General features: G+C 70.9%; 104 protein-coding genes, 4 tRNA genes and 1 riboswitch (1 of these 109 running past the window's edge). Of the genes, 44 read left to right on the forward strand and 64 right to left on the reverse strand.

Going from position 1 to position 112,075, the window contains the following annotated elements; translation table 11 throughout:
• Positions 1–312 carry the start of a hypothetical protein gene (locus ACZ60T_RS23125; RefSeq protein WP_469667576.1) on the reverse strand. It extends 663 nt beyond the left edge of the window, so the window shows 312 of its 975 coding nt (coding positions 1–312); its start codon is at positions 310–312; its stop codon lies off the left edge, out of view.
• A gap of 255 nt (positions 313–567) precedes the next feature.
• Here ACZ60T_RS23125 and ACZ60T_RS23130 point away from each other — a divergent pair, with 255 nt between their 5' ends.
• Positions 568–864 carry a hypothetical protein gene (locus ACZ60T_RS23130; RefSeq protein ID WP_469667577.1) on the forward strand — a complete coding sequence of 99 codons (297 nt, stop codon included), beginning with the start codon at positions 568–570 and terminating at the stop codon, positions 862–864.
• A gap of 131 nt (positions 865–995) precedes the next feature.
• Here ACZ60T_RS23130 and ACZ60T_RS23135 read toward each other — a convergent pair whose 3' ends face one another.
• Complete coding sequence (locus ACZ60T_RS23135; protein WP_469667578.1) at positions 996–1,439, reverse strand: hypothetical protein; 444 nt, start codon at positions 1,437–1,439, stop codon at positions 996–998.
• Positions 1,440–1,751: 312 nt separating this feature from the next.
• Between ACZ60T_RS23135 and ACZ60T_RS23140 the strand changes: the two genes are divergently transcribed.
• The 8 genes from ACZ60T_RS23140 (at position 1,752) to ACZ60T_RS23175 (ending at position 9,745) form a co-directional block, all read left to right on the forward strand.
• Complete coding sequence (locus ACZ60T_RS23140; protein WP_469667580.1) at positions 1,752–3,248, forward strand: hypothetical protein; 1,497 nt, start codon at positions 1,752–1,754, stop codon at positions 3,246–3,248.
• A gap of 98 nt (positions 3,249–3,346) precedes the next feature.
• On the forward strand, positions 3,347–4,297 hold the full coding sequence (locus tag ACZ60T_RS23145; RefSeq protein ID WP_365618706.1) for a phosphatase PAP2 family protein: 951 nt from the start codon (positions 3,347–3,349) through the stop codon (positions 4,295–4,297).
• Positions 4,251–5,435 (forward strand): hypothetical protein, encoded by a 1,185-nt coding sequence (locus ACZ60T_RS23150; protein WP_469667702.1) that lies wholly within the window; start codon positions 4,251–4,253, stop codon positions 5,433–5,435. The genes ACZ60T_RS23145 and ACZ60T_RS23150 overlap by 47 nt, the downstream gene beginning before the upstream one ends.
• A complete protein-coding gene (locus ACZ60T_RS23155) occupies positions 5,426–7,063 on the forward strand; it encodes a hypothetical protein (protein ID WP_469667581.1) in 1,638 nt (545 codons plus the stop codon). The genes ACZ60T_RS23150 and ACZ60T_RS23155 overlap by 10 nt, the downstream gene beginning before the upstream one ends.
• A complete protein-coding gene (locus tag ACZ60T_RS23160; protein WP_469667582.1) occupies positions 7,060–8,424 on the forward strand; it encodes an AAA domain-containing protein in 1,365 nt (454 codons plus the stop codon). The genes ACZ60T_RS23155 and ACZ60T_RS23160 overlap by 4 nt, the downstream gene beginning before the upstream one ends.
• 98 nt (positions 8,425–8,522) lie before the next feature.
• Positions 8,523–8,888, forward strand: coding sequence for a hypothetical protein (locus ACZ60T_RS23165; RefSeq protein WP_365618698.1), 366 nt, complete (start codon positions 8,523–8,525; stop codon positions 8,886–8,888).
• Between the two features lie 157 nt (positions 8,889–9,045).
• On the forward strand, positions 9,046–9,681 hold the full coding sequence (locus tag ACZ60T_RS23170; RefSeq protein ID WP_469667584.1) for a hypothetical protein: 636 nt from the start codon (positions 9,046–9,048) through the stop codon (positions 9,679–9,681).
• Positions 9,672–9,745, forward strand: a tRNA-Lys gene (locus ACZ60T_RS23175). The genes ACZ60T_RS23170 and ACZ60T_RS23175 overlap by 10 nt, the downstream gene beginning before the upstream one ends.
• A gap of 264 nt (positions 9,746–10,009) precedes the next feature.
• On the opposite strand, the gene ACZ60T_RS23180 is transcribed toward ACZ60T_RS23175, so the two are convergent.
• A complete protein-coding gene (locus ACZ60T_RS23180) occupies positions 10,010–11,278 on the reverse strand; it encodes a M6 family metalloprotease domain-containing protein (protein ID WP_469667703.1) in 1,269 nt (422 codons plus the stop codon).
• A 467-nt stretch (positions 11,279–11,745) separates the two neighbouring features.
• Between ACZ60T_RS23180 and ACZ60T_RS23185 the strand changes: the two genes are divergently transcribed.
• Entirely contained in the window at positions 11,746–13,623 is a 1,878-nt protein-coding gene (locus ACZ60T_RS23185) for a putative bifunctional diguanylate cyclase/phosphodiesterase (RefSeq protein WP_469667586.1), read from the forward strand.
• A gap of 39 nt (positions 13,624–13,662) precedes the next feature.
• On the opposite strand, the gene ACZ60T_RS23190 is transcribed toward ACZ60T_RS23185, so the two are convergent.
• On the reverse strand, positions 13,663–14,769 hold the full coding sequence (locus ACZ60T_RS23190; RefSeq protein WP_469667588.1) for an LLM class flavin-dependent oxidoreductase: 1,107 nt from the start codon (positions 14,767–14,769) through the stop codon (positions 13,663–13,665).
• A gap of 184 nt (positions 14,770–14,953) precedes the next feature.
• Between ACZ60T_RS23190 and ehuB the strand changes: the two genes are divergently transcribed.
• From ehuB to ACZ60T_RS23215, 5 genes are all read left to right on the forward strand, one after another.
• Positions 14,954–15,859: an ectoine/hydroxyectoine ABC transporter substrate-binding protein EhuB gene (ehuB, locus tag ACZ60T_RS23195; protein WP_469667589.1), complete on the forward strand. Its 906-nt coding sequence runs from the start codon at positions 14,954–14,956 to the stop codon at positions 15,857–15,859.
• On the forward strand, positions 15,856–16,554 hold the full coding sequence (gene ehuC / locus ACZ60T_RS23200) for an ectoine/hydroxyectoine ABC transporter permease subunit EhuC (RefSeq protein WP_469667591.1): 699 nt from the start codon (positions 15,856–15,858) through the stop codon (positions 16,552–16,554). The genes ehuB and ehuC overlap by 4 nt, the downstream gene beginning before the upstream one ends.
• Positions 16,551–17,201, forward strand: coding sequence for an ectoine/hydroxyectoine ABC transporter permease subunit EhuD (ehuD, locus tag ACZ60T_RS23205; RefSeq protein ID WP_365618681.1), 651 nt, complete (start codon positions 16,551–16,553; stop codon positions 17,199–17,201). Before ehuC ends, ehuD begins: the two co-directional genes overlap by 4 nt.
• Positions 17,202–17,211: 10 nt before the next feature.
• Entirely contained in the window at positions 17,212–17,988 is a 777-nt protein-coding gene (gene ehuA, locus ACZ60T_RS23210) for an ectoine/hydroxyectoine ABC transporter ATP-binding protein EhuA (RefSeq protein ID WP_469667593.1), read from the forward strand.
• 97 nt (positions 17,989–18,085) lie between these two features.
• Positions 18,086–18,159 (forward strand) — tRNA-Lys (locus tag ACZ60T_RS23215).
• A gap of 208 nt (positions 18,160–18,367) precedes the next feature.
• On the opposite strand, the gene ACZ60T_RS23220 is transcribed toward ACZ60T_RS23215, so the two are convergent.
• The 3 genes from ACZ60T_RS23220 to ACZ60T_RS23230 all read right to left on the reverse strand — a co-directional run bounded on the left by ACZ60T_RS23220 (position 18,368) and on the right by ACZ60T_RS23230 (position 20,364).
• Positions 18,368–18,856: a DUF3592 domain-containing protein gene (locus ACZ60T_RS23220; RefSeq protein ID WP_469667594.1), complete on the reverse strand. Its 489-nt coding sequence runs from the start codon at positions 18,854–18,856 to the stop codon at positions 18,368–18,370.
• 76 nt (positions 18,857–18,932) lie between these two features.
• Positions 18,933–19,544, reverse strand: coding sequence for a lytic polysaccharide monooxygenase auxiliary activity family 9 protein (locus tag ACZ60T_RS23225; protein WP_469667595.1), 612 nt, complete (start codon positions 19,542–19,544; stop codon positions 18,933–18,935).
• A gap of 118 nt (positions 19,545–19,662) precedes the next feature.
• Complete coding sequence (locus ACZ60T_RS23230; RefSeq protein ID WP_469667596.1) at positions 19,663–20,364, reverse strand: NlpC/P60 family protein; 702 nt, start codon at positions 20,362–20,364, stop codon at positions 19,663–19,665.
• A gap of 216 nt (positions 20,365–20,580) precedes the next feature.
• On the opposite strand from ACZ60T_RS23230, the gene ACZ60T_RS23235 reads away from it, so the two are divergent.
• From ACZ60T_RS23235 to glxA, 3 genes are all read left to right on the forward strand, one after another.
• Positions 20,581–20,654: transfer RNA gene (locus tag ACZ60T_RS23235), tRNA-Lys, on the forward strand.
• A gap of 499 nt (positions 20,655–21,153) precedes the next feature.
• A complete protein-coding gene (locus ACZ60T_RS23240) occupies positions 21,154–23,091 on the forward strand; it encodes a glycosyltransferase family 2 protein (protein ID WP_469667598.1) in 1,938 nt (645 codons plus the stop codon).
• A complete protein-coding gene (glxA, locus tag ACZ60T_RS23245) occupies positions 23,088–25,022 on the forward strand; it encodes a radical copper oxidase GlxA (RefSeq protein WP_365618667.1) in 1,935 nt (644 codons plus the stop codon). The genes ACZ60T_RS23240 and glxA overlap by 4 nt, the downstream gene beginning before the upstream one ends.
• Before the next feature lie 60 nt (positions 25,023–25,082).
• On the opposite strand, the gene ACZ60T_RS23250 is transcribed toward glxA, so the two are convergent.
• The 5 genes from ACZ60T_RS23250 to ACZ60T_RS23270 form a co-directional block, all read right to left on the reverse strand.
• Positions 25,083–26,105 (reverse strand): glycoside hydrolase family 6 protein, encoded by a 1,023-nt coding sequence (locus tag ACZ60T_RS23250; RefSeq protein ID WP_365618664.1) that lies wholly within the window; start codon positions 26,103–26,105, stop codon positions 25,083–25,085.
• A 149-nt stretch (positions 26,106–26,254) separates the two neighbouring features.
• A complete protein-coding gene (locus ACZ60T_RS23255; protein WP_469667599.1) occupies positions 26,255–26,920 on the reverse strand; it encodes a class F sortase in 666 nt (221 codons plus the stop codon).
• A gap of 3 nt (positions 26,921–26,923) precedes the next feature.
• Positions 26,924–27,658 (reverse strand): hypothetical protein, encoded by a 735-nt coding sequence (locus ACZ60T_RS23260; protein WP_469667600.1) that lies wholly within the window; start codon positions 27,656–27,658, stop codon positions 26,924–26,926.
• Between the two features lie 157 nt (positions 27,659–27,815).
• A complete protein-coding gene (locus ACZ60T_RS23265) occupies positions 27,816–28,595 on the reverse strand; it encodes an HAD-IIA family hydrolase (RefSeq protein ID WP_365618657.1) in 780 nt (259 codons plus the stop codon).
• A 128-nt stretch (positions 28,596–28,723) separates the two neighbouring features.
• On the reverse strand, positions 28,724–29,671 hold the full coding sequence (locus ACZ60T_RS23270) for a hypothetical protein (RefSeq protein ID WP_469667602.1): 948 nt from the start codon (positions 29,669–29,671) through the stop codon (positions 28,724–28,726).
• A gap of 198 nt (positions 29,672–29,869) precedes the next feature.
• Here ACZ60T_RS23270 and ACZ60T_RS23275 point away from each other — a divergent pair, with 198 nt between their 5' ends.
• Positions 29,870–30,961: a Gfo/Idh/MocA family protein gene (locus ACZ60T_RS23275; RefSeq protein WP_469667603.1), complete on the forward strand. Its 1,092-nt coding sequence runs from the start codon at positions 29,870–29,872 to the stop codon at positions 30,959–30,961.
• Positions 30,962–30,994: 33 nt separating this feature from the next.
• Here ACZ60T_RS23275 and ACZ60T_RS23280 read toward each other — a convergent pair whose 3' ends face one another.
• The 3 genes from ACZ60T_RS23280 to ACZ60T_RS23290 all read right to left on the reverse strand — a co-directional run bounded on the left by ACZ60T_RS23280 (position 30,995) and on the right by ACZ60T_RS23290 (position 33,866).
• Positions 30,995–31,717 carry a YidC/Oxa1 family membrane protein insertase gene (locus tag ACZ60T_RS23280; RefSeq protein ID WP_469667604.1) on the reverse strand — a complete coding sequence of 241 codons (723 nt, stop codon included), beginning with the start codon at positions 31,715–31,717 and terminating at the stop codon, positions 30,995–30,997.
• A gap of 141 nt (positions 31,718–31,858) precedes the next feature.
• Positions 31,859–32,170 (reverse strand): DUF6412 domain-containing protein, encoded by a 312-nt coding sequence (locus tag ACZ60T_RS23285; protein ID WP_365618646.1) that lies wholly within the window; start codon positions 32,168–32,170, stop codon positions 31,859–31,861.
• 139 nt (positions 32,171–32,309) lie between these two features.
• A complete protein-coding gene (locus ACZ60T_RS23290; RefSeq protein WP_469667605.1) occupies positions 32,310–33,866 on the reverse strand; it encodes a serine protease in 1,557 nt (518 codons plus the stop codon).
• A 141-nt stretch (positions 33,867–34,007) separates the two neighbouring features.
• Here ACZ60T_RS23290 and ACZ60T_RS23295 point away from each other — a divergent pair, with 141 nt between their 5' ends.
• The 3 genes from ACZ60T_RS23295 to ACZ60T_RS23305 all read left to right on the forward strand — a co-directional run bounded on the left by ACZ60T_RS23295 (position 34,008) and on the right by ACZ60T_RS23305 (position 36,935).
• The gene (locus ACZ60T_RS23295) at positions 34,008–34,742 is read left to right on the forward strand and encodes an RNA polymerase sigma factor (RefSeq protein ID WP_469667606.1); all 735 of its coding nucleotides are present in this window, start codon (positions 34,008–34,010) and stop codon (positions 34,740–34,742) included.
• On the forward strand, positions 34,739–35,839 hold the full coding sequence (locus ACZ60T_RS23300) for a CU044_5270 family protein (protein WP_469667608.1): 1,101 nt from the start codon (positions 34,739–34,741) through the stop codon (positions 35,837–35,839). The genes ACZ60T_RS23295 and ACZ60T_RS23300 overlap by 4 nt, the downstream gene beginning before the upstream one ends.
• 79 nt (positions 35,840–35,918) lie before the next feature.
• Complete coding sequence (locus tag ACZ60T_RS23305; RefSeq protein WP_469667609.1) at positions 35,919–36,935, forward strand: SEC-C domain-containing protein; 1,017 nt, start codon at positions 35,919–35,921, stop codon at positions 36,933–36,935.
• A gap of 32 nt (positions 36,936–36,967) precedes the next feature.
• Here ACZ60T_RS23305 and ACZ60T_RS23310 read toward each other — a convergent pair whose 3' ends face one another.
• A complete protein-coding gene (locus tag ACZ60T_RS23310; protein WP_469667610.1) occupies positions 36,968–37,957 on the reverse strand; it encodes a YDG/SRA domain-containing protein in 990 nt (329 codons plus the stop codon).
• Positions 37,958–38,116: 159 nt separating this feature from the next.
• Here ACZ60T_RS23310 and ACZ60T_RS23315 point away from each other — a divergent pair, with 159 nt between their 5' ends.
• Positions 38,117–41,263: a DEAD/DEAH box helicase gene (locus ACZ60T_RS23315; protein ID WP_469667611.1), complete on the forward strand. Its 3,147-nt coding sequence runs from the start codon at positions 38,117–38,119 to the stop codon at positions 41,261–41,263.
• Positions 41,264–41,286: 23 nt separating this feature from the next.
• Here ACZ60T_RS23315 and ACZ60T_RS23320 read toward each other — a convergent pair whose 3' ends face one another.
• Positions 41,287–41,946 (reverse strand): ATP-binding protein, encoded by a 660-nt coding sequence (locus tag ACZ60T_RS23320; RefSeq protein WP_469667612.1) that lies wholly within the window; start codon positions 41,944–41,946, stop codon positions 41,287–41,289.
• A gap of 227 nt (positions 41,947–42,173) precedes the next feature.
• On the opposite strand from ACZ60T_RS23320, the gene ACZ60T_RS23325 reads away from it, so the two are divergent.
• The 3 genes from ACZ60T_RS23325 (at position 42,174) to ACZ60T_RS23335 (ending at position 43,943) form a co-directional block, all read left to right on the forward strand.
• Positions 42,174–43,022, forward strand: coding sequence for a helix-turn-helix domain-containing protein (locus ACZ60T_RS23325; RefSeq protein ID WP_469667613.1), 849 nt, complete (start codon positions 42,174–42,176; stop codon positions 43,020–43,022).
• Positions 43,019–43,240 (forward strand): DUF397 domain-containing protein, encoded by a 222-nt coding sequence (locus tag ACZ60T_RS23330; protein ID WP_469667614.1) that lies wholly within the window; start codon positions 43,019–43,021, stop codon positions 43,238–43,240. The genes ACZ60T_RS23325 and ACZ60T_RS23330 overlap by 4 nt, the downstream gene beginning before the upstream one ends.
• A 157-nt stretch (positions 43,241–43,397) precedes the next feature.
• A complete protein-coding gene (locus tag ACZ60T_RS23335) occupies positions 43,398–43,943 on the forward strand; it encodes a class IV adenylate cyclase (RefSeq protein ID WP_469667615.1) in 546 nt (181 codons plus the stop codon).
• 25 nt (positions 43,944–43,968) lie between these two features.
• On the opposite strand, the gene ACZ60T_RS23340 is transcribed toward ACZ60T_RS23335, so the two are convergent.
• Positions 43,969–44,346, reverse strand: coding sequence for a VOC family protein (locus ACZ60T_RS23340; protein WP_469667616.1), 378 nt, complete (start codon positions 44,344–44,346; stop codon positions 43,969–43,971).
• 94 nt (positions 44,347–44,440) lie between these two features.
• Positions 44,441–44,914 (reverse strand): carboxymuconolactone decarboxylase family protein, encoded by a 474-nt coding sequence (locus ACZ60T_RS23345; protein ID WP_469667617.1) that lies wholly within the window; start codon positions 44,912–44,914, stop codon positions 44,441–44,443.
• A gap of 218 nt (positions 44,915–45,132) precedes the next feature.
• Here ACZ60T_RS23345 and ACZ60T_RS23350 point away from each other — a divergent pair, with 218 nt between their 5' ends.
• The gene (locus ACZ60T_RS23350; RefSeq protein ID WP_365618589.1) at positions 45,133–45,435 is read left to right on the forward strand and encodes a hypothetical protein; all 303 of its coding nucleotides are present in this window, start codon (positions 45,133–45,135) and stop codon (positions 45,433–45,435) included.
• 123 nt (positions 45,436–45,558) lie between these two features.
• On the opposite strand, the gene ACZ60T_RS23355 is transcribed toward ACZ60T_RS23350, so the two are convergent.
• Together ACZ60T_RS23355 and ACZ60T_RS23360 are read right to left on the reverse strand one after the other, a co-directional pair.
• On the reverse strand, positions 45,559–47,028 hold the full coding sequence (locus tag ACZ60T_RS23355) for an MFS transporter (RefSeq protein ID WP_469667618.1): 1,470 nt from the start codon (positions 47,026–47,028) through the stop codon (positions 45,559–45,561).
• Positions 47,029–47,181: 153 nt separating this feature from the next.
• Positions 47,182–48,582, reverse strand: coding sequence for a DUF445 domain-containing protein (locus tag ACZ60T_RS23360; protein ID WP_469667619.1), 1,401 nt, complete (start codon positions 48,580–48,582; stop codon positions 47,182–47,184).
• 198 nt (positions 48,583–48,780) lie between these two features.
• On the opposite strand from ACZ60T_RS23360, the gene ACZ60T_RS23365 reads away from it, so the two are divergent.
• Positions 48,781–50,106 (forward strand): SGNH/GDSL hydrolase family protein, encoded by a 1,326-nt coding sequence (locus ACZ60T_RS23365; RefSeq protein ID WP_469667620.1) that lies wholly within the window; start codon positions 48,781–48,783, stop codon positions 50,104–50,106.
• Between the two features lie 113 nt (positions 50,107–50,219).
• Here the strand turns inward: ACZ60T_RS23365 and ACZ60T_RS23370 are convergent, their stop codons facing one another.
• The 4 genes from ACZ60T_RS23370 to ACZ60T_RS23385 form a co-directional block, all read right to left on the reverse strand.
• Entirely contained in the window at positions 50,220–51,077 is an 858-nt protein-coding gene (locus ACZ60T_RS23370) for a DUF1707 SHOCT-like domain-containing protein (protein ID WP_469667704.1), read from the reverse strand.
• 77 nt (positions 51,078–51,154) lie between these two features.
• Positions 51,155–52,192, reverse strand: coding sequence for an ABC transporter ATP-binding protein (locus ACZ60T_RS23375; RefSeq protein ID WP_365618577.1), 1,038 nt, complete (start codon positions 52,190–52,192; stop codon positions 51,155–51,157).
• A gap of 8 nt (positions 52,193–52,200) precedes the next feature.
• Complete coding sequence (locus ACZ60T_RS23380) at positions 52,201–53,082, reverse strand: ABC transporter permease (RefSeq protein ID WP_469667705.1); 882 nt, start codon at positions 53,080–53,082, stop codon at positions 52,201–52,203.
• Between the two features lie 28 nt (positions 53,083–53,110).
• Entirely contained in the window at positions 53,111–53,911 is an 801-nt protein-coding gene (locus ACZ60T_RS23385; protein WP_469667621.1) for an ABC transporter permease, read from the reverse strand.
• 202 nt (positions 53,912–54,113) lie between these two features.
• On the opposite strand from ACZ60T_RS23385, the gene ACZ60T_RS23390 reads away from it, so the two are divergent.
• Positions 54,114–56,603, forward strand: a complete 2,490-nt coding sequence (locus ACZ60T_RS23390) for a transglycosylase domain-containing protein (RefSeq protein WP_469667622.1) — start codon at positions 54,114–54,116, stop codon at positions 56,601–56,603.
• A gap of 96 nt (positions 56,604–56,699) precedes the next feature.
• On the opposite strand, the gene bcp is transcribed toward ACZ60T_RS23390, so the two are convergent.
• A complete protein-coding gene (gene bcp / locus ACZ60T_RS23395) occupies positions 56,700–57,167 on the reverse strand; it encodes a thioredoxin-dependent thiol peroxidase (protein ID WP_469667623.1) in 468 nt (155 codons plus the stop codon).
• A gap of 158 nt (positions 57,168–57,325) precedes the next feature.
• On the opposite strand from bcp, the gene ACZ60T_RS23400 reads away from it, so the two are divergent.
• The 6 genes from ACZ60T_RS23400 (at position 57,326) to ACZ60T_RS23425 (ending at position 60,086) form a co-directional block, all read left to right on the forward strand.
• The gene (locus tag ACZ60T_RS23400; protein WP_469667625.1) at positions 57,326–57,682 is read left to right on the forward strand and encodes a DUF3618 domain-containing protein; all 357 of its coding nucleotides are present in this window, start codon (positions 57,326–57,328) and stop codon (positions 57,680–57,682) included.
• A gap of 43 nt (positions 57,683–57,725) precedes the next feature.
• Positions 57,726–58,067: a GroES family chaperonin gene (locus ACZ60T_RS23405; RefSeq protein WP_252421319.1), complete on the forward strand. Its 342-nt coding sequence runs from the start codon at positions 57,726–57,728 to the stop codon at positions 58,065–58,067.
• Positions 58,068–58,143: 76 nt separating this feature from the next.
• Positions 58,144–58,203, forward strand: a riboswitch (guanidine-III (ykkC-III) riboswitch).
• 32 nt (positions 58,204–58,235) lie between these two features.
• Positions 58,236–58,556 (forward strand): quaternary ammonium compound efflux SMR transporter SugE, encoded by a 321-nt coding sequence (gene sugE, locus ACZ60T_RS23410; RefSeq protein WP_365618562.1) that lies wholly within the window; start codon positions 58,236–58,238, stop codon positions 58,554–58,556.
• A 129-nt stretch (positions 58,557–58,685) separates the two neighbouring features.
• On the forward strand, positions 58,686–59,303 hold the full coding sequence (locus ACZ60T_RS23415; protein ID WP_469667626.1) for an HNH endonuclease signature motif containing protein: 618 nt from the start codon (positions 58,686–58,688) through the stop codon (positions 59,301–59,303).
• Positions 59,300–59,959 carry an HNH endonuclease gene (locus tag ACZ60T_RS23420; protein ID WP_469667628.1) on the forward strand — a complete coding sequence of 220 codons (660 nt, stop codon included), beginning with the start codon at positions 59,300–59,302 and terminating at the stop codon, positions 59,957–59,959. The genes ACZ60T_RS23415 and ACZ60T_RS23420 overlap by 4 nt, the downstream gene beginning before the upstream one ends.
• A 53-nt stretch (positions 59,960–60,012) precedes the next feature.
• Positions 60,013–60,086, forward strand: a tRNA-Leu gene (locus ACZ60T_RS23425).
• 58 nt (positions 60,087–60,144) lie between these two features.
• Here the strand turns inward: ACZ60T_RS23425 and rdgB are convergent.
• The 4 genes from rdgB to ACZ60T_RS23445 all read right to left on the reverse strand — a co-directional run bounded on the left by rdgB (position 60,145) and on the right by ACZ60T_RS23445 (position 62,424).
• Positions 60,145–60,747, reverse strand: a complete 603-nt coding sequence (gene rdgB, locus ACZ60T_RS23430; RefSeq protein ID WP_365618556.1) for an RdgB/HAM1 family non-canonical purine NTP pyrophosphatase — start codon at positions 60,745–60,747, stop codon at positions 60,145–60,147.
• Positions 60,748–60,806: 59 nt separating this feature from the next.
• Positions 60,807–61,205: a hypothetical protein gene (locus tag ACZ60T_RS23435; protein ID WP_365618553.1), complete on the reverse strand. Its 399-nt coding sequence runs from the start codon at positions 61,203–61,205 to the stop codon at positions 60,807–60,809.
• 172 nt (positions 61,206–61,377) lie between these two features.
• On the reverse strand, positions 61,378–62,121 hold the full coding sequence (rph, locus tag ACZ60T_RS23440; RefSeq protein WP_365618550.1) for a ribonuclease PH: 744 nt from the start codon (positions 62,119–62,121) through the stop codon (positions 61,378–61,380).
• A 69-nt stretch (positions 62,122–62,190) separates the two neighbouring features.
• Positions 62,191–62,424 (reverse strand): PTS sugar transporter subunit IIB, encoded by a 234-nt coding sequence (locus ACZ60T_RS23445; protein ID WP_252421311.1) that lies wholly within the window; start codon positions 62,422–62,424, stop codon positions 62,191–62,193.
• 243 nt (positions 62,425–62,667) lie between these two features.
• On the opposite strand from ACZ60T_RS23445, the gene ACZ60T_RS23450 reads away from it, so the two are divergent.
• Positions 62,668–63,921, forward strand: coding sequence for a PTS transporter subunit EIIC (locus ACZ60T_RS23450; RefSeq protein ID WP_469667629.1), 1,254 nt, complete (start codon positions 62,668–62,670; stop codon positions 63,919–63,921).
• Positions 63,922–63,977: 56 nt separating this feature from the next.
• Here the strand turns inward: ACZ60T_RS23450 and ACZ60T_RS23455 are convergent, their stop codons facing one another.
• Positions 63,978–64,730, reverse strand: a complete 753-nt coding sequence (locus tag ACZ60T_RS23455) for an MBL fold metallo-hydrolase (protein ID WP_469667630.1) — start codon at positions 64,728–64,730, stop codon at positions 63,978–63,980.
• Positions 64,731–64,968: 238 nt separating this feature from the next.
• Here ACZ60T_RS23455 and ACZ60T_RS23460 point away from each other — a divergent pair, with 238 nt between their 5' ends.
• Positions 64,969–65,409 carry a type II toxin-antitoxin system PemK/MazF family toxin gene (locus ACZ60T_RS23460; RefSeq protein WP_365618541.1) on the forward strand — a complete coding sequence of 147 codons (441 nt, stop codon included), beginning with the start codon at positions 64,969–64,971 and terminating at the stop codon, positions 65,407–65,409.
• Between the two features lie 15 nt (positions 65,410–65,424).
• Here the strand turns inward: ACZ60T_RS23460 and ACZ60T_RS23465 are convergent, their stop codons facing one another.
• The 9 genes from ACZ60T_RS23465 to clpS form a co-directional block, all read right to left on the reverse strand.
• A complete protein-coding gene (locus ACZ60T_RS23465; protein ID WP_469667631.1) occupies positions 65,425–65,859 on the reverse strand; it encodes a hypothetical protein in 435 nt (144 codons plus the stop codon).
• Between the two features lie 159 nt (positions 65,860–66,018).
• Positions 66,019–68,103 (reverse strand): putative Ig domain-containing protein, encoded by a 2,085-nt coding sequence (locus ACZ60T_RS23470; protein WP_469667632.1) that lies wholly within the window; start codon positions 68,101–68,103, stop codon positions 66,019–66,021.
• A gap of 371 nt (positions 68,104–68,474) precedes the next feature.
• Complete coding sequence (locus ACZ60T_RS23475) at positions 68,475–69,425, reverse strand: PLP-dependent cysteine synthase family protein (RefSeq protein WP_469667633.1); 951 nt, start codon at positions 69,423–69,425, stop codon at positions 68,475–68,477.
• Positions 69,426–69,440: 15 nt separating this feature from the next.
• Positions 69,441–69,719, reverse strand: a complete 279-nt coding sequence (locus ACZ60T_RS23480) for a MoaD/ThiS family protein (RefSeq protein ID WP_365618533.1) — start codon at positions 69,717–69,719, stop codon at positions 69,441–69,443.
• 129 nt (positions 69,720–69,848) lie between these two features.
• Positions 69,849–69,944, reverse strand: a complete 96-nt coding sequence (locus ACZ60T_RS23485) for a putative leader peptide (protein ID WP_365618530.1) — start codon at positions 69,942–69,944, stop codon at positions 69,849–69,851.
• A 136-nt stretch (positions 69,945–70,080) separates the two neighbouring features.
• On the reverse strand, positions 70,081–70,503 hold the full coding sequence (locus tag ACZ60T_RS23490; protein WP_252421303.1) for a M67 family metallopeptidase: 423 nt from the start codon (positions 70,501–70,503) through the stop codon (positions 70,081–70,083).
• Between the two features lie 112 nt (positions 70,504–70,615).
• Positions 70,616–72,049 carry an amino acid permease gene (locus tag ACZ60T_RS23495; RefSeq protein ID WP_365618527.1) on the reverse strand — a complete coding sequence of 478 codons (1,434 nt, stop codon included), beginning with the start codon at positions 72,047–72,049 and terminating at the stop codon, positions 70,616–70,618.
• Between the two features lie 376 nt (positions 72,050–72,425).
• A complete protein-coding gene (locus ACZ60T_RS23500; protein ID WP_469667634.1) occupies positions 72,426–73,034 on the reverse strand; it encodes a DUF2017 domain-containing protein in 609 nt (202 codons plus the stop codon).
• A gap of 32 nt (positions 73,035–73,066) precedes the next feature.
• Positions 73,067–73,384, reverse strand: coding sequence for an ATP-dependent Clp protease adapter ClpS (clpS, locus tag ACZ60T_RS23505; protein ID WP_365618521.1), 318 nt, complete (start codon positions 73,382–73,384; stop codon positions 73,067–73,069).
• A gap of 80 nt (positions 73,385–73,464) precedes the next feature.
• On the opposite strand from clpS, the gene ACZ60T_RS23510 reads away from it, so the two are divergent.
• Both ACZ60T_RS23510 and ACZ60T_RS23515 read left to right on the forward strand, forming a co-directional pair.
• On the forward strand, positions 73,465–74,793 hold the full coding sequence (locus tag ACZ60T_RS23510) for a nicotinate phosphoribosyltransferase (RefSeq protein WP_469667635.1): 1,329 nt from the start codon (positions 73,465–73,467) through the stop codon (positions 74,791–74,793).
• A 202-nt stretch (positions 74,794–74,995) separates the two neighbouring features.
• Positions 74,996–75,580 (forward strand): nicotinamidase, encoded by a 585-nt coding sequence (locus ACZ60T_RS23515; RefSeq protein ID WP_365618516.1) that lies wholly within the window; start codon positions 74,996–74,998, stop codon positions 75,578–75,580.
• Between the two features lie 12 nt (positions 75,581–75,592).
• Here ACZ60T_RS23515 and ACZ60T_RS23520 read toward each other — a convergent pair whose 3' ends face one another.
• Entirely contained in the window at positions 75,593–75,925 is a 333-nt protein-coding gene (locus ACZ60T_RS23520; RefSeq protein WP_365618513.1) for a hypothetical protein, read from the reverse strand.
• A 124-nt stretch (positions 75,926–76,049) separates the two neighbouring features.
• Entirely contained in the window at positions 76,050–78,395 is a 2,346-nt protein-coding gene (locus tag ACZ60T_RS23525) for an immune inhibitor A domain-containing protein (protein WP_469667636.1), read from the reverse strand.
• Positions 78,396–78,878: 483 nt separating this feature from the next.
• Between ACZ60T_RS23525 and ACZ60T_RS23530 the strand changes: the two genes are divergently transcribed.
• Positions 78,879–79,154, forward strand: a complete 276-nt coding sequence (locus ACZ60T_RS23530; protein ID WP_469667637.1) for a hypothetical protein — start codon at positions 78,879–78,881, stop codon at positions 79,152–79,154.
• A gap of 53 nt (positions 79,155–79,207) precedes the next feature.
• Here the strand turns inward: ACZ60T_RS23530 and ACZ60T_RS23535 are convergent, their stop codons facing one another.
• The 4 genes from ACZ60T_RS23535 to hppD all read right to left on the reverse strand — a co-directional run bounded on the left by ACZ60T_RS23535 (position 79,208) and on the right by hppD (position 84,245).
• The gene (locus tag ACZ60T_RS23535; protein WP_469667638.1) at positions 79,208–80,017 is read right to left on the reverse strand and encodes an RDD family protein; all 810 of its coding nucleotides are present in this window, start codon (positions 80,015–80,017) and stop codon (positions 79,208–79,210) included.
• A 54-nt stretch (positions 80,018–80,071) separates the two neighbouring features.
• Positions 80,072–81,487 carry an RDD family protein gene (locus ACZ60T_RS23540; protein ID WP_469667639.1) on the reverse strand — a complete coding sequence of 472 codons (1,416 nt, stop codon included), beginning with the start codon at positions 81,485–81,487 and terminating at the stop codon, positions 80,072–80,074.
• 115 nt (positions 81,488–81,602) lie between these two features.
• Positions 81,603–83,003, reverse strand: a complete 1,401-nt coding sequence (locus ACZ60T_RS23545; RefSeq protein WP_365618500.1) for an FAD-binding oxidoreductase — start codon at positions 83,001–83,003, stop codon at positions 81,603–81,605.
• A gap of 96 nt (positions 83,004–83,099) precedes the next feature.
• A complete protein-coding gene (gene hppD / locus ACZ60T_RS23550) occupies positions 83,100–84,245 on the reverse strand; it encodes a 4-hydroxyphenylpyruvate dioxygenase (RefSeq protein WP_469667640.1) in 1,146 nt (381 codons plus the stop codon).
• A gap of 121 nt (positions 84,246–84,366) precedes the next feature.
• On the opposite strand from hppD, the gene ACZ60T_RS23555 reads away from it, so the two are divergent.
• From ACZ60T_RS23555 to ACZ60T_RS23565, 3 genes are all read left to right on the forward strand, one after another.
• Positions 84,367–84,846 (forward strand): Lrp/AsnC family transcriptional regulator, encoded by a 480-nt coding sequence (locus tag ACZ60T_RS23555; RefSeq protein WP_469667641.1) that lies wholly within the window; start codon positions 84,367–84,369, stop codon positions 84,844–84,846.
• 106 nt (positions 84,847–84,952) lie between these two features.
• Entirely contained in the window at positions 84,953–85,546 is a 594-nt protein-coding gene (locus ACZ60T_RS23560; protein WP_469667642.1) for an ArsR/SmtB family transcription factor, read from the forward strand.
• Positions 85,547–85,635: 89 nt separating this feature from the next.
• On the forward strand, positions 85,636–85,827 hold the full coding sequence (locus ACZ60T_RS23565) for a hypothetical protein (protein ID WP_469667643.1): 192 nt from the start codon (positions 85,636–85,638) through the stop codon (positions 85,825–85,827).
• Positions 85,828–85,831: 4 nt separating this feature from the next.
• Here ACZ60T_RS23565 and ACZ60T_RS23570 read toward each other — a convergent pair whose 3' ends face one another.
• The 11 genes from ACZ60T_RS23570 to ACZ60T_RS23620 all read right to left on the reverse strand — a co-directional run bounded on the left by ACZ60T_RS23570 (position 85,832) and on the right by ACZ60T_RS23620 (position 99,922).
• Positions 85,832–86,620 carry a S16 family serine protease gene (locus tag ACZ60T_RS23570; protein ID WP_469667644.1) on the reverse strand — a complete coding sequence of 263 codons (789 nt, stop codon included), beginning with the start codon at positions 86,618–86,620 and terminating at the stop codon, positions 85,832–85,834.
• Between the two features lie 42 nt (positions 86,621–86,662).
• Positions 86,663–87,508, reverse strand: coding sequence for a chorismate synthase (locus ACZ60T_RS23575; RefSeq protein WP_469667645.1), 846 nt, complete (start codon positions 87,506–87,508; stop codon positions 86,663–86,665).
• Between the two features lie 115 nt (positions 87,509–87,623).
• Entirely contained in the window at positions 87,624–88,265 is a 642-nt protein-coding gene (locus ACZ60T_RS23580) for an IclR family transcriptional regulator (RefSeq protein WP_469667646.1), read from the reverse strand.
• Positions 88,266–88,582: 317 nt separating this feature from the next.
• Positions 88,583–90,373, reverse strand: a complete 1,791-nt coding sequence (locus ACZ60T_RS23585) for a DEAD/DEAH box helicase (protein WP_469667648.1) — start codon at positions 90,371–90,373, stop codon at positions 88,583–88,585.
• 210 nt (positions 90,374–90,583) lie between these two features.
• Positions 90,584–92,077: an MFS transporter gene (locus tag ACZ60T_RS23590; protein ID WP_469667649.1), complete on the reverse strand. Its 1,494-nt coding sequence runs from the start codon at positions 92,075–92,077 to the stop codon at positions 90,584–90,586.
• A gap of 132 nt (positions 92,078–92,209) precedes the next feature.
• The gene (locus ACZ60T_RS23595) at positions 92,210–94,513 is read right to left on the reverse strand and encodes a xanthine dehydrogenase family protein molybdopterin-binding subunit (protein WP_469667651.1); all 2,304 of its coding nucleotides are present in this window, start codon (positions 94,511–94,513) and stop codon (positions 92,210–92,212) included.
• Positions 94,510–96,093 carry a (2Fe-2S)-binding protein gene (locus ACZ60T_RS23600; RefSeq protein ID WP_469667652.1) on the reverse strand — a complete coding sequence of 528 codons (1,584 nt, stop codon included), beginning with the start codon at positions 96,091–96,093 and terminating at the stop codon, positions 94,510–94,512. The genes ACZ60T_RS23595 and ACZ60T_RS23600 overlap by 4 nt, the downstream gene beginning before the upstream one ends.
• Positions 96,090–96,983, reverse strand: coding sequence for an FAD binding domain-containing protein (locus ACZ60T_RS23605; RefSeq protein ID WP_365618458.1), 894 nt, complete (start codon positions 96,981–96,983; stop codon positions 96,090–96,092). Before ACZ60T_RS23605 ends, ACZ60T_RS23600 begins: the two co-directional genes overlap by 4 nt.
• A gap of 280 nt (positions 96,984–97,263) precedes the next feature.
• Positions 97,264–98,889 (reverse strand): beta-N-acetylhexosaminidase, encoded by a 1,626-nt coding sequence (locus tag ACZ60T_RS23610; protein ID WP_469667653.1) that lies wholly within the window; start codon positions 98,887–98,889, stop codon positions 97,264–97,266.
• Between the two features lie 148 nt (positions 98,890–99,037).
• Positions 99,038–99,322, reverse strand: a complete 285-nt coding sequence (locus tag ACZ60T_RS23615; RefSeq protein ID WP_208032514.1) for a DUF3039 domain-containing protein — start codon at positions 99,320–99,322, stop codon at positions 99,038–99,040.
• Positions 99,323–99,352: 30 nt separating this feature from the next.
• Positions 99,353–99,922: a YqgE/AlgH family protein gene (locus ACZ60T_RS23620; RefSeq protein WP_365620956.1), complete on the reverse strand. Its 570-nt coding sequence runs from the start codon at positions 99,920–99,922 to the stop codon at positions 99,353–99,355.
• A 247-nt stretch (positions 99,923–100,169) separates the two neighbouring features.
• Between ACZ60T_RS23620 and murA the strand changes: the two genes are divergently transcribed.
• Positions 100,170–101,510 carry a UDP-N-acetylglucosamine 1-carboxyvinyltransferase gene (gene murA / locus ACZ60T_RS23625; RefSeq protein ID WP_365618452.1) on the forward strand — a complete coding sequence of 447 codons (1,341 nt, stop codon included), beginning with the start codon at positions 100,170–100,172 and terminating at the stop codon, positions 101,508–101,510.
• A gap of 92 nt (positions 101,511–101,602) precedes the next feature.
• On the opposite strand, the gene ACZ60T_RS23630 is transcribed toward murA, so the two are convergent.
• The 7 genes from ACZ60T_RS23630 to ACZ60T_RS23660 form a co-directional block, all read right to left on the reverse strand.
• Positions 101,603–101,884 (reverse strand): HU family DNA-binding protein, encoded by a 282-nt coding sequence (locus tag ACZ60T_RS23630; RefSeq protein WP_007382399.1) that lies wholly within the window; start codon positions 101,882–101,884, stop codon positions 101,603–101,605.
• Positions 101,885–102,312: 428 nt separating this feature from the next.
• On the reverse strand, positions 102,313–103,737 hold the full coding sequence (locus ACZ60T_RS23635; RefSeq protein WP_365618450.1) for an NAD-dependent malic enzyme: 1,425 nt from the start codon (positions 103,735–103,737) through the stop codon (positions 102,313–102,315).
• A gap of 453 nt (positions 103,738–104,190) precedes the next feature.
• Positions 104,191–106,500 carry a HelD family protein gene (locus ACZ60T_RS23640; protein WP_469667655.1) on the reverse strand — a complete coding sequence of 770 codons (2,310 nt, stop codon included), beginning with the start codon at positions 106,498–106,500 and terminating at the stop codon, positions 104,191–104,193.
• 119 nt (positions 106,501–106,619) lie between these two features.
• On the reverse strand, positions 106,620–107,207 hold the full coding sequence (locus ACZ60T_RS23645; RefSeq protein WP_365618444.1) for a CGNR zinc finger domain-containing protein: 588 nt from the start codon (positions 107,205–107,207) through the stop codon (positions 106,620–106,622).
• 297 nt (positions 107,208–107,504) lie between these two features.
• Complete coding sequence (locus ACZ60T_RS23650) at positions 107,505–108,770, reverse strand: acyltransferase family protein (RefSeq protein WP_469667656.1); 1,266 nt, start codon at positions 108,768–108,770, stop codon at positions 107,505–107,507.
• Positions 108,767–110,965 (reverse strand): glycosyltransferase, encoded by a 2,199-nt coding sequence (locus tag ACZ60T_RS23655; RefSeq protein WP_469667657.1) that lies wholly within the window; start codon positions 110,963–110,965, stop codon positions 108,767–108,769. The genes ACZ60T_RS23650 and ACZ60T_RS23655 overlap by 4 nt, the downstream gene beginning before the upstream one ends.
• Positions 110,965–111,660 (reverse strand): hypothetical protein, encoded by a 696-nt coding sequence (locus ACZ60T_RS23660; protein WP_365634091.1) that lies wholly within the window; start codon positions 111,658–111,660, stop codon positions 110,965–110,967. The genes ACZ60T_RS23655 and ACZ60T_RS23660 overlap by 1 nt, the downstream gene beginning before the upstream one ends.
• Positions 111,661–112,075: the final 415 nt, after the last annotated feature.

The following is a 112,075-nucleotide window of genomic DNA, read 5'->3' on the forward strand; positions in this document are numbered from 1 at the left end:
CTCGATACGACGGTGCGCCCGCGCCGGGAAGATCCGCCGGGCCCTGTTGCGGGCCGACCGGGCCAACGGGTAGGCGACCAGCAACGGCATGAACAGCCCCCAGGTGCACGGCAACAGCAGCGCCGCCCACACACAACCGTGGATCCGCTGCCGCCCGCCCCTGAGCAACCCGGCGAGCGTCGGCCATTCGTCGTCACGCAGCCGCTGCCGGAGCGGAACGTGCGGCGGCTGCGGACCGTACGGGGGCAGGCCCGGCGCCGGCGGATACGTGTACGGGCCCGGCTGCGGCGGACCGTACGGGTACGGAGGCACGGTGGGTCCCGGTCCCGCCGGTGGCGGTGCGTACGGACCGTACGGACCGCCGTTCGGCGGCCAAGGCTGCTGATACGGGTTGTGCCCCCCGAAACTCACGCTGCTGTCCTTCCCGGTGTCGAACGGTGGTGACCGATTGCTCAGTCCCAGTCAACGGGGCGTAAGACGAACGGGACATGGGGTCGCGCGAAGTCGCCCGGTATACGCCCCGTATTCGCCCTGCCCGCACCCCACTTGCCCTGACAGGATCACCTCATGCGCACGGTATACGCCCTGTTCGTCGGCATCGACGAATACCCGGACAGACCGCTGAGCGGTTGCCTCAACGACGTACGCGAGGCGGAGGAGTGGCGGCGGCGGCAGCGCCATGTCGCGGCCGACATCCGGCGGTTGGCCGACGGCCAGGCCACCCGGGCGGCCGTGGTGGCCGGCATCGAGCGGCATCTCGCGAAGAGCGGCCGCCTGCCGTCCGCGGGAACGCGCCCACGAGGGCGCGCTCGGCGGGGTACGGCGCCGTGCACGCGCTCGTCGAGGACCGTGTGCGCGGCCTGAGTTCGGTGCAGCACCCCGAGTTGCTCGGCCGGAAGAACGTGTCCTTCCTGTCCGGGAACGCGGTGACCGCCTCGCCCTTCCTGCTGCGGTTCACCGCGAGAGGCTGGGAGGAGGGCCGGACCGCCGAGGGCCTACCAGCAGTCGTCCGCCGCCTGGATCAGCCGGGCCGCCTCGCCGAGGGCCTCGCGCAGGACCGTCGGGTCCGTGGCCGTGTCCGCGTCGCCGGGCGGGAGGAGCCAGCCCGTGCCCTTGAGCGGGGGTTCCGGGGCGACGAGGCTCATGCCGCGGCCCTGGGTCTGGGTGCAGGTGCTGCCCGGGACGTCCCACGCGTCCGCCGTGCCGGGCGGGACCAGGAAGCCGAGGGTGTCGCAGTCGTCGTCGTGGAGGACGGGCCCGACACGGTCGGCCGCCCCGCGGCGCAGGATGTCGACGGCTTCGAGGCCCTGCCGGGCCGGTACGGTCACCAGGTCGGGGCCCTGCTGCGGCGGTGCGCCGCGCTGCGGCACCTGCCGCGCGCTCGACGGCCGGCCACGGAACTGCGCGCTCTGCCTGGTCTGCATCCCGGCGTCCGACACTGAACCCCTCCTCGGCAGGTGAGCTGGGTCGGGAGTTCGGGCGGCTCCCGGTCCATGGAGTCCAACGCCCGGGGACGTCAAGGGCTACGGCACAACACTGCCGCAAAGGATGGCAGTTCATGGCAGATCACGCGTGAGATATCCGGTTTGTAGCTAAACCTCGCATGATGACACCCGCGAGGCAGGTACGTTCTTGCACCGCCGGACGCAGGGAACCCACCGGTGGCCCTCCAGCCACCGGCACCACGCACCTCGCGGACGACTCATCCCGAATCCGGCGTGGTTCGACGGTTCGCACGAGAGGGCCCGGCCATGACCTCGTCCCCTTCACCCCGGCCACCACGGCCGAATCCCGCCTTCCGGCGGCTGCGCGGACAGCGCTCCCCGAGCGAGTTCGCCGCGGCCGTACGACGTGCCGCGCGCGAGATCGGCGAGCGGGTCAGTTGTGACGCGCGGTACATCGGACGCGTCGAGGCAGGAGAGATCCGTTGCCCCAACTACGCCTACGAACGGGTGTTCCTGCATATGTTCCCCGACCACACGCTCGCGGACCTGGGCTTCGCCCCCCGCTCCGCGGTCCGCGGCCGAGGGGCACGCACCACCGCCCCGGCACCCCCCACGTATGACACACAAGACACCTACGAGACGCACGCGTCGTACGACGAGCACGCGTACGACGACCAGAACCACGAGGAGAGCGACGTGCGGCGTCGCGCATTCATGACCGGCGGCACCGCCACCGCGGCGGCCGTCTCCCTGGGCCCGCTCGGGCTCCTGTCCGACGACCCGGCGATGGCCGCCGACCGTCCCGTCCACCGCGCGGGCTCGTCCGAGGCGAGCGCGCTGGAGGACGCCGTCCGCAACATCCGCGTCCTCGACGACCGGCACGGCGCGGACGGCCTCTACCGGCGGGCCGCGGCCCCGCTGCGTACCGCGTACTCCCTGCTCGACGCGGGGACGACCCGGCAGACGGTCACCGACCGGCTGTACGCGGGAGCGGGCGAACTGGCCATCTCGGTCGGGTGGTTGGCGCACGACTCGGGGCGCTTCGACGACGCCCGCTCGCACTACGCGGAGGCGCTCGCGACCTCCCGGATGTGCGGGGACGCCGCCCTGGAGGCGCACGCGTTCTGCAACACGGCGTTCCTCGCGCGCGACGCGGGCCGGCCGCGGGAGGCCGTACGCGCGGCGCAGGCGGCCCAGCGCGCGGCCCGCCCGCTCGGCTCGCACCGTCTGCTGTCGCTGCTGGCGCTGCGCGAGGCGGGCGGCTGGGCGGGGCTCGCGGACCGCGCGGGCTGCGAGCAGGCCCTGGTCCGGGCGCAGGCCTACTTCGGGCGGGGCTCCGTGGACGCGGACCCCGAGTGGATGACCTTCTTCGGGGAGGCCGAGCTGGAAGGGCTGGAGGCCCAGTGCTGGTCGACGCTCGGCGACTGGACGCGCGCGGCCCGGCACGCCCTGCGCGCCACCCAGCTCCTGGACCCGCACTTCACCCGGAACACCGCCCTGTTCACGGCGGAGCTGGCCGACGACCTGGCCCGCGGCGGCCACCCCGACGAGGCGGCGGCGGCCGGACTGCGCGTCCTGGCGCTGCTGGAGGAGGTCCAGTCGTCCAGGATCCGGACGATGCTCGCGGGCACGGCCCGGGTACTGCTGCCGCACCGCCGCGCGACGGGGGTGTCGGCGTTCCTGGACCGCCACGCCTCGCTGCCGCGCACCCGGGTGCGGACCGCCTCCGCGACCGTCCCGGCACCGGCGAAGGCGTCGGGTCGTTCCGATGCGCAACCCGGGGTGCCGATGTGGCGTCTATGAGGTCCGGGGGCGCCCCACGGGGGTGGGCGCGCAGACCGTAAGGTGGCACGACCGGACCACCGGGTCACACACAGCAGCGAGGGGGAGGGCGGAATCGGATGCCGCAGGCCGAGACACCGGGCACCGGGGCGAGCCCACCCCTCCTGCTGCGCTGGTGGACCGAGCTGCCGTTGATCCTCGTGGTGTACGCCTCGTACTCCGCGGGCCGGCTCCTCGCGCGGGGTGATGTCTCCACCGCCGTCGACCACGGCCTGGCGATCCTGCGCATAGAGCAGGCGCTCCGCCTCAACGCGGAGCATCCGCTGAACCGTCTCTTCACCCGCGAGGCCTGGCTCGGCATACCCGCCGACTTCTGGTACGCGTCCCTGCACTACCTGGTCACCCCCGTGGTGCTCATATGGCTCTACCGACGCCGGGCGGCCGTCTACCGCGCGGCCCGCACCTGGCTGATGACGTCCACGCTCATCGGCCTGATCGGCTTCACCCTGCTGCCGACCTGCCCGCCCCGCCTGCTCGACGCCGGCCACGGGTTCGTCGACACCATGGCCCAGTACAGCTCGTACGGCTGGTGGGGCGGCGAGGCGAGCGCGCCACGTGGCCTCGGCGGCATGACGAACCAGTACGCGGCGATGCCGAGCCTGCACGTCGGCTGGGCGCTGTGGTGCGGAGTGATGCTGTGGCGCCACGGCGGCACGCGCACGGCCAGGACCATCGGCGTCCTGTATCCGCTGCTGACCGCCGTCATCGTGATGGGCACCGCCAACCACTACTTCCTCGACGCGGTCGCGGGCTGTGCCGTGATGGGCGTCGGCTATCTGCTGACCCGCCCGGTGACGCGGGCGCAGGCCCTGCTCAGGGCCCGGCTGCGGACGCGGTCCACCCCCGTCACGGTCCCCGCACCGGCCTCCGGTTCCCCCGTTGTCAGTGGTGGATGCCAGACTTCGACGGGTGAGCGAATTCCCCGACAGCGCGTCGCCGACCACGAGCAGGGAGCCGAACCGGGTGCCTCCCCCGCGGACGCGGGCGACGCTGCGGCACCGACTCGCTGAGCTGCGCGGCCCGTCCGTCCCCCTGAAGGCGCTCGACGCGCGCGCCCTCGCCGCGCTCGCCGCGAACCCCGGGTGCAGACGGCGCGCGCTCCTGGACGGCGCGGGGGTGAACAAGGCGGCGCTGGCGAACGCGCTGGGCGCGCCCTCGTCGTTCGGGCAGTCGCAGTTCGCCTTCATGCGGGGCAACGCGTTCGAGGCCCGGGTCAAGGCGGACGGCGGCGCCGAACTGCTGCGCCTGGTGCACGAGAAGCTGGACCCGACCGCCGAGCCCCCCACCGGCGCCCTCGTCCCCGACCTCACGGCCGTCGGCCCGGAAGGCCGCGCGGGCCGTACGGAACTGGCGCTGCGCGAGGCCACGGAGGCGCGCCGCTGGGCGCTGCTCGACCACCCCATGCTCGCCCTCGACGTGGCGGGCTCCCCCGCGTTCCTGGAGCCGGACGCGGTGGTCGTCCACCCGGACGGCAGGTGGAGCGTGGTGGAGATCAAGTCCTTCCCGCTGCTGGACGGTTCGGCGGACCCGGCGAAGGTGGGCGCCGCCGCCCGCCAGTCCGCGGTGTACGTCCTGGCGCTGGAGGAGGTAGCCGCCCGCCTGGGCGCGCACGGTCACGCCGAAGAGCCCGAGGTCCGCCACCGCGTCCTGCTCGTCTGTCCCAAGGACTTCTCCAACCTGCCCACGGCCTCCCCCGTCGACATCCGCAAGCAGCGCGCGGTCACGCGGCGCCAACTGGCCCGCCTCACGCGCATCGAGGAGATCACCGACACCCTCCCCGAGGGCATGTGCTTCGCGCCCGACCTCCCCCAGGAGGCGCTGGAGGCCGCCGTCGAGACGGTCCCGGCGGCGTACGCCCCCGAGTGCCTCTCCGCCTGCGAACTGGCCTTCCACTGCCGCGCCCGCTCCCGCGCCCAGGGAGCGGTGACGGCCGTGGGGCGGTCGCTGCGCGCCGAGTTGGGCGGTCTGACGACGGTGGACGAGGTGCTGGCCGCCGCCCACGGCGAGGCCGGTGACCCGGCCGACCCGGCGGTGGCGGCGCTGCGCCGGGCAGCCGAACTGCGCGCGGAGGCCCTCGCGAGCAGCGCGGCGGCACACCCGGGCAGCGCGGAAGCCCGCGCGGGCCGGGAGGTCGCCGTATGTCACTGATCACCGCGCTCGCCCGGCTGGAGGCCGTCCGCTCGGGCCGCGCCCAGCCCGCCGCCACCGTCCGGCACCGGCATCTGTCCGAGCGGCCCCTCGTCCTCGTACCGCTCACCACCGCGGGCGAGGCCGGGGCCCCGCTCGGAGCGCTCGTCGGCACGGAACGGGACGCGCCCCGGCTGCTCGTGGTGCCCCAACCGCGCGACCGCGACCTGCGGTTCGCGTTCCTCGCCGACCTCGCGGACATCGTCCTGCCCTGTGTCGACGCGTACGCCGACGCGGTCGAGACCGCCGAGCGCAGCGAGACCGACCCGACCACCGGCAAGCGGGTCAAGGTCGAGGTCGACCTGTGCGCGGACGCCCCGCAGATCGTCGTGCCGAGCCGGGCGGGCATCGAGTTCGTACGGCTCCTCGGCCGCTCCATGCGCTTTCGCCGCACCGCCGAGCAGGACCCCGAGACCTCGCATCCGGCGCCGCCGCGCGTCCCGCTGCTGGGCCGCTGGCTCACGCACTACGGCGAGCGCGCCCGGGTCCCCGGCTCGTCGCTGCTGCTCGCGCTCACCGAGGTGCTGACGCGGCACTGGGCGACGGGCCAGTCCAGCCTGGAGGACCAGCATCTGGGCGCCCTGCTCGCCTGGATCGACCCGCCGGACGGCGACTCGGGCGCGGACGCGGCGGTGCGCGCCGAACTGGCGCGGGACACGGACGGCCAGTTGCTGTGCCCACCGGCCGGGCCCGCCACCGACCCGGCCTTCGACAACAAGCTGCTCGCCCCGTCCATCGAGCGCTACGACCGGGCGCGCACCCGGTTCGCCGCCGCCGAGGACGGGGTCGAGGCGGACGACCGCTTCGGTGAACTGACCGCCGCCGAGCGGGAGATCCGCGACCTCGTCGCCAGTCGTACGCGCCCCACGTGGGACGCGGTGTGGCACGGGCTCGATCTGCTGCGGGCGCTGCCCGAGGGGGGCCATGTCACGGACCGGTGGACGCGCGACCGCTGGTCGTTCACCGCGCATCGCGACCGCGTCGCCGCAGGGGAACCGCCGCAGCCGCGCCGCGACGACGCGGTCACCGCGGCGAACAAGCTCGCCACGCGCGAGCGTGAACAGGCCCGGCTGGAAGCCCAGGAGGCGCTCGACGACCCGCTGGTCATGGCCGGGCGGCGGCTCGCCGGGGAGGCGTTCGCGGGCGAGGTGCTGGACGTGGTGATGACCTACAGCGAGGGGAAGCGACCGAGCCCGCGCCCCCTGGTGACCCTGCGGACCGACGACCGGCCGCATCTCGGGGAGCGCACGAAGGTGTACCGGTCGCTGAACGGCAAGCCGCAGGCGGCCGAGTTCGTCGGATACGAGGGCGCGGAAGGATCGGCGGGATCGGAGGGACCGGGCGACGACGGGGCGGACGCTCTCGTGGTCCTGCGCGTCCTCGACAAGATGGGCCGCGGCAAGGAACCGGAGGCCGGGTCCGTCCCCGAGAAGGGCGACCGCCTCTGCTTCACGCTCTTCGAGCACGAGCAGCGCGGCGGGGCGAAGCTGCCCGAGCCGGAGGAGACGCCGTGGACGCACGGCGGGCCGCCGGGCGACGCCGACGCGACGACGTATCCGGACGCGGTGACCGAGGAGGACGTCCTGTGACCACGCTGTACGCGGCGGACGGCGACCGCGGCCCTGCCTTCGACCCGGGAGCCGAGGCCACCCGCGCCACCGAGGCGATCCTGCGCGACACGCTGCACGGCACGCACCGCGGGGTCGTCGTGGACTCCCCGCCCGGCGCCGGGAAGTCGACGCTCGTCGTCCGCGCCGCGCTCGAACTCGCGACTGCCGGGCGCCCGTTGATGGTGATCGCGCAGACCAACGCGCAGGTCGACGATCTGGTGCTGCGGCTGGCGGAGAAGAACCCCGACCTGCCGGTCGGCCGACTGCACAGCAGCGACCCCGACCCGTACGACAAGGCGCTCGACGCGCTGCCGAACGTCCGCAAGTCCGCGAAGGCGGGCGATCTGGCGGGCCTGGACGTCGTCATCTCGACGGCGGCCAAGTGGGCGCACGTCAAGGGCGTCGAGCCGTGGCGGCACGCGATCGTGGACGAGGCGTACCAGATGCGCTCGGACGCGCTGCTGGCGGTGGCCGGTCTGTTCGAACGGGCGCTGTTCGTCGGCGACCCCGGCCAGTTGGACCCGTTCGCGATCGTGGGCGCGGAGCAGTGGGCCGGGCTGTCGTACGACCCGTCGGCGTCCGCGGTCTCGACGCTCCTGGCCCACAACCCCGAGCTGCCCCAGCACCGGCTGCCGGTGTCCTGGCGGCTGCCGGCGTCGGCCGCGCCACTGGTGTCGGACGCGTTCTACCCGTACACGCGCTTCCGCAGCGGTACGGACCACGGGGACCGGCGGCTCGCGTTCGCGGTGGCCTCGGACGGCTCGGGCCCCGACCGGGTGATCGACGAGGCGGCCGAGACGGGCTGGGGGCTGCTGGAGCTGCCCGCCCGGCACACCCCGCGGACGGACCCCGAGGCGGTGCGGGCGGTGGCCCAGGTCGTACGGCGGCTGCTCGACCGGGGCGGCGCGGCGACCTCGGAGCGGTCCGCGGAACCGGTGGCGCTGACCGCGGACCGTATCGCCGTCGGGACGGCCCACCGGGACCAGGCGGCGGCGGTGCGCGCCGCGCTGGCGGACCTCGGGGTGCCGGAGGTGACGGTGGACACGGCGAACCGGCTCCAGGGCCGGGAGTTCGATGTGACCGTGGTGCTGCATCCGCTGTCGGGCCGCCCGGACGCGACCGCGTTCCATCTGGAGACGGGCCGCCTGTGCGTCCTCGCCTCCCGGCACCGGCACGCGTGCATCGTGGTCTGCCGGGCGGGGGTGACCCGGCTCCTGGACGACCACCCCTCGACGGAGCCGGTGCAACTGGGCGTGACGGTGAAGTTCCCGGACGGCTGGGAGGCCATGATGTCCACCTGGGACCAGTGGTCGGAGCACAGGGTGCCCTGGCGCCCCTGACCGGCGCGCCCGCTCGACAGTGCCCCCTTGTGCGGTCGCGCGACAATGGACGGTGGCCCCCCGAGGGTGCCACCGAAACCGTACGAGGAGGAGAAGACATGGCGGAGCCCACGCCGCGTCGGAACGAGCCGCGGCTACGCCCCGCGCCCCTGCTCTTCGAGCCCGCGGAAGCGGCCTCCGATCCGGAGCACTTCTTCGACCTGGAGTCGATCGAGGACCCGCGGACCCTGCTGGCGCGCGCTACGGAGCTGGCGCAGGCGTTCCGCGCCGCCGCCGACCGCGCGGTGGAGTTCCAGGCGATCGCCGCGGCCCAGCTCGCGGACCCGCGCCGCCTGGACCGGCTGAGCCCGGCGGCCATCGGCGATCACGCCGAGTGGACCGAGGACTACGCGCTGAAGATGGTGGAGTTCGGCCGCGATCTGCTGCGCGGCGGCGACGCGAGCGGCCCGGAGAACCTGGGCTGAGCACGGCCGGACCCGGCATATACACGGACCGGACCGGCAGGCACACGGACCGAACCCGGCATATACCGCGCGGCAAGGTACCCGGCCCCGCCCCCTCCTGTCCCGGATTTCCGCGACTTTCGCGAGCCCGCCGCACCCCGCCGGTAGATCTGACCGCATGAGCAGCCGAACGCCGTCCCCCGCCACCGCCCGTACGCCCCTGCCCGAGGGGTACGACCGCACGGGCGTCACTCCGGACGGCGCCGCGTGGCTGGCCTCGGCACTGGCGCGTCCCGGTGCGGCGCCGCACTCGTGGGCCGAGCGCCCCGGCGCCCCGGTGGTGCTGCCCTGCGGCACCGCGTTCGACATCGTCAACGCGCCCGCGATCTTCGGGCGCCGCATGCTGGACCGGCTCTGGGACGAGGGTCCCGGCTCCGGGCCCGTCGCCGTCCACCGGGGCCGCATGCTGCTGTTCGCGGCGCCCGGCACCGCCCGACGGCTGCCCACCCTGCTCGGCTGGGAGGAGTGGAACGACCACCGCAGCCCCACCGGGACCACCCGCGCCCACGCGCTGCCGCCGCTCCTGTGCCACGGCACCGGCGACGCCGTGACCCTCCCCGCGGTCCACTCCACGGCCGACCGGCCCCCGCTCGCCTCCCGCTGGCTCGTCGCCCCCGACACCCGCCGCCCCTGGCTCCCGGGCCCGGAAGTCCTCCTGTGGGCGGCCGTCCGAGCGGCCCGCGCGGCCCAGATTTCGATTTCACCTCCCCCCAATCAGGGTGCTAAGGTCTACGACGTCAGCAAGCGCCGCTAGCTCAGTTGGTTAGAGCAGCTGACTCTTAATCAGCGGGTCCGGGGTTCGAGTCCCTGGCGGCGCACGATGACGATGGCGATCCATGTTCGCGGACTACGCGAACCTGGGTCGCCATCTTCGTGTTCTGCGCGGCTGCGCCGCGCGTGGTGGGGGCTTCGCCACCCACACCCCCTTCAGGCCTGGCGCGGTGAGCGTCTGGTGTCTCCGGGCCCGGAGCGGGGTCATCCTCGCGTTCCGCACAGCACCGCCGCGCACCGTCAAGACTTCGCCACTCACACCTCTTCAGGCGTGGAGCGGTGGACGTCTCTGTGACCGCGAGGCGCACGGCTCACCGCCTGGTGATCTTCACCGTCCACGCCCCCGTCGCCGTGCGGTCCTCCACCGTCACGCGGACTCCGTCCCCCGGCACCGTGAACGTCTCCCCCACTCCCACCGGGGCATCCCCGAGCTGTGGGTAGACCGAGGTGGTGCGGCAGGCCTCGGAGTGCGGGTGGGCGTCCAGGACCTCGATCGGGCCGCCGCCGGACTCGGTCTCACCGTGGACGCGGTAGACGAGGATCCCCTGTCGGCAGACCGACACGTCGTTGCCCAGCGCGGCGCGCCCCTCCAGGGCGATCACGGTGTCGGGCCCCGTCCGTACGACCGCCAGCTTGGTGCCGCGCCCCGAGCCGAACGTCTGCACCCCGCGGGCCGGCGGCGGCGCGCCCGCGGCCACCGGTACCTGGCCCGCCCCGGTCGGCGCCGCCTCCAACGGCTCCAGCGTCAGCCGGGCGCCCGCCGCACCCCGTACACACGCCACCTGACGGTCGTCCAGCCACCCCAGCTTCCACTTGTGCCAGGCGAACAGGTCGGGTGCCAGGCCGAACTGGCTGCCCATGAGGTCCCAGTCGCCGACGTAGGTGTCCCAGTCGCCCTTGCCGTCCATGGGGCGGTGATAGAGATCGGGCAGATCGAGGACATGGCCCGTCTCGTGCGCGAGGACCAGCCGGTCCGGCGGATGCTTCTCGAAGACCGTGACCACCCGGTGCACGTCCTTGCCGCTCACCCGCCGCGGCGTCTCGAAGTTGACCACCTTCGTGGCGTCCGAGTCGACGCCGGGCGCGTCCGGGTCCGCCACGAAGTACACGATGTCGTACCGCGAGAAGTCGACCTTCTTCTGCGCGACGGCGAACGCGTCGCGCAGATACGCGTCCCGGTGCTCCGGGTCCCAGTCGCGCTGTATGGCGTAGGAGGTGGCGGAGTGCGGCATCCGCGTCCAGTGGCTCACCGGGTGCGGGCGCAGCGCGAACCGGCCATAGGAGGCGCGTGCGTAGAACCGGCTGGTGGCCGGGAAGTAGTCCGCGGTGAGCTGGGCCGGAGTGGTCGTCGGCGCCGAGCCCGGGAACGACAGGAACACCAGGACCGCGTCGAGCGGGCGGGTGGGGCGCGTGTATGTGCCGTTCCAGGTGTCGAGGCCCTCCGAGTGGTGAGCCTGACTGCGCGTGAGTTCACAGGGCGCGGCCGGGGAGTCGGCGAGTGCGGGGCCCGTGACGAGCGAGGTCGCCACCAGCGCGGCCATCGCGGCGCACACGGCCGCGGCGGTGCGCAGCAAGGGCAGCACGGCGACCTCCGGGTGCGGTTCAGGGAACTCCCCACCCAGCCTTGTCGTACTTGTACTACGATGCCCTGTTTGCCTGCCCCAGAAGGGTGAGATGGCCTCACTCGGGGGAAAGGGCAGAGGGAGCCGCGACGACCGCCGAGGGGGCGGTACGGGGCGGAAGCGAAGGATGACGCTGGAGCATCGAGAGGGGCGGCCGACATGGGCCGATGCCCGGAACGCTCACGGAACGTCACAGTCAATCGTGGCCGGAAGGAACCTGGCCAGGTCCGGGCAGAAACGATCTGCCAGAACCTGTGCCTGTTCGGGGAGACTGGACGGTGGCTGGAAGGCCTCCGGGTCAGCCTCTATGATCGGCACACTTTCCTGCACGGACACGGCTTGTACGGCCACTCACCACGCGGCCGTCGGCCCCGGCGAGACCCACGAGAACCGTACGAAGAACGAGTGCACTCCGGGAGCGAGCGGTGAGCGGAACGTCCGAAGGGCAGGCGCCCGCGGCAGACCCCGTCAGCCCGGCCGTCACAGAGAGTCATACACATCCCCCGACCGGCAGGTCCGCGCCGGTGGCCCCCGTCGGGGTGCACCAGCTCTCGCTCGCCCCTGCCCCCGGTCCTCAACCCGTCGCGTACGGCGCCGCGTTCGGGGTCGCGCCGCTCGCCATGGCCGTGGTCAGCAGGGAGGGCCTGATCGCCACCGCCAACGAGGCGATGGGCGCACTGCTCGGCACCGGCGCGGACGGGCTGGTCGGCAAGGTCGCCGCCGATCTGCTGGACCTGTCCTCCGACGCCCGCACCGTGCACGCGTACCACGAGATGCTGCGCGGCCGTCAGGCTCGGCTGCGCAGTACGCGCCGTCTCAAACACCCCGACGGGCACTCCCTGTGGGTCCGGGTGACGGTCACACCGCTGCCCGCGGCCGACCAGCCGATCCTGCTCTCGGTCGCCGACATCAGCGCGCACCGCGAACTCCAGGCCCGGCTCCGGCATGTGCAGATGCATGACCCGATGACCCGGCTGCCCAACCGCACCCTGTTCTTCGAGCGTCTGTCGGCCGCGCTGGAGGCGGAGGCGTACGAGGAGAGCGGCACCGGCCGGATCGGGCTGTGCTATCTGGACCTGGACGGCTTCAAGGCGGTCAACGACACGCTCGGGCATCGTGTCGGCGACCGGCTGCTCACGGCCGTCGCGGAGCGTCTGACGCACTGCGCGGAGGAGGTCGGGCGCACCCGGCCCACCACACCGTTGGTGGCCCGGCTGGGCGGCGACGAGTTCGCGCTGCTGGTCGAGGCCTCGACCGGGACCGACCAACTCGCCGAACTGGCCGAGTCGGTACTGGCGGCGCTCCAGGCGCCGTTCGACCTGTCCGGACAGCGGCTGTCCGTCTCCGCGTCCATCGGTGTCGTCGAGCGGCATGCCGCCGGGACCACGGCGACCGGTCTGATGCAGGCGGCCGATACGACGCTGTACTGGGCCAAGGCCGACGGCAAGGCCCGCTGGACCCTCTTCGACCCCGAGCGCAATGCCCACCGCATGACCCGCCAGGCCCTGTCCTCCGGTCTGCGGCCTGCCATCGAGCGGGGTGAATTCGCCCTGGAGTACCAGCCGTTGGTGGGTCTGGAGGACGGCCGGGTGCGCGGGGTCGAGGCGCTGGTGCGCTGGCATCACCCCCAGTTCGGCACGCTGACGCCGAATCGGTTCATCGGTCTGGCGGAGGAGGACGGCTCGATCGTGCAGCTCGGGCGCTGGGTGCTGACGACCGCCTGCCGACAGGCGCGCCGCTGGCAGTTGGAGCGCCCGGACGAACCGCCGATCTTCGTGAGCGTGAACGTGGCGGTGCGCCAGGTCTGGGACTCCGACCTGGTGGCGGATGTGGCGCGGACCCTCGCCGAGACCGAACTCGCCCCGCATCTGCTCCAGTTGGAGCTGACGGAGTCGGCGGTGATGGGCTCGGCGGGCCGTCCGCTCCAAGTGCTCCAGGCGCTCAGCGACATGGGGGTGCATATCGCGATCGACGACTTCGGTACGGGCTACTCCAACCTCGCCTATCTCAGCCGACTGCCGGTGTCGGTACTGAAGTTGGACGGCTCGTTCGTCCGCGGCTTCCAGTACGAGGGCACGAACGCGCATCCCAACCCCGCGGACGAGGTCGTCGTGGAGGCGATGATCCAGTTGGCCCACCGGCTGGGGCTGACGGTCACCGCCGAGTGCGTGGAGACCTCAGCGCAGGCCAGCCGGTTGCGCCGGATCGGCTGCGACACCGGGCAGGGGTGGCTGTACTCACGCCCGGTGCCGCCGGATCGTATCTCCGCGCTGGTGGACGCGGAGGCGTGCCGCAGGAACTGACCTCGCGAGGGTGCCGCCCCCGACGGCACCCTCACCTCCTCACGCGGTCGGCAACTCGTAGGCGTCCGCGATCAGTTCGTAGGAGCGCAGGCGCGCGGCCCCGCCGTGGGCGTTGGCCGTGAGCATCAACTCGTCGGCGCCCGTGCGCTTCTGGAGGTCGTCCAGGCCGGAGCGGACCTCGTCCGCCGTGCCGTGCACGACGTTGGCGGTCCAACTGCTCAGGAACTCCTCCTCCAGCGGGTCGAACGCGTACGCCTCGGCCTCCTCGGGGGTGGGGACGAGTCCGGGCCGCCCCTTGCGCAGCCGGATCATGTTCAGGGCGGCGGCCCGCACCTGCCGCCGGGCCTCCTTCTCGTCGTCGGCCGCGAGCGCGGCGACGCCGATGAGGGCGTAGGGGGCGTCGAGGACCGGCGAGGGGCGGAAGGACGCGCGGTACAGGTCGAGCGCCGGGACGGTGTTCTGCGCCGAGAAGTGGTGGGCGAAGGCGAAGGGCAGGCCGAGCGTGCCGGCCAGTCGGGCGCTGAACCCGGAGGAGCCGAGCAGCCAGATCGGCGGGCGGTGCGGGGACTGCACACCACCGGGCGAGCCGGCCTGGACCGGGCCCGGCACCGCGTGGATCCGGGCGTAGGGGTGGCCGTCGGGGAAGTCGTCGTCGAGGAAGCGCGTCAGCTCGGCGAGCTGCTGGGGGAAGTCCTCGGCGCCCTCGTGGAGTTGATCAGCGCGGCGCAGGGCGGCGGCCGTAGCGCCGTCCGTCCCCGGGGCACGCCCGAGGCCCAGGTCGATCCGGCCGGGGGCCATGGCCTCCAGCGTGCCGAACTGCTCGGCGATGACCAGCGGCGCGTGGTTCGGGAGCATCACGCCGCCCGAGCCGAGCCGGATGCGCTCGGTGTGGGCGGCGAGGTGCGCGAGGATCACCGCGGGCGAGGAGGAGGCCACGCCCGGCATGGAGTGGTGCTCGGCGACCCAGTAGCGGTGGAAGCCCCGGGACTCCGCGAGCCGGGACAGGGCCACGCTCGTGCGCAGCGCGTCGGAGGCGGTACTGCCCGCCCCCACGGTGACCAGGTCCAGTACCGAGAGCGGAACGGGAGCGGCGCCCCGTACCGTGCCACGGATCTCGTCCACCTCGGCTGTCTCGTCCACCGCCATGCCTCCTGCTCTGTCGTGACTCCCGCCGGGCAACCGAAGGAATCGTGCGGATATTCCCGGCCGGTGCGGTCCAGAAGCGCCCCATGGGGACGGTCCATGGGGACACCGCGCCGAAACCAGGCCGAACCCGGCGGCCTGGAAGTCGGTCCGCATACATCGCATGGTCTCGGGTAGCCGCGCGCCCATGGCTCCACCACGGACGAATGACGTAGGGAATCCCGGCGCCACACGCCGGTCGCTGCTCGCCGGTGTCACGGCGTTCGGTGCGCTGGGGGCCGCCGGTTGCAGCCGCGTGGCCACCGCGTCGAGCGCGCACGGCGGCGATCTGCTGAACCGGCTCAAGGCCCAGGGGGTGGTCCGCCTCGGCATCGCGGGAGAGATCCCGTTCGGCTACATCGACAAGAACGGCGAACTCACCGGCGAGGCACCGGAGTTGGCCAAGGTCGTCTTCAAGCGTCTCGGGGTCGACCGCGTCCAGCCCGTGCCGACCGAGTTCGGCTCGCTCATCCCGGGGCTGAACTCCCAGCAGTTCGACGTCGTCTCCGCCGGGATGTACATCAACCAGGAGCGCTGCGAGCAGGTCATCTTCTCCGACCCGGACTACCAGATGCTCGACTCCTTCATCGTGCGCGCGGGCAACCCGAAGGACCTGCACGACTACCGGGACATCGTCGCGAAGAAGGCCAGGTTCGCCACCGGGACCGGGTACGCCGAGATCCAGTACGCCGTCGAGGCCGGCTACCGGCAGAGCGACATCCTGATCGTCCCCGACCAGGTCGCCGGGATGAACGCCGTCGAAGCCGGGCGCGTCGACGCGTTCGCCGGGACCGCGCTCACCACCCGCGAGGTCGTCCGCAGCTCCCGTAAGACGGAGGCGACGAAGCCGTTCGCGCCGCTGGTGAAGGGCCGGCCCCACGTGGACGGCGGCGGGTTCGCGTTCCGCTCCGCGGAGACCGCGCTGCGGGACGCCTTCAACGCCGAGCTGAAACGGATGAAGGAGAGCGGCGAACTCCTGCGCATTCTGCGGCCGTTCGGCTTCACCCCGGCCGAGATGACCGACAAGACCGCGAAGGAGCTGTGCGCCGGATGACCTCGGGACTGTGGCACCTCGTACTCTCGGGGGTCTGGACCACCCTCCAGCTCCTCGTGCTCGGCGCGCTGCTCGCCACGACGGTCTCCTTCGCCGTCGGCATGGCGCGCACCCACCGGCTGTGGATCGTCCGCTTCGTCGCCGGTGTCTACACCGAGGTGTTCCGCGGCACCTCCACCCTGATCATGATCTTCTGGGTGTTCTTCGTGCTGCCGCTCGCCTTCGGCTGGCAGTTGGTGCCGATGTGGGCGGGCACGCTCGCGCTGGGGCTGACCTACGGGGCGTACGGCGCGGAGATCGTGCGCGGCGCCCTCAACTCCGTCGACCCGGCGCAGCGTGAGGGCGGGATCGCGCTGGGCTTCACGCCCTGGCAGCGGATGCGCAAGATCCTGCTGCCGCAGGCGGTGCCCGAGATGATCCCGTCGTTCAGCAACCTGCTGGTGGAGCTGCTCAAGGGCACCGCGCTGGTCTCCGTCATGGGCATGGGCGACCTGGCCTTCAGCGGCAACCTCGTCCGGCTCGCGCTCCAGCAGAGCGCGGAGATCTACGCGTACGTCCTGCTCATCTACTTCGTGATCGCCTTCACGCTCACCCGGCTGATGCGGCTGCTCGAACACCGGCTCAAGGTGCGGGCCGGGAAGGCGCCGCAGGCCCGTGTCTTCGTTCCGCAGCCCGTCGGAGGTGGGGTCTCGTGACCTGGGACTGGAATGCCGTACGCGACTTCATGCCGCACTTCTGGGACGGTCTGCTCGTCACCCTTCAGGCGCTGGCGCTCGGCTCGCTGATCTCGTTCGCGCTCGGGCTGGTCTGGGCGGTGCTGATGCGCACGCCCACCCGATGGGTGCGCTGGCCGGTGGGGATCGTGACGGAGTTCGTCCGGGACACCCCGCTGCTGGTGCAGCTCTTCTTCCTCTTCTACGTGCTGCCCGAGTGGGGGCTCACCTTCTCCGCGCTGACCACCGGTGTCGTCGCGATCGGTCTGCACTACTCGACGTACACGATGCAGGTCTACCGCGCCGGTATCGACGCCGTGCCCGCCGGGCAGTGGGAGGCGGCCACCGCGCTGAGCCTGTCGCCGTGGCGCACCTGGAGCGCGGTGATCCTGCCGCAGGCGATCCGCCGGGTCGTCCCGGCGCTCGGCAACTACGTGATCGCGATGCTCAAGGACACGCCGCTGCTGATGGCGATCACCGTCCTCGACATGCTCGGCGAGGCGCGGCTCTTCTCGCAGCAGCACTTCCAGTTCACCGAGCCGCTCACCGTCATCGGCGTGGCCTTCGTCCTGATCGCCTACCCCGCCTCCCTCCTCCTGCGAGCCCTGGAGCGACGTCTTGTCCGCTGATACTCCCCTCATGAAGCAACCCGACGCCCCGGCCGGTCCCGCCGCGGCCACCCGTGAGCTGATCCGCTTCGAGAAGGTCACCAAGCGCTTCGGCGACCACACGGTCCTCGACCGGCTCGGCTTCTCGGTCGACGCGGGCAAGCACGTCACACTGATCGGCCCCTCGGGCTCCGGGAAGACGACGATCCTGCGGCTGCTGATGACCCTGGCCAAGCCCGACGAGGGCACGATCACGGTCGCCGGGCGGCAGCTCTTCCCGGCCGGGGAGAAGCAGATCCGGGAGATCCGCAAGGACATCGGGATGGTCTTCCAGCAGTTCAACCTGTTCCCGAACATGAAGGTGCTGCGGAACATCACCGAGGCGCCGGTCACCGTGCTCGGTCTGTCGAAGGACGAGGCCGAGGAGCGGGCGCGCGAGCTGCTCGACCTGGTCGGGCTCGGTGAGCACGTGGACAAGTACCCCGGCCAGCTCTCGGGCGGCCAGCAGCAGCGCGTCGCGATCGCCCGCGCCCTGGCCATGCGTCCGCAGGTGCTGCTGCTGGACGAGGTGACCTCCGCGCTCGACCCGGAGCTGGTCGCCGGGGTCCTCGACGTCCTCCGGGACATCGCCCGCAGCACGGACATCACGATGCTCTGCGTCACCCACGAGATGAACTTCGCCCGGGACATCTCGGACGAGGTCCTGATGTTCGACTCCGGCCGGGTCATCGAGTCGGGCTCCCCGGACAAGATCTTCAGCGACCCCGAGCACGACCGCACCCGGGAGTTCCTCAGCGCGGTGCTCTGACCGCGGACGGTGAAGCCGGCACTTGTCACAAGCACCCCCACGGACCAGGTAGTATTTCTTTTGTCGCCGAATGCGAGAGCCGACAGCGACAGAGTCTGCGCCGCTAGCTCAGTTGGTTAGAGCAGCTGACTCTTAATCAGCGGGTCCGGGGTTCGAGTCCCTGGCGGCGCACGATGACGATGGCGATCCATGTTCGCGGACTGCGCGAACCGGGTCGCCATCTTCGTTCTCTGCGCGGCTGCGCCGCGCGTTGTGGGGGCTTCGCCACCCACACCCCCCTTCAGGCAAGGCGCGGTGAGCGCCAGGTGTCGCAGGTACCGGTTGGACGTGGCGCGGTGAGCGTCGGGTGTCGCGGAACCGGCATCGGGCCGCGCCCGCTCTACAGCATCCCCTCGAAGAGGCTGTCCCCCGCGAAGACCTCCGTGTATGAGGCCATGAACGCGACGCAGAACGCGATCAGTATCGCCACGAGCATCACCATGCCCACGATCCCCACGAGGGCCTTCCCGGGGGCGGGGGCGTAGGCGGTGGCGCGGTCGGGGCGGGTCGCCGTGTAGTGGACGGTGACGCTGTCGCCCACCTCCGCCTCCGGCCCGTTCGCCTCCTCGAAGCTGATCTCGCGGCCGTCGCGCGTGGTGAACCCGTAGACGTAGTGCCGCGTCGTCCGCGCCATGCGGGTGCTCGGGTCGCTGTGGGACGTCGTCGTGTACGTCCGCAGACAGCGGGCCTCGGCGGTCAGGCCGCTGGTCCAGTTGTTCCTGAGCTGGAGCGAGCGGGCGACCACCCGGGCCGCCACGACCAGCGCTCCCACGACGATCAGGTTCGGTATCACGTAGAAGACGGTGTCCATGGTTCCCCCGGTCGGCATGACGCCACGCATGCCGTCATGACCATGACGGCATGCGTGAACGTACCCCGCGGCGCGGAGACCACTCAAGAACCACTCAGAACGTGACGTCCGCGCACGAGTAGAAGGCGTTGGCGGTGTCCGCGATCGTCCACACCCCGAGGATGAGGTGGTGGCCGCTCAGCCCGGTCGGCAGGGTGCCGGTGTGGCTGAACGTGTACGGCGGCTGCTTGCCGTTGTACGGGACCGTGAGGAACGGCGTGGTGTCGAGGTCCGAGCGGGTCAGGGGGTGGTTCTGGTTCCAGCCCGGCTTGGTGACGTAGTACCGGAAGTCGGTCGTGGCGTGCGCGGCGGTGAACTGCCAGCGGAAGGTGTAGCTCTGCCCGCCGGTCACCTTGGTCGTGGGCCAGTCCGCGCCCGAGGGGGTCTTCGGCTGGTCGAGGACGCCGAACTCGGTGTGTCCGGCCGAACAGATCTGACCGTCGCTCGGGCCCAGCGCCGGGAAGCCCTTGGGGCCCTCGACGCTCTGCGGCTCCCACTGGATGGCGCCGCAGCCGCTGACGATGCCGCCGTCCGCGGCGCACATCTTCTGCCGGCTCAGGGGTTGGTCGGTGTAGCCATGGGCACTGGCGGTGCCGCCGGAGAGCGCGAACGTAGCCGCGGTGGCGAGGCCCACCATGGCCGCGTACCACTTGGTCCTTGTGCGCATACTGCCGCTCCTGGAGAACGTGGGGGAGGTTCATCGAGCCGTGCAGGTCTAGACCAAGGCCCAGAGTAGGGCCGCCGGTTGACCATGTCCATACCAATGACGGTCGACGGTGAACCGCTCATTCCCCGCCGTTCTCGGCGCTCTTGCTCGCGACGACGTACCTGTAGCGGTAGGGCACATAGCGGGCGGAGTTGTTCCAGTAGCGATAGGGGGTGGAGCGCCGCCGGGTGGCCGGTGGGGTCTGCTCGTAGGCGGTGTACGAAGTGTGCGCGCGGTTCGTCCAGCCGCCGAAGACGACGGCGTGCGACCCCTTCCGGGGGTTGGCGCGGTTGTGGAAGAGCAGGATGTCGCCGGGCTGGAGCTTCGCCTTGGAGACGCGCACGCCGAGCGCGGCCAGGCTGCCCGTCCATTCGTTGGCGCCGAGCTTCCAGGCCATCGAGACGAAGCCGGAGCAGTCCTGCCGGTACCCGTCCGACCAGTACGCGTTCACGCGGTACGGGACCTTGGCGGTGACCCATCTCTTGGCCCGCTTGATGATCTCCGCGCGGGTCGTCCTGGGTGAGCGCGGCGGGCCCGGCGCCCCGCCCGGCCCCCCGAACAGCGCCCCCGGAAGCCCCTGCGGCGTCTCGGCGGGCTCCCCGCCCGCGGGGGCGCCCGGCAGCGGCGGCCCGTGCACCGTCGCGACGGCGGGCGCCGCCTGGCCCGCGCCGAGGACCGCGACGACGACGAGCGCCGAGGCGGCGCGACACCGCCCGCGAACGCGCCCCGGACGACCACACCCTCTCGCGCGACGGACCCCCTCGAACACCGGCACTCCCATATGACGCCCCTCACGTCCACAAGCCCACGAGTCCATGACTGACTGAATGCACCGCTTGAATTTGTCCTACTTTCTACGTATCCGCCGCCTCCCCTCCCGGCCACCGCAACCGCCCGCCGACGGCACGAACGACGGACAGGCTCCGTCCGCCCGGAGCAGTCCCCCCACTGGTTCGGAGCACCCCTCGGCGTCGGGTAGAGTTACGCAGGTCAGCAGGCGCCGCTAGCTCAGTTGGTTAGAGCAGCTGACTCTTAATCAGCGGGTCCGGGGTTCGAGTCCCTGGCGGCGCACGACCGAGAAGGCCCTTCGCATACGCGAGGGGCCTTCTCGCATGCCGTCGTACAGACCGAGGGCCCGCGTCTACGTGCGAGGACGCACACGTCCCCCAGGCGCCCATAGGGGAACACACCCCCCTCAACCGCACACACGGGCGACCCCAACCGCACCAAATGACGCCAACAACCACCCCAATGAACCGGTATGACCGGTAAACACCGTGTTTCGCGTCTTGCGATCATGCCGGACCCCGTAGAACCCTGGGCTGCAAGCGGCCACCGCTGCACGGCAGTTGGGGCCGGACCGGTTGCGCAGCGTGGGGATGGGGGCCCCGCCTGACGGATGCCGAGGGGGGCACCGCTGCAACCGGCGGGTGGGGTTTCTGTGTCGGTATGGGGGAAAGGGACACCGTGACGCCGACCCACCACTGACCCGTCTGCTCTGGTCGACGCAGGACCACTGCGGACGAACGACCGACGAACACGCGCCGCTGTGCGCGCGGGGGGACAGCTCATGACGCCGACGGGCGCCCGGCCGAACTCAGACCCGTCAGAGACGACCCAGCTCAGGAGGCCATCGCACCGCACCGGCCACACCGGCGCCTTCCGCCGGATACGTACGACCCTGCCGAGATACGACTACGAGCACTACAGCCGCCTGGCCGGACCGCTCACCCAGCCGGACCCGACCAAGCCGTACCGGGTGCGCTACCGCTCCCTGCTCTCCCAGGAACCGCACCGCATCCGCGCCGCTCTCATGCTCGGCGCGGCGCCGCTCCTTTCGCTGGTGCTGTTCGCCTGGCTGCTCCAGCCCGAGCACTGGACCGAACGCGACCACCCCACCTACAGCTTCCTGCCGGCCCTCGACATCGTGATGCTCGTCTCGATCGGCCTGATCGAGTTCTTCCGCTGCATGAACGTCCTGTCGAACGCGCACGCGACGCTGGTCGCCCGCGACCCGATCCCGGTGGTGCCCGAGAGCGGCACGAGAGTCGCCTTCATCACCACCTATGTCCCGGGCAAGGAACCGCTGTCGATGGTGACGAAGACCCTGGAGGCCGCCGTCCGGCTGCGGCACCGGGGGCTGCTGCATGTCTGGCTCCTCGACGAGGGCGACGACCCCGAGGTCAAGACGGTCTGCGCGCGCCTCGGCGTCCACCACTTCTCCCGCAAGGGCGTCGCGCGGTGGAACCAGCCGAAGGGCCCGCACCGCGCCCGGACGAAGCACGGCAACTACAACGCCTGGCTCCAGGCGCACGGCGACGCGTACGACTACTTCGCCTCCGTCGACACCGACCATGTGCCGCTGCCCAACTACCTGGAGCGGATGCTCGGCTTCTTCCGCGACCCGGACGTCGGCTTCGTCATCGGCCCGCAGGTCTACGGCAATTACGACACCTTCGTCACCAAGGCCGCCGAGTCACAGCAGTTCCTCTTCCACGCGCTGATCCAGCGGGCGGGCAACCGCTACGGCGCCCCGATGTTCGTCGGCACCTCCAACGCCGTACGGATCAAGGCGCTTCAGCAGATCGGCGGTCTGTACGACTCGATCACCGAGGACATGGCGACCGGCTTCGAGATGCACCGCCACAAGAACCCGCTCACCGGGCGGAAGTGGAAGTCGGTCTACACCCCGGACGTACTCGCGGTCGGCGAGGGCCCCGGCGCCTGGACGGACTTCTTCACCCAGCAACTGCGCTGGTCACGGGGGACCTACGAGACGATCCTCAAGCAGTACTGGAAGGGCTTCTTCTCGCTGCCGCCGGGCAAGCTCTTCAACTACACCATGATGATCATCTTCTACCCGATGTCGGCCCTCAACTGGATCCTGGCCGCGCTGAGTTGCGCGCTCTTCCTGGGGCTCGGCGCCTCGGGTGTCAACATCGACCCGACCGTCTGGCTGATGCTCTACGGCAACGCCTCGGCGCTCCAGATCGGCCTGTACATCTGGAACCGGCGGCACAACGTCTCCCCGCACGAGCCGGAGGGGTCCGGCGGGGTGGCGGGCATGGTGATGTCGGCGCTGTCCGCGCCGGTCTACGCCCGCTCGCTCATGGACGCCGTGCTGCGCCGCAAGAGCGGGTTCGTGGTGACACCCAAGGGTGATTCGACGAGCCCCGACACCCTGTTCGGGACCTTCCGGATCCATCTGTTCTTCATCCTGGTCTTCGGCGGCTCGATCGTCGTGGGCTTCCTGCTCGGCCACTCCCACCCCGCGATGCTCACCTGGGCCTCGTTCGCCCTGCTGATCACGGCCTCACCCGTCTTCGTATGGCGCTGGACGCTGCGGCAGGAGAAGAAGCGCCCGGTCCCGGCCACCGCGGACGAACCGCGGGACACGGCGGTGCCGCCGCCGCAGGCCGCCGCGCACGCCCCGGTCAGGCGGCCCAGTTGGGCCGCGCACGGCACCGAGCAGACCATGCAGATCGTCGCGGGAGGACAGAAGAAGTGAAAGACCAGGCCGGCCTTCGCCGTGCTCGCCGTCTCGCGATCGGCACGGTGGTGGTCCTCGCACTGGCCGGGATGAACGGGCCGTGGCTGTACCGGTTCGGGAGCGAGCGGTATCACCAGTACACGATCAACAAGCCCGAGTACAAGGCGGACAACGGGCATTGGGAGATCCTGGAGTTCCCCAAGGAGTACCGGCAGGACACGATCCACGCCGCGCTGCTGCACACCGGCAAGGTGCTGCTGGTGGCGGGGTCGGGCAACAACCAGGAGAACTTCGACAAGAAGCAGTTCGACACCCGGATCTGGGACCCGGACAAGGGCACGATCAAGAAGATCCCCACGCCCAGTGACCTGTTCTGCACCGGCCACACCCAACTCGCCAACGGCAACCTGCTGATCGCGGGCGGCACCAAGCGGTACGAGAAGCTGAAGGGTGACGTCACCAAGGCCGGCGGCCTGATGATCGTCCACAACGAGAACCCGGACAAGCCGATCACGCTGCCCGCGGGCACGAGATTCACCGGCAAGGTGAACGGCAAGACGTTCGTCTCCAAGGACCCCGTCCTCGTGCCCCGTGCGAAGAAGGTCTTCGCGGCGACCGGCAAGTGGCTGCGCAACGACCCCGGCGTGGGCCGTATCTACGTCGAGGCGCAGCGCAGCGGCCGGAAGTACGAGACCGGCACCGAGGACAACTACGGCGTGCGGGGCCTCACGGGAGCCGACGCACGCAACACCTACGGCATCGCCAACAAGCTCGGCCTCGACAAGAAGGACTTCCAAGGCATCCGGGACTCCTTCGAGTTCGACCCGGTCGCCGAGAAGTACATCAAGGTCGACCCGATGCACGAGGCCCGCTGGTATCCGACGCTCACCACCCTGAGCGACGGCAAGGTCCTCAGCGTCTCCGGGCTCGACGACATCGGGCAGTTGGTCCCGGGCAAGAACGAGATCTTCGACCCGAAGACCAGGAAGTGGACGTACACCCCGAAGATCCGGCAGTTCCCGACCTACCCGGCGCTGTTCCTGATGCAGAACGGCAAGATCTTCTACTCGGGGTCCAACGCGGGCTACGGCCCGGACAACGTGGGCCGTGACCCCGGCGTCTGGGACCTCGACACCAACAAGTTCACCGAGCTGCCCGGACTCAGCGACCCCGACCGGCTGGAGACCTCCGCCACCGTGCTGCTGCCGCCCGCGCAGGACGAGAAGTACCTGGTGATCGGCGGGGGCGGGGTCGGCGAGTCCGAGCTGTCCAGCAAGAAGACGCGGCTGATCGATCTCCAGTCGCCGAACCCGCGCTTCGTGGACGGCCCGACCCTGGAGAAGGGCACCCGCTACCCGCAGGCCTCGGTCCTCCCCGACGACACGGTGCTGGTCTCCGGCGGCTCGGAGGACTACCGGGGCCGCAGCGACTCCAACATCCGCCAGGCGCGGCTCTACCACCCGGACAGCAAGTCGTTCCAGCGGGTCGCCGATCCGCTGGTGGGCCGCAACTACCACTCAGGATCGATCCTGCTGCCCGACGGGCGCGTGCTGTTCTTCGGCTCGGACTCGCTGTACGGCGACAAGGCCAACACCAAGGCCGGTACGTTCGAGCAGCGCCTGGAGATCTACAAGCCGCCGTATCTGTACCGGGACGCGCGGCCCTCCCTGTCGGGCGGCCCGCAGACCATCGCGCGCGGCGCGTCGGGCACGTTCACCTCGCGGCACGCGTCGGCGATCAGGAAGGTCCGGCTGATCCGCCCGAGCGCGTCCACGCACGTCACGGACGTCGACCAGCGCTCGATCGCCCTGGACTTCGCCACGAAGGGGGACAAGCTCACGGTGACCGTGCCGAAGAACCGCAACCTCGTCCAGTCGGGCTGGTACATGCTGTTCGCGGACGACGACGAGGGCACACCGAGCAAGGCACAGTGGGTCAAGGTGCCGTAGTCTCAGCCGACCTGGGGCGCCCTCCATTCCGGAGGGCGCCCCCTGCGTGCGTACGAAGGGCTACGCGCCGTCCGCCTTCGCGAGCGCCAGCGCGTACGACGCCCACCAGTCGCCCGCCTTCGGGCCGCCCTTGCAGGTGCCGTCCGACTCGCCGGGGCGCTTGATCCACAGGTAGGCGTCCACGAGGGGATCCGCCGTCTTCGTCGTCGGGGGCTCGCCCAGGGCCCGGCCCGGCGGGTTGCACCAGCGCCGGCTCGGATCCCCCGCCGTGTAGGGGCCGTTGCCGTTGCGGCTGGTGTCGATCACGAAGTGCTTGCCGCCGATCTTCGCCGACAACTGCTTGCCGTACGCGAGCGAGTCGCGTGTCGAGTAGAAGTTGGAGACGTTCACCGCGAAGCCGTCCGCCCGCTCGACACCCGCCCATCGCAGCGGCTCGAAGATCTGGTCGGGGTGCTGCCAGCCCGCGTTGCCCGCGTCCAGGTACACCTTGGTGTGCGGAAGCTCCTTCAGCTTGGTGATCGCGCCCTTGAGCAGGTCGTACCGCTCCTCGTGGAACTCCTCCGGGGTGCAGCCGTCCACCATGTGCAGCACTCCGTCCGGCTCCAGGATCACCGTCGCGTGGCGGTCCCCGATGCCCCGGGCCACGCCGTCGATCCACGCCCGGTAGGCGTTGCCGTCCGCCGCGCCGCCCTGCGAGAACTGGCCGCAGTCGCGGTGCGGGATGTCGTAGAGGACGAGGATCGCGGTGCGGTGCGCCTTCTCGGCGGCCTCGGTGAAGCCCCGCGCCTCCGCCTCGGGGTTCTCCGGGCCGATCCACTCCCCTGTCGGCTGCCGGGCGATCTTCCTGATCTGGTCCGCCTCGCTCTTCTTCCCGGCCTTCTCCAAGGCGGCGACCTGCCGGGCCGCGTTCCCGTCCGGGTTGACCCAGAACGGGGTGGAGTCCTTCGGCCGTTGGGTGATCGCGGTGTCCTTGCCGTCGTCCTTGCCGTCCCCGCCCTTGGAAGAGGAACAACCGGCCAGCACCAGCGCGGCCCCCACCGCGGCCCAGGCGGCCCGTGTCCCCGCGCCCCTCGTTCCGTACATCCAACTCCCCTTTGGGTGTACCGCGTTATGGTCCAAGCCTGACATACCAGGCCCGTCGCCACGAGTGATCCGGCCGTTGTGGAAGAGCTGTTACAGCGCGAGCCCGCGCGCGCCGGTCCGTCGCGCTCCCCCGCGCCCCGCGTGAGCGGTCACGCTCCCCTGCCCGTCAGATACGCCGAGACGACCACGTTCGCCGAGTAGGCGTGGCTCGTCCGGTCGTACGTGCCGCCGCAGGTGATCAACCGCAGTTCGGCGCGGCCCGGTTGGCGCGGCCCGTAAGCCCGGCGGGCGTCGAAGCCTTCGCGGGGCAGGACTTGGACGTCCTCGACGGTGAACTCGGCGACCCGGCCGTCCTGTCGGACCACCCGTACCGTGGCGCCCTGCCGCAGACCGCTGAGCCGGTAGAAGACCCCGGGCCCGGTCCGGGTGTCGACGTGCCCGACGAACAGCGCGGTTCCGGCCGAGCCGGGCTTCACCCCGGCCGCGTACCAGCCGACCGTGCCCGGCTGTTCGAAGGGCGGCGGCTCGATCGCGCCCTGCGCGTCCAGGCCACGCGCGACGACCGGTGCGTGCACCCCGATCACGGGGATGTCGACGCGCTGTGGTGCCGCCTGCCCCAACGGCTGGGCGGTGGACGGCAGTTCGACGTCGGCGGGTCGGCCGGCGGCGGCCATGTCCCCGGTGGCCGGACCGGAGACGCCCTCGCGCACACCGGTCATCTCGCGGCCCCACAGCCACAGCCCGAGCAGCAGAACCACCCAGGTGACGCCCATCACCAGACGTCCGGTGCCACAGGAATGTTCACGCTCGGACACGGCTCACTCCTTGCCCCGGTGTCGGCGGACACCTCGGACGACGACCACACCGGCGGCGACACTCGCGAGGACGAGGCCGATGACCGTCTCCCGGATGCCGGGTCCGCTGCCGTCGCGGGCCTCCTCGGCCTCGGAGAGCACCGTCTGGCGCGCACCGCCACCGCCCGCGTGGACCGGCGCCACGGGCGAGGCCGGGGCGATCGGTGAGGAGGGGCGGAGCCGGGAGGCCGGGTCGCCGGGCGGCGCCGCCGGGCGGAGCAGATCGGTCAGCGCGTGCGGCAGGGACGGGACCCTCGGACGGTCGGGGCCGGTCGAGGCGGATCCCGCGGGGCTGTCCGCGTCCCTCGGGGCGGATCCCGCCGGGCTGTCCGGGCCCGTCGGGGCGAAGGGGCCGGACGCCGTCGCCCCGTCGACGGTGAGGGTGCCGTCGGCCTTGTGCCCGCCGCAGTCGGCCTTGATGGCGTAGCTGCCCGGCGTCAACAGGGCACGCACCACCGTGTCACCGGTCAGCGTGCCGTCCTTGCCGACGAGCCGCGCGTCCGTGACGAAGGCGTCCGAGGTCGCCGTACCCGTCGTGGCCGTACCGGGGCATCCCCGCACGGTCAGCCGCACCTCGCCGCCGGGCGCTGGGGACGCGGGGGTCAGGGAGACGTCCTGTCCGTCCGACTTGAGCGCCGAGCGTCCGAGCACGGACGCGATGATGGCTATCACACAGAGCGTGAGCCGTAGTGAACCCATGGTGAACCTCCCGATACCAGGAGACTCTCTCGGCGGACACTCCGGCGCATCCGGACGGGACGTCGGCTACTCCGTCCGGGGGGCGACCCCTGCGCCGTACGGGCACCGCCGTACGGAGCGCGCCGTACGGACTGCGGGGCGCGGCCCGGTCTCAGACTCAGACGAGGTCGACGATGTCCGCGATCGAGTCCACGACGTGGGAGGGGCGGAACGGGAAGCGGTCGACCTCGTCCCGCGAGGTCAGCCCGGTGAGGACCAGATACGTCTGCATCCCCGCCTCCATCCCGGCGAGGATGTCGGTGTCCATCCGGTCGCCGATCATCGCGCTGGTCTCGGAGTGCGCCTGGAGCGTGTTCAGTCCGGTGCGCATCATCAGCGGGTTCGGCTTGCCCGCGAAGTACGGCTGCTTGCCGGACGCCTTGGTGATCAGCGCCGCGACGGAACCGGTGGCGGGCAGCGGGCCCTCGACGGACGGGCCGGTCTCGTCGGGGTTGGTGCAGATGAACCGGGCCCCGTTCTTGATCAGCCGGACGGCCTTGGTCATGGCCTCGAAGGAATAGGTGCGGGTCTCGCCGAGGACGACGTAGTCGGGCTCGTGGTCGGTCAGGATGTAGCCGATGTCGTGCAGGGCCGTGGTCAGACCGGCCTCGCCGATGACGTACGCGGTGCCGCCGGGCCGCTGGTCGTCCAGGAACTGGGCGGTGGACAGCGCCGAGGTCCAGATGTTCTCCACCGGCACGTCCAGCCCCATCCGGGTCAGCCGGGCATGCAGGTCGCGCGGGGTGTAGATGGAGTTGTTGGTGAGCACCAGGAAGGGCTTGCCGGACTCGCGCAGCTTCTTGAGGAAGGCGTCGGCACCGGGGATCGGCACGCCCTCGTGGATCAGCACACCGTCCATGTCGGTGAGCCAGGACTCGATGGGCTTGCGCTCTGCCATCTGTGAATCTCCTGCCGTGCGCATGGGAACCGGGAACGCCGGAACGACCGGGGCCGCCGCGTCCGCGGCGTGCACCCGGCCCCCAGCGTAATCAGCACGGGTCGGCCCTGATCCGGGTGGGCGGGAACTCAGCTACGCGCGCGGTGGAGCAGGAAGGGGGAGCCCGCCACGAGGACGCCGCCCGCCACCATGAGGAGCCCCCCGATCAACGGGTCGAGGCGGTGTGCGGCGCGCTGTCCCGCGTGGGCCAGTGCGCTGGCGGAGGCGCTCGGCCGCGGGCTGGGCGAGGCCGTGCCCGGTTGCTTGTGCTGCGGTCCGGCCTCCTTCTTGCCCTCGCCGCCCTTCCCGGGGCTCGCCGTCGCCGGGCTCGGCTTGCCCGACGGGCTCTCCTTCCCGGCGCCGCTCTTGTGCGGGGTCGGGGACGCCTTGTGCGCGTCGTGTCCGTCGGTCTCGTCGCCCTTGGGCTCGATCCGGAAGCGGTACTCGTTCGACTCGCCGACCCAACTGCCGTCGTCCCCGCGCCGCTGCACGATCGCGGCGTTCGCCACGACGTCGTTCTGCCGGGCGTCGGGGCCGAGCGCGAGCCGTACCTTCACCGAGACGGTCTTGCCCGGAGCCACGGTGAACCCGGCGAAGCCGTCGTCGAAGGCGCCGACCAGCTCGCTGCGGTCGGTGCGGCGCAGGGCCACCGGATGCGCGCGGTCGCCCTCGAAGAACTCCAGCTTGGGCTGCTCGGCCGTCAGCGCGTGGTGGGTGTCGACCAGGACGACCACCGGGTGGATGCGGGAGCAGGAGTGGGTGGTCGTGTTCTTGAGATCGATGAACCAGGTGTGGTCGTCGCCTCCGGCGCGGTAGCTGTCCGGGCCGCCGCGGATGTGGGTGGTGAGCGGGAAGGCGTTGCCGGTGGGCGCGGCGCAGGTGGGCTGCGAGTCGGCCGGGAGCGCTGCGACGGATGCCTGGAGGAAGAAGACGACGGCGGCCAGGGCGCAGGCCAGGAACAGGGGCAGCCGGGGCAGCAGAAGGGTGCGGGGCAGATGGGAGAGCTGGGACGGGCGAAGGGTTCGAGGCAGTCGCATGAAAATATGACCGACCATGGGCGGCGGAGCCTTGGGCACGCCACGCCCTGAGGGCCGGAGTCGGCGGCCCAAGTCCCCTCGATCAGCGCAATTCCTCTTGCGCTCGCAAGAGGAATGGTCGAGAGGGGGCGCGTCCTCTCCCGCGCCCGGGGAACACCCGGTGGCACACGCGCGCGCCGCGGTTGCGACAGTAGAGCCATGACTGGCACAACCCCCGCTCCGGGCACCGGCACCCCCCTCCGCGTGGCCCTCGTCGGCTACGGTCTCGCGGGCTCCGTCTTCCATGCCCCGCTGATCGCCGCCACCGAGGGCCTCGTCCTGGACACGGTGGTCACCTCGCACCCCGAGCGGCAGGAGCAGGCCCGTACCGAGTTCCCGGACGTGCGTCTCGCCGCCACGGCCGACGAGCTGTGGTCCCGCGCGGGCGAGCTGGACCTGGTCGTCATCGCCTCCCCGAACAAGACCCACGTCCCCCTCGCGACCACCGCCCTCGAAGCGGGCCTGCCGGTCGTGGTCGACAAGCCGGTCGCGGGCACGGCGGCCGAGGCGCGCGGCCTCGCGGCGCTGGCCGAGCGGCGCGGCCTGCTGCTGTCCGTCTTCCAGAACCGCCGCTGGGACAACGACTTCCTGACCCTGCGGGGGCTGCTGGCCGAGGGCGAACTCGGCGAGGTCTGGCGCTTCGAGTCCCGCTTCGAGCGCTGGCGCCCCCGGCCCAAGGGCGGCTGGCGCGAGTCCGGCGACCCGGCGGAGATCGGGGGCCTGCTGTACGACCTCGGCAGCCATGTCGTCGACCAGGCGCTCGTGCTCTTCGGCCCCGTGACCGGCGTGTACGCCGAGACGGTCGTCCGCCGTCCGGGCGCGGAGACGGACGACGACACCTTCCTCGCACTCACCCACGCGAGCGGTGTCCGCTCCCATCTGTACGTCTCCGCGACGGCCGCCCAACTCGGGCCGCGCTTCCGGGTGTTGGGCTCGGAGGCGGGCTATGTGAAGTACGGCCTCGATCCGCAGGAGGCGGCGCTGCGCGCGGGCGGGCGCCCCGGCCCCGGCTGGGGCGAGGAGCCCGAGCCGCTGTGGGGCCGCGTGGGCGCCGGGGAGTCCCCGCTGACCGGCGGCGGCACCCCCGTACCGACCCTGCCCGGCGACTACCCGGCGTACTACGCGGCGATCGCGCGGGCCCTGCGTGAGGGCGGCCCGAACCCGGTCACCGCGCACGAGGCCGCCGCGGCCCTGGACGTCCTCGAAGCGGCCCGGCGCTCGGCGCGCGAGGGTGTGGCGGTGACGCTGTAGCCGCGGCTCAACAGCCGTGCCGGGCGGTCGGGTTCAGCGGTACAGCACCGCCCGCTCGACCGCGCTCCACGTCGCGCTGGTCACCACGTACAGCGCGGCGGCCAGCGGCACCACCGCCACGGTGACGAGGGTGAAGTACGAGAAGAACGGCATGACCTTGGTGACCGCGCCGAGGCCGGGCACCTGCGTGCCGTCACCGGCCGGGACCGGGTTCGCGGCCGACATCCGCTTCGTACGCCGGTAGGTGAAGGTGGCGACGACCGCGACGAGCGCGAACAGTCCGAGGTAGACGAGCCCCGCCGCGCCGAACGGGCCGCCGTCACCGAGGGCGCCGGTCCATCGGCCGCCGAGCGGCGCGGCCAACAGGGTGTGCGCGAGCAGGCCGTTGCTCTCACCACCGATCGTCGTGCTGGAGAACAGGTGGTAGAGGAGGAAGAACGCGGGCATCTGGAGCAGGGAGGGCAGGCAGCCGGACAGCGGCGACACCCGTTCCTCCGCGTGCAGTTCGAGAACGGCCTGGTTCAGCTTCTCCGGGTTCTTGCCGTGCTTCTTCCGCAACTCCGCGATCTTCGGCTGGAGTTGCGCACGCGCCTGCTGGCCGCGCGCCGCGGCCCGGGACAGCGGGTGGACGAGGAGGCGTACGAGCGCGGTGAACAGGACGATCGCGGCGGCGGCCGAGGAGGCGTGGAAGAGCGGCTGAAGCAGGTCGGCCAGCCGCTCGACCAGGCCTGCGAACGCGGACAGGAACGTGGACATGGGGAGCCCTTCGGGGTCTCGTCGTGCCGGGGTGGTGAGCTGAGATGTCGGCATGACGACCCGCGCGGGCCACACGTACTTGGCGTACTTGGCTGTGGACGTACGGCGATACGTACGTACGGGAACGGACCGGTGTGTGGCCTACGCGGCGGTCGCCTGAAGGGCGTGTCCGGGTGCCCGCGGTCGCCTGCGGCCCGGCGCGTCGGGGTCCTGTTGCGGCAGGAACGCGGTGCGATGCGCACGGTCGCGAAGGGCGGTCCGTACGCGGGTCGGGGCCACGGCGGGCACACTGCGCGCGGCGATCAGCGCACAGACGGCGAGGGCGGAACCGACCGCGGCGGTCGCGGCGAAGGCGACGGCGGCGGTGAGGCTGCCGGTGTCGAGGACGACGGCTTGGAGGAGCAGGAGCAGCAGCACCGCGGTGGGCCGCAGTCTCGTCCAGGACTGGATCATCGGCCTCTCCTCCCCGAGTGGTAACTCCCTTGCCGCTCCTTGCCGTTATACACGATCGACCGGTGCCCCACGTTCCTTCGCGCCGCACGGGCGATCGGGCCGTGGGGCCCGATCGCCGTTCACCGGCCCGGAGGACGGGTCACTGGGTGCGGTAGGCGTCGTCGATGGTCTGGGTGAGGGTGTTCCCGGCGGTGTCGGTCAGCTTCGCGCGCAGGGAGACACCGGTGCCCGCCTGCGGGTTGCGGATCGTGACGGCGCCGTTCTCGACCGGGACCTCGGTCCACGAGGCGCCGCCGTTCACGGACACCGAGACCGCCAGCGAGCGCACCCGTCCGTGCGCGGCGGCGCCGAGCACGGTGACGGGGACACGGAGCGTCGAGCCGGCCGCCGCCGTGCCGATCGGGCTGAGCGCGGGCGAGAACCGCACGACGCTGACCGGCACCGAGGCCGGACCGGTCGCCGTGGCCGAGGTGAAGGTCCAGGCCGCGGTCACGCGGGTGGCGGTGCCGGGGGCGCCCGCGCGGTTCACGGTGCTGGTGAGCCGGTACGCCGCGCGCCCCGGCGCCACGGTGAACCGGGCGCTTCCGGGGGTGCCGGTCTTCTTCCCGACGAGCACGCCGTCACGGTGCAGGGTGGTCGAGGCCGAGGAGAACGCCGGTGCCGACGGCACATGACCGTCGCCGTCGGCGAGCAGCGGGACATCGACATCGAGGCGGTCGCCGTCCCGTACGACGCCGGTGCGGTCGGTGAGGGTCGGGCCGAAGACGGCGTTGTCGAAGGTGTGCGTGGTCGTGGCCCCGGCGCGCACGGCGATGCCGTCGGCGGAGTAGCGGTTGGACGCCGCGCCGGGCTTGCCGGGGGCCGTGTAGGTGACGTCCCAGGTGCCGCGTTCGGGCGTCACGAGGTAGGTGGCCGTGCCGGGGGACGGGAGGGTCCGCGCGGTTCCGACGGTCGGTCCGGCCGTCGGCTGGAGGTCGAAGGACGCGTTCTCCGTGGCGCCCGGCCGGGCCGCGCCGCGGATCTGCAAGGTGGCCAGGTCCTTCGCGGCGGGGTGACGGGTGAGCCCCGTCAGGGCGCGGGTGCCGTCGAAGGTGTAGCCGAGCGCGTAACCGCCCTTGTCGGTCGTCCAGTACGAGTCGAACCACTGCTTCACCGAACCGGGCTCGGCGTCGGGGCCCAGGTGGGCCACGCGCAGCTTCGACGAGGAGGTGACCAGGTTGGTCTCGCGGACCGCGTCGCCCTGGGTGACCCGGACGAACATCGCGCCGTGCTGGAACCCCGCGGAGTCGTCGGGCGGCAGTACGTCGACGGGGGCGGTGGTCCGCGCGTCGACGGTGATGGTGGTGTCGTGGTCGAGGTCGAGGCGCGGCTGGACGACCCAGTCCGCGCCGTCACCGCCGCTCAGCGAGCTGTCCAGCAGGTACCGGCCCTGAGGCAGCCGCACGGTGGTCGTGCCCGAGGCGTCGTAGGGGTGGGCGACCTCGTCGGCGCCCGCGCCGGAGATTCCGGTGACGTTGGTGGAGTAGGACCCGGTCAAGTGGCCCGCGCGGTCGAGGTGCTTGATCGTGAGGGCGTACGTCCTGGGTTCCGCGGCGAAGGCGGTCGCGTCCCCCAGGGCCGTCGTGCAGCCGACCAGGGCGACGGCGAGAGTCAGGTTCCGCAGGACGCTCCGGCGAGACAGGGAAGAAGTGTTCATGATCCGCACTGTGCCGCCGGGCGCCGGGGTTCCCGTGTTCCGCGTCACATCGCGGGCGGAGTCCGCTCGCGCTCGCGTCGTGTGGTGCACGTCACCGGAACTGATGTGCCGGACGAGGCAGAGCAGAGTGTGGAAACACTGATGAGGAATCGCTTCCGTCGCGGCGACCGCGACGCCTTGGGAGAGCTGTACGACGAGCACGCTCAAGTGCTGTACCGCTATGCCCTGCGCGTGACGGGCGACTGGGCGGAGGCCGAGGACGTCGTCTCGGCGACCTTCCTGGAGGCGTGGCGCAGCCGGGAGAGGCTGCGCCCCGAAGGGGACAGTCTGCGCCCGTGGTTGCTGGGGATCGCCACGAACGTCATGCGCGGCAACGCGCGCGCCCGCCGACGCCGCGAGATCGCGCTCGCCCGCGTCCCGGAACGCGGCTCGATCCCGGACTTCGCCGACGACCTCGTCACGCACCTCGCGGATACCGAGAAGCTGCGCGCCGCGCACAGCGCGCTCGCCCGGCTGCGCCGCCGTGACCGGGAGGTCTTCACCCTCGTGGTGTGGGCGGGACTGGACTACGCGGCCGCGGCCGAGGCGCTCGGCGTGCCGGTCGGCACCGTCCGGTCACGTCTGTCCCGCGCGCGTACCCGGCTGCGCGAGCTGGCCGACGCCCAGGCCACGCGGGCCACACCGGCTGTACGAGCCACACGTGCGCAGGCCACGCGGGCCACACCGGCGATACGAGCCACACGTGCGCAGGCCACGCGGGCCCGAGCCGGACGGACGCCCACGACGCCCAGCGGGGAACCCTCCGCCGCCCCCGACAAGCCAGTACCGGACCGCGTCCTCGCGGCCCGTTGGTCGACCCAGGAGAACAACGGATGAACATCACCCCGCGGCGCCGTACGCAGGAGCGTGCGCACCACCGGTCGGAGGAGACCGAGCGCTTCGACCTCGCGGACCTGCTGCCTCCGCCGCCGGTCCCGGACCTGGGTCCCGACCGTGAACCGCTGCTGAAGGAAGCGCTGTTGCGCGAAGCCGCCCTCGCCGCCCCGGACAGCGGCGTCAGCGCCCGCGCCTCGCGCCCGCGACGGGTCCGGGTCCTGGTACCGGCCCTCGCCTGCGCCATGGCGGTCTGCGGCATCGTGGCGGTGAACCTCACCGACGCCCCCGGTAGCCGCACCACCGCGGTCACGGCGGACGGCACCCCCCGCGCACCCGAAGCGCAGCGACTCCTCGACCGCGTCGCACTCGCCGCCGCCGAGGAGAAGCAACCGGCCGTCCGTGCCGACCAGTTCGTGTACGTCGAGAGCAAGGTCGCCTATGCGGGGCAGAGCGCCGCGGGAGGCCCCGTGACGATGGCTCCCGCGCACACGCGGCAGGTGTGGCTGTCCGCCGACGGCAGTCGTACGGGCCTGCTGCGCGAGGAAGGCGGTCCCGACTCCCCGCTCGGCGCGGACGCGCCGACCTACACCGTCGACGGCCCGGGAGCGACGCCCCGACCGAGCCATCCGAACGAGACGGGCCCGTCGATCGACAACCCGACCTACACCTACGTCGCGTCGTTGCCGACCGACCCGGACGCCCTGCTGAAGCTGATCCGGGACGAGACGCGTGGCCAGGGCCAGGACCCGGACCAGCGGGCGTTCACCGCGATCGGCGACCTGTTGGCAGAGACCTGGGCACCACCGCGGGTCAGCGCCGCGCTGTACAAGGCCGCCGCGAAGATCCCCGGGGTCACGGTGATCCACGCCGCGACCGACGCCGCGGGGCGCGAAGGCGTCGCCGTCGCCCGTACGGCACATGGGCAGCAGACACAGTGGATCTTCGACCGGACCACGTACGCGTTCCTCGGTGAACGATCGGTGCTCACGGAAGCCGGTGACGCGGGCCCGGCCGGGACGGTTGTCGGCACGTCGGCGGTCCTCACCAAGGCCGCGGTGGACCGCGCGGGCGCGACCCCCGCGCGGGCGACGGCGTAGCGCGGGGCCTCACCGGGTCGGACGGCCCTGACCTGCGAATCTCTCTCCCCTGTCGGTCGGCGGCAGTACGGTGTCTGCCATGCGCCCCGACACGCCTGCCGAGAACGTCGACCACCACGCCGAAGCGGCACGCCTGGAGCGGACCGCCGGCCTGTACCCCGAGGACGCGGAACACCTGCTGCTCCAGGCCGCGGCCCACCGGGAACTGGCCGGTGACCGCCCCGGCGCGACCGCGCTGTACGACCGCCTGCTGTCGTCCGCCGAGCCGCTGGACAACCCCCACCTCGTCCGCGCCCTGAAGGCGTCCAACCTGTGGGAGTACGGCCACGAGGCGGAGGCACGGGCGATCATCGACGGCATCCGCGCGGCCTCCCCGCGCCACCCGGCGCCCTGGGTGATCGTGGCGGAGTCCCTGGAGTCGCACGACGAGCTGGAGGCGGCGGAGGCGACCTTCACGCAGGGCCTGAGCCTCCTGCTCGGCGACACCGAGACGGCGCCCCCGCACTCCACACACCCGCTCCTCTTCGGCCGCCACCGCGTCCGCCGCATGCTGGCCGCCGCCCACGACGACTGGGACATGCTGGCCGACACCCTCCACTCCGCCCCGGTCACCCTGGACGAGCTCCACGACCCGAAGCGCGTCTGGTCCCTGGGCTCGAACAACCCGGCGGAGCTGGCGGCGGAGATCAGCCGCCTGCGCGCGGAACTGGGCACCTATCGGGAGGCCCTGTCCCGCCCGTTCCCGGTCGCGGTCCTGCACTGGCCGGCCCGCGAACTGACCGAACTGGTGACGGCGTACCCGTCCCTGACCACGGAGTACCCCTCCCACGAGGCCCACCTGGCGACGATAGAGGCCTCACTCCGGGAACTGGTCGCCTCCGGCACCCCCAACCTCGGCATCGTCACGGGCACGGTCCCGTCCTACGAGGCCTTCGCAGCCTCAGAGGGATCCCGCCCGACAGACCCGACCCTGCTCCCCCAGTACGCGACGACACTGGCGGCACGGGGGCGAGCGGTTGCTTGGCCGCCGGAGCGTGGGACCGGGTGTTGGTGCGATTCGGGGAAGGCGTACGAGGAGTGCCACGGGGTGGTGTAGCGCGCAGCCGTTTCACCGTGATCTCCTGACTACTATCCCTGCCAGGGGCCAGTGGATTTCTCCCAGAGTTCACGTTGATAACGGACGTAGTCCGGATGTACTTGGTGCCACCCTTTCGTCGTGAGCTTCGGCAAGACACCCGTACCGAAGATCCCCGCACGCTCGACGATCGACCAGTCGTCTGCTATGGCGATGGCTCCAATATCAAGTCGAACATGGCAATTTGGGCAGAGGCAGAGAATGTTTGGTTCCACATCAGGTCCGTTGTGAGGCTTACCCAACGGCTTGATGTGGGCGCCCTCGCTGTAGGGCCTGCCATCGGGCCCAACTAGTCGCAGACCACAGACCTGACACTCGTCCTCGTAGAGCTCCTTGATTCGCCTGACTGCTGCCGCGTCTCGTACGAAACGCTGCACCTCCACCGTGCGTACCTCGGGGAACTTCTCATCCTTCTCTTGCTTCCCCAACTCTTCGAGTACGTCTACGATCTTCCTCTCTAGACGCGTCTGCGCCTGGACCTGATCGGGAAGGCGCTCGAGGTCGAACTGACAGATCTTGATCTCAGAGCCATCTGACGCAGGCGACTTGGAGACGGCAGTGCGAATTGCCTTGATCTCGTATAGTCCGTCATATCTATAGTCATCGGGCAACGAGTACCGAGGATCTCCCTTATAGCCACGGATGACGCGAATGGGATGCTTTCGCTCATAACTCAGCTTCAGGGCAGCATTATCACGATATGTCCACGACTGACTGCGCAGCAGCCTCCCCGTTCCGTCTTCCTTGTCATCGTCCGGAGAAGCTCCGGTGTACCGCACCCAGGTCCAGTGATCCTCGTCATCCTCGTACCCCCCATGCAGCACGATGGCGTCACCAACGTCGCTGCCATCAGCATCTGCGAGCCACGAGATGCCCTTCTGATTGGCGCGATGCAGCTTGGCCCGCATCACGTCCAACCGCCTATGGAAGACCGACCCCACAGGAACACCTTCGATGTGGCCGATAACTCGCTCGATTCCCATGAGTCCATACTGGACAGAATTCGATCATCCCTGTCAACTAACTAACCAACTTGCATCAGTTGTGACATGGGGGGCGAACGCGAGGTGGTGCCACCCACCCGGCCACCAGCGACCTCTGTTAGACATATGCACCGCGCCTGAAGCGTTAAGGGAGCCAATATGACTGAGTTGGGCGATATGCCACACCCCGTCGCCGGCGTCTATGAGCAGCTCGTCACTGAGGACCTGCGCGATCGGATAGGGGGGCTTGAAACCGCAGGCTGGAAGGCCGTCGACGCAGAGGTCAGCGCGGAGTCCGCGCCGCATGTGCTGGCCCGGTATATCGGTGAGGCCGCGGGGCGTCGACTCAGTCAACTGCCGCCGCAGAAACGGGTGTCCGCTGCTAACCAGATCATGCAGGCCCTGGCTGACAGCGCCCCCGACTCGTCAGCGGACGACACCCCCGACACCATCGTCGACGGCCCGCGGCAACTGCTCGCTCTCGCGGAGCAAGAAGCGCCCGGCGTCTATGCGATGCGCCCCCTGACGCCTCTCTCGGAAACGGCGTTGATCACCAACGCGCCGGATGATCCCAATCTGGGCGCCGAGTTGCGTGCCGAACTCGCCACGGCCGACAGAGTCGACCTGCTGTGCGCGTTCGTGAAGTGGCACGGCATACGCGTGTTGGAGGACGCGCTGCGCGCTGCGAAGGAGCGCGAGGTCCCAATCCGGGTCATCACGACCACGTACATCGGCGCCACGGAACGGCACGCGTTGGACCGCTTGGTCCGGGAGTTCGGCGCCGAAGTGAAGGTCAACTACGAGATTCGCTCGACGCGTCTGCACGCGAAGGCTTGGCTGTTCCGTCGCAACACCCGCTTCGACACGGCCTATGTGGGCAGTTCCAACCTGTCGAAGGCCGCGCTGCTCGATGGTCTGGAGTGGAACGTACGGCTGTCGTCTGTCGCGACACCGCGAGTGATCGACAAGTTCGAGGCGACGTTCGACGCGTACTGGGACGACGTCGCTTTCGAGGCGTACGACCCCGACAAGGACGGCGACCGGCTCGCCGAGGCGTTGGCCCAGGCTGGCGGCAAGGGGCCAAGCGGCGAACTCAAGATCAATCTGTCGGGACTCGAAGTCCAGCCGTACCCGCATCAGCGAGACATGCTGGAGCGGCTACGCGTCGAGCGCGAGATCCGTAACCATCACAAGAACCTCTTGGTCGCAGCGACCGGTACGGGTAAGACCGTCATGGCGGCCCTGGACTATCGCAACCTACGCGACCAACGCCACGGTGAACTCCCCCGGCTGCTCTTCGTCGCCCACCGCAAGGAGATCCTGAAGCAGTCGCTGCGCACCTATCAGGAGGTGCTCGGCAACGCCTCCTTCGGTGAACTGCTTCACAACGGGACGGAGCCGCGCGAGTGGACGCATGTCTTCGCCAGCGTCCAATCCCTCAACCTCCAGCGGCTGGAGCAGCTCGACCCGGGCCATTTCGACGTCATCGTCATCGATGAGTTCCACCACGCCACTGCGAACACCTACCGTCGCGTCCTTGAGCACTTCGCACCAACCGAGTTGCTCGGCCTCACCGCCACACCGGAGAGGATGGACGGGCTCAATGTGCAAGACGAGTTCTTCAAGGGCCGGATCGCCGCCGAGATGCGGCTGTGGGAAGCGCTGGAGAACGATCTCCTGTGCCCCTTCCACTACTTCGGAATCCCAGACGGCACCGATCTCTCCCAGCTCAACTGGCGTGCGGGTTCCTACGATCGAGATGAGCTCGGCAACCTCTACTCGGCCGACCACCTACGCGCCCGGATCGTCGTCAAGCAGGTCCAGGACAAGATCGCCAACCCCGCCGCCATGCGCGCCTTGGGCTTCTGTGTGTCCAAGAAGCACGCACGCTTCATGGCTGACCAGTTCCGCGAGGCGGGGTTTCAGGCCGCCTCGCTCGACAGCGAATCAAGCCCCGCCGAGCGCGAGCGCACATTGAACGACCTCAAGGCCGGTCGTATCCAGGTGGTCTTCTCGGTAGACCTGTTCAACGAAGGCCTGGACATCCCGGACGTCGACACGCTGCTGCTCTTGCGCCCTACGAACAGTGCGACCGTCTTCCTCCAGCAGTTGGGCCGCGGGCTGCGCCGTACACCAAACAAGCCGGTACTGACGGTGCTGGACTTCATCGGCCAGCACCGGGCGGAGTTCCGCTTCGAGGAACAGTTCCGCGCCCTGACCAACCTCTCCCGCAACCGTCTGGTCGACAGCATCGAGCGTGGCTTCCCCCAGTTGCCCTCCGGCTGCCAGATCATCCTGGAGGGCAAGTCCAAGGACCTCGTCCTCGACAACATCCGTACGCAACTCAACGCCACGATCAACACGTTGGCGAAGGAGGTCAGGGACTACAGCACGCCCAAGCTGGCCGATTACCTGCGCGAGAGCCGTCGTGAGATCAAGGAGCTCTACAAGAGCAAGAACTCTTGGACGACGGTCCTACGCAAAGCCAAGCTCCTCGAAGAGTCCGGTGTGCCGGGAGAGGAAGAGCTCCTCAAGCGGGTCCATGCCTTCCTGCACGTGGACGACCTTGAGCGGGCTCAGGCCTATCTGCGCCTCCTCACAGACGACGCCCCCGACTACGACGCGCTCTCCTCCACTGACCAGGTGTACGCCCGCATGTTGTTCTTCAACCTGTGGGACAAGGCGGGTGGCTTCTCCAGCTATCGCGAAGGCCTTGAGTCGCTGCGCGCACAGCGCGTGTTCCGCGACGAACTGCGGCAGGTCCTGCTGTACGTCCTCGACCGAACCGACCACTTCCCCATCCCACTGGACGGTCCGCTCAGCCATGTTCCGTTGAGGATCCACAGCTCCTACAACCGCTCTGAACTCCTCGCGGCCCTCGGAGTGGCCCGACTGGGCGGACAGATGCCTGGAGTCTTCGCCCAAGGAGTGGCCTGGGTCGAAGAGCTCAAGACCGACGCCCTTCTCATCACCCAGGAGAAGAACGAGCGGGACTTCTCGCCTAGCGTCCGCTACAAGGACTACGCGATCAGCCCCACCCAGTTCCACTGGGAATCGCAGGGCAATACTCCCGAGAACTCCCCGACGGGGTTGCGCTACCAGCGGCATGACAAGGAGGGCAGCCACGTCCTGCTGTTCCTGCGCCGCTACAAGAACAACAGCATCGGCAAGTCCGAACCCTGGATGCTCCTGGGCCCGGCGACCTATGTGAAGCACACCGGCAGCAAGCCGATGGCGATCACCTGGGAGCTCCAGCACGAGCTTCCGGCCGATGTGTGGGCGTACTCGGCTATCGCCACGGGGTAAGGGAAACGTCCGGGCCTGCCTTCTCACCCCGCGGTGCGGCACGGCAGGCCCTCGCACCCCTCGGTCTGCGCGTCGAAACGGGTTTGGGCGCGGTCGACCACCTCGTCCGCGTCCCAACCATGAGCGCGCAACCAGTGGAGAACATCCGTCAAGACGTCGATGACCGTCTCTTGAGCGATCAACGTGCTCAGCTTGCCGGGACTCGGCTGACTCGGCCGACGGACCTCCTCATAGAGGCCGAGCAAGGTCTCAGCACGAGTGACGCCTGCGCCTCCTACATGCCCGTACGGCGAGGTTAGCGATGTGGCCAACTCACACCACGTGACCTTCCGATCGGGGTGTAGCTCGACGCCCCACCCATCGGCGATGGCGTCGAGAAGGGCCATACCGCGTCCCGTCTCGGCGTCAGGGTCCGTGTCGAGGAGAGTGGGAAGAGCGCGCGTGTCGGGGTCGGAGACCTCGATGCGCAGGTGAGTGCCGTTCATGGAGACGGCCAGGGTGGCGGGGGTGCCCTGGCCGACATGCGTAATGACGTTGGATACGAGCTCACTTACGCAGAGTTGAGCGTCGTCGGCGAGATCGTGCAAACCCCAGATCCCAAGATGCAGCCGCATGATGCGGCGCAGGGCGGACACCTCCGTGGGTTCAGCCGTGAAGGCCAAGTCCCACGGCTTGCGTGACATACAGGCTTCTTGGAACACGAGAACCCCTCTCGTCGTACACCAACACGCACCCACCCAGCGGAGCGTGATGGCCGCTCACGGTGAGTGTCCCTGGCCGTCAGAATGACGGTCGCGTATCCCTTCGTGCAATGTGCACGGCGAGATTCCCACTTCTGAGTGATTGGCAAGCGCACGCCTTGGCGCAAGACTGAACGCCGGCTATCCGATGGACCGTTGAAGGGGATGAAATGGCCGGTTCGCCGACCGCACGCCGTCGCCGACTCTCGATTGAGCTCAAGAGGCTCCGCGAGAAGAACGCGCTCACTTGTGCCCAGGTCGGCGATGCCCTGGACTGGAGTGGTTCCAAGGTCAACCGAATGGAGACGGGAAACGGCAAGGTCCAGCCGACGGACGTCGACGCCCTCTGCCGGTTCTACGGCACCGGCGATGAGTTGCGCGAGTTCCTGAAGTCGCTGGCACGGCAGGCCAAGATGCGCGGGTGGTGGCAGGTGCACGGCGCCGGGGTTCCCGAGTGGTTCAACATCTACATCGGCTTGGAAGAGGACGCCTCAACGCTGCGCCAGTACCAGTGCGAGTTGCTACCCGGCCTTCTACAGACGGCTGCGTACGCCTCTGAGCTACACAGGACCGGCTCACACATGTCTCCGCAGGACATCGACCGAGCGGTTCGTGTGCGCATGGAACGCCAGGCCATGCTGACCAAGTCCTCAGCGCCCGAAGCCTGGTTCATCGTGAGCGAGGCGGCTGTGCGAAACGTCATAGGAGATCGGGCGCTCATGCGAGACCAACTCGAACACCTCCTGGAATCGAGCGAACTGCCGAGTGTGACCTTGCAGGTACTGCCCCTCGACTCCGGAACCCGACCAGTCGTGGGTCCTTTCACCATGCTCGGCTTCCCTGATCCGGAAGACCCCGACCTCGTCTACCGGGATGGCATCACCGATGCCACGTATCTCGAGGGCGAGCACCACGTTCGTGAATACACGCGGGCGTTCGACGGGCTTCGGGCCGCGGCCCTGAGCCCTCAGCGTTCCGGTCAGTTGATCAAATCCGTTGTGAAGGAGTACGCAAATTGAACACGGCAGAGCCTTCGAACTACGACCGCCTGAACTGGTTCACGTCGTCGTACAGCAACGGCGCCGGGGGCGAATGTGTCGAGTGCGCAGTGGTAACCCAAGGCACCCTCGTACGTGACTCCAAGCGCACAGACAGCCCCACCATCGCCGTACCGGCCCAGGCCTGGAACAGCTTCGTGGGTGCGTTGAGTCGGGGTGAAGTCGGGGGCCGCCGGTAGCGGTCGTGTTCTCCGGCCCGGATGCACGGCGCCTGCTCATCAACGGGGAGTCCGTGGGTGTGGCCATCTGAGCATCCAGTGCCACACCCACGCTCTTGGGGCCAACTGCCGTAACAGCACCCACTCGATGGCTCATCCGAACCCGAAGAAGAGGAACATGAAGCACGAGTACGAGGCCAAGTTCCTGTCGGTGGACGTTGCCGACCTTCAGGCGAAGCTGACCGCACTGGGCGCCACGCAGGAGTTTCCGCCGACTCTCTTCACCCGCAAGATCTTTGAGAGTGACGGCCTTGACGGGAATCAGTGGGTCCGGCTCCGGGATGAGGGAACCCGGTCCACGCTGACGCTCAAGCAGGTCAAGGACGCCACCAGGATCGACGGCATCACTGAGATCGAGACCGAGGTCACCAACCTACAGGCCATGGCGGAGATCCTGCTGGAGCTCGGTCTGCGCGAGGTCCGCTACCAGGAGAACTACCGTGAGGAGTGGCGCCTCGGCGAGGTCGTCTTCGACTTCGACACCTGGCCTGACCTTGACACCTTCGTCGAAATCGAAGGACCTGATGAGGCATCGGTTCGTCAGGCCGCGGCCTCACTGGGTCTCGACTACTCGCTGGCTCGGTTCGGGAGCGTTGACGAGATCTACAAGAGCGAAGTCGGGCGCGACATCCTCGCCGAGCCCACGCTCCTGTTCTCGGAATGAGCCAAGGCTTGGGGCGCCCCTGCGATCAGTCCCGCGCCCGCTCCCCCGCGCTCCGTTCCACGCACAGTTCGTTGCCCTCCGGGTCGTGCAGTGTGACCCAGCCTGTGCCGTCCGGTCTGCGGTGGTCGGAGTGGAGAGTGGCGCCCAGGGTGAGCAGGTGGGCGACCTCTTCGTCGCGGGTGCGGTCCTGGGGCTGGAGGTCCAGGTGGACTCGGTTCTTCGTCGTCTTGGTGTCGTTCACCCTGATGAAGAGCAGCGTGGCAGTCGGGGTCCGGACCAGCGCTTCCGGGTCTCCCGGGTTGTCGTCGTCGGCCAGCGAACCGTTCAGGGCCTTGGCCCAGAAGGTCGCCAGTGTGTAGGGGTCTGCGCAGTCGATGGTGACGTGACGGATTACGGAAGCCATGCCGTAAGCCCATCACGGATCTCCTTCGGGGGCCAGGGAGTTGAGGGCCCGCAGGGGTGGTGGTCCTGCGGGCCCTCTGCCGTCCGGTCCCTGGTCAGTCGAACTGGCCCGGCTGGTAGTCGCCCGCCGGTTGGCGGACCATCACGTTCAGGCGGTTGTACGCGTTGATGACGGCGATCGCCGCTACCAGGACGGCCAGTTGCTCCTCGTCGAAGTGCTTGGCGGCGTTCGCCCAGGCCTCGTCCGTCACGGCACCCGGGGTATCCGCGAGGCGGGTGCCCTGCTCCGCAAGTTCCAGGGCGGCCCGCTCGGCTTCGGTGAAGACCGTGGCCTCACGCCAGGCCGCGACGAGATTGAGGCGTACCGAGGTCTCCCCGGCGCGGGCGGCCTCCTTGGTGTGCATGTCCACGCAGAAGCCGCAGCCGTTGATCTGGCTGGCGCGGATCTCCACCAGGTGCTGGACGGTGACGGGCAGCGTCGAGTCCATGACGACCCTGCCCGCCGCGTTGAGGTGCTTCCCGAACTGCGGCCCGAGCGAGCTGCGGTAGAGGTTGAGCCGGGCTTCCATGACGATCTCCTTGCTGTGTCCCGCTGTTACACCTCACTGACGGTTCGGGGGCGTTCGGTTGTGACAGGTCTGCGCGATCGTCGGGTGTGGTGTGTGTCACGGTTCGCCGTCACGTGTCCCTCACCCCGACCGCACGGCGCCTCCGTACGCGGAGTTAGCCTCGTTGCGCCGGACGGCCATCGGGGCAGCCGGGCGACGTACCGAGGAGGCAGGCAGCGATGGCGAAGGTTCCTACGGCAGTGGTGGCCGCGAGTGGGCTTGTCGGCGGGTACGGGGTCGCCCGCTGGACCAAGAAGCGACAGCTCGGCGGGGTCGTACTGGCCGTCGCGGGCGCCGCTGCCGCGCAGCAGTGGCGCAAGCAGGCGGGCGGACCGGCGGCCGGGGCGCTGACCGCCGCGTACATCGCCGCGTTCGCCGGGTCGCACCCGCTGGCCAAGAAGGTGGGCGCCTGGCCCTCCGTGTTCGGGGTCGCCGGGGCCGTCGCCCTCGCCTCCTGGGCGGTGGCCGACCGGCACGCGTGACGCCTCACAGCCACACCCGACGCCCCGCCCCGCAGACCATGGGCGACCGGCATGCGTGACACCTCACAGCCACACCCGTCGCCACCGCCTCGCGGACCGTGGCCGACCGGCACGCCTGACACCTCACGGCCGCTTCGGCTGCTCCGTCGGTGCCGCCGTCAGGGGGCGGGCGATGTCCTCCAGGGAGCGTCTCTCCGCCGGTACCGCGAGCAGCGCCGCGACCAGGCCCGCCGCGCACATCAGCGCCGCGCCGATCCGGAAGGCGAGGACCGTGTCGCCGACCCGGCCGGTGTTCGTGAGGTCCGCGAAGAGCAGCGGGCCGCTGATACCGCCGGCCGCGGTGCCGAGCGCGTAGAAGAAGGCGATGGACATCGCGCGCGTCTCCATCGGGAACACCTCGGAGACCGTCAGATACGCGCTGGACGCGCCCGCCGACGCGAAGAACAGGACCACGGACCAGCACGCCGTCAGCGTGACCGCGTCCAGCGCGCCCCGGTCGAACAGCCAGGCCGTGGCGAACAGCAGCAGGCCCGAGAGCAGATAGGTCGAGGAGATCATCACCTTGCGGCCCAGCGAGTCGAAGAGCTTGCCGAGCAGCAGCGGGCCGAAGAAGTTGCCGAAGGCGATGACGGCGAAGTAGTAGCCCGTGTTCCCGGTGGGGACGTCGAAGAACGTCGTCAGGATCGCGCCGAAGCCGAAGGTGATCGCGTTGTAGAGGAAGGCCTGGCCGATGAAGAGGGAGAAGCCGAGCACCGCGCGGCGGCGGTAGTCACGGAAGACCGTACGGGCGATGGTGCCGAAGCCGACGCTGGTGCGCTGGTGGACGGTGATCTCGCCGTGGGGGCGCGGGAGCGGCCCCTTCTCCGCGCTCACCCGCCGTTCGATCGCGGACACCACCCGTTCGGCCTCCCGGTGCCTGCCGTGGATCAGCAGCCAGCGCGGGCTCTCGGGGACATGGCGCCGCACCACGAGGATCACCAGGCCGAGGACGACGCCGAGGGCGAACGTCAGCCGCCAGCCCACGTCCTTGGGCAGCAGGCGCGTGTTCAGCGCGACGATCGACAGCAGCGAACCGCCCACCGCGCCCAGCCAGAAGCTGCCGTTGATGACCAGGTCCACACGGCCGCGGTAGTACGCCGGGATCAGCTCGTCGATCGCGGAGTTGATGGCCGCGTACTCACCGCCGATCCCGAAGCCGGTCAGGAAGCGGAAGAGGAAGAACCACCAGGTCTGGAAGGAGGCCGCGGTCAACGCGGTGGCGCTCAGATAGACCACGAGGGTGATCATGAAGAGCTTCTTGCGGCCGTAGTGGTCGGTCAGCCGCCCCCAGAAGAGGGCACCGGAACACGCGCCCGCCACATACAGCGCCGCCGCGACGCCGGTGACCTCGCCGGACGTGATCGGCAGGCCGCTGCCGGGCTCCGAGAGCCGGCTCGCGATATTGCCGACGACCGTGACCTCCAGGCCGTCCAGGATCCAGACCGTGCCGAGTCCGACGACGACCGACCAGTGCCAGCGCGCCCATGGCAGCCGGTCGAGCCGGGCCGGGATCGCGCTGGTGACCGTACCGGTCCGGGTCGCGCCGACCGACATGGCTGCCTCCTGGGGCCTGCCTGTATGGAGTTGCCCGTCGCGTCAGAGCCATGGACCGGGGCCCGCGTGGCGGCGCCGACCGCCTCCGAGCCCGGAGTGCTCCCTGTGCCATCCGCGAGCGCCGCCCTCACCCCGTGTCCGCGCGACCGCGGGTCACGCCCCCAGCGTCCGCGACACCGTGTAGATCAGCAACCCCGCCAGTGAGCCGACCACCGTGCCGTTGATCCGGATGAACTGCAGATCACGGCCGATGTGCGCCTCGATCTTGCGCGTGGTGTGCTCGGCGTCCCAGCTCGCGACCGTCTCCGTGATCAGGGACGTGATCTCCTTGCGGTACGTCGTCACGACATGCACCGCCACGCCCTCGACCCAGTGGTCCATCTTGGCCTGTGTCTTCGGGTCCGTGGCCATGCGCCGCCCCAGCGACAGCAGCGACGCCCGCGCCCGCAGCCGGAGCTGGCTGCGCTCGTCCTCGGCGGCCGACATGATCATGGATCGTACGGCCGTCCAGGCGGACGCGATCAGGTCCTGGACCTCCGCACGGTCGAGCACCTCGCCCTTGAGGCGCTCCACGCGCGCCCGCGTGTCCGTGTCGGACTGGAGGTCGGAGGCGAAGTCGGCCAGGAAGCGGTCGAGGGCGCCGCGCGCCGGGTGCGAGGGCTCGTCGCGCATCTCGGTGACGAAGCGGAGCAACTCCTTGTAGACGCGCTCGCCGATCCGCTTGTCCACGAAGCGGGGCGTCCAGCCGGGGGCGCCGCCCTCGACGGCCGTCATGACCTGCTCGTCATGCAGCACGAGCCAGTCGTGGGCGCGGACGCAGACCAGGTCCACGAACCGGGCGTGACCGCCGTCGGAGACGACCTTCTCCAGCATCTTGCCGAGGCCGGGCGCGATCTCCTGGGCGCTCGCGCGCCGGGTGATGGCCTCGCTGACCACCGCCTGGATGTCCGAGTCGCGCAGCACGGTCAGGGCCCCCCGCAGGGCCGTGGCCAGCTCCGCCGTCACCCGGTCGGCGTGCTCCGGCTCGGCGAGCCAGGCGCCCAGCCGCTTGGCTATGCCCACCGAGCGCAGGCGCTGTCGTACGACCTCCTCGGACAGGAAGTTCTCCCCCACGAACTCGCCCAGCGAGACACCTAGCTGGTCCTTCTTCGTCGGGATGATCGCGGTGTGCGGGATGGGCAGGCCGAGGGGATGGCGGAAGAGCGCGGTGACCGCGAACCAGTCGGCGAGCGCGCCGACCATGCCGGCCTCGGCCGCCGCCGCCACATAGCCCGCCCAGGCGCCCGCGCCCGCGCTCTCGGCCCACCTGGCGAGGGTGTACACGATCGCCACGAGCAGCAGCAGCCCCGTGGCCGTGCTCTTCATCCGGCGCACGCCCCGGCGCTTCTCCTCGTCGGCGGGGGTGAAGGTGGTCATGGCACGGCCGGGTCCGCCCACCGGTCCGGTGGGCGGATGCGCGGGGGTGCCGGAGCGCCTGAGCCGCTCCGTGCCACCCGTCTCTTCCGGTTTCGTACGGTCCATCCACTCCACCCGATCGCGTTCCCCCGTACTCATTGTCTCTTCCTCACGACTCCTGGAACGGAACAGGAGTTCCCGGCGTCTGTCCGAGAGGGAGAAGGTCAGGGGATCATCAGGGTTCCCTCGGGGTCCGCTCAGGGCACCCCCGGTCGCCGTCCTCCCCCGCATCACCCATCATGGTGATGATCAACGCCGGAGCCTCGGGCTCCCGTCGCCCGAGGAGACACGCACCGCATGACCAGGCGCCACGGGTGCGCCCTGCTGTCCGCGATCATCGCCGTGGTCGTGGCCGTGTCCGCCGCCATATACGCCGGCGTCTCGGCCGACGGCGGCGGCACCCGCGGCGGCTTCGTCGCAGGCCACCCCACCACCCCGCACAACACCGCCGCCCCCGCCTCCACCGGCACCTGGGCCGGGTCCTGGTCGGCCTCCCCGTCGGGGGCCGAGCCCGGCACCGCGACGGTGGGCATGGCCGGGCGGTCCGTACGCAACGTCGTCCACGCGGGCATCGGTGGTACGGGTGCCCGCGTCACGCTCTCCAACCTCTTCGGCGCGCAGCCGCTGACCCTCACCCACGCCTCGATCGCGGTCGCCGCCTCCCAGGGCCCGGACGCGCTCGCCGACACCATGCGCCGGCTCACCTTCGGCGGCGCCACGACGGTCGTCATACCCCCGGGCGAGCAGGTGGTCAGCGACGCCGTACGCATCGCGCTCCCGCAGGGCTCCGACGTCCTCGTGACCACGTACTCGCCCACCCCCTCGGGCCCGGTGACCTACCACCGGCACGCGCGCCAGATCTCCTACGCCGCCGAGGGCGACCGTACGGAGGACGTGACCGGTGTCGACTTCACCGAGCCGACCCGCTTCTGGCGCTATCTGACCGCGCTCGACGTCCTGAGCGACGAGGCGAGCGGCACCGTCGTCGTCCTCGGCGACTCGATCACCGACGGCATCTCCTCCACCGTGGGCGCCAACCACCGCTGGACGGACCGCCTCGCGGCCCGGCTGCGCGCGGCGGGCGGATCCTCGGCCGTGCCCCGCTACAGCGTGGTCAACCAGGGCATCAGCGGCAACCGCGTCCTGAGGGACAGCAGCCCGGCCGACAACCCGAGCGCGCTGTCCCGCTTCGACCGCGACGTCCTCGGCCGCACCAACGTCAAGGCCGTCGTCATAGACCTCGGCATCAACGACATACTCCGCACCCCCGGCCGGGCCGACCCGAACAAGATCACGGCGGGGCTGCGCACCCTGGTGGACGACGCGCACGCGCGTGGCCTCAAGGTCATCGGCACGACGCTGACGCCCTTCAAGGACCACCACGGCTACCGGGCCGACCGCGAGCAGGTACGGCAGGCCGTCAACGCGCGGATCCGCGCGGGCACGGTCTACGACGCGGTCGTGGACTTCGACAAGGCGCTGCGCGACCCCTACGACCCGCGCCGACTGCGCCCCGGCTACGACTCCGGGGACCATCTGCACCCCAGCGACCGGGGCTTCCAGCGGATGGCCGAGGTCTTCGACCTGACCTCGCTGAAGGGGGCGGCTCCGGCGCAGTTGTGAGCGGCCCCGACGCCGTACGCGCGGGACTCACGCCATGCACGAGACGTCCGCCCCCGGCCACGCGCCGAGACGTACCGCCCTCGTTCAGTACCCCCGCGCCACAGGTCCCCGGCTCAGTACCCCCCGCGCCGCCGGTCCCGCTCCTCCCGGCGGGTCTCGCGTCGCTCCCGCTGGAGTTCGCGCTGCTCCTTCTGCCGCTCACGCAGCAGGTCCCGGTGGCCCTCCAGCATCGAGCGGTGGGCCTCCTCCACCTCCTCACGGAACGACGCGTGCAGCTCCCGGCGGGCGGCCTTGCGGTCCATCTTCTCCTGACGGCGCAGCTCCTTCAGCCGCAGCCGGTCGGCGCGGGTCAGCTTGCGCTCGACGCCGACACCGCCCCAGAACGCGAACCCGGTGATGACCACACGCGGCGCGCCCGGCTCCCGCGGCACGCCCTCCTCGGTGTGGTCGAAGCCGCCCATGATCCCGATGCCGCGGACCACGACCTCGACGCCGGGCGGCACGATGACGTTCATCCCGCCCATGATCGCGATGCAGTTGATCTCGATCTCGCGGTCCGCGAAGTTCGCCTCCCGCAGGTCGATCTCACCGCCGCCCCAGAACGCGAAGCAGTTGAACCGCTTCGGCGCCGTCCAGCGCCCCTTGCGCTGGAAGCCGGACATCACGGCGACCGCCCACGAGGACGAACCGTCGCCGCCGACGATCCGCTGCCCCCATTCCCCGCTCTCCTCCGGCTCCTTGGCCAGCGACACGACAGGCGGAGGCACCGCGCCCGCGGCAGGCAGGTCCTGGGTGATCGGCGCGAGTTGGCCGTACGTCCGCGCCCGGTACGTGGCGTCCAGCCGCTCCTCGAACTCCTCCATGTCGAGTCGGCCCTCCGCGAGGGCGTCGCGCAGGACCTCGGCGACCCGTTCGCGATCGGCGTCGGAAGCCCTCAGTTCCTGGGCGGAGTTGGCGGGGGACGACGACATCGAGCGCGGGTCGTCGGTCCCTCCGGGAGGCACGGCGTCGGTCATGCCGCAAGCCTACGAGGTCCCCGCGTGGGCGGCTACGACACGGCCCGCCCCGAGGGGACCTGAGACGCCGACTCCCCCGTCGAGTGCAGCATCTTCGCGATCACGGCCTCGATGTCCGGCTCCCGTACCGACAGGTCCACCAAGGGGTACTCCGCCGCGATCCGCGCCACCAGCGGAGCCGCCGACCCGGACGCCGGGAAGGCCAGCCACTGCCGCGGCCCCTCCACCCGCACCACCCGCGCGGGCGGCGCCTCGATCGGCGGCAACTCCCGTTCCAGGTCGACGACGAGGGTGCGCTCGGAGTCGCCCACCTCGTGCAGCCCGGCGAGCGGACCGTCGTACATCAGCCGCCCGTGGTCGATGACCATCACCCGCGAGCACAACTGCTCGATGTCCTGGAGGTCGTGCGTGGTCAGCAGGACCGTCGTGCCGCGCTCGGCGTTCAAGTCCCGCAGGAACTCACGGACCTTGGCCTTGGAGACGACATCGAGGCCGATGGTCGGCTCGTCGAGGTAGAGCACCTCGGGGTCGTGCAGCAGCGCCGCCGCGATGTCGCCGCGCATCCGCTGCCCCAGCGACAGTTGCCGCACCGGCACGTCCAACAGGGCACCCAGTTGGAGGAGTTCGACACAGCGGTCGAGGTTCTCGCGGTACCGCGCGTCGGGGATGCGGTACATGCGGTGCATCAGCCGGTACGAGTCGATCAGCGGCAGGTCCCACCACAGCGTCGTGCGCTGCCCGAACACCACCCCGATGCGCTGCGCGAGCCGCGTCCGCTCGCGCGAGGGATCGATCCCGGCGACCCGCAGCCGACCGCCGCTCGGCGTCAGGATGCCGGTCAGCATCTTGATGGTGGTGGACTTCCCGGCGCCGTTCGGCCCGATGTAGCCGACCATCTCACCGCGTGCCACGGTGAAGGAGAGCGAGTCGACCGCCCGCACCTGCCGCCGCTCGCGGCGCAGGAACCCGGTCCGTCGCAGCACGTCGAAGACCTTCTCGACCCCGTCGAGTTCGATGAACGCACCCTCCGCGGCGGCACCTTCCCCGGCGCCCTTGACTCCTCTGTCCATCGGTCCCCTCAACTCCCCGTGCTCCGGTACGAACGCAGTCCCACCCGCCAGGCCAGCCCCGACAGGGCGCAGCAGCCCACCGCCACCAGCGGCGGGGCGAAGGCGACCCACACCGGCAGGTCCAGCGGATACGGCCGCCCCAGCACATACAGCGCGGGCAGCCAGTTGACGAAGGCGAGCGGCAGCACGAACGTCACCCCGCGCACCAGCTCCTTCGCGAAGATGCTCGGCGGGTACTGCAACAGCGTCTGACCGCCGAAGGTGAAGGAGTTCTGCACCTCGGAGGCGTCCTGCGCGGCGAACTGGAACGCCGCGCCCGCCACGAACACCGAGCCGAAGATCGCCCCTCCGCTGAGCAGCATCAGCGGGATCATCGCCACCTTCAGCGGGGTCCAGTCGATGTCGAGCGCGACGATCGCGTACCCGAGGACGGCAAGACCCTGGCTGATCCGGCCGAGCCGGCGCAGCGCGAAGCGGTCGGCCGCCACCTGCGCGAGGACGGGCGCGGGGCGCACCAGCAGCGTGTCCAGCGTGCCGTCGCGCACCCGTCGGCCCAGGCGCTGCATGGAGCCGAGCGCGAGATCCGCGAGGCCGAAGGCGCTCGCCGAGAGCCCGTACAGGAAGGCGACCTCGGGCAGCCGGTACCCGCCGAGCGTGTCGACCTGCGAGAACATCAGCAGGATCGCGACGAAGTCCAGCGCGGTCGCCGTGAAGTTGCCGAGGGTGGTCAGCACGAAGGATGTGCGGTAGGCCACCGCGGAGCGGATCCACATCGCGGTGATCAGCCGGTAGGCGCGCAGCCCCTCACGCATCCGGCCGTACGTCCGCGCGCCGCCGTACGCCGGGTCAGCCACCCCAGCCACCCCAGCCGCCCCAGCCGCCCCAGCCACCTCGGTCGTCTCGGTCGTCTCGGTCGCCTCAGCCACCCTGGACCACCACCCGTCGTGTCGCCACCGACTGGAGCATCCGCCCGGCCGCCAGCAGCGCCACGGCCCACGCGAGCTGACGGGCGAACACCGGCAGCGGGTCCGCCGTGCCCAGCAGGACGTCCGCGGGCGCCTGGAGGAACGACGCCCAGGGCAGCGCGCGGACGACCTCGCCGAGCGTGCCGGGGAAGACGTTGAGCGGCAGCAGCATCCCCGAGCAGAACATCCCCGTGACCCACGCGATCTGGGCGACGCCCGCCCCGTCGAGCAGCCAGAACGCGCTGAGCCCGACCAGGAAGCGGATCGCGAAGCTCACCACCGCGCCGAGCAGCACGGCGATCAGGAAGGCCAGCCAGGTCAGCGGGCTGGTGGGCAGGGCGAGCGGGAAGAGGAGCGCGCCGGCCGTCAGCGGGGCCGCGCCCCGGGCGAGCAACTGGAACACGGCCCGGCCCAGGTCCTGCGCCAGCCACCAGAACTGGAGATCGACGGGCCGGTACAGGTCGATCGCGATGTCGCCGCTGCGGATGCGCTCCATCAGCTCGTCCTCGAAGCCGCCGCCCATCACCGAGACGGCCGAGAGCAGCGCCTGCCCGACCCATACGTAGGTCAACGCCTGCGCCTGGTCGTAACCCCCCAGATGGGGCCGTTCATGCCACAGGGCGAGGTAGGTGTAGGCGAGGATGATCCCGAACACGGTGTTGGTGAACACGCCCGCGAGGGTCGCGGTCCGATAGGTCGCGTACCGCCGGAATCCACCGGCGGCGACGGCGATGTACAGCCGCCCTGTCCTCACGGGATGAACCTCCTTCGACGCGTACCAGGCGAAGCGAACGACCCTAGCGCGCGACCGAAGTGGCGTGCACACGATTTTTCCCGCGCGATCATGTCCCTCGCGCCGGGAACGGACCACTTGATGGGACAGTCTTCAGCAAGGGACGCAGAAGCGTACGAGGGCGTACGGAACGTACGACGCGACACGGGAGTCCGGCACCACGATGAGCGACGAGCCGCAGCGAAGCAGCCGGGGCGAGGGCCCCAGAGAGCCGCACTCCGCGGCGTCCGAAGCCTCGTCGGAGACCTCCCCCGAGACCTCGGACCAGGTCTCGCCCGAGGCGTCCCCCGGCGCGAAGCCGAAGCGGCCCCGGCGCACCGGATGGCGCAGGCTGATCCCCACCTGGCGGATGGTGCTCGGCTCCTTCGTGATCGGGGTCCTGCTGCTGGTCGGCCTGTTCGTCCTCGGCTACTACCTGGTCCGGATCCCGGCCGCGAACGCGACGGCCATCAAGGAGAGCAACGTCTACCTGTACGCGGACGGCAGCGAGCTGGCCCGCGACGGCTCGGTCAACCGCGAGATCGTGCCGCTGTCCCGGATCGCCAAGGACGCCCAGCACGCGGCGCTCGCCGCCGAGGACCGCGACTTCTACACCGAGTCCGCCATCGACCCGAAGGCGATGGTGCGCGGCGCCTGGCGGACGGCCACCGGCAAGGGCAAGCAGTCCGGCTCGACCATCACCCAGCAGTACGTGAAGAACTACTACCTGGGCCAGGAGCAGACCCTGACCCGCAAGGCCAAGGAGTTCATCATCGCGGTCAAGCTGGACCGCGAGAAGAACAAGGACGAGATCCTCGAGGGCTACCTCAACACCAGCTACTTCGGCCGCAACGCGTACGGCATCCAGGCCGCTGCCCAGGCCTACTACGGCGTCGAGGCGAAGGACCTGACGGTCGGCCAGAGCGCGTACCTCGCCTCCCTGCTGAACGCGCCGAGCGAGTACGACGTGGTCGCCCACCCCGAGAACAAGCCGGCCGCCCTGTCCCGCTGGAGGTACGTGCTCGACGGCATGGTCAAGATGCACTGGCTCAGCCGGGCCGAGCGGGCGAAGGCGACGTTCCCCGAGCCGCGCCGGGAGATGTACGCCTCCAGCATGTCCGGCCAGCGCGGCTATCTGGTCGCGGCGATCAAGGACTACCTCGCGGCGCACGACATCCTCGACGAGGACAGCCTGGCCGGGGGCGGCTACCGCATCACCACCACGCTCAAGAAGCCCGCGCAGGACGCCCTCGTCAAGGCCGTGGACGACCAGGTGACGAGCAAGCTCGACAAGAAGAACCGCAAGGCCGACCGCTATGTCCGCGCGGGCGGGGTCGCCATCGACCCGGCCACCGGCAAGGTCGTCGCCATGTACGGCGGCATCGACTACACCAAGCAGTACGTCAACAACGCGACCCGCCGCGACTACCAGGTCGGCTCGACCTTCAAGCCGTTCGTGTTCGCCGCGGCCGTGGAGAGCTTCGCGCGCACGCAGGACGGCGATGTGATCACCCCGAACACGGTGTACGACGGCACGAACAAGCGGCCCGTGGAGGGCTGGAGCGGCGGACCGTACGCGCCGGAGAACGAGGACGGGCGCGACTACGGCCCGATCCCCGTCCGCGAGGCCACGGACAAGTCGGTGAACGCCGTCTACGCGCAGATGGCGGTGGACGTCGGCCCGGCCAAGGTCAAGCAGACCGCCATCGAACTCGGCCTGCCGCAGGGCACCCCCGAGCTGAACCCGTACCCCTCGATCGCGCTCGGCACAGCCAACGCGAGCGTGCTGGACATGGCGGAGGCCTACGCGACCCTCGCCAACCACGGCAAGCGCACCCCGTACACCCTGGTCGAGAAGGTCACCAAGGGCGGCACGGACGACGTCGACCTGCCCCGGCAGCAGACCCAGCAGGCGGTGAGCCGCACGGCGGCGGACACGACCACGGCGATGCTCCAGAGCGTGGTGGACAACGGCACCGCGACCGCCGCGCAGGCCGCCGGGCGCCCCGTCGCGGGCAAGACGGGCACGGCCGAGGAGGACCAGGCGGCCTGGTTCGCGGGCTACACCCCCGACCTCGCGACGGTGATCGCGGTGATGGGCCAGAACCCCGACACGAACACCCATGAGTCGCTGTACTACGCGCTCGGCCTGCCCCGGATGAACGGCGGTGGCGCGCCCGCGCAGATCTGGGCGCAGTTCATGGAACAGGCGCTGCGGGGCAAGCAGGCGCACAGCTTCGATCTGCGCCTTCAGCCCGGCGCGGAGGAGACCGAGGAACCCGACCTCGACTCCGACGACGACTGGGGCGACGAGAACGAGGAGTACCGGCAGGACGGCCCGACGGACGGCGGGAGCAGTCAGGGCGGGACGGACGGCGGGACGACCGACACCGGCGGCACGGCGAACACGGGCGGCGCCGCCGACGGCGGTGACACGACCGTCGGGGGCCTCGTGGCCGGTGACACGCGGGGCATCGGAGGCCTCACGGGCATCGGCGGCGCCACGGGAACGGGCGGCCCCGAGGGCACCCCGGACCCGGGCGGTACGACCGACTCGGGCGGCACCACCGACGGCGGGGCCGGGGGCGCCACGGGAACGGGTGGTACGACGGACGGTGGCGCGACGGGCGGCGGTGCCGGGGACCTGGGCGTGCTGGGCACACGGCGGAACTAGACACGCGTGCGGAACCAGACACACGGGACGGCCCGCACCGGAGCGAACCGATGCGGGCCGTTCACCTGACAGGTGGTTCACACGCCAGACGGCGCCTCAGATACCCAGATCCTTGATGACCTTCGCCACATGGCCGGTCGCCTTCACGTTGTACAGGGCGCGCTCGACCCGGCCCTCCTCGTCCACGATCACCGTGGAGCGGATGACACCGACGACCGTCTTGCCGTACAGCTTCTTCTCGCCGAAGGCGCCGTACGCCTCCAGGACCTTCTTGTCGGGGTCCGCGAGCAGGGTCACCTTCAGGGACTCCTTCTCGCGGAACTTCGCGAGCTTCTCCGGCTTGTCGGGGGAGATACCGATCACGTCGTAACCGGCCCCCGCCAGCAGCTCCAGGTTGTCCGTGAAGTCGCACGCCTGCTTGGTGCAGCCGGGGGTCAGCGCCGCGGGGTAGAAGTAGACGATGGTCTTACGGCCCCGGCGGTCGGCCAGGGAGACCTCGTTGCCGTCGGCGTCCGGCAGGGTGAAGGCGGGGGCGGTGTCGCCGGGCTGAAGTCGCTCGCTCATCGGTACCTCACATAGCAGGGGCGGGTCACCGACGAGCCTAGTAGGCGCCCCGACTGTGGGGGCGCCGAGGAGTACGGTCGGTACGAAGCTGACAGACTGTGGTTCACAGCTGCACGAACTGCGCGGAGCACCGCGCACACGAACACGGAGGAAGCGCGGTGGCGGACACGTCGAGCACCCCGGACACCAGGACTCCGGCGCAGATCGAGGCGGACATCAAGCGCCGCCGCGAGACTCTCGCCGCGACGCTCGACGAGATCGGCGTCCGGGTGCACCCGAAGACGATCGTCGGGGATGCCAAGGCCAAGGTCGTCTCCCGCGTCGACCACACGCTCGGGCGGGCGTACGTCAGCGCCAACCGGCTTGTCGGCCGCGCGAAGCGGCAGCTCGTCTCGGCGGACGGCAGGCCGCGGCTCGAGCGCGTCGTGCCCGTGGCACTGGTCGTGATCGGGATCGGCGGACTGCTCGCCCTGGGGTCCAAGGACGCCGAGGGTTCCGGGCACCGCGAGCGCTGACCCGGACGCGCGCGAGACCGCTGAGGACAGGTAAGTTCGGGGCGTGAGCGAGAAGACCCACCACGACAAGCTGCCCATCCGGATGCTGCACGACCGCGTCCTCGTACGGCAGGACACCGCCGAGGGTGAGCGCCGTTCCGGCGGCGGCATCCTGATCCCCGCGACCGCGGCCGTCGGCCGGCGCCTCGCCTGGGCCGAGGTCGTCGCGGTCGGGCAGAACGTACGCACGGTGGAGGTGGGCGACCGCGTGCTGTACGACCCGGAGGACCGCGCCGAGGTCGAGGTGCGCGGGACGGCGTACGTCCTGATGCGCGAACGCGATCTGCACGCGGTGGCGGCGGACCGCTTCGAAGGCACGGAAGACTCCACGGGGCTCTACCTGTAATCCCTCGTCAGAAGGGGCTGGTGACCGAGGTCACCGGCCCCTTCTCGCTGTGGCACCGCACGTCCTTGCTACGTTGGACGAGCCCGCGAGGGTCCCGACGAGACGCGCCGTACCGGGTCCGCAAAGACGACGCACCCCCTGTTGCCCCGTGGAACAAGGAGTGCCGTCATGGCCTGGATCCTGCTTGTCGTCGCCGGTGTACTCGAGGTCGCCTGGTCGATCGGTCTGAAGTACACCGACGGTTTCACCCGCCCCTGGCCGAGCCTGTTCACCGGCGCGAGCATCGTGGCGAGCATGCTCCTGCTGTCCTACGCCGCGAAGTCCCTGCCCATCGGCACGGCCTACGGAGTCTGGGTAGGCATCGGCGCGGCAGGCGCGGCGGTCCTGGGCATGGTCATACTCGGCGAACCAGCAACAGCAGCACGCATCTTCTTCGTGGCCCTGCTCCTGGTGGCGGTGGTGGGCCTGAAGATGACGTCGGGCCACTGAACGCACCACCGGTCCACCACACAGGTCCTTCGTGACCGTCCGATGATCGCTTCGTTACTCCGTACGAGGCTGCGAACAGGCGGCCGAGACGAAGGGGTACCGACGGTGGCGAGCCGATACACACGCGAGGTGCTGGCCACAGCGGCCAAGTCGTCCCGCACGCTCTCCGAGGCGCTGGAGAGGCTGGGAGTGGATCCCAAGGGCCCGTCACGACGCTATCTCCACGACCGCATGCGGACGCTCGGCGTGGACACCTCTCACTTCGAACGCGAGACGGGGGCACGATGGACGAAAGAGGTCCTCGAGCCCGCGGTGGCCGCATCCACCAGCGTGAATGGCGTGCTGCGGTACCTGGGAATCGAGGTGGTGGGTGGTCACCACACCAACATCAGCCGCCGGATCAAGGCGTACGGCATCGACACCTCGCATTTCCGGAGAGATTCCCGACCTCGGGTTCCGGCCCAACGCCGTTCCCCGGAGCAGTTGTTGGTCGAACAAGATCCCTCACATGCTCGGCGACTCCCCGGCGAACGGCTCAAGCGGGCCATGATCGCTCTGGGGGTTGCCGAGCGATGTGCCCTGTGCGGGACGGAGCCTGTGTGGCGGGGCCGCCCCCTGCCTCTGGAGGTCGACCATCTGGACGGTGACTGGCGCAACAACCGACCGGAGAATCTGCGCCTGCTGTGCCCCAACTGCCATTCGGCCACGGACACTTACCGGGGAAGGAAGAAGAGGCGGCGAGCATGAGCAAGCCGGTTCGCTATACGAGAGAGGCGCTCGCGCAAGCGGCGGAGCGTTGTTCCGACATCGACGAAGTCATCGCCTACCTGGGCGTTCGCCCCTACTACCAGCTACGTCGGCACTTGCTCCAACGGTTCGAACACTTCGGCATCGACATCACTCATTTCCGGCGGTTCAAGCGAGGCCCCCGCCCGTCCCCTCGACCGTCCCGGGCCGAACTCGCCGCGGCCGTCGCGGAATCGTCCTCGGTGGCGGAGACACTTCGTCGGCTCGGTCTTCCGAGCGGCTCCCGCCCGCGAGTCCGCGAGTGGATCACCGCGTACGACATCGACACATCACACTTCGCGGGACAGACGCATCTGGGCGGCACAGCCGGGACCACTCCTCGGAAGCCGGCTGCCGAGGTACTGGTGCGGCACGACGGCCGCCGACGCACCAAGACCGTCCTGCTGCGCCGCGCCCTGCTGGAGGTGGGGGTTCCCGAGGAATGCGACGAGTGCGGGACTCCGCCCCGGTGGCACGGCCGCCCCATGACGTTGGAGATCGACCACATCAACGGTGACTGGAGCGACGACCGGCGCGAGAACTTACGGCTCCTGTGCCCCAACTGCCATGCGGTCACCAGCACCTGGTGCCGAGGTGGCCGACGCCGGAGTTCCTAGTACCTCTGCCCTCCGCCGGTCCTCCAACCCCAGTAGAGTGGAGCGCGGTACAGGCGCTCGTACTCCAATTGGCAGAGAGACTGGCCTTAGAAGCCAGGTGTTGTCGGTTCAAGTCCGACCGAGCGCACGCGAAGAGAGGCCGGGCGCCGTATGTCACGGACGCCCGGCTCCGTCGTCGGGCCGCCTCAGCTCAGCAGTTCCCGTATCACCGGGACCAGGGCGCGGAATGCCTTGCCTCGGTGGCTGATCGCGTTCTTCTCGTTCGGGGTCAGTTCCGCGCAGGTGCGGTGGTCGTTCTCGGGCTGGAGGATCGGGTCGTAGCCGAAGCCGTTCGTGCCGGAGGGGGTGTGGCGGAGGGTGCCCCTCAGTTGGCCCTCGACCACGCGTTCCGTGCCGTCCGGCAGGGCCAGGGCCGCCGCGCAGGCGAAGTGGGCACCGCGGTGGGCGTCGTCGATGTCGCCGAGCTGGGCCAGGAGCAGCTCGAGGTTGGCCCGGTCGTCGCCGTGGCGGCCCGCCCAGCGGGCCGAGAAGATGCCCGGTGCGCCGTTCAGGACGTCGACGCACAGGCCCGAGTCGTCGGCCACCGCAGGCAGGCCCGTCGCCTGAGCCAGCGCGTGGGCCTTCAGGAGAGCGTTCTCGGCGAAGGTGACGCCGGTCTCCTTGACGTCGGGGATGTCGGGGTAGGCGTCCGCGCCGACCAGGTCGTGCGGAAGCCCCGCGTCGGCGAGGATCGCCCTCAGTTCGGTGATCTTTCCGGCGTTGCGTGTGGCGAGGATCAGGCGGGTCATGCCCCCCAGTATCCGCTGGCCCGCGACGCCGGTTCCGCCCCACCCCCGGCCGTCACCCCCTACGGCGTGCACACCTTCGTCAGCTCCCCCGCCGCGTCCGTCACGGGCCGTACGTCGGGGGTCTTGTCGCCCTCCCGGACGGCGGTACGGACGTTGCCGACCGCCTCGCGGAGGTGGTCGACCGCCTTGCCGACGTCCACGTTGTCCGCGCTGTCGCCGATCTTGTCGAGGTTCCGCTCGATGGCGTCGAGGGACTCGTCGGTCCGCGTCGGGTCCTGCGCCGCGTTCTCGACGGCCTGTTGAAGATCGGTGACGCTGTCGGCTATCGCGTCGGCGGTCTGGACGCAGTCGATCGCCTTGTCGACGGCGTCGCAGCCCGCGCTCGCGCCCATGGCGGCGAGGACGGCGACGGCGGTGAGTGCGGTGGCGGCGATGCGTCGGCGGTGGCGCGCGGCCATGGAACGGTTCCCCTCCCGTAACGGTGCTGCACTGTCCCCGGGCGCGTCGGCCGGTTCGGTCCGGCTCGCCCGACGCGCCATGGTCGTACGGAACCACGGGCGGGCGCACGGGGATTTCCCTGCGCCCTACCCGGGGTCGTGCGGCTCTACCTCCGTTAACGCCGATATGGCCTTATCGGGTTGCTTCCAGGGTCGCTTCGAGCGCCGTGCGCTGGATCTCGGCGAGCTGGTCGCAGCCCGCCACCGCGAGGTCGAGGAGGGCGTTCAGCTCCTTGCGGTCGAAGGGGGTGGCCTCCGCCGTGCCCTGGACCTCCACGAAGCGGCCGTCGCCGGTGCAGACCACGTTCATGTCGGTCTCGGCCCGTACGTCCTCCGCGTAGCAGAGGTCGAGAAGGGGGACGCCGTCGACGATGCCCACGGAGACGGCGGAGACCGTGCCGATCAGGGGCTTGCGGCCCGCCTTCACCAGCTTCTTGCCCTGGGCCCAGGCGATCGCGTCGGCCAGTGCCACATAGGCGCCGGTGATCGCCGCGGTGCGGGTGCCGCCGTCCGCCTGGAGCACGTCGCAGTCGAGGACGATGGTGTTCTCGCCGAGCGCCTTGCAGTCCACGACGGCGCGCAGGGAGCGGCCGATGAGGCGGCTGATCTCGTGCGTACGGCCGCCGATCTTGCCCCGGACCGACTCGCGGTCGCCGCGGGTGTTGGTGGCGCGGGGCAGCATGGAGTACTCGGCGGTGACCCAGCCCTCTCCGCTGCCCTTGCGCCAGCGCGGCACGCCTTCCGTGACGGAGGCGGTGCAGAAGACCTTCGTGTCACCGAAGGAGACGAGGACGGAGCCCTCGGCGTGCTTGCTCCAGTTGCGCTCGATGGTGATGGGGCGGAGCTGGTCGGGGGTACGGCCGTCGATTCGAGACATGGCCCGAGCCTAGCCGTACCCGCCGAAGGGGCCTGGGGACGGTCCGGGAAGGGGCGTGCGGGCAGCCCCTCACATCATGTCCTCGATCTCCGCGGCGATCGGGTCCGCGTCGGTGCCGATGACGACCTGGACGGCGTTGCCCATCTTGACGACGCCATGGGCGCCCGCGGCCTTCAGGGCGGCCTCGTTCACCAGGGAGGCGTCGTGGACCTCGGTACGGAGGCGGGTGATGCAGCCCTCGATCTCGTCGATGTTCTCGATGCCGCCGAGCCCGGCGACGATCTTCTCAGCCTTGCTCGCCATGTCTGCCTCCCTGAGCCGCACAGGACACTGCCAGGTCGATGCCAGGACAGTGCCAGGACACCACTGGTCCACTTTGACCGGCGACGTTGATTATGTCCGAAACCACATGAATCGCGGGTTCCGCCCCGTACATCCCCCGTGTTAGAACGGGTGCACACGCCCCTTGAGTGGTGTAGACCACGCGGGCTCCGCCGCCGCGTCCCCCCTCGTTCACCCCCGGCGGCACCCCGCACTGGAGGAAGCATGAGCACCACCACCGCTGCCCCGGCGGCCCCCGCGAAGAAGCGGGGATCCGGTCTGTTCCAGGGCCTGCAGAAGGTCGGCCGCAGTCTTCAGCTCCCCATCGCGGTGCTGCCGGCCGCCGGCATCATGGTCCGGCTCGGCCAGGACGACCTCTTCGGCAAGGACGGGCTCGGCTGGGACAAGGTCGCCGCCGTGTTCAACGCCGCGGGCGGTGCCATCACCGGCAACCTGCCCCTGCTCTTCTGCATCGGTGTCGCCATCGGCTTCGCCAAGAAGTCGGACGGCTCCACCGCGCTGGCCGCCCTGGTCGGCTTCCTCGTCTACAGCAAGGTGCTCCAGGCGTTCCCGCTGACCGAGGAGCACATCGAGCAGGGCAAGATCGTCGCGGCGACGTACAACGACCCCGGTGTCCTCGGCGGCATCGTCATGGGTCTGCTGTCCGCCGTGATGTGGCAGCGCTTCCACCGCACCAAGCTGGTCGACTGGCTCGGCTTCTTCAACGGCCGCCGCCTCGTGCCCATCCTGATGGCGTTCGTCGGCACGGTCGTCGGCGTCCTCTTCACCCTGACCTGGAAGCCGATCGGCAACGGCATCACGGGCTTCGGCGAGTGGATGAGCGGTCTCGGCGCCGCGGGCTCGGCGGTCTTCGGCCTCGTCAACCGCGGCCTCATCCCGATCGGCATGCACCAGTTCGTGAACACCGTGGCCTGGTACCAGCTCGGCGACTTCACGAACGCCGCGGGCCAGGTCTTCCACGGCGACTACAGCCGCTTCCTGCACGGCGACCCGAGCGCCGGGCAGTTCATGACCGGGTTCTTCCCGATCATGATGTTCGGCCTTCCGGCCGCGGCCCTCGCCATCGCGCACTGCGCCCGCCCCGAGCGCCGCAAGGCCGTCACCGGCATGATGATCTCGCTGGCGCTGACCTCGTTCGTCACCGGTGTCACCGAGCCGATCGAGTTCTCGTTCATGTTCATCGCCCCGGTCCTGTACGTGATCCACGCCGCGCTGACCGCCGTGTCCATGGCCCTGACCTGGGCGCTGGGCGTCCACGCGGGCTTCAACTTCTCCGCGGGCGCGATCGACTACGTACTGAACTGGAACCTGGCCACCAAGCCCTGGCTGATCCTCCCCCTCGGCCTGGCGTTCGCGGCGGTCTACTACCTGCTCTTCCGGTTCGCGATCACCAGGTTCGACCTCGCCACCCCGGGCCGCGAGCCCGAGGAGGAGGTCGAGGACCTCACCAAGGCCTGAGCGCGCGAAGGCCCCGGAACCATGATCGGCTTCCGGGGCCCCGACGCGGGACCGGGTCAGATCTCGTACGTCGTTCCCGGCGCGGTCAGTTCCACCGGCCCGTCGTACACCGCTCGGGCGTCCCGCAGGTTGACCTGGGGGTCCGTCCACGGCGGGATGTGCGTGAGGATCAGCTTGCGCGCCCTCGCGCGGGCCGCGGTCTCGCCCGCCTCGCGGCCGTTGAGATGGAGGTCGGCGATGTCCTCCTTGCCGTACGTGAACGCGGCCTCGCACAGGAACAGGTCCGTCTCGCGGGCGAGTTCGTCCAGGGCCGCGGTCACTCCGGTGTCGCCGGAGTACGTGAGCGACCGGCCACCGTGCTCGATACGGATGCCGTACGACTCCACGGGGTGGCGGAGCAGTTCCGTGTGGACGGTGAAGGGGCCGATCTCGAACGTGCCCGGCTTCACGGTGTGGAAGTCGAAGACCTCGCTCATCGAGGAGGCGGACGGGGTGTCGGCGTAGGCCGTGGTCAGGCGCTGCTCGGTGCCTTCGGGGCCGTAGACCGGGATCGGGGCGCAGCGACCGCCGTCGTAGCGGTAGTAGCGCGCGACGAAGTAGGCGAGCATGTCGATGCAGTGGTCGGCATGGAGATGGCTGAGGAAGATCGCGTCGAGGTCGTAGAGACCGCAGTGGCGCTGCAGCTCGCCGAGGGCGCCGTTGCCCATGTCGAGAAGCAGCCGGAAGCCGTCGGCCTCGATGAGGTAGCTCGAGCAGGCCGATTCCGCGGACGGGAACGACCCCGAGCAGCCGACGACGGTGAGCTTCATAGAGCTGGAACCTCCGCGTGGCAGGGGCGTGCAGAAGGCATGGCCGGGGACGGTGACGGGGGTCGTGCGGTGCGTCGAGCGTAAGGCGCGAAGGGGTGGGTCGCTCCCTCGGCAGGGGTCGTTGTGGGGGAACTCACCTGTGGCATCACCGGTTCGGCTGGAGCGGCGGGGCACGGCGTGACGCGTGGGGTCGCGACAACGCGGGCGACCGGGCGAACGCGCCGGTACCGTCAACCATATGGACACGTCCTGGTGGCCGGCGCTGGCGGCGGTGGTGCTGCTCGCGCTGGTCGCGACGCTGGTGGACGGCTGGGGGCGCGGGCAGCGTCGCCGTCGCACGGCTGCCCGGGGGCGGGGGCTGCCCCGGGCGCATCCCCGGCCCGCCGAGATCTGGTGGACGAGCGTGCCGCACGAGAACCGGGAGGGCGGCGGCGAGCGGCCGTGTCTGGTGCTGGCGGTGCGCGGGGACACGGCGACGGTCGCGCGGATCACCAGCAGGTACCACGACGAGCGGGCCGGGGTGATCCCGCTGCCGCCGGGGACGGTGGCCGACGCCCACGGGCGGCCCAGCTATCTGGAGACGGACGAGCTGCGGGACGTGCCGTTGTGGGACTTCCGGCGGCGGGTGGGGGTGGTGGATCCCCTGCTCTGGGACCAGGTGCGGTATCTGGCGGGGTGAGCGGGGCGAGCGGCCTCAGGACTTCCGCACGGTCACTGTGACCGTCCACGTCTGGATGCCCAGACAGGAGTTCTGGCCCGGTCGCCGGGCGCACAGGGGGCGGGTCGAGGTGAGCCGTGCCGTACCGGGCGCGACCGCCTCGAAGGCGGCGTCGGCGTCGCCCTTCCGTACGGCGACACCGGCGTTGACGGGCCGCAGCGCGCCGCCCATGGCGGTGACGGGGGTCCAGGGCCGGTCCTCGCTGCCGCGCAGGGTCAGCCGGAGCCGCCCGCCGGTCGCCAGGCAGACGGTACGGCCGTCGTCGGCGGCGGTGAGCCGGACCTCGGCGGGGCATCCCGTCGGGGGCGGCGGGGGCGCGGGCGATGCCGTGTCCTCGTGCTGGGTGCCGCATCCGGCGAGGAGGAGCGCCGCCGCGGCGACGGCGGCCAGGTGGAGGGTCCTACGGCGCATGGGCGGGCCGCCTTCCTGCGGGGCTTCGGCTCGGTACGGGTCTGACGTGTCTCCTCCGTATCAGGATCCCGTTCCGGGTACGGGATCCGGCCCGCGCGCGGCGAAGGGCCCCGGCCGCGTGGCTGCGGCCGGGGCCCCGGTCGGGATGGTGCCGGTGCGTCAGCTCGTCGTCACGGCGGTGTCGTCGATGACGAAGCTGGTCTGGAGGATGGAGTCCTCGGCGCCGCTGAACTTGAGGGTGACCGTGGACCCGGCGAAGGACGACAGGTCGAGTGTCTTCTGGCTGTAGCCGGAGGCGGCGTTGAGGTTCGAGTACGTCGCCAGCGTGGTCGATCCGGCGGTCACCGTCAGCTTGTCGTACGCGGAGCCGGTGGTGGACTCGGCGGTGTCGATGTGCAGATAGAAGCTGAGCGTCGCCTTGCAGCCGGACGGGATCGTCACCGACTGGGACAGCGTGTCGGTGTGGGTGGTGCCGTAGCCGTCGAGCCAGGCGAAGTACGAGCCGCCGTGCGCCGACTGCCCGCTCTCGTTGGTGATGACGCCGCTCGTCGTGGTCCAGCCGGTGTTGCCGGACTCGAAGCCCGGGTTGCCGAGCAACTGCGTCGAGGTGCAGGTGCCCCCGCCGCCGGACGAGCCGACGGTCCAGGTGAAGGAGGCCGAGCCGGAGGCGCCCGTGCTGTCGGTCGCGATGACCGTGGTGTTGTAGGTGCCCGCGGTGGACGCGGTGCCGGTGATCAGGCCGGTGGAGCTGTTGATCGACAGACCGGTGGGCAGGCCGACGGCGCTGTAGGTGAGGGTCGCGCCCGCGCTGTCGGTGGCCGAGATCTTGAGGCTGACCGAACTGCCGGTGGTGGTCGACTGGTTGCCCGGGTTGGTGACGCTCACCGTGGTGCCGGAGCCGCTGCCCGAGGTGAAGGCGGCGGTGCCGTTGGGGGTGCCCCAGCCGGTCGGGCCGTCGTAACCCGCGCCCGCGGTGCAGTAGTACGAGGTCGAGCAGCTTCCGTTGTTGCCGCTGGTGACGTCGTTGAGGTTCGCGGTGTGGGCGTAGGGGTACTGCGCCGGGTAGTCGGCGGAGCCCGGGGTGCCCGCGAGGGCGTAGACACCGGCGACGATCGGGGCGGAGGCGCTGGTGCCGCCGTAGACCGCCCAGCCGGAGCCGCCGTAGGTGTCGTAGACGGCGACGCCGGTGGCCGGGTCGGCGACCGCGGAGACATCGGCCTCCATGCGCTTGGCGCAGCCGGTGTCGGTCTGCCAACTGGGCTTCGCGTCATAGGCCGAGCAGCCGGAGCCGGTGCCCTCGGTGCTGTTCGTCTTCCACACGGTCTCGTTCCAGCCGCGGGAGTTGGAGGACGTGGTGAGGGCGGTGCCGCCGACGGCGGTCACGTACTGGGAGGTCGCCGGCCACTCGGCGCCGTAACCGGAGTCGCCCGAGGAGACGGTGACGGCGACGCCCGGGTGCTTGAAGTACTGGGTGTCGGAGCTGGTCTGTGAGGACGACTCGGAGCCGCCCCAACTGTTGGAGACGAACTTGGCGCCGAGGGCGACCGCCTCGTTCTCCGCGGCGCCGAGGTTGGCGTCGGTGGGCGAATTGGCCTCTACGAGGATGATGTTGCAGTTGGGGCAGACGGCGCTGACCATGTCGATGTCGAGCGCTTCCTCACCGGCCCAGCCGCTGTCGTTGGCGGGCAGCGAGGTGGTGGAGCCCGTCTGACTGACCTGCTTGAAGCAGCCGTTGGCCTTGGTGCACGCGGACAGTCCGTACGTCGAGCGGTAAGTGGCCAGGTCCGACTCGGCGTTGGGGTCGTTGTAGGCGTCGACCACCGCGACGGTCAGACCGGAGCCGCCGGTCGCGGGCAGGTTGTAGGCGCTGTGCAGGTTGGCCGGGCTCAGGCCAGAGGGCGTGGCGGCGGCCAGTTCGGAGGCGAGCCGCTGGCGGATGTCGGTGCGCCGCTGGGCGAAGCAGGACGCGTGCCCGGCGGACGGGGTGCCGCACAGGCGCTCGGTCGGCACCTGCTGCCCGGCCTTGCCGGTCGCGTGGACGGTCTGCGCCTTGGCGTCCGTCAGGGCCTTGACGTTCTGGGTGATGCGGGAGGAGTGCGAGGACGGCGCGGGGTCGTGAACGGTCTGGGCGCCTGCGGCCGGGGCCATGAAGAGACCGGCGACGGTCAGGGCGAGGGCGGGCACGGCGGCGGTCAGAAGTCTTCGCAGACGTCGGGGGCGCCTGCTCGCGCGTGACTCACGCATGGGGGTGCTGCCTCCATCGGTTCGAGGCGGGCGCCGCGCGGACCCGGGTCGGGTCGTCTGCGAACGCCACAGCCGGATGTGGGGGTTCTCGAACGAGGTGGAACGGGGTGGCACGCCCATGACCTGCACGGATGTAGCCATGTAGTCATGGGCATGACAGATCACAGCCTGCGCTGCCGATGAGCGTGGCATGACAGGACGGGGCGAACATAGCCGGGCGCGACAGGGCCGAGCGCCCACCCGGCGAAGATCTTTGCCGCTCCATAGGCGGCGATTGGCAGGCCCTTAGGCGGAGGTTGCCCTGCCGATGGAAGGACGAAGTCCGGGGGTGCACCCCCGGACTTCGGGACTTCTTCCGAACTTCTGGGCGGCTAGGCCCAGAGCTGGCCGTGCAGGGTCTCGACGGCCTCTTCCGTCGTGGCCGCCGTGTAGACGCCCGTCGAGAGGTACTTCCAGCCGCCGTCGGCGACGATGAACGCGATGTCCGCGCTCTCGCCCGCCTTGACGGCCTTGCGGCCGACGCCGATCGCCGCGTGCAGGGCGGCGCCGGTGGAGACACCCGCGAAGATGCCCTCCTGCTGGAGGAGTTCACGGGTACGGGTCACCGCGTCCGCCGAGCCGACCGAGAAGCGGGTGGTGAGGACCGAGGCGTCGTACAGCTCCGGTACGAAGCCCTCGTCGAGGTTCCGGAGGCCGTACACCAGGTCGTCATAGCGCGGCTCGGCCGCCACGATCTTGACGTCCGGCTTGTGCTCGCGCAGATAGCGGCCCACGCCCATGAGCGTGCCCGTGGTGCCGAGGCCCGCCACGAAGTGCGTGATCGAGGGCAGGTCGGCGAGGATCTCGGGCCCGGTCGTCGCGTAGTGCGCGCCCGCGTTGTCCGGGTTGCCGTACTGGTAGAGCATCACCCAGTCGGGGTGCTCGGCGGCCAGCTCCTTGGCGACGCGCACGGCGGTGTTGGAGCCGCCCGCGGCCGGGCTGGAGATGATCTCGGCGCCCCACATGGCCAGCAGGTCCCGGCGCTCCTGCGAGGTGTTCTCCGGCATCACGCACACCATGCGGTAGCCCTTGAGCTTCGCCGCCATGGCCAGGGAGATGCCGGTGTTGCCCGAGGTGGGCTCCAGGATGGTGCAGCCGGGGGTGAGCCGGCCGTCCTTCTCGGCGTGCTCGATCATGTGCAGCGCCGGGCGGTCCTTGACCGAGCCGGTCGGGTTGCGGTCCTCCAGCTTGGCCCAGATCCGGACGTCGGGGGACGGCGAGAGCCGGGGCAGGCGCACCAGGGGCGTGTTGCCGACGGCGGCCAGCGGGGAGTCGTAACGCATCAGCGATCAGGGCCCTCAGGCCATGCCGCCGGCGACCGCCGGCAGGATCGTCACGTTGTCGCCGTCGGCCAGCTTGGTGTCGATGCCGTCCAGGAAGCGGACGTCCTCGTCGTTCAGGTAGACGTTGACGAACCGGCGCAGCTCGCCGCCGTCCACGATCCGGGCCTGGATGCCCGGGTGGCGGGCCTCGAGGTCGGTGAACAGCGCGGCGAGGGTGTCCCCGCTGCCCTCGACGGCCTTCTGGCCGTCGGTGTACTGGCGGAGGATGGTCGGGATGCGGACCTCGATGGCCATGGTTGTGGACTCCTGTCGGAGAGTGTCGGGTCGGAGCGCACGGCAGCGCGGGAGCGTGGTGGTACGCGAGGGGCGCCGCGGCTCATGGCCGTACGAAGCGTACGAGGGCGGGCACGCGGCAGGGACGCGTCAACAGATGGCGCTGGCGAGCCTGCACAGGTCGACGTGCAGCCGCGCCACGAGCAGGGCGCCCGGGGTCTTCTCGCTCACGTCGTCGATAACCATGCGCTCATCGTAACGATTCCCGGTCCGGGTTCTGGAAGGCCATCTCGCATGCCGGATGGACGCTGCCCGAAGTGTGGTCAGGGCCCGGTGCGGCCCGCCCGGCGGGCGTCGCCCGGCGTCTGTCCGTACGCGTGGCTCAGTAGGCGTCCACGACCTTGACCTCCTCCTCGGTGACCTCGCCCTCGAGGATCCGGAAGGAGCGGAACTGGAACTCGCCGAGGCCGTCGGCGTCGGCCGTGGAGACGAGCACGTAGTGGGCGCCGGGCTCGTTGGCGTAGCCGATGTCGGTGCGGGAGGGGTAGGCCTCGGTCGCGGTGTGGGAGTGGTAGATGATCACCGGCTCCTCGTCGCGGTCGTCCATCTCCCGGTACAGCTTCAGCAGATCCTGCGAGTCGAACTCGTAGAACGTGGGCGAGCGGGCCGCGTTGAGCATCGGGATGAAGCGCTCGGGGCGGCCGGCGCCCACGGGTCCGGCGACCACGCCGCACGCCTCGTCGGGGTGGTCCTCGCGCGCGTGGGCGACGATCTGGTCGTAGAGGGCCTGGGTGAGGGTCAGCATGGGGGTCAGGATAAGCAGAGGGGCTGTCTCGTACCGAGAGTCGGTACAAGACAGCCCACATGCTGGACGTCCGGAGCCTGCCCGCCGTCCGCCGGGCCGCCCGAGCCGCGTGTCAGCGCTTGCGGAAGGCCGCGGCCTGCGGGTTGCGGCTCCTGAGCACGACGTAGGAGACGGCGAGGATCAGACCCCACAGCGGGGCGCAGTACAGCGAGACCCGGGCGTCCTTGTCGATGCCCATGAGCACGATCACCATGAAGATGAACAGCAGCGCGAAGTAGCTGGTGAACGGCGCTCCCGGGGCACGGAACTCGCTCTTCGGCAGCACCCCGCGGTCCGACTTGGCCCGGTAGCGGATCTGGCAGATCAGGATGACGATCCAGGCCCACATGCCGGAGATGGTCGCGAAGGACACCACGTAGTCGAACGCCTTGCCCGGCCACTGGTAGTTGATCCAGACGCCGACCATCATCAGCGCGGCGGAGAACGTCGTCCCCACCAGCGGGGTGCCGCTGGGCGTCAGCTTGGTGAAGGCCTTCGGACCCTGGCTGTTGAGCGCCAGGTCGCGCAGCATGCGGCCGGTGGAGTACATGCCGGAGTTGCAGGAGGACAGCGCGGCCGTGAGGACGACGAAGTTGACGATGCCCGCGCCCGCGGCCAGGCCCATCTTGTCGAACGCGGCCACGAAGGGGCTCTCGCCCGGCGAGAAGTTCGTCCACGGCACGACCGAGAGGATCATGATCAGCGCGCCGATGTAGAAGACGGCGATCCGCCAGGGCACGGTGTTGATCGCCCTCGGCAGCACCTTCTTGGGGTCCTTGGACTCGCCCGCGGTGACACCGACCAGCTCGACGGCGAGGAAGGCGAACATGACCATCTGGAGGGTCATCAGCGTGCTGCCGACGCCGTTCGGGAAGAAGCCGTGGTCCTTCCACAGGTGGGTCATGGAGGCGGTGTCGGCGGCGTCGGAGAAGCCGATCGTCAGGACGCCGACGCAGATCAGGATCATGCCGACGATCGCGGTGACCTTGACCATGGAGAACCAGAACTCCAGCTCTCCGAAGAGCTTCACGGAGATCAGGTTGGCGCCGTAGAGCACGACCGTGAAGATCAGGGCCGAGAGCCACTGCGGCATGTCGAACCAGTACGTCATGTAGGCCGCCGCGGCCGTCACCTCGGTGATGCCGGTGACCACCCAGAACAGCCAGTACGTCCACCCGGTCACGAAGCCCGCGAACGGGCCGATGAACTCGCGCGCGTACTCCGAGAACGAGCCGGAGACCGGGCGGTACATCAGCAGTTCGCCGAGCGCGCGCATGATCATGAAGATGACGACGCCCGCGACGGCGTACGCCAGGATCAGGCTGGGGCCTGCCTTCGCGATGCCCTTGCCCGCGCCCAGGAAGAGGCCGGTGCCGATGGCGCCGCCGATGGCGATCATCTGGATCTGCCGGGTACCGAGCCCTCGCTGGTAGCCCTCGCCGCCCTCGGCCGCGCCGTCGGCGGCCTCGCCGCCGTCGTGCTGCTGGTCGACCTGCGCTGAGGTCATGGTGGTGCGCCTTTCTCCATCCCGATCCAGGCCGAGCGGGGCCTTCGGACCGGGTCTCGAATCCCCCCGGACTGATGGAGTTGTTGCCTGGCCGACGATCGTCGGCTCGGTGGCGCACCCGACCGGACATGGGTGGCGTCCGACGGGCGGTGAGAAGGTTTACCACGGCAGCGGTGATGATCGGGCGTCAGAGATATGACGCACATCACCGTAAGAAGCGGACAAAACATCACTGAAGCGGGCGTACGGGATCACCGTTGTGATGCGATCGTTATCCGGATGATCAAGTTCGCTCAGCGGACACCGGGGTGCGGAACGGAAGATTCCGCACCCCGCGTATCAGTGGTATCGGCCCGCATCCGGGAATCGGAGCCGATCAGGACATAAGGGTCGCGATGAGGGTCTCCTGAAGGCCGCCCAACCAGAGGTACGCCATCACCATCGGCTTGCGCGGGTCCTCGTCGGGCAGCCGGTACAGCTCGTCGGTCTCCTCCTCGTCGGAGACCTCCAGCCGGGAGCCGATCGCGAGACGCAGATCGTTCAGGGCGCCGAGCCACTGCCGCGACGCCTCGGGCGACAGCTTCAGGACGGCCGCCTCCTCGCCCACCGGGGCCAGCGCGTCCAGCGAGCGGATCACCGCGAGGGCGCTCTCCCGCTTGCCCGCGCGCAGATCGTTCTCGGTGAAGCGGCGGAACTCCGAGGAGTGGGTGCGCCGCTCCTCCGCCTCCTCGGGCGTGGCGGGGTCGGCGTCGGGGCCGCCATAGGCGTCCGGGAACAGACGGCGCAGGACCGGGTCGTCCGGCGGCTCGCTCGGGCCCTCCGTGAACAGCTCGGCGAGCGGGTCCTCCGGGGCGTCCGCCGGCCCGGGGCCCGGCCCGATGAGTTCCAGCAACTGGAGGGCCAGCGACCGGATGATGGAGATCTCGACCTCGTCGAGTGCGACGGCCGCGCCGCCGCCGGGGAGCGGTTCGAAGTGTCCTGGCATGGGGTCTTTTCAGTGCTCGACGGGCCTGCTGACTACTTGCGGTCCTGCTGAAGTGTGGCCCACAGACCGTAACCGTGCATGGCCTGCACGTCGCGCTCCATCTCTTCGCGCGTACCACTGGACACCACCGCCCGGCCCTTGTGGTGGACGTCGAGCATGAGCTTGGTGGCCTTGTCCTTCGGGTAGCCGAAGTACGTCTGGAACACATACGTCACATAGCTCATGAGGTTGACCGGATCGTTGTGCACGATCGTCAACCAGGGGACGTCCGGCTCGGGGACGGCGAACGCTTCCTCCGCCGACTCGGTCTTCTCGATCTCAAGGGGTGCGGGAGCCGTCACAGGCCCCATGCTGCCACCACTGGGGGGTGCTCGCACAAACCGAGGCCACAAATCGTCAGACTGACGAGATGAAGGTACGATCGTCCACCATGGAGACAGCGGACCTTGGGCTGCCGGTGGACGTTCCCTCGACGGCGCTCTTCACCGACCACTATGAGCTGACGATGCTGCAAGCCGCCCTGGAGGGCGGCACCGCCGAGCGGCGGTCCGTGTTCGAGGTCTTCACGCGACGGCTGCCCGAAGGCCGTCGCTACGGCGTCGTGGCTGGCATCGGGCGGGTCCTGGACGCGGTGGAGAACTTCCGCTTCGACGCGGGCCTCCTCGGCTTCCTGCGGGAGCGCCGGGTCGTCGACGACGCGACCCTCCAGTGGCTTGCCTCGTACCGCTTCAGCGGCGACATCTGGGGCTACCCCGAGGGCGAGGTGTACTTCCCGGGCTCGCCGATCCTGCGGGTCGAGGGCAGCTTCGCGGAGTGCGTGCTCCTGGAGACCGTGATCCTGTCGATCCTCAACCACGACTCCGCGGTCGCCGCCGCCGCCTCCCGGATGTCCTCGGCCGCCGGGGACCGGCCGCTGATCGAGATGGGCGCCCGGCGCACCCATGAGCTGGCCGCCGTGGCCGCCGCGCGCTCCGCCTACGTCGGCGGCTTCGCGACCACCTCCGACCTGGCCGCCGGTTTCCGCTACGGCATCCCGACGGTCGGGACGTCCGCCCACGCCTTCACGCTGCTGCACGACACCGAGCGGGACGCCTTCCGCGCCCAGGTCGACTCGCTGGGCCGGGACACCACGCTGCTCGTGGACACCTACGACGTCGCCGAGGCCGTCCGGGTGGCCGTCGAGACCGCCGGGCCCGAGCTGGGTGCCGTCCGTATCGACTCCGGCGATCTGCTGCTGGTCGCGCACCGGGTGCGGCAGCAGCTCGACCGGCTGGGCGCGACCGAGACGAAGATCGTCGTGACCTCGGACCTGGACGAGTACGCGATCGCCTCGCTGGCGGCGGCGCCCGTGGACGCGTACGGCGTCGGGACGCAACTGGTGACGGGGTCGGGCCATCCGACCTGCTCGATGGTCTACAAGCTGGTCGCCCGCGCCGAGTCGGCCGACCCGAAGGCCCCGCTGCTGCCGGTGGCGAAGAAGACGACCGGCGGCAAGACGTCCGTCGGCGGGCGCAAGTGGGCGGCGCGGCGCGTGGACGAGCACGGGGTGGCCGAGGCCGAGGTGGTCGGCACCGGTCCGGTGCCGCCCGAGCTGGCGGACCACCAGTTGCTGGTCCAGTTGGTCAAGGGCGGCCAGGTCGTGGCCCGCGAGCCGCTGGACGTGGCCCGCGACCGCCACGCCGCCGTACGCGACCGCCTGCCGCTGTCGGCGACCCAGCTCTCCCGCGGTGAGCCGGTGCTGGCGACCGAGTACCTCTGACGCGTACGCCCGACCGCCCCGCCCGACGCGCACTCTGGAGGTGAGTAAGGGCGGGGTGTGGGCACGGGCCCGCGGGTCCCACGGGGCATGAACCGGCCACCCGCGGGAATGCAACGGCAGCGCGCCCGCGCACCCGACCCGACCCGCCCGCCGCACCCGCGAAGCCCCCACCCGAGCACCGCCGAGCCGAAGGACACCGACCATGCGCCGCGCCCTGATCGTCGTAGATGTGCAGAACGACTTCTGCGAAGGCGGCAGCCTCGCGGTGTCCGGCGGCGCGGACGTGGCCGCCGCGATCACCGAGCTGATCGGGCAGGCTCCCGCCGGGTACCGCCATGTCGTCGCCACCCGTGACCATCACATCGCCCCCGGTGGCCACTTCGCCGACGACCCGGACTACGTCCGCTCCTGGCCCGCGCACTGTGTGGCGGGGACCGAGGGCGTGGGCTTCCATCCGAACTTCGCCCCGGCCGTCACCTCCGGCGGTGTCGACGCCGTGTTCGACAAGGGGGCGTACTCGGCCGCGTACAGCGGGTTCGAAGGCGTCGACGAGAACGGGGTGGCGCTGGGCGACTGGCTGCGGGAGCGGGAGATCGACGAGGTGGACGTGGTCGGGATCGCCACCGACCACTGTGTGCGCGCCACCGCTCTGGACGCGGTGCGGCAGGGCTTTCGCACGCAGGTCCTGCTGGACCTGACCGCCGGGGTGGCGGAGGAGACCACCGAGCGGGCGCTTCAGGAGCTGCGCTCGGCGGGCGTGGAGCTGTCCGGCAAGCCGGTCGTCTGACCGCTCACGCGGTCATGTCCGGGGCGTGGGCTTGCGCAGCAGGGCCCTGATCGGATGCCACAGCTCCTCGGACAGCTCCGGGGACGCGGCGGCGGGGGCCGTGCGCCAGACCAGGCCGTCGGGGTGGTGGAGGACCGCCGTGATCTCGTCCGGGGTCGGCGGTGCCGCGTTGCCGCGCAGATAGACCGCGCGCAGCCCGAGGTTGCGCAGCCGGGTCAGGGCGCGGGCCCGGTTGCGGGCCAGCACGAGGAACCGCACGGCGCCGCCGCCCGCTCCGGGGCTGGGCAGGTTCAGCGCCACCACCACGTTGCCGCTCGGCAGCTTGCAGAAGCCTCCTACTGCCATGCGCGTCACCCTCCTGTGAGACCCGGTGGTGCCTCTGAGAGAGCCACAGCGGCATCTGAACACGATCGGCGGCGACCCGCCAGGGGGTCACCGCCGATACGCTTCTGACCTGCGACGATGCGGATTACTTCACCGCGGGGCCCACCTTGAGGTTGACCGTGGAGCCGTCCTTGGCCATGTTCTTGATCTCGATCTTGGTGTTGGTGTCACCGAGCTTGACACCACCGGTCGGGTTCGACGGGTCGTAGTAGGTGTTGGTGTGGTCGTTGAAGACCGACACGCCCTTCTGCGACTTGATCTTCACCGGCACGTCCGCCTTGTGCATGGTGATCGCGTCGGTGGACTCCAGGGAGAACGGCGAGTCGTACGCCTGGAACCGGTTGCGCAGCAGCGTGCCGTCGGTCCACTTCAGCGCGCCCGGGTGCGAGTCGACCGGGAGGATCAGACCGGCGCCCGGGTGGTCACCGGTGTTGTTGTCCGGCTGCGAGGTGTCCCACTTCCAGATCAGCAGACCGTTCTGGTACGGGATGTGCTCGACCCAGTCGGGACGGGTCGTCGAGAAGCCGAAGTTGTACGGACCGGTCTTCAGGGTCTGGTCGTACGACACGTACTGACGGTTCTCGGCGATGTAGTACTGCTCGTAGTCCTTGGTGAAGGACGCGCCGATACGGGAGAAGCCGTCGGCCTTCCACGCCGGGTCGGCGGTCTCCGCGTCGTCGGAGAAGAGCGTCGCGCCGTCCGCGGTCACCGCGATCTGGTCGGCCGCGAAGCCCTTGAGCGCCAGGCCGCCGTCCGTCTGGTAGCGGAAGCGGATGTCGACCTTCTTGCCCGCGTAGGCGTCCAGCGGGTACGACAGCTTCGCGTACGCGTCGATCGAACCGGTCAGGCCCGGCTTGTCGCTGGCGTCGCGCGGGATCGGCTGGCCGTCGACGGTGCCGTCGAGCGCGGTCCAGTTGGCGCCGCCGTCGGTCGAGACCTCGGCGTAGAGGAAGTCGTACTCGGCCTCGATGTCGTACCAGCCGTCCAGGGACAGCGTGGCCGAGGACTTGCCGGTGAGGTCGACCGAGCGGGTCAGGGTGTTGCGCAGGTCGTTGCCGCTGCCGCTCCACCACTGGGTCGCGCCCTGGGCCGGGGTGACCACCGTGGTGGTCACCTCCTTGTCGGGCAGCGAGACGAGCAGCGCCTGCTTGTCCTTGGTGTTGTACTCGGCGAGGCCCAGCTTGTGGCTGGACTTCTGACCGGCCTTGGCCGTGTCGTAGTCGAGCCAGCCCAGCTTGAGCTTGTCCCAGGCGTTGAGGTCGCCGGGCAGGTCGCCGATGGACTCCTTGCCGGTGCCCAGCCAGGAACCGGACGACATCAGCGTCCAGAACCCGGTGGAGTTCTCGCCGCCGTTGGTGTCGTACTCGTCCGGCAGACCGAGGTCGTGACCGTACTCGTGGGCGAAGACGCCGAGTCCGCCGTTCTCCGGCTGGATGGTGTAGTCGCCGACCCAGATGCCGGTGTCGCCGATCTGGGTGCCGCCGAGCTTGTTGTCGCCCGGACCGGTCGCGCCCGCGTCGGTGCCGAAGGCGTACCAGCGGTGGGCCCAGATCGCGTCGTCGCCCTGGGCGCCGCCGCCCGCGGACTCGTCCTCGCCCGCGTGCACGATCTGGAAGTGGTCGATGTAGCCGTCGGGCTCGTTGAAGTTGCCGTCGCCGTCGTAGTCGTAACGGTCCCACTGGTCGAACTGGGCGAGTTCGTCGCGGATCTCGGCGGTGCTCTTGCCCTCGGCCTTGCGGTCGGCGACCCAGGCGTTGACGCCGTCCTGGACCGCGTACCAGGCGGCGGAGTCGCCGGCCTGGTTGGAGCCGTAACGGGCCTCGTTGTAGGGGACCTTGACCCAGTCGGTCACTTCACCGTCGACCGAGTAGCGGCCCGAGGACTGCTTCTCGTAGTACTTCTTCAGCGACTCGGTGTTCTTGCCGGTGCCGAAGTACAGGTCCTGGAAGTGCTTCTGGTCGTAGTCCGCCTGCCAGGCCGTGCTGTTGTCCTTCGCACGGTCGGGCGCGGCGATCTGGTTGTGCAGCGGGCCGGGCGTGCCGCCGTAGGGGCCGATCTTGTCGCCGAACTCGACCAGGATCGTGAAGATCTTGTCGGTCTTCTCGCGGCCCAGCTCGACGTACTTGCCGTGGCCCTTGCCCTTGTTGCCCTTGAGCTTGACGACGTTCGAGCCGTCCTTGTCCTCGACCTTCGCCTTGCCCGCGATGACCTGCTTGAGGGCCTCTTCGCGCTGCGCGTCCTGGGTCTTGCTGAGCGGACCGTCGAAGTCGTGCGCCCGCTGCTGCTCCGGCTGCGGGTCGTGCCGGTTCACGGCGGCGGGCTTCGCAGAGGCGTTCGCCGCCGCCACCGCGAAGGTGGTGAACGTGGCCGAGGCGGCCGCAAGGGTCACACCTATCGCAGCCGCTCTGAACGTCCAGGTTCTACTGTTCACTTGATGAATTCCTCCCCGGCGCGACCGATCGCGCGGAAGAGGAGGTCCCGGACAGGGAACGGTCCGCGCGTGGGGCACGCGTGTGCCAAGTGACGACATTTGACCGGAGGTTTAGAAGAAAAGACAGATCTTGACTTGGACTGGTCAAGTGCACTAAGGGGTCGGGGTGTTGTCGCGCGGGCGGCATAGTCCCCTGTCAACCGGCGCGCGCATACGTCCGGTTGGCGGATTGCATGACTCCGTGCGCCCCCTGTGCACCGGCACCGTGGGTTAGGTCACGCTTACCAGCCGTTCCGTTCGGGCATGCAGGCGAATAGAGTTGACGGGTGAACCGTTGGAATGGCGATGGATTGCGTTGTCGACACCGTTGTCACCCCACGATTCACAGCCAGGCCGCTTGCGCACCACTTGCCTCATCAGTGTCCGCTTCCTCCCCCACAGCGTGAGGCACGGGGGGAGGCCACCCCACCCCGAGGAATGGCCATGCCTCGTCCGACCTCCGCACAGCTCGCCTACGGCTCCTCCACCGTGATCTTCTCCACCCTCGCCATGTTGCTGCTGTCGCAGACGAGTTCGGGCCTGGGCATCGCCGTGATCGCCCTCGCCGCGCTCGCGCTCGGGCTGCTCGTCGCCATGACGGTCCCCCTGCCGAAGTCCGCGTCGGCCGCGGCGGGACGGCCCGCCGAGGCCGTCCGTCCGGGCGCGGCCGTCGGCTCCGGCTCGCACGCCGAGTCCGTACGCGAACCGGCGGGTCCATGACCTGCGAACCCGCCGGCTGACGCGGCACCACCGCCCGTGCGTTCAGCGCCCGTTCACGCCGTGCTGACCACCACGGTCCTGGCCGCCTTGTCGTGCAGACCCTGCTTGAAGGGCCGGTCGAAGAAGCTCCAGCCACCGCAGATGATGGTCCAGACGATGGCGCAGCAGAACGCGAACGGAAGCCACAGCACCGCCGCGCGGATCAGCGAGGTCTGCAGGGTCGGGGTGGCGCCGTCGGCGAGATTGGCGACCCGCAGGTTCATCAGCTTCTTGCCGACCGTCTGCCCGTCCTTGCTGGTCATGTAGGTGTCGTAGGCGATGTAGAGGATGGCCGCGATCACCGACTGCCCGATGGATCTGCCGGACTGGACCTGGTCGTAGTTGATGTTGTAGTTGGTCTGGTGGAACGCCAGGGACAGCAGCCAGACGACGATCCCGACGAGGATCATGTCGATGACCCGCGCGATCACCCGCTTGAGGCTGTCGGCGAGCGGGGGCATTCCGGCGAGGGGGTTCCTGTCGCCGTAGGGACCGCCTGAGTACGGGCCGCCTCCGTATGGTCCGCCGCCGTACGGGCCGCCTCCGTAGCCGCCGCCTGAGTACGGGCCGCCGGAACCGGGGGGTGGTGCGCCGTACGGAGGTTGACCGCCGGGGGGTCGCTCGCCGTACGGGGGTTCACGGCCGGGTGGGGGCTCGCCGTACGGAGGTTCGCGGCCGGGTGGGGGCTCGCCGTACGGGGGTTCGCCGCCGGGGGGAGGAGCGCCTCCGTGGGGCGGCCAGCCGCCGGGCGGGGGCTGCTGTCGTCTGGACGGGTCGGGGTCCGGGTAGCCCTCGGGGCCGGGGGGCGGCGGTTCGGTGCTCATGGCCCGAGTCGACCGCGAACCCCCCGACTCCGCATCCGTACAGGTCCGTCCGGGTCAGCCCGCTACGAACGTGTGTGCGGCCTTGTCGTGCCAGCACTGGCGCCAGGGGCGGTCGAACACGCACCACAGCACGCCGACGACCCCGACGAGCAGCAGACCGGGCACCCCGTAGACGAGCCAGCGGACCAGCGCCTTGCCGAAGCTCGGCGGCTCATGGCCCTCGATGTCCCGCACCTGGAGGCCGCACAGCTTCTTGCCGAGCGTACGGCCCCAACGCGCCGTGGGCAGCGCCTCGTAGAGGACGCCGAAGCCGAGGAACACGGCGAGCACGACGGCGAGATACACCGAGGTCGTGCCGTCGAGCAGCCACACCGTGACCGTCTCCCCGGACAGCCTGGCCGCGTCGAGCTTGGCGTCGACATGGTCGATCGCCTTGGTGCCGAGCGGCACCGCGACCGCGCCCGTGGCCAGCGCCAGGACCAGGGTGTCGAGCAGCCGGGCGGCCAGCCGTCTGCCGAGGCCCGCGGGCCGGGCCGAGGCCTGGGCGCGGGCGGCGGCCTGGAACGGGTCCTCCACCGGGGGCTTCCACGGGGCGACGGGCTGCTCGTCGGCGGCCGGACTCGCGAGGTGCTGCACCTGCTGCGCCCAGGAGGCCGGCCGCTGCTCGCCGGGGTCGGGAGCGGCGGACGGGGCGGCGGCCTGCCGGGGGAAGCCGGGGACGGCCGGCGGCGGGAGCGAGCCGACGGACTGCTGCGCCGGCAGGTCCACCGAGGGCCGCGCGGGCGGGGAGGCGGTCCGCCGCGGGGCGGGCTCCGGTGTCTCGGGGGCCGCGCCCGCCGCGCGCGGGTCGGCGGGCTGTCCCGTACCGGAACCGGCCGCCCGCGTGCTTCCGCCCCGCTCCCCCGTGCGCGGGGAGAGCGCACGGAACTTCATGGTGCCGTCGGAGGGGGCGGGGTCGTCGGTACCGGCGGGACCCTCGGCGCGCGACGGCCTGCGGAAGACGACGGTGCCGTCCGGGGCCGGGGAGTCGGCGGGCGGGATCGTCGCCGTGCCGTCCGTCCGGGGCGCCGCGTCCTCGGGGGCGCTCACGAGCGGGAGGCGCGGGTCGGCGCCCTGGGGCGCGCCCCAGGCCACCCGGTGGTCCTGGGCGCCGCCGAAGCCGGACTGCCGGGCGGGCTCGGCGCCCCAGGCGGAAGCCGGTTCCAGGCCGCCTCCGGGCTCGTCCGCGGCGGTCACCTGGGCGGGCTCGTCCTCGTCGAAGAAGTGCGGCCCGGTCTCCTCCACCGAGGGCTGCGCGGGCTGCACGCCGGGCGGCGGGGGCAGCGGGCGGCCGTCGGTGGGCGCCGGCCTGCTGGTGCCCGGCACCCAGGAGGCGCCGTTCCAGTACCGGACATATCCAGGGATGGATGGATCCGGGTAGTACCCCTCGCGGGGCCTGTCGTCACCGGGTGCCGGGGTTGGGGCGCTCATGTCCGTCGTCCCGTATCTGCTCGGGGGGTTGGGTCGGCCTCCACATCTATCAGACCCGCGCACCTGTCAGGGGCGGACCGCCCGTACCCGCCCCTGTCCGGGCGACCCCCGGGGGTCAGAAGAGCTTGCCCGGGTTGAGGATGCCCAGCGGGTCGAAGACCTGCTTGACGCCGCGCTGCATCTCCACGCCCACCGGCCCGAGTTCGCGGGCCAGCCACTCCTTCTTCAGGATGCCCACGCCGTGTTCGCCGGTGATCGTGCCGCCGAGTTCCAGGCCGAGCGCCATGATCTCGTCGAACGACTCGCGGGCGCGCCGGGTTTCGTCCGGGTCCTGTGCGTCGAAGCAGACGACCGGGTGGGTGTTGCCGTCGCCCGCGTGGGCGCAGACGCCGATGGTGAGCCGGTACTTCTCCGCGATGCGTTCGACGCCCTCGATCATCTCGCCGAGCCGGGAGCGCGGTACGCACACGTCGTCGATCATTGTCGTGCCCGCGGTCGCCTCCAGCGCGGGCAGCGACAACCGCCGTGCCTGGAGCAGGAGTTCGGACTCGGCCGCGTCGTCGGCCGGGACCACCTGGGTGGCGCCCGCGGCCTCGCACAGCGCGCCGACCGCGGCGAGGTCCGCCGCCGGGTCCGCGGTGTCGAAGGCGGCGAGCAGCAGCGCCTCGGTGGTCTCGGGCAGGCCCATGCGCGTCAGTTCGTTGACGGCCTTGACGGTGGTGCGGTCCATGAGTTCGAGCAGGGAGGGCACATGCCCTCCGTCCATGATCCGGCACACGGCCTCGCAGGCGGCGGCAGCGGAGGCGAACTCGGCTGCCAGGACGAGCTGTCGAGGCGGTTGCGGCTTCAGCGCGAGCGTCGCGCGTACGACGATGCCGAGCGAGCCCTCGGCGCCGACGAAGAGCCGGGTGAGGTCGTATCCGGCGACGCCCTTGGCCGTACGGCGGCCGGTGGACAGCAGGCGGCCGTCGGCCAGGACGACGTCGAGCCCGAGGACGTACTCGGCCGTCACCCCGTACTTGACGCAGCACAGTCCGCCGGACGCGGTGCTGATGTTGCCGCCGATGGTGCACGTCTCCCAACTGGAGGGATCCGGCGGGTAGAAGAGGCCGTGTTCGTTCACCGCGCGGGAGAGCGTGGCGTTGACGACGCCGGGTTCGACGACGGCGATTCGGTCGACCGGGTTGATCTCCAGGATGCGGTCCATCCTGGTCAGCGAGAGCACGACGCAGCCGTCGGAGGCGTTGGCCGCGCCCGACAGGCCGGTGCGGGCACCCTGCGGGACGACCGGCACGCGCAGGGCCGTGGCGGTCCGCATGACGTGCTGGACCTCTTCGACCGTGCGCGGCAGCACGACCACGGCCGGGGCACCGGCCGCGCAGAAGCTCGCCATGTCGTTCGCGTACGAGGCCGTGATGTCGGGGTCGGTGAGGACGGCATCGGCGGGCAGACCGTCGCACAGGCGGCTGACGAGATCGCCCGTGACGTGGTCGCGCGGGGCTTCGATACGGCTCATGATCTCAAGCGTCGCACCCGGGGACGGCGCTGTGAAGCCCGTCGCCGCCGGGCGATGCGGCGAAGGCATCGCCCGGCGGGCGGCGTACGGCGCGGGTTACAGGTTGCCGCGCCTTTCCTGCTCGCGCTCGATGGCCTCGAAGAGGGCCTTGAAGTTGCCCTTGCCGAAGCCCATGGAGCCATGGCGCTCGATGATCTCGAAGAAGACCGTCGGGCGGTCCTGGACCGGCTTGGTGAAGATCTGGAGCAGATAGCCGTCCTCGTCGCGGTCGGCGAGGATCTTCAGCTCGCGCAGGGTGTCGATCGGGACGCGGGTGTCGCCGACCCACTCGCCGAGGGTGTCGTAGTACGAGTCCGGGGTGTCGAGGAACTGGACCCCGGCCGCCTTCATCGTCCGTACCGTCTCGACGATGTCGTTCGTGTTGAGCGCGATGTGCTGGACGCCCGCGCCGCCGTAGAACTCCAGGTACTCGTCGATCTGGGACTTCTTCTTGGCGATGGCGGGCTCGTTGATCGGGAACTTGACCTTGAGCGTGCCGTCCGCGACGACCTTGGACATCAGCGCGCTGTACTCGGTCGCGATGTCGTCGCCCACGAACTCCTTCATGTTCGTGAAGCCCATGACCTTGTTGTAGAAGCCGACCCACTCGTTCATGCGGCCCAGCTCGACGTTGCCGACGCAGTGGTCGACCGCCTGGAAGGTGCGGCGGGCGGGGGGCTCCACGATCGGGTCGGCGTCGATGTAGCCCGGCAGGTACGGGCCGTCGTAGCCGGAGCGCTCGACCAGCGTGTGGCGGGTCTTGCCGTAGGTGGCGATCGCGGCCAGGACGACGACGCCGTGCTCGTCCTTCACCTCGTGCGGCTCCTCGATCGAGCGGGCGCCGTGCTCGATGGCGTAGGCGTACGCGGCACGCGCGTCCGGGACCTCGATGGCGAGGTCGATCACGCCGTCGCCGTGCTCGGCCACATGCTCGGACAGGAAGGTGCCCCACTCGGTCGAGGGCTTGACGACCGAGGTGAAGACGAACCGGGCGGAGCCGTTCTCCAGCACGTAACTCGCGGTCTCGCGGCTGCCGTTCTCGGGCCCGGAGTAGGCGACCAACGTCATGCCGAAGGCGGTGGAGTAGTAGTGAGCCGCCTGCTTGGCGTTGCCCACGGCGAAGACGACCGCGTCCATTCCCTTGACCGGGAACGGGTCTGCCTCGCGCGCGGTGCCGGGGGTGTGCTGTGTGGTCTGCGTCATAGCGGCAGCCTCGCCCGCGTCCGCAAGGTGCGCAATAGTTTGCGCATCCACTGGGCACTCTGTTCAGCACTACGCCCGCATCGGCGGGCGATCTGTACAGGATGACCATGGCGGGAGCGGTATGGCGATCGATCATCTGGATGCCCGGCTCATCGTGCTGCTGGCGCGGGAGCCGCGGATCGGCGTGCTGGAGATGTCCCGGCGGCTCGGGGTCGCGCGCGGCACCGCGCAGGCGCGGCTGGACCGGCTCCAGTCGAAGGGGGTGATCCGCGGCTTCGGGCCGCAGGTGGACCCGGCGGCGCTCGGCTATCCGGTCACGGCGTTCGCGACGCTGGAGATCCGGCAGGGGCAGGGCACGGAGGTACGGGCCCATCTGGCGACCGTCCCCGAAGTGCTCGAACTGCACACCACCACGGGCACCGGGGACATGCTCTGCCGGCTGGTGGCGCGGTCGAACGCGGATCTTCAGCGGGTGATCGACCGGGTCGTCGGGTTCGAGGGCATCGTCCGGGCCTCCACGGCGATCGTCATGGAGAACGCCGTGCCGCTGCGGATCATCCCGCTGGTGCAGCAGGCGGCGGAGGACCAGGGTCGGCCGTAGGTCCAATGGGGCGCTGGCGTCGCTGAGTTGGGGCCGCGCAAGTTCCAAAGAACTCGTTGCAAAGAACCCGTTGCAACGAGTTCTTTGCAACGCTATCTTTGGACCCATGAACGAGCCCCAGCAGCCCCAGAAACCGCAGGTCCGTGATCTCGACGCCCGCTCGCTGCGTGGACTCGCGCATCCGCTGCGGATGCGGCTGCTCGACTCCCTGCGCTTCGACGGACCGGCCACCGCGTCCCAACTGGCGCAGAAGCTGGGCGAGTCGAGCGGTTCGACCAGCTACCACCTGCGCCAGCTCGCCGCGCACGGCTTCGTGGAGGACGCGCCGGAGCGGTGCAAGGGCCGGGAGCGGTGGTGGAAGGCGGTGTACACGGGGATACGGCTCAACGACTCCCTCCTCCAGGACGAGAACCCGGAGGTGCGCGGCGCCGCCGAGCTCTACCTCCACGAGGCCGCGACCAAGCAGATGCGCGATCTGTCGACCTGGCTGGGCAACCGCCACACCCTGCCGGAGGAGTGGAACCACGCCGGGGACATGAGCAGCGCGACGCTACGGCTGACGCCGGAACTGGCCCGCGAACTCGTCCTGAAGATGCACGCGCTCATCGACGAGTACCGCGATCTGCCCGCCACCGAGGACGACCCGCAGGCCGCGCGCGTACGCATCCACACGCACGCCTTCCCCATCGCCACGGACTGACGCGACTGCACGGATCGCGACCGCACGGATCGCACGGACCGGACCGCACGAACCGACCACGGACTGACACGGACCGAAAGGCAACGACGATGAACACCGACAACCGCCTCGCCCTGCACCACGCCCGCGCCGCCGACCTCCGCGCCCAGGCCGACGCCGATCACCTCGCCGAGCTGGCCAGGCAACCGCGCGACCTGCGCGTACGCCTCGGCTGGACGCTGGTGGAGGTCGGCCTGCGGATGGCCTCGACGCCTCGGCCCGCCGCCGCCGTCGCCTGCTAGCGCGTCAGCAGCTCGGTACGCCCTTCCCCTTCTCCAGGGACACCAGCGCGTCGACCGCGCTCTTGAGCGTCGTCACCGGGACCAGGCGCAGGCCCTTCGGCAGTTCCGCCTTCGCGTCGGTGCACTCCGCCCTCGGGACCAGGAAGACGCTCGCGCCGTCGCGGTAGGCGGCCTGGGTCTTCAGGGCCACCCCGCCGACCGCGCCCACCCGGCCGGACGCGTCGATGGTGCCCGTACCGGCGACGGTGCGACCGCCCGTGAGGTCACCGCCGTGGCCGTCGCCCCGCAGCTTGTCGATGATGCCGAGCGTGAACAGCAGGCCCGCGCTGGGACCGCCGACGTCCGCGAGCTTCAGAGTGACCTTGACGTCCTTGTCGCTGAGCTTCAGGTACGTCAGCGCCGCCCGGGTCGCCGCGTCCTGGGACTGCTTCATCTGCTCGGTGTTGTGCCGCTCGATCTCCTCGAGGTTGTTGCCGCTCGGGTAGACCGCGTCGCGCGGCATCACCGCGCGGTCCGTACGGTTCCAGCCGTCGATCACGTCACCGAGGTGGACGCGCACGTCGGGGCCCGTGGCCACGATGGTCGTCATCCGCAACTGGCCCTTGGTCGTACGGGTGGGCGCCCCGCTGATCGTGATCACGGGGGCGCCCTTGTTCTCGCCGAGGACGTTCGCCGTCATACCGGGCTGCGCCACGGCGAACGGCAGTGGCGCGAACGCCGCCGTGGCGAGCAGGGCCACGACGGGCAGGGCGCAGAGGGCGACGGCCTTGGGGCGTGAGAGGCGAGAGAGCACGGAGTCAATCTAACGTGAGCGTGCGCCGCGGCCGGGCGCCGGTCAGGCCGCGGGGCCAGGGCGCGTGAGCGTGTACCAGCCGTCCCGGGACATGGCCGTCGCGCGGAACCCCTCGGCGAAGGCCTCGGTGAGCACCTCGCGGAGGGCGTGGCGCCAGCGCCGGGCGAGGGCCGCGTCGGCGGCGCGCAGGGTGACGATGTCGTCGGGGACGCGGCACCACAGCCGCCGCCCGTCACGGGCACGCCGTACGAGCGGGGCGCCGTCCGGAGCCGTGCGGGTCTCCCCCGCTCCGGCGAAGCCGGTGGTGGTGGGGTCACCGTGCGCGGACGGGCTCCGGGGTGCCGTCAGGTCCCAGGTCACGGTCAGCCGGTCGCTCTCGTCGCCGTCGTTCACCCCGTCGGCCATCGGACCGTAGAAGTCGACCAGGTACTCCGTGCCGGTCGCGCCCAGCTTGACCAGGTTGAAGCGGGCGTTGCGGCCCACCAGCGGGTCGAAGGTCCAGCGCAGCGTGCGGACGCCGTGCCCCAGGGCCCAGCCGCGCTGCGTCTGCTTGACGGCGTACCCGACGCCGCGGTCGGCCGCCGCCACCAGGGAGTACGCGTCCGCGGCGGCGGGCGGACCGAAGACGGCGACGCAGGCCCCGGCGAGCCGGTCCCCGTCGGCGGTGTACGCGGCGTGCACGGCCCCGCCCGCGTGCACCAGGCTGTGCAGCTCCTCCGCGGGCAGCGGCGGGGCATGCCGCGGGGTCCGCCAGACGTCGCTGAAGTAGTCGGCCACAGCGGCGAGGCCGGTGACGTCGTGCACGGTGCGCAGGTGGACGCCCGCGGCGCGGGCGGCCTCGTCCGCGAGCCGAGCCGCCCGTTCCCGAAGGTCCGTCTCTGCTGTCATGGGTCGAGTCTGCCCGTTTCGGACCGGCTGAAGTACCGCTCGGACGACCGGAGTTGCGGGCGATGACGGGGTGAGACGGGGACATCGGCGGGAGTTGAGGAGGACGGCGGGGCGCTCAGCGCAGCGCCTCGGCCACCTCCCGTGCCGCCTCCCGCACCCGCGGCCCCACCGTGTCCGGCACCGCGTCCGAGAGCATCACGACACCGACGCTGCCCTCGACCCCGGTCACCCCGAGCAGCGGTGCCGCCGCGCCGCTCGCGCCCGTCTCCAACTCCCCGTGCGTGAGCGTGTATCCGGGCTCGCTCACCGGCTGCCGACGCGCCTCGAGGATCGCGCGGCCGGCCGCACCCCGGTCGAGCGGATGCCGGAACCCCGGGCGGTAGGCCACGTGGTAGTCGGTCCAGGTCGGCTCGACCACGGCGACGGCTAAAGCGTCCGCACCGTCGACCAGGGTGAGATGCGCGGTCGCGCCGACGTCCTCCGCGAGCGCCCGCAGCGCGGGCAGGGCCGCCTCCCGTATCAGCGGGTGCATCTGGCGGCCCAGGCGCAGCACGCCGAGTCCGACCCGGGCGCGGCCCCCCAGGTCGCGGCGGACGAGAGAGTGCTGCTCCAGGGTGGCGAGCAACCGGTAGACCACGGTCCGGTTCACGCCCAGCCTGGTGGACAACTCGGTGACGGTCAGGCCGTGGTCGGTGTCGGCGAGCAGCTTGAGAACCCTGAGGCCCCGGTCGAGCGTCTGGGAGGTCTCCGCGGTCACGACGCCCACTCCTTCGGTGGTGAGTCGGCGGTCTCTTTCGCGGCGGATGCGCCGCCGAGTCCCGTCGGCGACGCGCCAGAAGGCCACCGGTTGGCTGGCGGCCCGGGAGAGATCCCGAGCTCAGTCGCTGTTCGGCTGCGCTCCGCGGCGACGCTGCCACGGGGCGTGCGCAGCGTGACAGTACGCGAGCCGGTTCGCTCAGCGGAAGGCTCAGTCCAGAATCCGGTCAGTGGCTGGTACGTACTGCTTCGATTTGCTCGGGTATGGAAGCGGCGCGCGCCCCTGCGCGGGGCGCGCGCCGACATCGCCTGCGCATGTCACCGCATACGGGTGGCCCACTCCTGGACCTTGGCGATCCGCTGGCGCAACTGGCCCGCGGTGCACTCGGCGCTCGGCGGGCCGCCGCACACCCGGCGCAGCTCGGTGTGGATCGCGCCGTGCGGCTTGCCGCTCTGGTGGACGTACGCGCCGACCATGGTGTTGAGCTGCTTGCGCAGTTCGAGGAGTTCCTTGTGGGTGACCACCGGGCGCCGCTCGGCGGGCAGTTCGAGCAGATCGGCGTCCGTGTCCGGCTTCTTGCGGCTGTGCGCGATCTGCCGGGCCTGCCGCTTCTGGAGCAGCAACTGCACCTGCTCGGGCTCCAGCAGGCCCGGGATGCCGAGGTAGTCCCGCTCCTCCTCGCTGCCCGGGTGGGCCTGCATGCCGAACTCGGCGCCGTTGTACATGACCCGGTCGAAGACGGCGTCGGACTCCAGCGCCTCGAAGGGCAGCATGTCCTGTTCGCCGGTGTCCTCGTCCTGCTGCTTCTCGGCCTCCTGGAGGAGCTTGTCCTCCTCCGCGTACGGGTCCTCCTCGCCCTCCTTCTTCGGCTTGTCGAGGACGTGGTCGCGCTCGACCTCCATCTCGTTGGCGAAGGTCAGCAGGTCGGGGACGGTGGGCAGGAAGACGGAGGCGGTCTCACCGCGCCGCCGCGACCGTACGAAGCGGCCGACGGCCTGGGCGAAGAAGAGCGGGGTGGAGATGGTCGTCGCGTACACCCCGACGGCGAGCCGGGGCACGTCGACGCCCTCGGACACCATGCGCACCGCGACCATCCAGCGGTCGGTGCCGTGGCTGAACTCGTCGATGCGGTCGGAGGCGCCCGTGTCGTCGGACAGGACGAGGGTCGCCTTGTCGCCGGTGATCTCGCGGATGAGCTTGGCGTAGGCGCGGGCCGAGTCCTGGTCGCTGGCGATGACGAGGGCGCCCGCGTCCGGTATGGCTCGGCGGACCTCGGTCAGCCGCTCGTCGGCGGCGCGCAGCACGCTGGACATCCAGTCGCCGCGCGGGTCGAGGGCGGTGCGCCAGGCCTGGCTGACGGCGTCCTTGGTCATGGGTTCGCCGAGCCGGGCGGCGATCTCGTCGCCCGCCTTGGTGCGCCAGCGCATGTTGCCGCTGTAGGAGAGGAAGATGACGGGCCGCACGACGTTGTCGGCGAGCGCGGAGCCGTAGCCGTAGGTGTAGTCGGCGGCGGAGCGCCGGATCCCGTCGTTGCCCTCCTCGTACGCGACGAAGGGGATGGGGTTGGTGTCGGAGCGGAACGGCGTACCGGTGAGGGCGAGCCTGCGGGTCGCGGGTTCGAACGCCTCCAGACAGGCCTCGCCCCAGGACTTGGAGTCACCGGCGTGGTGGATCTCGTCGAGGATGACGAGGGTCTTGCGCTGCTCGACGCGGTTGCGGTGCAGCATGGGCCGGACGCCGACGCCCGCGTAGGTGACGGCGACGCCGTGGTACTCCCGGCCGAGCGGTCCGGCGCTGTACTCGGGGTCGAGCTTGATCCCGACCCGGGCCGCCGCCTCCGCCCACTGCTTCTTCAGATGCTCGGTGGGCGCGACCACGGTGACCTGCTGCACCACATGGTGGTGGAGCAGCCAGGAGGCGAGCGTCAGCGCGAAGGTCGTCTTACCGGCGCCGGGGGTGGCGACCGCCAGGAAGTCCCGGGGCTGTTCCTGGAGGTACTTCTCCATCGCGCCCTGCTGCCAGGCACGCAGCTTGCTCGCGGTGCCCCAGGGGGCGCGGCCGGGGAAGGCGGGAGAGAGGTGATGGGAGGTGGAGGCGGTAGTAGTCACGGTCTCCGGGTTCGTTGTGCTGGGCTACGTAGGACAACCGGGCCACCCTACCGGCGGCCCGGCGCCGCGTTCGCCCGAACGGCACGGGCTGACTTGGGGATGGGACTCAGCTCACACCGGCGCGTGCAGCACCCTCAGCCGCTGGGCGATCAACCCCGCATCCTCCAGACTCCCGGCCGCCACCTCCTGATGGGGCCAAAGTGGTACCGCTCAGGAGTGAACCCGCACCCGTCGTGTCACCCACGCCCCCACCAGGGCCACCACCGCCATCGTCAGGAACACCACCGCGAACGCGGTCGGGTGGGACGTGGTGTCGGTGGTGGTCGACGTGGTGTGGCCTACCGTGCCGCCGCCGAGGGCGGCGAAGGCGGCGCCGCCCGCTGCCAGGAGGAGGACGTTGGAGAGGGCGTCGGAGATCTGGAGGGCCGCGGAGTTGGTGCCGGCCTCCTCGGGGGCCGAGAGCTGGAGCAGCAGCACACTCGTCGCGGCGATGACCAGGCCCATGCCGAAGCAGCCGAACGCCCAGGCCACGGCGAGGGTCCAGACCGGGACGGCGGGGATGAGCACGCTGGGCGCCGTGACGATCGCGGCGGCCACGAACACCATGCCGACCGTCATCAGCCGCTCGCGGTAGGGCGCGAGGCGCGGCCGGGACTGCACCCAGGAGCCCAGCGCCCAGGTCAGCCCGCCCGCCGCGAGCGAGAACCCGGCCAGCGTCGGGGAGAGCCCGCGCTGGGTGACGAGCATCAGCGGCACGAAGGACTCCGCGGCGATGAACGAGCCCGCCGCGACCCCGCGCAGCAGCACCACGGACGGCAGCCCGCGCGCCGCCCGGTAGGTGCCGTGCGGCAGCAGCCCCCGTACGGCGGGCACCAGCAGCGCGACGCCCGCGGCGGCGGGCAGCAGGGACAGCCAGCGCAGGTCCTGCGCCGCGTACTCGAGGAGCCCGGCGCCGAGCGATATGGCGAAGGCGAGCTGGATGCGCCGCCGGTCGAAGGAGGCCGGGGCGGCGCCCTCCCGCACCGGTCCCGCCGCCCGCCGTCGTATCTGGGGCAGGGCGATCGCCAGCGGGAACACCACGAGCACCGGGATGCTGAGGAAGACCCAGCGCCAGCCGAAGTGCTCGGTGACCGCGCCCGAGGCGAGCGGTCCGACGATCGAGGGCACGACCCAGGCCGCCGCGAACGCGGCCATGATCGCCGGACGCAGCCGCTCGGGATAGGCCCGCCCGACGACGACGTACAGCGCGACGATCACCAGCCCGCCGCCCAGCCCCTGGACGGCCCGGCCCGCGATGAACACCCACATCGAGCCCGCGGTCCCGGCCAGTACAAGGCCCACCGCGAACGAGCCGATGCCCGTGGTCAGCGCGCCCAGCGGCCCCCGCTGGTCCGACCACTGCCCGGACAGGACCATGCCGAACAGGCTCGTGGTGAAGAACCCGGAGAACGCGAACGCGTACAGCGACACCCCGTCCAGTTCCCGCGCGGCCACCGGCATCGCCGTGCCGACCGCCGTCGCCTCGAAGGCGATCAGCAGGATCACCGAGACGATGCCGATGCTCAGGGCCCGGTGGGGACTGCTCAGGATGCCGGTGCGGTCGTCCACGTCATCAGCGTCTTGGGAGTCGGTACGGGTCTCGACGGAGACGACGGGAGCGTCGGCGACATCGCTGTCGCTGTCGCGGGGTTCGAGGGCAGCCATGCTGTTCAGCGTAAGGGGCTCGGCGCGGTCAGGCTCCTGTCGGAAGACGGTGATCCGGCTGCGACCTTGGTCCTAGACTGTCCTGGACCGCCGCACGGCGCGGCACGGCCCGAAGGCTCGCCGCCGCACCGCTCACTGCGTCGTCACCACCGCCGCCTGCGGGCGGATCGGCAGGCGGTTGACCGGGCGGCCCGTCGCCGCGCGGACCGCTGAGGCGATCGCCGCCGGAGACGTCACCACGGGCACCGCGCTGACCGACTTCGCGCCGAAGGGCGCGACCACGTCCCGCTCCTCGATCAGCTTCACGATCCGGATGTCGGGCGCGTCCAGGGCCGTCGGCAGGGAGTAGCCCGTCAGATCGGGATGGCGGACCAGACCGCGCGCCGTACGGAGGTTCTCCGTGAGCGCGATGCCCACGCCCTGGGTGACCCCGGCCTCCACGCGCGCGGCGAGCTGCGCGGGATTCAGCACCCGGCCCACGTCCTGCGCGAGCGCCACTTCCACGACCCGGACCGAGCCGAGTTCGACGTCCACGTCCACCACCGCGCGGATCGCGCAGAACGCGAGCCCCACGAAGGCGTCGCCCTGGCCCGTCTCGTCCAGCGGTTCCGTCGGGTGCGGGCGGCACTGCGCCGTGGCCCACAGCTCCTTGCCGTCCAGCGCCTCGGTGACCGTGGTCGACAGCACGCCGTCGTACGAGGTGATCTTGCCGTCGGTGATCTGGAGCAGCTCGGTCGACATGCCGAACTTGTGTGCGAGCGGTTGCAGCAGTTGGGTGCGGACCATCTTCGCCGCGCGTTCCACGGCCCCGCCCGACACCCAGGTATGACGGCTGCGGCAGCCCGCGCCCGCCGGCGGCTGGTCCGTGTCGGCCGGCGCCACGTACACCTCGTCGATGCCGAGCGTCTCCTGGACGATCTGCCGGGCCAGCGTGGTGAAGCCCTGTCCCGTCTCGACCGCCGCGCACAGGACCGTGGCCACCCCGTCCTGGACCTTCACCGTCGCGGTGGAGACCTCGTCGGTGCCCTCCGCGCCGAGCATGTGGACCATGCCGAGGCCGTAGCCGACACCGCGGCGCACGGCACCCGGCTCGCCCGCGCCCTCGAGACCGCCGGGCAGCAGCCACTCGTCCGCGGGGGTGTCCTTGGGCAGCGGGGGCAGCGGGTGTTCCCGTACGGCCTCCAGCAGTTCGGCCACCGGCGCCGGACAGGTCACCGTCTGGCCCGTCGGCAGGACGTCGCCCGTCGCCATGACGTTGCGCAGCCGCAACTCCGCCGGGTCCAGGCCCAGCTTCTTGGCGAGCTTGTCCATCTGGGCCTCGTACGCCGCGCACACCTGCATCGCGCCCTCGCCCCGGACATGGCCGGAAGGCGGGTTGTTGGTGCGCACGGCCCAGCCCTCGATGAAGGCGTTCGGCACCGCGTACGGGCCGCAGGCGAAGGACACCGCGGCGGCGAGCGCCTCCGCGGAGGTGTCCGCGTACGCGCCCGCGTCCAGCAGGATCTGCGCCTCGACCTTCACCAGCTTGCCCTCGGCGTCCGCGTGATGGCGGTAGCGCAGCAGGGTGGGGTGGCGGTGCACGTGCCCGAGGAAGGACTCCTCGCGCGTCACGGTCAGCTTGACCGGGCAGCCGGTGCGCAGCGCGAGCAGGCCGAGCGGGACCTGGAAGCCCTGGTCCTCCCGGTCGGCGGTGGCGCCGGGCACCCCGGTCACGACGATCTTCACCCGTTCGGGTGGCAGACCGTAGACCGCGGCGGCCCGGTCGCGGTCGGTGTGCGGGTCGGTGGAGGCGAGATACAGCTCGACCCCGCCGTCCGGCCGGGGCACGGCGAGACCGGCCTCCGCGCCGATGGGGGCCGGGTCCTGACGGCCGATGCGGTACAGGCCCTCGACGACGGTCTCGCCGACCGCGTCCGGGTCACCGTGGCGCAGCGGGATATGGCGGATCAGATTGCCGTCGGGATGCAGCGGTTCGGCCTCGAAGGCCTGCTCCGGGTCGGTCACCGGGTCGAGCACCTCGTACTCGACGATGACGGCGGCGGCGGCCATGCGCGCGGTGTCGGGGTGGTCGGCGGCGACGGCCGCGATCGGCTCCCCGTGGTGGCGCACGACCTCGGAGGCGAACACCGGGCGGTCGACGGTGCCCCGGCCGAGGAGCGGGCTGCCGGGCACGTCCTCGTGCGTGATGACGGCCCGGACGCCGGGCATCTCGCGCGCGTGCCGCGTGTCGATGGACACGATGCGCGCGTGCGGATGCGGTGAGCGCAGCACGGCGGCCCACAGCAGGCCCTCGGCCCACAGGTCGGCCGTGTACGGGAACGTGCCCTCGGTCTTGGCGCGGATGTCGGTGGACGGCAGGCTGGCGCCGAGGCCGTGCGGCAGCGGCTCGGCGGCGGGCAGGGCCGTCTCGGTGGTCGTGGTGGCTTCGCTGCTCACGCCTGGCCTCCGTCCTGGCCGTACGGGTGCTCGTTCAGGGCCGCGTCGTCGAAGACGGAGGGCGCCGCCTCGGCGTGCTGCCCCGGTTCGGTCTCGGTGTGCTCGGTGTGCGCCCGGCGTCCGGCGGCGACCTGGGCCACCGCATCGAGGACCCCGCGATAGCCCGAGCAGCGGCAGAGGTTGCCGCACAGGGCCTGGCGGGTCTCGCGTTCGGTGGGCGCGGGGTTGCCCTCCAGCAGGTCGTGCACGGTCATCGCCATCCCGGGGATGCAGAACCCGCACTGCACGGCGCCGCACTCGGCGAGCGCCCGCTGTACGTCCGAGGGGTGGCCGTCGACGGCGAGCCCCTCGACGGTCCGCACCTCGCTGCTCGCGGCGGTCACGGCGGGCACCAGGCAGGAGGCGACGAGGCGGCCGTCGACCTGGACGTTGCAGGCACCGCACTCGCCTTGCGAACAGCCGTCCTTGGCCCCGGCGAGCCCGAGCCGCTCGCGCAGCACGTACAGCAGCGACTCGCCGATCCAGGCGTCGCTGACCGGGCGGTCGGCGCCGTTGACCCGCAGGACGTAGGAGGCCAACGGGTGGTCGTCGAGGGCGAGTTCGAGCGTCGGTTCGGGGGCGGGCTCGGGAGTGGGTTCGGCGGCGGGCTGCTCGGGCGCGGCCTCGGGAGCGGGGGCCGCAGCCTGCTCGGGCGTCGGCTCGCTCGCGTCCGCCTCCGCGTCCGCATCCGCTTCCGGTGCCGGGTCCGCGGCCGGTACGGGTACGGGTACGGGGTCCGGAGCGGCGGGTACGGGATCGGCGACCGGAACGGCGTCCGGCGCCGGGTCGGGCGTCTCCTCGGCGGCCACCGGGGCGGCGGGCTCGGGCAGTTGCCCGGCGGTGACCGGCGCGGCGGGCTCGGACTGCTGCGGGACCGCCGCGGGCTCCTGCGGGGCCCCACCGGCGAGCGCGTCCTCGTACGACGGCTCTTCCGGCAGCTCGACGGGCGCCTGCGCGGCGCTCTCCCCCGCGGGGTCCGTCCACGGCTGTCCCGGCTGTCCGGCCGGTTCCGCCGGTTCCGTCACCCAGGGTGCCGCCGCGCCGCCCGGCAGGGTCGCGGGCGGGGTGTGGCCCCACTGCTCGACCAGCGACGACGTGTTGAACTCGCCCGAGTCGTCGGAGAGTTCACCGTCCGCCACGGGGATCGACCACTGCCCGGTGACGTCATGCCCGGCGACGGGCTGCTCCGGCTGTGCGGGCGCGGCGTCCGCCATCGTCCACTGCGCGGTCGCGGCGGGGTCGTAGGTGAACCGGTCGTCCCCGCCCTGACCGGTGGCGGCGTTCGCGTCGGGCCAGTGCACATTCCCGGCGGCCTGATCCCAGGCGCCCGCGGTGTCGGTGGCCGGTGGGAACGCCGGGGGCACGAAGCCGTGGCCCGGCGCGGCCAGGGGGCTGTAGGAGGCGAGAAGGGCGTCGACGCCGCCCTCGGGAAGCTGGACGAAGGCCGTGGCCCCGTCGTCGTACTCCCCCTGGGGCAGCCGTTCCCAGGACCCGCGGGCGCTCTCGTGGGCGGCGTCCTCACGGTGCTGGTCGTCGGTCACGACAGCGCCCTCCCCAGTGCTCGACGGGCCAGCGCGGCGACGGTGCGCCGCAGATGCAGTACGGCGGGCGGAAGCGGTGGCACGGTGCCGTCCTGCGCCGGTTCCGCGTCGGGGACGCACGCCGTGGCGACGTACTCCCCGAAGGCGGTGAGCACTTCGGGGGCGATCGCGCGGTCGTTGTCCCAGTCGATGAACTGGGCGACCCACCGCTCGGCCTCCAGCGGGCGCAGCGGCATCGGCGCTATGGCACCGACCGCGCACCGCACCCCGCGCCGCGCCGGGTCGAGGACGAGCGCCACGGACGCCGTCGCCCGGCCGGGGCCCGTGCGTCCGGTCGCCTTCAGGAAGACCTGGGGCGCGTGCAGCAGCGGAACCCGTACGTAGCCGACGAGTTCACCGCCGCGCAGCATCTCCACGCCCGCGAGCAGATGCGAGACCGGGATCTCGCGGCGGGCGCCGCCGGGGCCCGCGACGACCAGCGTGGCCTCCAGGGCGGCGAGCACCGGAAGCGCGTCGCCGGTGGGCGCGGCCGAGACGATGTTGCCGCCGAGCGTGCCCGCGTTGCGGATGTGCGGTGGTCCGGCCGCGCGGGCCGCCGCCGCGAGGGCGGGGATGAGCGCGGCGAAGTCGGGGCGTCCCATCCGGGCATGGGTGAGGCCCGCGCCGAGCAGCGCATGGCCGTCCTGGTACTGCCAGCCACGGATCTCACTGATGCGGCCGAGTCCGACCAGCGCGGCGGGCCGCAACTGCCCGGAGTTGACCGCGACCATGAGGTCGGTGCCGCCCGCCACGGGGACGGCCGCCGGCATGGCGGCGAGCGCCGCCACGGCCTCGTCCAGCGAGGCGGGCAGGGTCACGGCCTGCGCCGCCCGCGGTGCCTGCGTGGTCAATCCGGCTGCCCCTTCCCACTGCCCCACCTGGTCCCCACCTGTGCTGCCGTACGGTACGTGCTGACAGGAGGGACGTGGCAACTCTGGCACATCTTCCCCCACCCGCGACGCGGGGGTCCGCCAGGAGAGACTCACCCCCCACCCCGGGACTTGGCCCGCTTTGCCATGACATCGACACCGACGGCGAGTTTCCACCGATCAGTGCTTCTTGCACGGGTTTTGCCCATGTGGGGCCACGTTTCCAGGGAGTCGGGCCGTCGGCGGGCACCTCGGCCGCGCCTCACACGTTCGGGGGCGCGCCCTCGATCGGGCGTCCGAGCACGCCGGGTCGCCGCTGCCAGGGGCGCGGTCCGGTGGGCGGCCGGTAGGCGACGCCCAGGGCGTCAAGTCGGCGGTAGTGGGCCGCCATCCGCCGCTCGAAGCCCGCGACGTCGCGGTCCGCGGGGGCGGGCAGCGCGCTCCAGGCGACCTCGGCGAACGCCGCGAGCCGGGGGAACATCTGGTAGTCGATCCGGTCCTGATCCTCGGTCACCTCGGTCCACATGTTGGCCTGCGTACCGAGCACATGCCGCGCGAGGTCGCCGGTGAGCTGCGGGGGAACCGGCTCGAAGCGGTAGACGTCCGCCAGCGTGCGGACGTATCCGATGGGCACCGGCTCGTCCTCGCCGCCGTCCTCACGGAAGTTCAGGTACACCTGCTGCTCCGGGCACATGACGACGTCGTGTCCCGCCCGCGCGGCCGTGACGCCGCCCGCGTATCCGCGCCAGGAGGACACCGCGGCCCCTTGTGCCAGGCCGCCTTCCAGGATCTCGTCCCAGCCGATGAGCCGACGGCCGCGGGCGGTGAGCCAGGTGTCGAAGTGGCGGATGAACCAGGACTGGAGTTCGTCCTCGTCGGCGAGGCCCAACTCCCTGATGCGTGCCTGCGCGGCCGGGGACCGCCGCCACTGGTCCTTGGGGCATTCGTCGCCGCCGACATGGACGAAGCGCGAGGGGAACAGCTCCAGAACCTCCTCGAACACCCCTTCGTAGAACCGCAGGGTGGTGTCGGTGGGGGCGAGGACGTTCGGGTTGACGCCCCAGTCGTCCCAGACCGTGAGGGAGGCCGTGTCGACGACGTCGCGGTTGCCGAGTTCCGGATACGCGGCGATGGCCGCCTGACTGTGTCCCGGCAGATCGATCTCGGGGACGACGGTGATGTGCCGCTCGGCCGCGTAGGCGACGATCTCGCGGATGTCGTCCTGCGTGTAGTAACCCCCGTGCGGCTTCCGCTCCCACAGCGGCGAGGCCCGGTGGCCGTAGCGCGTGCGCGCCCGCCAGGAGCCGGTCTCGGTGAGCTTCGGGTACCGCTTGATCTCCAGGCGCCAGCCCTGGTCGTCGGTGAGGTGGAGGTGCAGGACGTTGAGCTTGTGCGCGGCCATCAGGTCCAGTTGGCGCAGGACCCCGTCCTTGGGCAGGAAGTGCCGGGCGACGTCGAGCAGGAGGCCGCGCCAGCGGAAGCGGGGCGCGTCCTGGATCCGCAGCAGCGGCAGCCGCCACCGCCGGTCCGGCAGGGGCGCGCGCCGGAAGGCGTCGGGGCCGAGCAGTTGCCGTAGCGTCTGCGCACCCCAGAAGAGGCCGGCCGCGCCGCCGCCCACCAGGTGCGCACCGGTCGCCTCGATCGTGAGGTCGTAGCCCTCCTCGCCCAGGTCACCGGTGGCGCTCGGGTCGACGGTGAGGCGGAGGACGCCGCCGTCCGCGGCGCGCGCCGGAAGGGGCAGCCCGGTGGCCGCGCCGAGCGTGGCGCGCAGCCAGCGCTCGGTCCGTTCGGCGCCGTCGCCCGCGATCAGCCCGGTGGCGGAGATCAGGTCGAAGAAGCCGGCCTCGGGGGCGGTCACCCGGCCGGGCTCGGGAATCAGGTCCGTCATAGCAGTGCTCTACCGCCCCACCGGGCCCCGGGACCAGCCCTCGTACGCGGATACCTCTCGTACGCGGATACGCAGTAGTGAACGCGAAGGCCCCCGGGACGCGTGGAGACGCTTCCCGGGGGCCCGCGGTCGTCGCGCGGCGGACCGGCTACTTCTTGTCGCCGCCCTTGCCCTCGTCGCCGCCGCTGCCCATGGATTCGTAGATCTCCTTGCACATGGGGCAGACGGGGTACTTCTTCGGGTCGCGGCCAGGGACCCACACCTTGCCGCACAGCGCCACGACGGGCGTGCCGTCGAGGGCGCTCGCCATGATCTTGTCCTTCTGGACGTAGTGGGCGAAGCGCTCGTGGTCGCCGTCGCCGTGCGACACCTGCGGCGTCGGCTCTACGAGGGTCCCCGTACCAGTACCGCGCTCGGGCTCAAGAGTGCTCATAGCACCAAGAGTACTGAAAGGTCCCGGGCGTCAATTGAGCGAAGGGTCATCGGGATACGTGGCCACCATCGCCAGCTCGCTGCGCTGCCGGCGCAGTACCTCCCGCCACAGCCGCTCCGGCTCCGGGGACGACACGTCGCCGGGCTCGGACTCGACGACGTACCAGGCGCCCTCCACCAGTTCGTTCTCGAGCTGGCCGGGGCCCCAGCCCGCGTACCCGGCGAAGATGCGCAGGGAGCCCAGGGCCCGCGCGAGCAGTTCGGGCGGGGCCTCCAGGTCGACCAGGCCGATCGCTCCGTGCACCCGCCGCCAGCCGAGCGGGGCACGCTCCGCGGAGCCGCCGGGGATCACCGCGACGCCGAGCGCGGAGTCCAGCGACACCGGTCCGCCCTGGAAGACGACGCCGGGCTCGCCCGCGAGGTCCCCCCACCCCTCCAGGACATCGCCCACGTCCACGGGGGTGGGGCGATTGAGGACCACACCGAGCGAGCCCTCCTCGTCGTGGTCGAGAAGGAGCACCACAGCGCGGTCGAAGTTCGGGTCCGCCAGGGCGGGAGTGGCCACGAGCAGCCGCCCTGTGAGCGAGGACACCTCGGTCATGGCAGACATGATCCCGCATCCTGCCCCGGTATGGGGAGGCGATCGGGGTTACGCGGGTGAATACGGCCATGATCGACGAGGGGCGCGCACGCCGTCGCACGGTCACCCCATGTGTCCGGTTGCGGACGGTTCGTGTTGTGGCAAACCCATGACGTTGCTGGGCCCACCGGGGCTTACTGAAGGGGGGGCGACGGCTATTACGCTTACGTCTTCGGCCCCCTGCCCCACTCCACGGAACGCGAGATTCATGACCGTCAACGACGATGTCCTGTTGGTCCACGGCGGAACGCCGCTGGAGGGCGAGATCCGTGTCCGAGGTGCGAAGAACCTCGTACCGAAGGCCATGGTCGCCGCGCTGCTGGGCAGCGCGCCGAGCAGACTGCGCAACGTCCCCGACATCCGCGACGTACGGGTCGTCCGCGGGCTGCTGCAACTGCACGGTGTGACGGTCCGTCCGGGCGAGGAGCCGGGTGAACTGATCCTCGACCCGACGCATGTCGAGAGCGCCAATGTCGCCGACATCGACGCCCACGCCGGTTCCTCGCGGATCCCGATCCTGTTCTGCGGCCCGCTGCTGCACCGGCTCGGCCACGCGTTCATCCCCGGCCTCGGTGGCTGCGACATCGGCGGCCGGCCGATCGACTTCCACTTCGACGTGCTGCGGCAGTTCGGCGCGACCATCGAGAAGCGCGCGGACGGCCAGTACCTGGAGGCCCCCAAGGGGCTGCGCGGCACGAAGATACGGCTGCCGTACCCGTCCGTCGGCGCGACGGAGCAGGTGCTGCTGACGGCGGTGCTGGCGGAGGGCGTCACCGAGCTGTCGAACGCGGCCGTGGAGCCCGAGATCGAGGACCTCATCTGCGTGCTGCAGAAGATGGGCGCGATCATCGCGATGGACACCGACCGCACGATCCGCATCACCGGTGTGGACACGCTGGGCGGCTACAACCATCACGCGCTCGCCGACCGTCTGGAGGCCGCGTCCTGGGCGTCGGCCGCGCTCGCGACCGAGGGCAACATCTACGTCCGCGGCGCCCAGCAGCGCTCGATGATGACGTTCCTGAACACCTACCGCAAGGTGGGCGGCGCCTTCGAGATCGACGACGAGGGCATCCGGTTCTGGCACCCCGGTGGCGAGTTGAAGTCCATCGCGCTGGAGACGGACGTGCACCCCGGCTTCCAGACGGACTGGCAGCAGCCGCTGGTGGTCGCGCTGACGCAGGCCACGGGCCTGTCGATCATCCACGAGACGGTCTACGAGTCCCGCCTCGGCTTCACCTCCGCGCTCAACCAGATGGGCGCGCACATCCAGCTCTACCGCGAGTGCCTCGGCGGCTCGGACTGCCGCTTCGGCCAGCGCAACTTCCTGCACTCCGCGGTCGTTTCGGGCCCGACCCGGCTCCAGGGCGCGGACCTGGTCATCCCCGACCTGCGCGGCGGCTTCTCGTACCTGATCGCGGCGCTGGCGGCGCAGGGCACGTCCCGCGTCCACGGCATCGACCTGATCAACCGCGGCTACGAGAACTTCATGGACAAGCTCGTGGAGCTGGGGGCGAAGGTCGAACTGCCCAGCAAGGTGCTCGGCTGACGACGGCGCCCTGAACCGCGCGAGGGGCGGTCACCCGGTTCGGGTGACCGCCCCTTGGCCTTACGCCGGTCGCGTGGCGTACGACGGCAAGGTCACTTGCCCTTCGCGGCTTCCTTGAGCTTGGAGCCCGCGGAGACCTTCACGCTGTAGCCGGCCGGGATCTGGATGGGGTCGCCGGTCTGCGGGTTACGCGCGGTGCGAGCGGCACGGTGGGTGCGCTCGAAGGTGAGGAAGCCAGGGATGGTGACCTTCTCGTCGCCCTTGGCGACGATCTCGCCGACGGTCTCGGCGAACGCGGCCAGCACGGCGTCGGCGTCCTTGCGGGTCACCTCGGCACGGTCGGCCAGCGCGGCCACCAGCTCACTGCGGTTCATGTTGTTACTCCCGTGTTCTTCTTGCCGTTGAGGCGTGCCACGCGGCGGAGCCGCATGATGGGCACGGCGAAGCCGATGCTGCCAGGGTCCTCGGTGAGGTCCCGGACCCGGGTCCGTCGTCAGACCCTCGCGCCCGAAGACGCATCCTGCCCCCACCTGCGGCGGGAAAGCCAATCCGGCACCCGCGGGGGCCGTGAGAACACCCGTGGGAGTCATGAGAACAACCCGTGGGAGTCACCCGAAGAGCGCCACTTTCCTGTGGTGTGGTGACGCTCCGTCCGCCCGCGACAACGGACCGCAGAGCCTGAGTCCGGCCGCCACCCTAGGGGGCGGCCCGGCGTCCCGCGCGCCGCGACGCGCCGGGCCGGGCCACCGTGGCAATGGTCACAGGCAGCGACCACCGGCCAGGAGCCGCCGCCGAGGTGTGCCTACTCGGCCGTGAGCGGCTCCGCCGCCGCCTTCGCCGCGGCGCGCACCGCTCCGGCGACCGCGCCCGCGACCTTGTCGTTGAAGACGCTCGGGATGATGTAGTTCGGGTTCAGCTCGTCCTCGGTCACCACGTCCGCGAGGGCGCTCGCGGCGGCCAGCATCATGTCCGTGTTGACCGTGCGGGACTGGGCGTCCAGCAGACCGCGGAAGACACCCGGGAAGACCAGCACGTTGTTGATCTGGTTCGGGAAGTCGGAGCGGCCGGTGGCCACGACCGCCGCCGTCCGGCGGGCCACCGCGGGGTCGACCTCGGGGTCCGGGTTCGCGAGCGCGAACACGATCGCTCCCTCAGCCATGGCGGCGACGTCGGCGCCGTCGAGGACGTTCGGGGCGGAGACGCCGATGAAGACGTCCGCGCCGCGCGTGGCCTCCTTCAGCGTGCCGGTCAGGCCCTCGGGGTTGGTGTTGTCGGCGATCCAGCGCAGCGGCGAGTCCGCGGCGGCGTTCACCAGGTCCGCGCGCTCGGCGTGCACGACGCCGTGGATGTCGGCGACGACGGCCTTCTTCACGCCCGCCGCGAGCAGCAGCTTGAGGATGGCCGTACCGGCGGCGCCGGCGCCCGACATGACGACGCGGACGTCGTCGATCTGCTTGCCCACCACGCGCAGGGCGTTGGTGAGGGAGGCGAGGACCACGATCGCGGTGCCGTGCTGGTCGTCGTGGAAGACGGGGATGTCGAGGGCCTCCCGCAGCCGCGCCTCGATCTCGAAGCAGCGGGGCGCGGAGATGTCCTCGAGGTTGATGCCCGCGAACCCGGGGGCGATGGCCTTGACGATCTCGACGATGGCGTCGCTGTCCTGGGTGTCGAGGCAGATCGGCCAGGCGTCGATACCGGCGAAGCGCTTGAAGAGGGCCGCCTTGCCCTCCATGACGGGCAGCGCGGCCTTCGGGCCGATGTTGCCGAGGCCGAGCACCGCGGAACCGTCGGTCACGACGGCGACGGAGTTGCGCTTGATCGTCAGACGGCGGGCGTCCTCGGGGTTCTCCGCGATCGCCATGCACACGCGCGCCACACCCGGCGTGTAGACCATGGAGAGGTCGTCACGGTTGCGGATGGGGTGCTTGGCCTGCATCTCGATCTTGCCGCCGAGGTGCATGAGGAACGTACGGTCCGAGACCTTGCCGAGCGTGACGCCCTCGATGGCGCGCAGCTTCTCGACGATCTCCTGCGCGTGGTCCGTCGAGGTGGCGGCGATGGTGACGTCGATACGGAGCTTCTCGTGGCCGGAAGCCGTGACGTCGAGACCGGTCACCGAGCCTCCGGAGGACTCCACGGCCGTGGTGAGCTGGGAGACCGCGGTGCCACCCGCGGGCACCTCCAGCCGGACCGTCATCGAGTAGGAGACGCTGGGCGCCGTTGCCATGGCCGACTTCCTCTGCTTTCACCGTGTGTCGCCGATTGCCGTCCGAATCGTCGCACCTACCGGCGAGTACGCGGTAACCGCACCGGATTGCGAACGTTGTGTTCGCTGCTCGTCGGAACGTTCGGAAAGGTGCTTCCACCATACGAGAAGTACCTGTGCGTGAAGCAGGGGCCGGGGTGGGCAACGCAAGAGGTCCGCGTCACAGGGGACGCGGACCTCTTCGACGTTCGAAGTCGGGCTTTCAGTGACACCGACCCGCCATGCTCGCCTCGCGGCAAGTGGTCGCTCGTAGCGACAAAGGTTGGGCCCGGGGGCTTGGATCGGGCCGGTGTCACCTCCAGGCTAACAAACAGATGGCGCAAGGCCATTCCCGTGCCGGGAGTTCATCCTCCTGGCACGGGAACACGGCTCTCCCGGCACGGGAACACGGCTCTCCGCGGCGCCGACGCGGGCTCAGTCGCGCAGCAGATCCGGTACCCCGGCCGCGTCCGGCTCGTCCCGTTCGCCCGAGACGACCGTCAACTGCTGCGTCGCCCGGGTCAGCGCCACGTACAGCACCCGCAGGCCCGCGGGGCTCTCGTCGGCGATCTCCGCGGGCGAGACGACGACCGTCGCGTCGTACTCCAGGCCCTTGGCCTCCAGGCTGCCGAGCGCCACGACGCGGTCGCCGAGGCCGTCCAGCCAGCGGGCCGCCTCCTGGCGCCGGTTCATCGCGACGACCACGCCGACCGTGCCGTCCACCACGTCGAGCAGCCGGGCGGCCTCCGCGCGGACGGTCTCGCCGAGCGCGTCCCGCGCGACCGCGAAGCGGGGCTCGACGCCCGTGGAGCGGACGGCGGAGGGGGACTCGGAGCCGGGCATGGCGAGCGCCAGCACCTTGGCCGCCAGGTCGGCGATCTCGGCGGGGTTGCGGTAGTTGACCGTGAGCGTGAAGCGGCGGCGCGGGCGCGTGCCCAGGGCCTCGTCGCGGGCCTCGGCCGCCTCGTCCGGGTCGGACCAGGACGACTGGGCCGGGTCGCCGACCACCGTCCAGGTGGCGTGCCGCCCGCGCCGCCCGATCATCCGCCACTGCATCGGCGTGAGGTCCTGCGCCTCGTCGACGATCACATGCGCGTACTCGGTGCGCTCCTGGGCGAGGCGCTCGGCGCGCTCGCGCTGGGACTCCTCGCGTACGGGCATCAGCTCCTCCAGCCCGGTGAGCTGGTCGAGCGGGTCCAACTCACGCTTCTTGCGCGGGCGGGCCGGTACGCCGAGGACGGCCTGGAGTTCGTCCAGGACGGCCACGTCGTGCACGGACAGCCCGTCCCGCCGCAGGGACCGCGCGACCTTGCGGACCTCGCCGGGGGTGAGGATCCGCCGCGCCCAGCGGCCGAGCCGCCTGTCGTCGGCCATGGCCTCCAGGACGGCGCGCGGGGTCAGCTCGGGCCACCAGGCGTCCAGGAACTCGGTGAAGGAGTCCTCGCAGAGGATGTCCTCGTCGAAGGAGGAGCGCAGCTCGGCGGCCAGTTCGGGGTCGGTGTGGCGGCCGGCCGCGCCGGAGTGGGCCCACAGGGCGTCCAGGAGCAGCCTGCGGGCACGCGGGCGCAGGAGGTTCACCGGGGCGGTGCCGCTCAGGGCGGTGCGCCGGATGCGCTCCAGCTCCTCGGCCTCCAGTTCGAGGCGGCGGCCGAAGGCGACGACCCTGAGCCGAGTGGGCGCGTCCCCGCGCTCCAGGGCGCCGCGCGCGGCCTTCCGCACCACCTTGAGCATGCGGTACGAGCCCTTGGCGCGGGCCACCGACGGGGAGTCGTACACCGTGGCCTGCACGCCGTCGACGAGCGAGCCGACCGCGCGGATGGCGACCTGGCCCTCCTCGCCGAGGGAGGGCAGCACGCCCTCGGTGTAGGCGACGAGCAACGGGGTGGGCGAGACGATCAGGATGCCGCCCGCGTACCGGCGCCGGTCCTGATAGAGGAGGTAGGCGGCCCGGTGCAGGGCCACGGCCGTCTTGCCGGTGCCGGGGCCGCCCTCGACGTAGGTCACGGAGGCGGCGGGGGCGCGGATCACGAGGTCCTGTTCGGCCTGGATCGAGGCCACGATGTCGCGCATGGAGTGGGTACGCGCCTGGCCGAGGGCGGCCATCAGGGCGCCGTCGCCGATCACCGGCAGCTCGTGGCCGTCGAGGCTCGCCGTCAGCTCGGGGCGCATCAGGTCGTCCTCGACGCCGAGCACCTTGCGGCCCTTGGAGCGGATGACGCGGCGGCGTACGACCCGGCCGGGGTCGACCGGGGTCGAGCGGTAGAAGGGGGCCGCGGCGGGCGCGCGCCAGTCGATGACCAGGGGCGCGTACTCCTCGTCGAGGACGCCGATGCGGCCGATGTGCAGGGTCTCGGCGATATCGGCGGTGTTGTCGGGCCGGACCGCTCCCTCGGCGGGCTCGACGGCCGTGTACGCGCCGTCCGGTCCCTTCTTGCCGTCCTTGCCGAGCAGCAGGTCGATCCGGCCGAAGAGGAAGTCCTCGAACTCGTTGTTGAGCCGGTTGAGGTGGATGCCCGCCCGGAAGACCTGCGCGTCGCGTTCGGCGAGCGCGCCGGGCGTGCCGACATGGCCGCGCTGGGCGGCGTCGTTCATCAGGAACTCCGCCTCGTGGATCTTCTCCTCGAGACGCCGGTACACCCGGTCAAGGTGTTTCTGTTCGACGCTGATCTCCCGGTCGCGGCGCGAGTCGTGCGCGGACTCGCCGACCGGGTCGAGCGCGGTTTCCTGTTGAGCCTGAGCGGCCACCGGGCCCCCTTCTGACGTGCTGGGCAGCCGTCTACCGTACGCGAAGGGGGCCGCGGGAGGCTACGGAAGGTACCCCTGAGCCGCGCGAACGCCTCCGCGCGGCTCCGGCCGGACCGCCCTCAGGCGCGGGTCAGTGCCGTCCGGCGGCGGTGGCGGGCGACGCGTTCGCGGTTGCCGCACACCTCGCTGGAGCACCAGCGGCGGCGTCTGCCGCGGGACATGTCGAGATAGACGAGGGGGCAGTTGTCGCCCTCGCACTGCCGCAGGCCCGCCCGGGTCCCGGGGTCCGTCAGCAGCTCGATCGCCTCGCGGGCCACCACGGCCAGCAGTTCCCCGCAGCCCGGCAGCGGGCGCAGGCGCCGGATCAGGCCGCCGTCCGCGCCACGGACCGCGCAGAGCGCGGGCGGCGCCCCTCGCGCGACCTCGTTGACGCGGGCCAGCGCCGCGTCGGAGGGCCGTCCCTTCAGTTCTCCGTACACCAACTGACCTATATGGACGCGTAGTTCATGGAAGGCCGGCAGCCATTCCGGACCGGCTCCGGCCAGTGGTGTGCCCGCCGGGACCAGCCCGGCGCCGATGATCCAGGCCCGGAGCCGGTCCAATGAGCCGAGCCGTTCACCGGGATGGGTCGTCGCCAGCAAGTCCAGGCAGATCCGCCCGGAGTCGAAGCGCAGATCGTACGGGGCTGTGGGGGAGCCCGATGCCATGTTCCTGTCACCGCCTTGAAGTCGCCGCCGCGGGCGCGACGGCCGGTGAGTCCACGCGAGGGTGGCGTCTGTGGGGGTTGTCAGGGCCTGTCGGGTTGCCCGCCATGGACGGGCGACCCGACAGGCCCTGCCCCCTACAGTGCCCGGCCCCGCACGCCGACGGAAGGGCCCGTACCTCCCGAACTCCCCGGTCGGAGCCGGGAACCACACCCCCGGACCCGGAACCGGCCTTGCCGGATCGGGACCCGCGCCGCCGGAATCCGGGCCCGCGCCGAACGGAACCGGGGGCCCCGGCTGTCACCCCCGGGGTGCGTGTGCCCCGCTCCGGTTGTCGGGCCGGTCGCGCTTCGTGCCGTTCGGCCACAGGCGCGGGGGGCGTTTGGCCGCGAGGTCCTCTATCCAGCCGAAGGCGGCGATCGCCAGTGCGATCAGTGGCCAGACGAGGAAGAACATCCACATCGTGTACGTCGAGTCGAGCGCGGACGACGCTCTCTCGCTCTGCATGAACGGCAGCCGGTAGCCCAGGTCGATGAGCGGGACCGTGGCCATGATCAGCAGGTTGTGCCACAGATAGATGGTGACCGCGCGGTTGTTGGACAGCGTGATCACCTTGTCCCATCCGCGCAGCGGGCCCGGCAGTTCGCGCCACGACGGGGAGTACTGGAGCAGGATCACCACGAACCCGAGGGACCAGGTCGCCTGCGCCAGCGGGATGTCGTTGAGGTCCCAGCCGTCCTCGCCCAGATGACCCGAGGCCCACCACAGGCCGAACGCCATCACCAGGGTCGCGCAGGAGACGGCGGCATAGCGCGGGACCTTCGCCAGCATGCCCTCCTGGTGGGCGAAGCCCAGCACCCAGCAGCTTCCGTAGACCCCGAAGTCCGTGACCGCGTTGCCCGTCTCACCGGGGATGGTCACCAGGCCGGTGCCGACGATCGCGGTCAGCCCCAGCGGGGCCAGCAGCGTCGCCCACGGGACCCGGCGGAACGCCCACAGCAGCAAGGGGGAGGCCACCACGAACCAGAGGTAGGCGCGCAGGTACCACAGAGGGCCCGCCGCCTGGTCCGCCCAACTGTCGTCCACGAGGCCGGACAAGGTGCCCGCGTGCCAGGGGTAGGGCGGGGCGCCGATCGGGACGACGTAGTCGATCAGCTCGACCACGCCCCAGGTGCCGCCGTTGTCCGGGTCCTTCACCGGGTTCCAGCCGCCCACGAACAGCAGGGGCAGCACCACCGCGCTGAACATCCAGAGCGGCGGCAGCAGCCTGCGCACCCGGCTCCTGATCACGCTCAGCGCCGGGCGGCTGAGGGAGCGCGCCATCAGCGACCCGGCGAGCGCGAACATCACGCCCATCGAGGGGAACAGCACCGACAGCCATGCCCAGCCGAACAGGTGGTAGATCACCACGCGGACCAGGGCGATGGAGCGCAGCAGGTCCAGATAGCGGTCCCGGCCCGGCTTCGGCGTGGTGGGCGCGGGCTGTGCCGTGTGCTGCCGCGGGATGTCCACCGGGGGTGTCGGCTCCGGGTGCGCGCCCGTGCCGGTCGGGTATCCGTGGGTCATGCCACCGGCCTCCGATCTCCGGCGTGGTGGGTCCGCCGCCGCTGCCCCGGGCCGCCGGGTGCCCCGACGGCACCCGTGCGCCGCAGCTTCTGCCAGCGCAGCCGGCCGCCGGTGACCGCCGTGATCCAGGACTGGAGCAGCACCACGTACATGAGCTGGCGGTAGAGGAGCTGCTGAAGGGGCAGCGAGATGAGGTGGGACATGCGCTCGCGGTCGAGCCGGAAGGCGTAGGCCGCGCAGAACGCCTGGATCCCGAGAACGCCGAGCCAGGCCACGACCGTCTTCTGGGTCGGGCCGAAGACCACGCCGTACAGCAGGAAGACGTCGATGAGGGGCGCCAGCAGCGGGGCCACCACCATGAACAGCGACACCAGCGGCAGTCCGACGCGGCCGAAGCGGCCCGAGGGACCGCGTTCCACGAGGGCGCGGCGGTGCTTCCAGATCGCCTGCATCGTGCCGTACGACCAGCGGTAGCGCTGGGACCAGAGCTGCTGGACCGACTCGGGCGCCTCCGTCCAGGCGCGCGCGTTCTCCGCGTACACCACCCGCCAGCCGTCGCGGTGCATCGCCATGGTGATGTCGGTGTCCTCGGCGAGCGTGTCGTCGCTCATGCCGCCGACCCGCTCCAGCGCCGAGCGCCGGAAGGCGCCGACCGCGCCGGGGATCGTCGGCATGCAGCGCAGGATGTCGTACATCCGGCGGTCGAGGTTGAAGCCCATCACGTACTCGATGTGCTGCCAGGCGCCGATCAGGGAGTCCCGGTTGCCGACCTTGGCGTTGCCCGCGACCGCGCCGACCCGCGGGTCGCCGAAGGGCTGGACGAGTTCGCGGACGGTCGCCGGTTCGAAGACCGTGTCGCCGTCCATCATCACGATCAGGTCGTGACGCGCGTTCGCCAGGCCTCTGTTGAGCGCGGCGGGCTTGCCCGCGTTGTGCTGGCGGATCACCCGCACACCCGGCAGACCGAGGCTCTCCACGATGCGGGCCGTGCCGTCCGTCGAGCCGTCGTCGATGACGATCACTTCTACGGGGTGCTCGCTCGCCGTCAACGAACGCACCGTGTTCTCGATGCACTTGGCCTCGTTGTACGCCGGGACCAGCACCGAGACCGGTTCGGTGACCGCCGGTCCCCAGCGGAAGCCGCGGCGCCGCACCCGGCGGGCGTGGATGCCGGACAGCAGCAGCATCAGGACGAAGCGGCCGATGACGAGGGCGCCGATCACGGCGAGGCCGACGACCAGGACGCCGGTGATGTCGTCCGAGGCCCGGACCAGGAAGATCCAGGCCTTGCCCTGCCACAGCTCGGGGCCGGTGACCGGGGTGAGCGCGCTGGGCGCGCCGAGCGCCTCCGTGAGGTTCTCGAACCTGTAGCCCTCGGACTGGAGTCCGGGCAGGAAGCGGTCCAGCGCCCGCACGGTCTGGTGGCGGTCGCCACCGGAGTCGTGCATGAGGACGATCGCGCCCTTGCCGTCGTGCGGCGTGGCCCGGCGGATGATCTCGTCGACGCCGGGCTTCTTCCAGTCCTCGCTGTCGGTGTCGTTGACGACGGTGATGTAGCCGCGGCTACCGATGTACTCGGTCACCGGCCAGGACTTGTCGTCCATGGCGTCGGCGAAGGAGGAGTACGGCGGGCGGAAGAGGGAGGTACGGATCCCGGCGGCGCCGGTGATCGCGAGCTGGTTGGTGGACAGCTCCCAGTCGATGCGCTTGTCGGACTGGTAGGAGAGGTCGGGGTGGTTGAACGTGTGCAGGCCGACCTCGTGTCCTTCCCGCACCATCCGGTCGACCAGCTCCGGGTAGCGGGAGGCCATGGTGCCGGTGACGAAGAAGACCGCGTGCGCGTGGTGCTTCGCGAGCACGTCCAGGACCTTGGGGGTCCAGGTCGGGTCGGGGCCGTCGTCGAAGGTGAGGACCAGGCGGTGGTCGGGCACGCGCAGACTCGTGGCGCGTCCGCTGCGGGTGTCGATGACCGGGCCGCCCTCCAGGATCTTCTCCGGCACCTTGTCGGTCGCGGCCTCGGGCTGGACGCGGTGGTCGGCGAGGATCTCGCTGTGCACATAGCCGCGCAGCATCAGCATCGCGACGAGGGCGACCAGGACGAGCATGGGCAGCAGCAGGCGCATGGGCAGACGGCGGCGCGCGAGGCCGTCTCGGGGTGGGGCCGCGGCCCGGGGACGGCGGGGGCGGGATGCCATCAGAGGACGTTCTCCGGGAGCGAGGAAGACGGGGACGGTTCCCCGGTGACGGGTACCTGACTGCTGGGACCGCTGGCCGTGGTGCCGTCGGTCGGGTCCGTGCCGCCGTCGTCCGGGGGCGAGGGGTCACTCGTCGGCTCGCCGCCGCTCGTCGGGCTGTCGTCCGGGGTGGGCGAGGCGGGGGTGGACGGCGGCGGGGAGTTCGGCGCGGTCCCGCCGGATCCCGGCTTCTTGGTGGTGTGGGTCGCGGTCGGCTCGGGGTCGGCCGAGGTGCCCGGCTGGTCCGGGCTCGGGGAGGCTCCCGGGACCTGGGCGCTGGTGCCGGGCGAGGGCGTCGGGTCCTCGGTCGTCGGCGCGCTCGTCCCGGGGGAGGCGTCGGCCGGTACGGAGGGCTGCGCCGGGTCCGCCGGGAGGGGCGAGGTGTCGACCTTGCTGGCCGGGGCGTCGTCCTGCGGGCCGGGGACCGGCAGCCAGGGGGCGTTGGAGTTGCCCGATATCAGCGTGGCCACGATGACGATGGCGTAGACCGCGCAGGCGAGGGCGATGGCCATACCGATCCGCCGGAACCGGCGGCTGCGACGGCCCGACGCGTCGACGAAGACCGGCCCGTCGGCCCCGTCCCGCGGCCCACCCCCCTGAACCCGCCCGATCCCGTCCCCCGGCCGCACCACGACGGCATCGAGCTGAACGGTCACCTCCTGCGGATCATGCCCACCCCAGGGATCCCGAGGACCGCCCACACCACCGACCCTCACCGCCCCACCCGAGCCCACACGCGGGTTGACGGCCCCCGCCGAGCCGGGCAAGCCAGCACCCGTACGCGGATGCACGGCTCCCGCCCTGCCGGTCAAGTCCGCACCGGCACCCAAGACTTCGGGCTCCGCCAAGCCGGGTAGATCGGCACCGGTACGCAGGACTTCCGACTCCGCCAAGCCGGGTGCATCCGCACCCGCACGCCAGTCCGCACTCCCCGCCAAGCCAGGCCAGCCAGCGCTCACACGCCGGTTCGCGGCCTCGGCCCCACCAGGCAAGTCCGCACCGGTACGCAAGACTTCAGGCGACGCCAAGCCGGGCGCGCCCGCGCTCGTACGTCGATTCGGGCTCTTTGCG

Source organism: Streptomyces sp. NPDC104371 (assembly GCF_055583785.1).

Bases quoted from the DNA above. Each gene is read 5' to 3' on its own strand.
- ACZ60T_RS23130 (WP_469667577.1), top strand. From the start codon at position 568: ATGCGCACGGTATACGCCCTGTTCGTCGGCATCGACGAATACCCGGAC.
- ACZ60T_RS23140 (WP_469667580.1), top strand. From the start codon at position 1,752: ATGACCTCGTCCCCTTCACCCCGGCCACCACGGCCGAATCCCGCCTTC.
- ACZ60T_RS23145 (WP_365618706.1), top strand. From the start codon at position 3,347: ATGCCGCAGGCCGAGACACCGGGCACCGGGGCGAGCCCACCCCTCCTG.
- ACZ60T_RS23155 (WP_469667581.1), top strand. From the start codon at position 5,426: ATGTCACTGATCACCGCGCTCGCCCGGCTGGAGGCCGTCCGCTCGGGC.
- ACZ60T_RS23165 (WP_365618698.1), top strand. From the start codon at position 8,523: ATGGCGGAGCCCACGCCGCGTCGGAACGAGCCGCGGCTACGCCCCGCG.
- ACZ60T_RS23170 (WP_469667584.1), top strand. From the start codon at position 9,046: ATGAGCAGCCGAACGCCGTCCCCCGCCACCGCCCGTACGCCCCTGCCC.
- ACZ60T_RS23190 (WP_469667588.1), bottom strand. From the start codon at position 14,769: ATGGCGGTGGACGAGACAGCCGAGGTGGACGAGATCCGTGGCACGGTA.
- ehuB (WP_469667589.1), top strand. From the start codon at position 14,954: ATGGCTCCACCACGGACGAATGACGTAGGGAATCCCGGCGCCACACGC.
- ehuC (WP_469667591.1), top strand. From the start codon at position 15,856: ATGACCTCGGGACTGTGGCACCTCGTACTCTCGGGGGTCTGGACCACC.
- ehuA (WP_469667593.1), top strand. From the start codon at position 17,212: ATGAAGCAACCCGACGCCCCGGCCGGTCCCGCCGCGGCCACCCGTGAG.
- ACZ60T_RS23220 (WP_469667594.1), bottom strand. From the start codon at position 18,856: ATGCCGACCGGGGGAACCATGGACACCGTCTTCTACGTGATACCGAAC.
- ACZ60T_RS23225 (WP_469667595.1), bottom strand. From the start codon at position 19,544: ATGCGCACAAGGACCAAGTGGTACGCGGCCATGGTGGGCCTCGCCACC.
- ACZ60T_RS23230 (WP_469667596.1), bottom strand. From the start codon at position 20,364: ATGGGAGTGCCGGTGTTCGAGGGGGTCCGTCGCGCGAGAGGGTGTGGT.
- ACZ60T_RS23240 (WP_469667598.1), top strand. From the start codon at position 21,154: ATGACGCCGACGGGCGCCCGGCCGAACTCAGACCCGTCAGAGACGACC.
- ACZ60T_RS23250 (WP_365618664.1), bottom strand. From the start codon at position 26,105: ATGTACGGAACGAGGGGCGCGGGGACACGGGCCGCCTGGGCCGCGGTG.
- ACZ60T_RS23260 (WP_469667600.1), bottom strand. From the start codon at position 27,658: ATGGGTTCACTACGGCTCACGCTCTGTGTGATAGCCATCATCGCGTCC.
- ACZ60T_RS23265 (WP_365618657.1), bottom strand. From the start codon at position 28,595: ATGGCAGAGCGCAAGCCCATCGAGTCCTGGCTCACCGACATGGACGGT.
- ACZ60T_RS23270 (WP_469667602.1), bottom strand. From the start codon at position 29,671: ATGCGACTGCCTCGAACCCTTCGCCCGTCCCAGCTCTCCCATCTGCCC.
- ACZ60T_RS23275 (WP_469667603.1), top strand. From the start codon at position 29,870: ATGACTGGCACAACCCCCGCTCCGGGCACCGGCACCCCCCTCCGCGTG.
- ACZ60T_RS23280 (WP_469667604.1), bottom strand. From the start codon at position 31,717: ATGTCCACGTTCCTGTCCGCGTTCGCAGGCCTGGTCGAGCGGCTGGCC.
- ACZ60T_RS23285 (WP_365618646.1), bottom strand. From the start codon at position 32,170: ATGATCCAGTCCTGGACGAGACTGCGGCCCACCGCGGTGCTGCTGCTC.
- ACZ60T_RS23290 (WP_469667605.1), bottom strand. From the start codon at position 33,866: ATGAACACTTCTTCCCTGTCTCGCCGGAGCGTCCTGCGGAACCTGACT.
- ACZ60T_RS23295 (WP_469667606.1), top strand. From the start codon at position 34,008: ATGAGGAATCGCTTCCGTCGCGGCGACCGCGACGCCTTGGGAGAGCTG.
- ACZ60T_RS23300 (WP_469667608.1), top strand. From the start codon at position 34,739: ATGAACATCACCCCGCGGCGCCGTACGCAGGAGCGTGCGCACCACCGG.
- ACZ60T_RS23305 (WP_469667609.1), top strand. From the start codon at position 35,919: ATGCGCCCCGACACGCCTGCCGAGAACGTCGACCACCACGCCGAAGCG.
- ACZ60T_RS23310 (WP_469667610.1), bottom strand. From the start codon at position 37,957: ATGGGAATCGAGCGAGTTATCGGCCACATCGAAGGTGTTCCTGTGGGG.
- ACZ60T_RS23315 (WP_469667611.1), top strand. From the start codon at position 38,117: ATGACTGAGTTGGGCGATATGCCACACCCCGTCGCCGGCGTCTATGAG.
- ACZ60T_RS23320 (WP_469667612.1), bottom strand. From the start codon at position 41,946: ATGTCACGCAAGCCGTGGGACTTGGCCTTCACGGCTGAACCCACGGAG.
- ACZ60T_RS23325 (WP_469667613.1), top strand. From the start codon at position 42,174: ATGGCCGGTTCGCCGACCGCACGCCGTCGCCGACTCTCGATTGAGCTC.
- ACZ60T_RS23335 (WP_469667615.1), top strand. From the start codon at position 43,398: ATGAAGCACGAGTACGAGGCCAAGTTCCTGTCGGTGGACGTTGCCGAC.
- ACZ60T_RS23340 (WP_469667616.1), bottom strand. From the start codon at position 44,346: ATGGCTTCCGTAATCCGTCACGTCACCATCGACTGCGCAGACCCCTAC.
- ACZ60T_RS23345 (WP_469667617.1), bottom strand. From the start codon at position 44,914: ATGGAAGCCCGGCTCAACCTCTACCGCAGCTCGCTCGGGCCGCAGTTC.
- ACZ60T_RS23350 (WP_365618589.1), top strand. From the start codon at position 45,133: ATGGCGAAGGTTCCTACGGCAGTGGTGGCCGCGAGTGGGCTTGTCGGC.
- ACZ60T_RS23355 (WP_469667618.1), bottom strand. From the start codon at position 47,028: ATGTCGGTCGGCGCGACCCGGACCGGTACGGTCACCAGCGCGATCCCG.
- ACZ60T_RS23360 (WP_469667619.1), bottom strand. From the start codon at position 48,582: ATGAGTACGGGGGAACGCGATCGGGTGGAGTGGATGGACCGTACGAAA.
- ACZ60T_RS23365 (WP_469667620.1), top strand. From the start codon at position 48,781: ATGACCAGGCGCCACGGGTGCGCCCTGCTGTCCGCGATCATCGCCGTG.
- ACZ60T_RS23370 (WP_469667704.1), bottom strand. From the start codon at position 51,077: ATGTCGTCGTCCCCCGCCAACTCCGCCCAGGAACTGAGGGCTTCCGAC.
- ACZ60T_RS23375 (WP_365618577.1), bottom strand. From the start codon at position 52,192: ATGGACAGAGGAGTCAAGGGCGCCGGGGAAGGTGCCGCCGCGGAGGGT.
- ACZ60T_RS23390 (WP_469667622.1), top strand. From the start codon at position 54,114: ATGAGCGACGAGCCGCAGCGAAGCAGCCGGGGCGAGGGCCCCAGAGAG.
- bcp (WP_469667623.1), bottom strand. From the start codon at position 57,167: ATGAGCGAGCGACTTCAGCCCGGCGACACCGCCCCCGCCTTCACCCTG.
- sugE (WP_365618562.1), top strand. From the start codon at position 58,236: ATGGCCTGGATCCTGCTTGTCGTCGCCGGTGTACTCGAGGTCGCCTGG.
- ACZ60T_RS23420 (WP_469667628.1), top strand. From the start codon at position 59,300: ATGAGCAAGCCGGTTCGCTATACGAGAGAGGCGCTCGCGCAAGCGGCG.
- rdgB (WP_365618556.1), bottom strand. From the start codon at position 60,747: ATGACCCGCCTGATCCTCGCCACACGCAACGCCGGAAAGATCACCGAA.
- ACZ60T_RS23435 (WP_365618553.1), bottom strand. From the start codon at position 61,205: ATGGCCGCGCGCCACCGCCGACGCATCGCCGCCACCGCACTCACCGCC.
- rph (WP_365618550.1), bottom strand. From the start codon at position 62,121: ATGTCTCGAATCGACGGCCGTACCCCCGACCAGCTCCGCCCCATCACC.
- ACZ60T_RS23445 (WP_252421311.1), bottom strand. From the start codon at position 62,424: ATGGCGAGCAAGGCTGAGAAGATCGTCGCCGGGCTCGGCGGCATCGAG.
- ACZ60T_RS23450 (WP_469667629.1), top strand. From the start codon at position 62,668: ATGAGCACCACCACCGCTGCCCCGGCGGCCCCCGCGAAGAAGCGGGGA.
- ACZ60T_RS23455 (WP_469667630.1), bottom strand. From the start codon at position 64,730: ATGAAGCTCACCGTCGTCGGCTGCTCGGGGTCGTTCCCGTCCGCGGAA.
- ACZ60T_RS23460 (WP_365618541.1), top strand. From the start codon at position 64,969: ATGGACACGTCCTGGTGGCCGGCGCTGGCGGCGGTGGTGCTGCTCGCG.
- ACZ60T_RS23465 (WP_469667631.1), bottom strand. From the start codon at position 65,859: ATGCGCCGTAGGACCCTCCACCTGGCCGCCGTCGCCGCGGCGGCGCTC.
- ACZ60T_RS23470 (WP_469667632.1), bottom strand. From the start codon at position 68,103: ATGCGTGAGTCACGCGCGAGCAGGCGCCCCCGACGTCTGCGAAGACTT.
- ACZ60T_RS23475 (WP_469667633.1), bottom strand. From the start codon at position 69,425: ATGCGTTACGACTCCCCGCTGGCCGCCGTCGGCAACACGCCCCTGGTG.
- ACZ60T_RS23480 (WP_365618533.1), bottom strand. From the start codon at position 69,719: ATGGCCATCGAGGTCCGCATCCCGACCATCCTCCGCCAGTACACCGAC.
- ACZ60T_RS23485 (WP_365618530.1), bottom strand. From the start codon at position 69,944: ATGGTTATCGACGACGTGAGCGAGAAGACCCCGGGCGCCCTGCTCGTG.
- ACZ60T_RS23490 (WP_252421303.1), bottom strand. From the start codon at position 70,503: ATGCTGACCCTCACCCAGGCCCTCTACGACCAGATCGTCGCCCACGCG.
- ACZ60T_RS23495 (WP_365618527.1), bottom strand. From the start codon at position 72,049: ATGACCTCAGCGCAGGTCGACCAGCAGCACGACGGCGGCGAGGCCGCC.
- ACZ60T_RS23500 (WP_469667634.1), bottom strand. From the start codon at position 73,034: ATGCCAGGACACTTCGAACCGCTCCCCGGCGGCGGCGCGGCCGTCGCA.
- clpS (WP_365618521.1), bottom strand. From the start codon at position 73,384: ATGGGGCCTGTGACGGCTCCCGCACCCCTTGAGATCGAGAAGACCGAG.
- ACZ60T_RS23510 (WP_469667635.1), top strand. From the start codon at position 73,465: ATGGAGACAGCGGACCTTGGGCTGCCGGTGGACGTTCCCTCGACGGCG.
- ACZ60T_RS23515 (WP_365618516.1), top strand. From the start codon at position 74,996: ATGCGCCGCGCCCTGATCGTCGTAGATGTGCAGAACGACTTCTGCGAA.
- ACZ60T_RS23520 (WP_365618513.1), bottom strand. From the start codon at position 75,925: ATGGCAGTAGGAGGCTTCTGCAAGCTGCCGAGCGGCAACGTGGTGGTG.
- ACZ60T_RS23530 (WP_469667637.1), top strand. From the start codon at position 78,879: ATGCCTCGTCCGACCTCCGCACAGCTCGCCTACGGCTCCTCCACCGTG.
- ACZ60T_RS23535 (WP_469667638.1), bottom strand. From the start codon at position 80,017: ATGAGCACCGAACCGCCGCCCCCCGGCCCCGAGGGCTACCCGGACCCC.
- ACZ60T_RS23540 (WP_469667639.1), bottom strand. From the start codon at position 81,487: ATGAGCGCCCCAACCCCGGCACCCGGTGACGACAGGCCCCGCGAGGGG.
- ACZ60T_RS23545 (WP_365618500.1), bottom strand. From the start codon at position 83,003: ATGAGCCGTATCGAAGCCCCGCGCGACCACGTCACGGGCGATCTCGTC.
- hppD (WP_469667640.1), bottom strand. From the start codon at position 84,245: ATGACGCAGACCACACAGCACACCCCCGGCACCGCGCGCGAGGCAGAC.
- ACZ60T_RS23555 (WP_469667641.1), top strand. From the start codon at position 84,367: ATGGCGATCGATCATCTGGATGCCCGGCTCATCGTGCTGCTGGCGCGG.
- ACZ60T_RS23560 (WP_469667642.1), top strand. From the start codon at position 84,953: ATGAACGAGCCCCAGCAGCCCCAGAAACCGCAGGTCCGTGATCTCGAC.
- ACZ60T_RS23565 (WP_469667643.1), top strand. From the start codon at position 85,636: ATGAACACCGACAACCGCCTCGCCCTGCACCACGCCCGCGCCGCCGAC.
- ACZ60T_RS23575 (WP_469667645.1), bottom strand. From the start codon at position 87,508: ATGACAGCAGAGACGGACCTTCGGGAACGGGCGGCTCGGCTCGCGGAC.
- ACZ60T_RS23590 (WP_469667649.1), bottom strand. From the start codon at position 92,077: ATGGCTGCCCTCGAACCCCGCGACAGCGACAGCGATGTCGCCGACGCT.
- ACZ60T_RS23610 (WP_469667653.1), bottom strand. From the start codon at position 98,889: ATGACGGACCTGATTCCCGAGCCCGGCCGGGTGACCGCCCCCGAGGCC.
- ACZ60T_RS23615 (WP_208032514.1), bottom strand. From the start codon at position 99,322: ATGAGCACTCTTGAGCCCGAGCGCGGTACTGGTACGGGGACCCTCGTA.
- ACZ60T_RS23620 (WP_365620956.1), bottom strand. From the start codon at position 99,922: ATGACCGAGGTGTCCTCGCTCACAGGGCGGCTGCTCGTGGCCACTCCC.
- murA (WP_365618452.1), top strand. From the start codon at position 100,170: ATGACCGTCAACGACGATGTCCTGTTGGTCCACGGCGGAACGCCGCTG.
- ACZ60T_RS23630 (WP_007382399.1), bottom strand. From the start codon at position 101,884: ATGAACCGCAGTGAGCTGGTGGCCGCGCTGGCCGACCGTGCCGAGGTG.
- ACZ60T_RS23635 (WP_365618450.1), bottom strand. From the start codon at position 103,737: ATGGCAACGGCGCCCAGCGTCTCCTACTCGATGACGGTCCGGCTGGAG.
- ACZ60T_RS23645 (WP_365618444.1), bottom strand. From the start codon at position 107,207: ATGGCATCGGGCTCCCCCACAGCCCCGTACGATCTGCGCTTCGACTCC.
- ACZ60T_RS23650 (WP_469667656.1), bottom strand. From the start codon at position 108,770: ATGACCCACGGATACCCGACCGGCACGGGCGCGCACCCGGAGCCGACA.
- ACZ60T_RS23655 (WP_469667657.1), bottom strand. From the start codon at position 110,965: ATGGCATCCCGCCCCCGCCGTCCCCGGGCCGCGGCCCCACCCCGAGAC.